The sequence below is a fragment of the Aliiglaciecola litoralis genome (assembly GCF_039523355.1).
GTDB classification, from domain to species: domain Bacteria; phylum Pseudomonadota; class Gammaproteobacteria; order Enterobacterales; family Alteromonadaceae; genus Aliiglaciecola; species Aliiglaciecola litoralis.
Genome location: NZ_BAAAFD010000003.1, coordinates 1 through 115,343, shown reverse-complemented (window position 1 = coordinate 115,343; position 115,343 = coordinate 1). Strand labels below are relative to the sequence as shown.

The 115,343-nt window shown below is 44.9% G+C and carries 96 protein-coding genes, 1 other RNA gene and 1 pseudogene (1 of these 98 running past the window's edge); 30 read left to right on the top strand and 68 right to left on the bottom strand.

All coding sequences use genetic code 11. From position 1 onward, the window contains the following. Positions 1-1,062, top strand: partial view of a trypsin-like serine protease gene (locus ABD036_RS07500; RefSeq protein WP_343858247.1) — the 3' portion only. Its footprint begins 1,047 nt before the window's first position; the window shows 1,062 of its 2,109 coding nt (coding positions 1,048-2,109); its start codon lies beyond the left edge, outside the window; the stop codon is at positions 1,060-1,062. 84 nt (positions 1,063-1,146) lie between these two features. On the opposite strand, the gene ABD036_RS07495 is transcribed toward ABD036_RS07500, so the two are convergent. Continuing rightward, positions 1,147-1,641 (bottom strand): hypothetical protein, encoded by a 495-nt coding sequence (locus tag ABD036_RS07495; protein WP_343858245.1) that lies wholly within the window; start codon positions 1,639-1,641, stop codon positions 1,147-1,149. Between the two features lie 403 nt (positions 1,642-2,044). Here ABD036_RS07495 and ABD036_RS07490 point away from each other — a divergent pair, with 403 nt between their 5' ends. Continuing rightward, entirely contained in the window at positions 2,045-2,983 is a 939-nt protein-coding gene (locus ABD036_RS07490; RefSeq protein ID WP_343858243.1) for a GGDEF domain-containing response regulator, read from the top strand. Between the two features lie 3 nt (positions 2,984-2,986). Here the strand turns inward: ABD036_RS07490 and mazG are convergent, their stop codons facing one another. From mazG to ABD036_RS07455, 7 genes are read right to left on the bottom strand one after another with little or no spacing between them, the layout of a single operon-like run. Further along, positions 2,987-3,796, bottom strand: coding sequence for a nucleoside triphosphate pyrophosphohydrolase (gene mazG / locus ABD036_RS07485; RefSeq protein ID WP_343858241.1), 810 nt, complete (start codon positions 3,794-3,796; stop codon positions 2,987-2,989). Continuing rightward, positions 3,797-5,953, bottom strand: coding sequence for a GTP diphosphokinase (gene relA / locus ABD036_RS07480; protein ID WP_343858239.1), 2,157 nt, complete (start codon positions 5,951-5,953; stop codon positions 3,797-3,799). Between the two features lie 23 nt (positions 5,954-5,976). Next, positions 5,977-7,413 carry a 23S rRNA (uracil(1939)-C(5))-methyltransferase RlmD gene (gene rlmD, locus ABD036_RS07475; RefSeq protein ID WP_343858237.1) on the bottom strand — a complete coding sequence of 479 codons (1,437 nt, stop codon included), beginning with the start codon at positions 7,411-7,413 and terminating at the stop codon, positions 5,977-5,979. A 5-nt stretch (positions 7,414-7,418) separates the two neighbouring features. Further along, positions 7,419-7,799 (bottom strand): holo-ACP synthase, encoded by a 381-nt coding sequence (gene acpS / locus ABD036_RS07470; RefSeq protein ID WP_343858235.1) that lies wholly within the window; start codon positions 7,797-7,799, stop codon positions 7,419-7,421. A 1-nt stretch (position 7,800) separates the two neighbouring features. Then, a complete protein-coding gene (gene pdxJ / locus ABD036_RS07465) occupies positions 7,801-8,532 on the bottom strand; it encodes a pyridoxine 5'-phosphate synthase (RefSeq protein ID WP_343858233.1) in 732 nt (243 codons plus the stop codon). Continuing rightward, positions 8,529-9,251 (bottom strand): DNA repair protein RecO, encoded by a 723-nt coding sequence (recO, locus tag ABD036_RS07460; RefSeq protein ID WP_343858682.1) that lies wholly within the window; start codon positions 9,249-9,251, stop codon positions 8,529-8,531. Before recO ends, pdxJ begins: the two co-directional genes overlap by 4 nt. A gap of 16 nt (positions 9,252-9,267) precedes the next feature. Further along, on the bottom strand, positions 9,268-9,546 hold the full coding sequence (locus tag ABD036_RS07455; RefSeq protein WP_343858231.1) for a hypothetical protein: 279 nt from the start codon (positions 9,544-9,546) through the stop codon (positions 9,268-9,270). 101 nt (positions 9,547-9,647) lie between these two features. Between ABD036_RS07455 and ABD036_RS07450 the strand changes: the two genes are divergently transcribed. The 3 genes from ABD036_RS07450 (at position 9,648) to ABD036_RS07440 (ending at position 12,630) form a co-directional block, all read left to right on the top strand. Next, complete coding sequence (locus tag ABD036_RS07450) at positions 9,648-10,298, top strand: hypothetical protein (protein ID WP_343858228.1); 651 nt, start codon at positions 9,648-9,650, stop codon at positions 10,296-10,298. 292 nt (positions 10,299-10,590) lie between these two features. Further along, entirely contained in the window at positions 10,591-11,112 is a 522-nt protein-coding gene (locus ABD036_RS07445; RefSeq protein ID WP_343858226.1) for a PEP-CTERM sorting domain-containing protein, read from the top strand. Between the two features lie 294 nt (positions 11,113-11,406). Further along, positions 11,407-12,630 (top strand): FAD-dependent oxidoreductase, encoded by a 1,224-nt coding sequence (locus tag ABD036_RS07440; RefSeq protein WP_343858224.1) that lies wholly within the window; start codon positions 11,407-11,409, stop codon positions 12,628-12,630. A 288-nt stretch (positions 12,631-12,918) separates the two neighbouring features. Here the strand turns inward: ABD036_RS07440 and ABD036_RS07435 are convergent, their stop codons facing one another. The 21 genes from ABD036_RS07435 to mraZ form a co-directional block, all read right to left on the bottom strand. Next, entirely contained in the window at positions 12,919-13,899 is a 981-nt protein-coding gene (locus tag ABD036_RS07435; protein WP_343858222.1) for a transposase, read from the bottom strand. 158 nt (positions 13,900-14,057) lie between these two features. Then, positions 14,058-15,074, bottom strand: coding sequence for a low-specificity L-threonine aldolase (gene ltaE / locus ABD036_RS07430; RefSeq protein WP_343858679.1), 1,017 nt, complete (start codon positions 15,072-15,074; stop codon positions 14,058-14,060). Positions 15,075-15,369: 295 nt separating this feature from the next. Beyond that, positions 15,370-15,765 carry an 8-oxo-dGTP diphosphatase MutT gene (mutT, locus tag ABD036_RS07425; RefSeq protein ID WP_343858220.1) on the bottom strand — a complete coding sequence of 132 codons (396 nt, stop codon included), beginning with the start codon at positions 15,763-15,765 and terminating at the stop codon, positions 15,370-15,372. A 75-nt stretch (positions 15,766-15,840) separates the two neighbouring features. Beyond that, positions 15,841-18,555, bottom strand: a complete 2,715-nt coding sequence (secA, locus tag ABD036_RS07420; protein ID WP_343858218.1) for a preprotein translocase subunit SecA — start codon at positions 18,553-18,555, stop codon at positions 15,841-15,843. A gap of 144 nt (positions 18,556-18,699) precedes the next feature. Next, positions 18,700-19,605: a M23 family metallopeptidase gene (locus ABD036_RS07415; protein WP_343858215.1), complete on the bottom strand. Its 906-nt coding sequence runs from the start codon at positions 19,603-19,605 to the stop codon at positions 18,700-18,702. Positions 19,606-19,883: 278 nt separating this feature from the next. Further along, positions 19,884-20,798, bottom strand: coding sequence for a UDP-3-O-acyl-N-acetylglucosamine deacetylase (gene lpxC / locus ABD036_RS07410; protein WP_343858213.1), 915 nt, complete (start codon positions 20,796-20,798; stop codon positions 19,884-19,886). A gap of 315 nt (positions 20,799-21,113) precedes the next feature. Continuing rightward, complete coding sequence (gene ftsZ / locus ABD036_RS07405; protein ID WP_343858211.1) at positions 21,114-22,280, bottom strand: cell division protein FtsZ; 1,167 nt, start codon at positions 22,278-22,280, stop codon at positions 21,114-21,116. Between the two features lie 84 nt (positions 22,281-22,364). Beyond that, positions 22,365-23,594, bottom strand: coding sequence for a cell division protein FtsA (gene ftsA, locus ABD036_RS07400; RefSeq protein ID WP_343858209.1), 1,230 nt, complete (start codon positions 23,592-23,594; stop codon positions 22,365-22,367). Positions 23,595-23,615: 21 nt separating this feature from the next. Next, positions 23,616-24,362 (bottom strand): cell division protein FtsQ/DivIB, encoded by a 747-nt coding sequence (locus tag ABD036_RS07395; protein ID WP_343858207.1) that lies wholly within the window; start codon positions 24,360-24,362, stop codon positions 23,616-23,618. Positions 24,363-24,364: 2 nt separating this feature from the next. Beyond that, positions 24,365-25,309: a D-alanine--D-alanine ligase gene (locus ABD036_RS07390; protein ID WP_343858205.1), complete on the bottom strand. Its 945-nt coding sequence runs from the start codon at positions 25,307-25,309 to the stop codon at positions 24,365-24,367. Then, on the bottom strand, positions 25,306-26,760 hold the full coding sequence (gene murC / locus ABD036_RS07385; protein WP_343858203.1) for a UDP-N-acetylmuramate--L-alanine ligase: 1,455 nt from the start codon (positions 26,758-26,760) through the stop codon (positions 25,306-25,308). The genes ABD036_RS07390 and murC overlap by 4 nt, the downstream gene beginning before the upstream one ends. Further along, the gene (gene murG / locus ABD036_RS07380) at positions 26,757-27,842 is read right to left on the bottom strand and encodes an undecaprenyldiphospho-muramoylpentapeptide beta-N-acetylglucosaminyltransferase (RefSeq protein WP_343858201.1); all 1,086 of its coding nucleotides are present in this window, start codon (positions 27,840-27,842) and stop codon (positions 26,757-26,759) included. Before murG ends, murC begins: the two co-directional genes overlap by 4 nt. After that, positions 27,835-29,133, bottom strand: a complete 1,299-nt coding sequence (gene ftsW / locus ABD036_RS07375) for a cell division protein FtsW (protein ID WP_343858199.1) — start codon at positions 29,131-29,133, stop codon at positions 27,835-27,837. Before ftsW ends, murG begins: the two co-directional genes overlap by 8 nt. Further along, a complete protein-coding gene (murD, locus tag ABD036_RS07370; RefSeq protein ID WP_343858196.1) occupies positions 29,130-30,437 on the bottom strand; it encodes a UDP-N-acetylmuramoyl-L-alanine--D-glutamate ligase in 1,308 nt (435 codons plus the stop codon). The genes ftsW and murD overlap by 4 nt, the downstream gene beginning before the upstream one ends. Positions 30,438-30,446: 9 nt before the next feature. Continuing rightward, positions 30,447-31,529, bottom strand: a complete 1,083-nt coding sequence (gene mraY, locus ABD036_RS07365; protein WP_343858194.1) for a phospho-N-acetylmuramoyl-pentapeptide-transferase — start codon at positions 31,527-31,529, stop codon at positions 30,447-30,449. Then, the gene (locus tag ABD036_RS07360; protein WP_343858192.1) at positions 31,523-32,914 is read right to left on the bottom strand and encodes a UDP-N-acetylmuramoyl-tripeptide--D-alanyl-D-alanine ligase; all 1,392 of its coding nucleotides are present in this window, start codon (positions 32,912-32,914) and stop codon (positions 31,523-31,525) included. The genes mraY and ABD036_RS07360 overlap by 7 nt, the downstream gene beginning before the upstream one ends. Continuing rightward, entirely contained in the window at positions 32,911-34,440 is a 1,530-nt protein-coding gene (gene murE, locus ABD036_RS07355; RefSeq protein WP_343858190.1) for a UDP-N-acetylmuramoyl-L-alanyl-D-glutamate--2,6-diaminopimelate ligase, read from the bottom strand. Before murE ends, ABD036_RS07360 begins: the two co-directional genes overlap by 4 nt. Then, positions 34,440-36,176 carry a penicillin-binding transpeptidase domain-containing protein gene (locus tag ABD036_RS07350; protein ID WP_343858188.1) on the bottom strand — a complete coding sequence of 579 codons (1,737 nt, stop codon included), beginning with the start codon at positions 36,174-36,176 and terminating at the stop codon, positions 34,440-34,442. Before ABD036_RS07350 ends, murE begins: the two co-directional genes overlap by 1 nt. Then, positions 36,173-36,493 (bottom strand): cell division protein FtsL, encoded by a 321-nt coding sequence (gene ftsL / locus ABD036_RS07345; RefSeq protein ID WP_343858186.1) that lies wholly within the window; start codon positions 36,491-36,493, stop codon positions 36,173-36,175. The genes ABD036_RS07350 and ftsL overlap by 4 nt, the downstream gene beginning before the upstream one ends. Beyond that, positions 36,490-37,443 (bottom strand): 16S rRNA (cytosine(1402)-N(4))-methyltransferase RsmH, encoded by a 954-nt coding sequence (rsmH, locus tag ABD036_RS07340; RefSeq protein WP_343858183.1) that lies wholly within the window; start codon positions 37,441-37,443, stop codon positions 36,490-36,492. Before rsmH ends, ftsL begins: the two co-directional genes overlap by 4 nt. After that, complete coding sequence (mraZ, locus tag ABD036_RS07335; protein WP_343858181.1) at positions 37,443-37,901, bottom strand: division/cell wall cluster transcriptional repressor MraZ; 459 nt, start codon at positions 37,899-37,901, stop codon at positions 37,443-37,445. The genes rsmH and mraZ overlap by 1 nt, the downstream gene beginning before the upstream one ends. Positions 37,902-38,599: 698 nt before the next feature. On the opposite strand from mraZ, the gene glpK reads away from it, so the two are divergent. Continuing rightward, positions 38,600-40,093 carry a glycerol kinase GlpK gene (gene glpK / locus ABD036_RS07330; RefSeq protein ID WP_343858179.1) on the top strand — a complete coding sequence of 498 codons (1,494 nt, stop codon included), beginning with the start codon at positions 38,600-38,602 and terminating at the stop codon, positions 40,091-40,093. Between the two features lie 30 nt (positions 40,094-40,123). Beyond that, positions 40,124-41,185: an aldose epimerase family protein gene (locus tag ABD036_RS07325; protein ID WP_343858176.1), complete on the top strand. Its 1,062-nt coding sequence runs from the start codon at positions 40,124-40,126 to the stop codon at positions 41,183-41,185. Positions 41,186-41,384: 199 nt separating this feature from the next. Here the strand turns inward: ABD036_RS07325 and ABD036_RS07320 are convergent, their stop codons facing one another. The 5 genes from ABD036_RS07320 to ABD036_RS07300 all read right to left on the bottom strand — a co-directional run bounded on the left by ABD036_RS07320 (position 41,385) and on the right by ABD036_RS07300 (position 47,248). Beyond that, the gene (locus tag ABD036_RS07320) at positions 41,385-42,590 is read right to left on the bottom strand and encodes a beta-propeller fold lactonase family protein (protein WP_343858173.1); all 1,206 of its coding nucleotides are present in this window, start codon (positions 42,588-42,590) and stop codon (positions 41,385-41,387) included. A gap of 297 nt (positions 42,591-42,887) precedes the next feature. Continuing rightward, on the bottom strand, positions 42,888-43,589 hold the full coding sequence (locus ABD036_RS07315) for a hypothetical protein (protein ID WP_343858170.1): 702 nt from the start codon (positions 43,587-43,589) through the stop codon (positions 42,888-42,890). After that, positions 43,582-43,920, bottom strand: a complete 339-nt coding sequence (locus ABD036_RS07310; RefSeq protein ID WP_343858167.1) for a PadR family transcriptional regulator — start codon at positions 43,918-43,920, stop codon at positions 43,582-43,584. The genes ABD036_RS07315 and ABD036_RS07310 overlap by 8 nt, the downstream gene beginning before the upstream one ends. Before the next feature lie 485 nt (positions 43,921-44,405). Continuing rightward, positions 44,406-45,194: a SapC family protein gene (locus ABD036_RS07305; RefSeq protein ID WP_343858164.1), complete on the bottom strand. Its 789-nt coding sequence runs from the start codon at positions 45,192-45,194 to the stop codon at positions 44,406-44,408. A 401-nt stretch (positions 45,195-45,595) separates the two neighbouring features. Continuing rightward, positions 45,596-47,248, bottom strand: a complete 1,653-nt coding sequence (locus ABD036_RS07300) for a glycerol-3-phosphate dehydrogenase/oxidase (RefSeq protein ID WP_343858161.1) — start codon at positions 47,246-47,248, stop codon at positions 45,596-45,598. Positions 47,249-47,502: 254 nt separating this feature from the next. On the opposite strand from ABD036_RS07300, the gene ABD036_RS07295 reads away from it, so the two are divergent. Further along, the gene (locus ABD036_RS07295; RefSeq protein ID WP_343858158.1) at positions 47,503-49,431 is read left to right on the top strand and encodes a S9 family peptidase; all 1,929 of its coding nucleotides are present in this window, start codon (positions 47,503-47,505) and stop codon (positions 49,429-49,431) included. Between the two features lie 27 nt (positions 49,432-49,458). After that, a complete protein-coding gene (locus tag ABD036_RS07290; RefSeq protein WP_425542558.1) occupies positions 49,459-50,658 on the top strand; it encodes a dipeptidase in 1,200 nt (399 codons plus the stop codon). A gap of 10 nt (positions 50,659-50,668) precedes the next feature. Here ABD036_RS07290 and ABD036_RS07285 read toward each other — a convergent pair whose 3' ends face one another. Next, positions 50,669-51,217: a 3'-5' exonuclease gene (locus ABD036_RS07285; protein ID WP_343858155.1), complete on the bottom strand. Its 549-nt coding sequence runs from the start codon at positions 51,215-51,217 to the stop codon at positions 50,669-50,671. Between the two features lie 125 nt (positions 51,218-51,342). Here ABD036_RS07285 and ABD036_RS07280 point away from each other — a divergent pair, with 125 nt between their 5' ends. Beyond that, a complete protein-coding gene (locus tag ABD036_RS07280; protein WP_343858152.1) occupies positions 51,343-52,275 on the top strand; it encodes an ABC transporter ATP-binding protein in 933 nt (310 codons plus the stop codon). Beyond that, on the top strand, positions 52,272-53,036 hold the full coding sequence (locus tag ABD036_RS07275; protein WP_343858149.1) for an ABC transporter permease: 765 nt from the start codon (positions 52,272-52,274) through the stop codon (positions 53,034-53,036). Before ABD036_RS07280 ends, ABD036_RS07275 begins: the two co-directional genes overlap by 4 nt. Positions 53,037-53,075: 39 nt before the next feature. Here the strand turns inward: ABD036_RS07275 and rnpB are convergent. Continuing rightward, an RNA gene (rnpB, locus tag ABD036_RS07270) (RNase P RNA component class A) lies at positions 53,076-53,459 on the bottom strand. 884 nt (positions 53,460-54,343) lie between these two features. On the opposite strand from rnpB, the gene ABD036_RS07265 reads away from it, so the two are divergent. Then, the gene (locus ABD036_RS07265; protein ID WP_343858147.1) at positions 54,344-54,574 is read left to right on the top strand and encodes a hypothetical protein; all 231 of its coding nucleotides are present in this window, start codon (positions 54,344-54,346) and stop codon (positions 54,572-54,574) included. On the opposite strand, the gene ABD036_RS07260 is transcribed toward ABD036_RS07265, so the two are convergent. The 15 genes from ABD036_RS07260 to ABD036_RS07190 form a co-directional block, all read right to left on the bottom strand. Further along, entirely contained in the window at positions 54,540-55,538 is a 999-nt protein-coding gene (locus ABD036_RS07260) for an AgmX/PglI C-terminal domain-containing protein (protein WP_343858145.1), read from the bottom strand. The genes ABD036_RS07265 and ABD036_RS07260 overlap by 35 nt on opposite strands. Before the next feature lie 5 nt (positions 55,539-55,543). After that, positions 55,544-56,071 carry an ExbD/TolR family protein gene (locus ABD036_RS07255; protein WP_343858142.1) on the bottom strand — a complete coding sequence of 176 codons (528 nt, stop codon included), beginning with the start codon at positions 56,069-56,071 and terminating at the stop codon, positions 55,544-55,546. Positions 56,072-56,088: 17 nt separating this feature from the next. Continuing rightward, the gene (locus ABD036_RS07250; protein ID WP_343858139.1) at positions 56,089-56,619 is read right to left on the bottom strand and encodes an ExbD/TolR family protein; all 531 of its coding nucleotides are present in this window, start codon (positions 56,617-56,619) and stop codon (positions 56,089-56,091) included. Positions 56,620-56,625: 6 nt separating this feature from the next. Continuing rightward, on the bottom strand, positions 56,626-57,288 hold the full coding sequence (locus ABD036_RS07245) for a MotA/TolQ/ExbB proton channel family protein (protein WP_343858137.1): 663 nt from the start codon (positions 57,286-57,288) through the stop codon (positions 56,626-56,628). Positions 57,289-57,418: 130 nt separating this feature from the next. Next, positions 57,419-57,865 (bottom strand): hypothetical protein, encoded by a 447-nt coding sequence (locus ABD036_RS07240; protein WP_343858135.1) that lies wholly within the window; start codon positions 57,863-57,865, stop codon positions 57,419-57,421. After that, positions 57,862-58,641, bottom strand: coding sequence for a tetratricopeptide repeat protein (locus ABD036_RS07235; RefSeq protein WP_343858133.1), 780 nt, complete (start codon positions 58,639-58,641; stop codon positions 57,862-57,864). The genes ABD036_RS07240 and ABD036_RS07235 overlap by 4 nt, the downstream gene beginning before the upstream one ends. Continuing rightward, a complete protein-coding gene (locus ABD036_RS07230; protein WP_343858131.1) occupies positions 58,628-61,555 on the bottom strand; it encodes a tetratricopeptide repeat protein in 2,928 nt (975 codons plus the stop codon). The genes ABD036_RS07235 and ABD036_RS07230 overlap by 14 nt, the downstream gene beginning before the upstream one ends. Further along, entirely contained in the window at positions 61,552-63,516 is a 1,965-nt protein-coding gene (locus tag ABD036_RS07225) for a tetratricopeptide repeat protein (RefSeq protein WP_343858129.1), read from the bottom strand. Before ABD036_RS07225 ends, ABD036_RS07230 begins: the two co-directional genes overlap by 4 nt. 18 nt (positions 63,517-63,534) lie before the next feature. Then, positions 63,535-64,062: a hypothetical protein gene (locus ABD036_RS07220; protein WP_343858127.1), complete on the bottom strand. Its 528-nt coding sequence runs from the start codon at positions 64,060-64,062 to the stop codon at positions 63,535-63,537. Between the two features lie 8 nt (positions 64,063-64,070). Then, on the bottom strand, positions 64,071-65,213 hold the full coding sequence (locus tag ABD036_RS07215; protein ID WP_343858125.1) for a DUF3570 domain-containing protein: 1,143 nt from the start codon (positions 65,211-65,213) through the stop codon (positions 64,071-64,073). 11 nt (positions 65,214-65,224) lie between these two features. Continuing rightward, positions 65,225-65,470, bottom strand: a complete 246-nt coding sequence (locus tag ABD036_RS07210) for a DUF4266 domain-containing protein (protein ID WP_425542562.1) — start codon at positions 65,468-65,470, stop codon at positions 65,225-65,227. 31 nt (positions 65,471-65,501) lie between these two features. After that, positions 65,502-66,017 (bottom strand): TlpA family protein disulfide reductase, encoded by a 516-nt coding sequence (locus tag ABD036_RS07205; protein WP_343858121.1) that lies wholly within the window; start codon positions 66,015-66,017, stop codon positions 65,502-65,504. Between the two features lie 34 nt (positions 66,018-66,051). Further along, positions 66,052-66,711 carry an outer membrane beta-barrel domain-containing protein gene (locus ABD036_RS07200; protein WP_343858118.1) on the bottom strand — a complete coding sequence of 220 codons (660 nt, stop codon included), beginning with the start codon at positions 66,709-66,711 and terminating at the stop codon, positions 66,052-66,054. Beyond that, a complete protein-coding gene (locus ABD036_RS07195) occupies positions 66,681-67,421 on the bottom strand; it encodes an SH3 domain-containing protein (protein WP_343858115.1) in 741 nt (246 codons plus the stop codon). The genes ABD036_RS07200 and ABD036_RS07195 overlap by 31 nt, the downstream gene beginning before the upstream one ends. A gap of 12 nt (positions 67,422-67,433) precedes the next feature. Then, a complete protein-coding gene (locus ABD036_RS07190) occupies positions 67,434-70,157 on the bottom strand; it encodes an HzsA-related protein (RefSeq protein WP_343858112.1) in 2,724 nt (907 codons plus the stop codon). Positions 70,158-71,022: 865 nt separating this feature from the next. Between ABD036_RS07190 and ABD036_RS07185 the strand changes: the two genes are divergently transcribed. Genes ABD036_RS07185 through ABD036_RS07175 form a run of 3 tightly spaced genes read left to right on the top strand, consistent with a single transcriptional unit; the run spans position 71,023 to position 76,369 of the window. Further along, the gene (locus ABD036_RS07185) at positions 71,023-72,276 is read left to right on the top strand and encodes a hypothetical protein (RefSeq protein ID WP_425542557.1); all 1,254 of its coding nucleotides are present in this window, start codon (positions 71,023-71,025) and stop codon (positions 72,274-72,276) included. A 2-nt stretch (positions 72,277-72,278) separates the two neighbouring features. Further along, positions 72,279-74,747 carry a LamG domain-containing protein gene (locus ABD036_RS07180; RefSeq protein WP_343858110.1) on the top strand — a complete coding sequence of 823 codons (2,469 nt, stop codon included), beginning with the start codon at positions 72,279-72,281 and terminating at the stop codon, positions 74,745-74,747. Between the two features lie 23 nt (positions 74,748-74,770). Continuing rightward, positions 74,771-76,369 carry a hypothetical protein gene (locus ABD036_RS07175; protein WP_343858108.1) on the top strand — a complete coding sequence of 533 codons (1,599 nt, stop codon included), beginning with the start codon at positions 74,771-74,773 and terminating at the stop codon, positions 76,367-76,369. Positions 76,370-76,405: 36 nt separating this feature from the next. On the opposite strand, the gene ABD036_RS07170 is transcribed toward ABD036_RS07175, so the two are convergent. The 4 genes from ABD036_RS07170 to phoB form a co-directional block, all read right to left on the bottom strand. Next, positions 76,406-76,900, bottom strand: coding sequence for an arsenate reductase ArsC (locus ABD036_RS07170; protein ID WP_343858106.1), 495 nt, complete (start codon positions 76,898-76,900; stop codon positions 76,406-76,408). A gap of 21 nt (positions 76,901-76,921) precedes the next feature. After that, the gene (locus tag ABD036_RS07165) at positions 76,922-77,779 is read right to left on the bottom strand and encodes a prolyl hydroxylase family protein (RefSeq protein ID WP_343858104.1); all 858 of its coding nucleotides are present in this window, start codon (positions 77,777-77,779) and stop codon (positions 76,922-76,924) included. A 259-nt stretch (positions 77,780-78,038) separates the two neighbouring features. Beyond that, the gene (phoR, locus tag ABD036_RS07160) at positions 78,039-79,370 is read right to left on the bottom strand and encodes a phosphate regulon sensor histidine kinase PhoR (RefSeq protein WP_343858101.1); all 1,332 of its coding nucleotides are present in this window, start codon (positions 79,368-79,370) and stop codon (positions 78,039-78,041) included. A 36-nt stretch (positions 79,371-79,406) separates the two neighbouring features. Next, positions 79,407-80,096, bottom strand: coding sequence for a phosphate regulon transcriptional regulator PhoB (phoB, locus tag ABD036_RS07155; RefSeq protein WP_343858098.1), 690 nt, complete (start codon positions 80,094-80,096; stop codon positions 79,407-79,409). Positions 80,097-80,351: 255 nt separating this feature from the next. Here phoB and ABD036_RS07150 point away from each other — a divergent pair, with 255 nt between their 5' ends. Together ABD036_RS07150 and rdgC are read left to right on the top strand one after the other, a co-directional pair. Next, positions 80,352-82,094, top strand: a complete 1,743-nt coding sequence (locus tag ABD036_RS07150) for a sensor histidine kinase (RefSeq protein ID WP_343858096.1) — start codon at positions 80,352-80,354, stop codon at positions 82,092-82,094. A gap of 118 nt (positions 82,095-82,212) precedes the next feature. Next, positions 82,213-83,112: a recombination-associated protein RdgC gene (gene rdgC / locus ABD036_RS07145; protein ID WP_343858094.1), complete on the top strand. Its 900-nt coding sequence runs from the start codon at positions 82,213-82,215 to the stop codon at positions 83,110-83,112. A 103-nt stretch (positions 83,113-83,215) separates the two neighbouring features. On the opposite strand, the gene ABD036_RS07140 is transcribed toward rdgC, so the two are convergent. Next, a complete protein-coding gene (locus tag ABD036_RS07140) occupies positions 83,216-84,049 on the bottom strand; it encodes an HDOD domain-containing protein (RefSeq protein WP_343858092.1) in 834 nt (277 codons plus the stop codon). Between the two features lie 261 nt (positions 84,050-84,310). Here ABD036_RS07140 and ABD036_RS07135 point away from each other — a divergent pair, with 261 nt between their 5' ends. Further along, positions 84,311-85,999 (top strand): dipeptidyl-peptidase 3 family protein, encoded by a 1,689-nt coding sequence (locus ABD036_RS07135; RefSeq protein ID WP_343858091.1) that lies wholly within the window; start codon positions 84,311-84,313, stop codon positions 85,997-85,999. A 79-nt stretch (positions 86,000-86,078) separates the two neighbouring features. Here ABD036_RS07135 and ABD036_RS07130 read toward each other — a convergent pair whose 3' ends face one another. The 4 genes from ABD036_RS07130 to folB form a co-directional block, all read right to left on the bottom strand. Beyond that, complete coding sequence (locus ABD036_RS07130; RefSeq protein WP_343858089.1) at positions 86,079-86,450, bottom strand: histidine triad nucleotide-binding protein; 372 nt, start codon at positions 86,448-86,450, stop codon at positions 86,079-86,081. A 131-nt stretch (positions 86,451-86,581) separates the two neighbouring features. Continuing rightward, complete coding sequence (locus ABD036_RS07125) at positions 86,582-87,382, bottom strand: undecaprenyl-diphosphate phosphatase (protein WP_343858086.1); 801 nt, start codon at positions 87,380-87,382, stop codon at positions 86,582-86,584. Beyond that, a complete protein-coding gene (gene folK / locus ABD036_RS07120) occupies positions 87,379-87,882 on the bottom strand; it encodes a 2-amino-4-hydroxy-6-hydroxymethyldihydropteridine diphosphokinase (RefSeq protein ID WP_343858084.1) in 504 nt (167 codons plus the stop codon). Before folK ends, ABD036_RS07125 begins: the two co-directional genes overlap by 4 nt. Positions 87,883-87,885: 3 nt before the next feature. Next, positions 87,886-88,239 carry a dihydroneopterin aldolase gene (gene folB, locus ABD036_RS07115; RefSeq protein WP_343858082.1) on the bottom strand — a complete coding sequence of 118 codons (354 nt, stop codon included), beginning with the start codon at positions 88,237-88,239 and terminating at the stop codon, positions 87,886-87,888. Between the two features lie 139 nt (positions 88,240-88,378). Here folB and plsY point away from each other — a divergent pair, with 139 nt between their 5' ends. Continuing rightward, complete coding sequence (plsY, locus tag ABD036_RS07110) at positions 88,379-89,029, top strand: glycerol-3-phosphate 1-O-acyltransferase PlsY (protein WP_343858079.1); 651 nt, start codon at positions 88,379-88,381, stop codon at positions 89,027-89,029. A gap of 12 nt (positions 89,030-89,041) precedes the next feature. Here plsY and tsaD read toward each other — a convergent pair whose 3' ends face one another. Then, positions 89,042-90,055 (bottom strand): tRNA (adenosine(37)-N6)-threonylcarbamoyltransferase complex transferase subunit TsaD, encoded by a 1,014-nt coding sequence (gene tsaD, locus ABD036_RS07105; RefSeq protein WP_343858077.1) that lies wholly within the window; start codon positions 90,053-90,055, stop codon positions 89,042-89,044. Between the two features lie 240 nt (positions 90,056-90,295). On the opposite strand from tsaD, the gene rpsU reads away from it, so the two are divergent. From rpsU to ABD036_RS07080, 5 genes are all read left to right on the top strand, one after another. Beyond that, positions 90,296-90,511, top strand: coding sequence for a 30S ribosomal protein S21 (gene rpsU, locus ABD036_RS07100; protein ID WP_008845199.1), 216 nt, complete (start codon positions 90,296-90,298; stop codon positions 90,509-90,511). A 69-nt stretch (positions 90,512-90,580) separates the two neighbouring features. Then, positions 90,581-91,024 (top strand): GatB/YqeY domain-containing protein, encoded by a 444-nt coding sequence (locus ABD036_RS07095; protein WP_343858065.1) that lies wholly within the window; start codon positions 90,581-90,583, stop codon positions 91,022-91,024. Positions 91,025-91,150: 126 nt separating this feature from the next. After that, positions 91,151-92,935 carry a DNA primase gene (gene dnaG, locus ABD036_RS07090; protein ID WP_343858062.1) on the top strand — a complete coding sequence of 595 codons (1,785 nt, stop codon included), beginning with the start codon at positions 91,151-91,153 and terminating at the stop codon, positions 92,933-92,935. Between the two features lie 232 nt (positions 92,936-93,167). Next, positions 93,168-94,997 (top strand): RNA polymerase sigma factor RpoD, encoded by a 1,830-nt coding sequence (gene rpoD, locus ABD036_RS07085; protein WP_343858060.1) that lies wholly within the window; start codon positions 93,168-93,170, stop codon positions 94,995-94,997. 187 nt (positions 94,998-95,184) lie between these two features. Then, the gene (locus tag ABD036_RS07080) at positions 95,185-95,886 is read left to right on the top strand and encodes a hypothetical protein (RefSeq protein WP_343858058.1); all 702 of its coding nucleotides are present in this window, start codon (positions 95,185-95,187) and stop codon (positions 95,884-95,886) included. Between the two features lie 123 nt (positions 95,887-96,009). Here the strand turns inward: ABD036_RS07080 and ABD036_RS07075 are convergent, their stop codons facing one another. The 3 genes from ABD036_RS07075 to ABD036_RS07065 all read right to left on the bottom strand — a co-directional run bounded on the left by ABD036_RS07075 (position 96,010) and on the right by ABD036_RS07065 (position 100,979). Then, positions 96,010-96,648 carry an esterase/lipase family protein gene (locus ABD036_RS07075; RefSeq protein ID WP_343858056.1) on the bottom strand — a complete coding sequence of 213 codons (639 nt, stop codon included), beginning with the start codon at positions 96,646-96,648 and terminating at the stop codon, positions 96,010-96,012. 140 nt (positions 96,649-96,788) lie between these two features. Then, positions 96,789-99,899: an efflux RND transporter permease subunit gene (locus tag ABD036_RS07070; protein ID WP_343858054.1), complete on the bottom strand. Its 3,111-nt coding sequence runs from the start codon at positions 99,897-99,899 to the stop codon at positions 96,789-96,791. Positions 99,900-99,911: 12 nt separating this feature from the next. Next, a complete protein-coding gene (locus ABD036_RS07065; protein WP_343858052.1) occupies positions 99,912-100,979 on the bottom strand; it encodes an efflux RND transporter periplasmic adaptor subunit in 1,068 nt (355 codons plus the stop codon). 112 nt (positions 100,980-101,091) lie between these two features. Between ABD036_RS07065 and ABD036_RS07060 the strand changes: the two genes are divergently transcribed. Continuing rightward, the gene (locus ABD036_RS07060) at positions 101,092-101,619 is read left to right on the top strand and encodes an NUDIX hydrolase (RefSeq protein ID WP_343858049.1); all 528 of its coding nucleotides are present in this window, start codon (positions 101,092-101,094) and stop codon (positions 101,617-101,619) included. A 123-nt stretch (positions 101,620-101,742) separates the two neighbouring features. Beyond that, complete coding sequence (locus ABD036_RS07055; RefSeq protein ID WP_343858046.1) at positions 101,743-103,506, top strand: acyl-CoA dehydrogenase family protein; 1,764 nt, start codon at positions 101,743-101,745, stop codon at positions 103,504-103,506. Between the two features lie 112 nt (positions 103,507-103,618). Here ABD036_RS07055 and ABD036_RS07050 read toward each other — a convergent pair whose 3' ends face one another. The 3 genes from ABD036_RS07050 to ABD036_RS07040 all read right to left on the bottom strand — a co-directional run bounded on the left by ABD036_RS07050 (position 103,619) and on the right by ABD036_RS07040 (position 111,082). Further along, positions 103,619-107,992, bottom strand: coding sequence for an ExeM/NucH family extracellular endonuclease (locus tag ABD036_RS07050; protein ID WP_343858043.1), 4,374 nt, complete (start codon positions 107,990-107,992; stop codon positions 103,619-103,621). A 333-nt stretch (positions 107,993-108,325) separates the two neighbouring features. Continuing rightward, positions 108,326-108,853 (bottom strand): DUF3016 domain-containing protein, encoded by a 528-nt coding sequence (locus ABD036_RS07045; protein WP_343858040.1) that lies wholly within the window; start codon positions 108,851-108,853, stop codon positions 108,326-108,328. Positions 108,854-109,090: 237 nt separating this feature from the next. Then, the gene (locus tag ABD036_RS07040; protein ID WP_343858037.1) at positions 109,091-111,082 is read right to left on the bottom strand and encodes a beta-propeller domain-containing protein; all 1,992 of its coding nucleotides are present in this window, start codon (positions 111,080-111,082) and stop codon (positions 109,091-109,093) included. An 81-nt stretch (positions 111,083-111,163) separates the two neighbouring features. On the opposite strand from ABD036_RS07040, the gene ABD036_RS07035 reads away from it, so the two are divergent. The 4 genes from ABD036_RS07035 to ABD036_RS07020 all read left to right on the top strand — a co-directional run bounded on the left by ABD036_RS07035 (position 111,164) and on the right by ABD036_RS07020 (position 114,757). Beyond that, a complete protein-coding gene (locus tag ABD036_RS07035; RefSeq protein WP_343858034.1) occupies positions 111,164-112,129 on the top strand; it encodes a MipA/OmpV family protein in 966 nt (321 codons plus the stop codon). A gap of 1 nt (position 112,130) precedes the next feature. After that, the gene (locus ABD036_RS07030) at positions 112,131-112,532 is read left to right on the top strand and encodes a DUF3019 domain-containing protein (protein WP_343858032.1); all 402 of its coding nucleotides are present in this window, start codon (positions 112,131-112,133) and stop codon (positions 112,530-112,532) included. After that, positions 112,529-113,233, top strand: a complete 705-nt coding sequence (locus ABD036_RS07025) for a response regulator (protein ID WP_343858029.1) — start codon at positions 112,529-112,531, stop codon at positions 113,231-113,233. The genes ABD036_RS07030 and ABD036_RS07025 overlap by 4 nt, the downstream gene beginning before the upstream one ends. 264 nt (positions 113,234-113,497) lie before the next feature. Next, positions 113,498-114,757 (top strand): ATP-binding protein, encoded by a 1,260-nt coding sequence (locus ABD036_RS07020; protein ID WP_343858027.1) that lies wholly within the window; start codon positions 113,498-113,500, stop codon positions 114,755-114,757. Between the two features lie 398 nt (positions 114,758-115,155). Here the strand turns inward: ABD036_RS07020 and ABD036_RS07015 are convergent. Next, positions 115,156-115,343, bottom strand: a pseudogene (locus ABD036_RS07015) (hypothetical protein); the annotation flags it as partial.

Below are 115,343 nucleotides of genomic sequence, written 5' to 3'. Positions count from 1 at the left end.
GTTACCGACCAAATGATATGCGCCGCTTTGGACTTTGGGGGAAAAAGCGCATGCCAAGGTGACAGTGGCGGCCCCCTGTTTATTGAAAGTAATAATGGACCACTACAGGTAGGTATTACCAGTTGGGGAATAGGTTGTGCTGTAGCCGGGTACCCAGGTGTGTACGCACGGGTCGGGGCATTGTTGGACTTTATTAATGCGACCCGTTTTGGCATGGGCATTACTGGAGACTCGCGCTTTACCAACTCTCCGGTTGGTAATCCGTTTAGACAAACTTACACCGTCACGAACAATTCACAAAATACCGCAACGCCGGTATTTAGCCTGTCTAATTCAACCGATTTTCAATTAATTTCGGATGACTGTAATGTGCTGTTAGCTGGGCAACGTTGTGAGATTAGCATCGACATTAATGCCGCCAGTCCAGGGTTGAAGCAAACAAGTTTAACACTAACCTCAGATATTCCAGACATGCCAACCAATGGTATGCGTATTCAAGGGTTTGCAGTGGCGAGCGCTAGCACGCTGCGCAATGCCGTCGGACCACAAAATGCGGCTATCACCATATTCAGTGGAGGCGATCGTAGTTGGCGCGTTAATAATTCTGGCGGTGTAATCAGTGGCAATATCGACGATAGGCAACAAAGCATTCTGATAGCCCAAGTTGTTGGTGAAGGACGATTAGAGTTCGAATGGTCAGTATCATCTGAAGAAAATGTCGATGAGCCCAGCGAGCCTTTCGATGCACTGTACTTAATAGTCAATGGAGAACAAACAGATTTTATCTCTGGTGATGTGGGATTCACTCAGCAATCGATTGAGCTTCCTGAAGGCACCCATTTGATCGAATGGAGCTATCGCAAAGATCCAGCGGCGTCTTCACTGGAAGACAGCGGTAGCGTTCGGAATCTTATGTTTGTAACAGACTCAACTGATGTACCTCAGCCGCCATCGTCAGAGCCGCCTGCGCAGCCCACATCGAGTGGAGGAACGTCAGTTTGGATATTGCTCTTCCTTGGCACTGCATTCATGGTAAGACGCCAGAAATCAACTGTCAGATGAGCTCAACTCGGCGTTAAATCTAACATCAAAATGTTAAGCGACATTGGTAGTCGGGCTCTGCGATGTTCACCGTTTAGGTTGATTTCAGGTTTCTATAAAGCGCTCTTGGTCTAACCCTAGTTGGTCTAGAGCTCGCTTAAAATCTTCACTGGGGCTCAACCAATTAATATCAAAATCCACCTCTTTTAGCTTTGTATCAAAGCCCTGTTCGAACAACCAAGCCAGGGCTTCGTCAGTCTGCTCGAATATCTGAGCATTAATAGCGGGATTACTGCTGGCTACTTTATCCAGTTGCCATTGTGTTATTGGGTGAGGATCGATAACGTTTACGACAGTATGTAATCCCAATAGAACGTGCCTATTTACGGTGCGGACGCAGATACGCTCCTCTTCTGGGATTTGAATTAATTGTTGCCGCCAATTGATCAGCAATGCCCATTTTTTATTTGCCAAACAAGAGCGGGCAATCTCTCCTGTTGCATTAAACAATGACTGATAATGACGCACATGATCCCAACGGTCGTCGAAGTCAACTTTTAGAACATTTTCACTTACTGAACAGGTAAAGGCGTTTTTCATGCTAAAGCCTCACTTAAAGAAAGTACTACGTTCTCAAAGTACACAAAGATCTCAACAATAACCAGATAATTGATTAAAAAACGACCATCACTTTTAAAGTTTATGATTTAACTGACAAGGTTTTAATAAGAAATTGGGGAAAAAAGAACTAAATGTTAAGCAAAAACAACGCAATACCTATTCAATATCCAGCAAGTTAAAACAAAATCACGCGCTCCAATAGCCGACGTTTAGTTGCAAGATTAAATTTTATATTCTAACGTCAGGCTCATCTAAAGGCTAAACGCCCGAGGGGATATGTCTATTTTACCATTTAAGTAGGCTACACTTGTTTTTTTAAACTATTAGAAGATATGCTTAGTGAAACTAAAACAGGCTCTGTTCGATAAGGCAATGGAGAGTTATGCAACCAACTATATCAGAATCGCTTAATCAGAAGCCGCTGAGCGAAGCTCGCATCTTAGTGGTGGATGATGATGCTATCAATCAAGAAATGTACCGCAGTATGTTGGCGGACAAATATAAAGTATTCTACTGTGAAAATGGTCAAGAAGCCGTCGAGTTTTGCGCCAGACATCGCCCTGATCTGGTTATCATGGATGTTGAGATGCCAGAAATGGATGGCTGGACTGCGTCGAAAAAAATACGTGAAATCCCTGAGTTAAACGAAATCCCAATTCTTTTTTCTACCGCTGTAGATTCAACCAATGCGGAATTAAATTGCTGGGAGTCTGGCGGCTCCGATTTTATGCAAAAACCGCTTAATCGCGTCACACTAGTTAATCGAGTCCGAACTCATCTTACCTTAAAGATGCATTCGGATTTACTCAAAAAACTCGCTTTTCTGGATGGGTTAACCCAACAATATAACCGCCGATATTTTGAAGAATGTATTCCTAAAGAGTTTGCTTTGGCAATGCGCAATAAGACGGCGCTTAGCTTATTGATGATCGACATTGACTTTTTCAAAGCGTACAACGATCGCTATGGGCACCTTAAAGGCGATGATTGCTTGCGTCTCGTCGCGAAAGTCATTGGTAAGTGTATGAGCCGTCCTACTGATATCGTTGCTCGATATGGTGGAGAAGAGTTCGTATGTGTGCTGCCTCAAACAGATAATAAAGGCGCTGCAGACATGTCTTATACTATCAGAGAGGCGGTCTTAGACTTGAATATTCTGCACGAAGATTCCGAATTTGGCCAAATTACGGTGAGTATTGGTATGGCAAGTATAAGCGGATATGAGTCGGGTTATTTTGAATTACTGTCAAAAGCGGATGCGCAACTTTATCAAGCAAAAGATTCGGGGCGCAATTGTATCTCTGGCTTAAGACTTAAATAACCCTCATTGTAGTTTTTTGACTTGCTGCCAAGCCGCTTCCATGGTGTCGAGGTCGGAAGATTCTAAGCTTCGCCCTTGCTCTTTAAGCAATAATTCGACCTGTTTGAATCGTTGCTCAAACTTTGCGTTAGCTTTACGAATCGCCGTTTCTGAGTCAACCTTGAGATGCCGTGCTAAATTGACCACGGCAAACAGTAGATCTCCGATTTCTTCTTCAATTTTACTTTGATCATGGATGGGTTTTTCTAACTCTTCCATGACTTCGGCGACTTCTTCTTTGACTTTATCAATCACTGGTTCAACCTGAGGCCAGTCAAACCCCACTTTGGCACAACGATTTTGCAGTTTTTGCGCGCGTATAAGCGGCGCCATTCCCAGCGGAATGTTAGCTAAAATACTGTCGGTTTGCGGTGCGCTTTTCTGTTGCTGCTCTTGTCTTTTAATTGCATCCCATGACTGGCTTAATTGTTCAGTTGACATATCGGTGACGTTTTCAAATACATGAGGGTGACGACGGATCAGCTTGTCTGCGATGCCTTGAGCAATATTTTCAAAATCGAAAACCTGCTGTTCTTCACCAAGCTGAGCGTAAAACACAACTTGAAAAAGTAGGTCTCCTAGTTCATCTTTAACATCGTTCATATTGCCACGAGCAATGGCATCGGCTACTTCATAGGCTTCTTCGATGGTATAAGGGACGATAGTTTCAAAACTTTGCTGTTGATCCCAAGGGCACCCTGTCTCTGGATCTCTGAGTTGACGCATGACCGAAAGTAATCGGTCGAGTTGCGGATACGCTTTACTTTGTGGCATTTATTTATCAATTCTCACAACGTCCGACACCCCTTTAATATGTAGCAACTTAGTCGTCACTCTTGCCAGACTGTTCAAATCTTTAACCTCAAGTTTTAGCATGATTTTTGCGCTGCCATCATTCGCATTACTATTACTGTTCACGGCTAACAAGGTCACTTTGTCATTTGCTAAAACAGTGGTGATATCTCGTAAGATACCATCACGATCGGTGCTAAGTACATGCAATTCGGTCTGAAAACCACCGCTGAGATCATTCGCCCAATTTACCTCGATTTGCCGTTCGGGGTGTTGGTCCAATAAATGGTTTAGTTGGTCACAGTCCTCACGATGCACACTGACTCCCCTACCCATGGTGATATATCCTTGGATAGGATCTCCTGGTAAAGGTTGGCAACAATTAGCAATTTGACTCATTAGGTTGCCAACCCCTTCCACCATTACGCTATCTTTGCTTTGTTTACGCGGCCTATTCGAAATCGTTTTCAGTCTTGGATCTATGCTAGGAACGGGCGCTTCAAGTTGCTGAATATAATTCACCACTTGCATAATGCGCACATCGCCTCCGCCCACGGCAGCATACAGATCGTCAACCGAGTTTAGATTAAACCGCTCACAGGCTTTGCGCGCATCCTTTAACGGAATATTGACTTTGTGTAGCTCTCTTTCCAGTAACTCTTTGCCCGCTTGTTGATTCTTTTCTTTGTCCTGCTTTTTAAACCACGTATGGATTTTCGCTCTGGCCCGTGACGAGTGGACGTAACCTAATCCCGGATGCATCCAGTCCCGTGACGGATTAGGGTTTTTACCGGTTAGCACCTCAACCTGATCACCGGTTTCTAATTGGTAAGTAAAAGGCACTATCCTGCCAGATATTTTGGCCCCTATGCATCTATGTCCTACATTACTGTGGATATAGTAAGCAAAATCTAAAGGGGTGGAACCCAAGGGTAAATCAATTACATCGCCTTTAGGGGTAAACACATAGACCCGGTCGTCAAACACTTGGCTGCGCAATTCCTCAACCAAATCGCCCGATTCTGCCACCTCTTCTTGCCACAGTAAGATTTTACGCAACCAATTGATTTTCTCTTCGTAGGCCGAACGTTCTGTATTGACTCCCTCTTTGTATTTCCAGTGAGCAGCGACACCGAGCTCTGCATCCTGATGCATCTGTTGAGTACGAATTTGAATTTCTACCGAGCGCCCCTGTGGACCCGCGACTACCGTATGAATCGATTGATAGCCATTGGGCTTTGGTGTGGCAATATAATCGTCAAACTCATGGGGAATATGCTTGTACATTGAATGTACAATCCCTAGTGCGCCATAACAATCTTGTAGTCTGTCAGCGATGATTCTGACCGCGCGAATATCATAGAGTTGCTCAAAGTCCAGATGCTTCTTCTGCATCTTTTTCCAAATACTGTAGATATGTTTGGGGCGGCCGTAAACTTGGGCTTTGATCCCAACACTGTCTAACTCGCGTTGTAAATTGCTGACAAAGTCTTCTATGTATTGCTCACGATCCGCTCTTCTTTCATCCAATAGCTTAGCAATTTGCTTGTAGGTTTCTGGATGCAAATAACGAAACGAAAGATCTTCCAGTTCCCATTTTAGCTGCCCGATCCCCAGTCGATTAGCCAAGGGAGCATAAATACTGGCACACTCTCTGGCCACCAAAACGCGCATTTCTTCATCTTCGCGCTTGATCCGTTGCAAGGTGCAAATTCGCTCAGCCAGTTTAATCAGCACAGTGCGAACATCCTCGACCATCGCCAAAAGCATGCGTCGCACATTATCAATCTGACTTTCATCTGCTTTTTTAGTGGAGCGATTATGCAAGGATTTGATCGCATCCATGCGTCTAACACCTGATATTAAATGTTGAATACCAGAACCAAACTGCTCAGCGATTTCCTCGTCATTTAAATTATTTAATTCGCAGTAGGGATACACCAAGGATGCCTGCAAGGTTTCGTCATCCATGTTCAATTCGTGCAGAATTTCGACCATCTCTTGGCCAATCAACAAGGTCTCAGGTGACGCAGAGGTATCTCTGAGCTTTTGTTTGGTCGCTTCTGACAAATGAAGGCTGTCTAACCACTCATCAAAAGGAGGCCGTTGGGGTTGGTGAACAGTGCGAATTGAAACCATCTAGTTAACCGTTATTCAATATTTTAAGAGGACTTAGTATTGCTAGGCACAAATAATGCCATCAGTTCAGTATGCGCGGTTTGAGGAAACATATCCATCAAACCAATTTTGTCGATACGAAAGTTTTGTTCAAGCAAGATGGCGGCATCACGGGCAAACGTAGATGGATTACACGACACATACAATATATGTGATGGATTGAGACTCGGCAGTAGTTTTATCGCCTCTTTGGCGCCTTCTCTAGACGGATCTAACAGCACCTTGGTCACCTTTTCATTTGCTAATGTTCTGATCCAAGCCGGGTCAGTGAGGTCTGAATGTCTAAATTGACAATGGGGCAGTCCATTATTTTGTGCGTTTTTAGTCGCACGCTGCACCATTTTGGACACCCCTTCTATGCCGATAACCTGCGCACAGTGTTGGGCAATCGGTACACTGAAATTGCCAATCCCACAAAATAGATCCAATACTTTGTCGTCTTTATCGAGCGCTAACCAATCAATTGCTTGCGCGACCATTTGTTGGTTTACCTTCGCATTCACTTGCACAAAGTCATCTGGCTGAAATTGTAATTCGATTGAATCGATTGGGGAGTAAGTAAGTAACGAGTCCTCTTCTCCCACATTGTGATGACCCGTTTGAGTTTGAATTTCTACTGCGACATTTTGTTGTTGCGCAAAGTCGGTGATAGCTAACTGATCTTCTTTGCTCAGTGCTTTTACCAGTCGAATACTGACCAAGGTCTTATTGTTGCTTTTTACCAAGGTAATATGGCCAATTCTAAGGGGCTGACTAATGCTATTTACCAAGGTGTGAAGTGGCGCAATTAACGCCTGTAACTCAGGCACTAGAATGGGACATTGCGTTAGGTTAAACACATCACTGCTGCCCCTTGTGCGAAAGCCAAGGTGGATATCATGCGGGTTTCTGGCGTCAATGGCTAAGCGAGTTTTATGTCGGTAGTGCCTGTCCACACTATTGAGCGGTGGCTGCCAAGGCAACTCCTTTTGTAAAGACGCGATAGTGCGAGCTTTGGGTTTAATGTTTCGTCTGGCACCTAGTTTTGCTTTTTTGATGACCACTGGCTCGTTAGCTTGAATGCCGGTATGCAAAATCAGTTGCCCGATAGCCTGCTGTTTAAAGCGCAGTAAGTCTTCACTATCACAATGTTGGGTTTCACAACCACCACATTCAGCATAGTGAGCGCAAAACGGTTGTCTTCGTGCCTCACTTGGCTGAATAATGTGCGTTACCTGAGCATGATGTACGTTGCCTTTATGCTGTTGCACATTTGCTTCTACCGTTTCGTCAGGCAAGGCGCCTTGCACAAAATAGATCCCCTTTTCATCATTACTGATCCCTCTTGCTAAATGATCGATTCCAGTAATTTGTAATGTCTTATTGGCATCTTTAGGACGAACGACAGTGTTAGTTTTGCTGGGTTTAAACAAGTTAGCCATGGGGATTATCGCTGCTCTAGTATAACGGTTGCGACGGCATAATGTTGCTCGTCGGATAAGGATAATAAGGCATTATTAATACCTCTTTGAGTACACAATTCTGCGAAATAGCCATTAAACCTAAGCAATGGTTGACCTAAGGGATCATTCATCACTTCAATTTGTTGCCAGCCCACGCCATTGCCAATGCCCGTACCCAACGCCTTGACTGCAGCTTCTTTGGCTGCAAATCGCTTGGCTAAGTAGCGTACTTGGAATTTATGAGCAACAAAGATTTCCCATTCTGCGGATGTCAGTACTCGCTGAGCTAGGCGATCAGACTTTTCAATTTGCTGTTCGAGTCTGGCAATTTCGACGATATCTGTACCGAGTCCGACAATTGCCACCTTAACCTCTCGCTTCCAGCATAAGGCGCTTCATATCGGCAACGGCGGTATGCAATCCGTCAAACGCAGCTCGCGCGATGATGGCATGCCCAATGTTAAGCTCGATTATCTCTGGCATCGCGGCAATGGGCTTAACATTGTGATAATGCAAGCCATGACCAGCATTGACCTTGAGTCCTTGAGCGTGGGCGTACTGTATGCCTTGGCGCAGTTTATCTAATTCAATCTGTTGCTGCTGCTCTGTTTTTGCGTGTGCATATTGGCCCGTGTGGATTTCAATATAAGGTGCTCCCGCTTCCAAAGCAGCATCGATTTGATCGCGCTCTGCATCGATAAACAACGACACTTGGATATCTTGTGCACCCAACCTATCACATGCATTACGGATTTTCGCCAGATTAGCTACCACATCTAAACCGCCTTCAGTGGTAAGCTCTTCGCGCTTTTCTGGCACTAAACAACAAAATTCGGGACGGATTTCGTCGGCTATTTTGAGCATCTCTTCGGTGACGGCCATTTCTAGGTTCATACGGGTATTGATGGTTTGCGATAGAATATTCACATCTCTATCGGTGATATGGCGACGATCTTCTCTTAGGTGAACGGTAATGCCATCAGCGCCAGCTCGCTCAGCGATTTCAGCCGCGTGCACTGGATCTGGATATTGGGTTCCGCGCGCATTGCGCAACGTGGCAATATGATCAATATTGACGCCCAAGTAAATCGTATTCATTTCTTTTGCTCCAACTTCTGAAAAAGCTCTCTGCTTTTCAACGGTTTATCACCTATTATCGGCCTGAATGCCATTCTAGTCACGCGTTTTGCGGTTTGTAGACTCGAGGGAGTCCAATGGAATCGAGCAATGTCGGCTAGATTGGCTCCAGTAAAACAATTCTGATGCGCTTCTTGGCCAAGCAGTCGTTGAAATCCATAGTCCAATACAAAACTGTAATACGCATCCGCTTGCAAAGGCTCACCGGTTTGACCGTCTGATTGCCAATCAAATCCATAGCCAAGCAATTGCAATAAGGTTATTTCAAATTCACGCAACACTATCTCAACATTGTCTTGCTCAGAGAGTCTAAGTAAGCTGGCTAGATAAAGATCAAAAATCTCCGGATAAGCCACCTCGTTGGGCACCACGCGATTGATTAATTCGTTAATATAGAGTGCGCAGAAAAGTACCGTTCCATGTAAGTTATACCCTCGCCCAAGGGTTTCAATTTGGGTCAGCGTTTTGAGTTCACTGCGGCCACTAAAACTTAGCTTGAGAGTTTGAAAAGGTTGGATTGCACTTTTACGCTCATTACTTTTTGCGCTCTTACCGCCCCGAACTCCTCGACAAACCGCAGACAGCCGACCATTATCGCGAGTGAAAAAATCGACAATCATGCTGGTCTCTCGGTATGGCCTTCGATGCAATACCACGCCATCCAACATTGTCATGGACACTGTACTCAAAGGGATCTTAAGCCACTTTTATGCGGACAACTTTCATTGCTTCAAACTCCATTCCCGCAACTTCCTCGGTGATAGCGTAGTAAGTTAGGTTGACGTAGCTATCAACCAAATTTTTATAGGTTTTCTTGCGTCGGAATTTAAACGGCACATCATAGCCTTCGATCATGATGGTATTCACGATCCAACCGTCTTCGGTGCGCTGTACATGAGACACCACTTTCATCATTTCCGTATGAATTAAATTCTCGTGTTTAGCTAATAGTTTAGAAATAGTAGATTTTGCCATAGTCTCATCGTCTTTGAATTCTTCTGTATAATAACATTTACCTAGACAAATGGGATTATTTAGCAATAATTTGACGCCCAAATCATCAAATAGGAAAAGTTTTGTCTTTTAACGGATGGAGTAAGTGTAGTTTGTTGTTATTGCTTTTGGCCATAACAGCTTGCGACAATTCGGTACAAAAGACCGACTCAATGCAGTTTCGTGACACAATAATAGAAACCGCACAAGAGCCGCTCGATAAAGCACACCAACTATTAACCGTTCAGATAAAGGCGAATCCGACCGCTCACTTAGACAGCTTGATTATCGCCCAAGGTGCATTGCGCGACGCCAAACAAATATATCAAAAAGGCAAGATTGGCGGCTATCAAGATCCTAAACTCATTGAGTTAACCCATTTTTTTAGCGAATTAGAGCCCCAACTCGTGGTTTACGCAAAGTCACTATTAATCGAAGTGGTAGAAAAAACCGAACGCTTGCGCCTTCAAATCGAAGAGGCTAAAAACCAGCCATACAGTGCAAGAGGTAACAACACCTCCCAAATGGTCGACTATTTAGGTGATAAATACAATCAAGAGGTTAAGGCCTGTTGTTTAAATAAACTCTCGCAAATTGATAAACTGCTACACTCCAATCGAAGTGAACATCGACAATTAATTGTGCTTATCCGCTCTATTAATACTGAGCTTGGCAAGGTCATCCGTGAACAAGACTATGGAAAGCAACTTAAACGTCGCATCAATCAACTATAACGATGAATAGTTTTCTGGTGTATGGCTAACACCATTTCCACAAAATTACCGTCGCATCGCTGAAATAACGGTCGTTCCACTAAAAACGTCATTCCCATTAAAGAAAACTGTCATTCCCACAGTTTTTAACCTCTGGGGTCAGAGTCGATGAAGTTTTGTATGAATCGAGCGAAGTAGTCATTCGTAATTTTTAAGCACTCTCGCAACATAAACTTGATCTATATCAACAGCCATCAAGCAACTGGCGGTAGGATTCACCTATAAGTGAAAGTGACCACAGAGGCTAAATGTTATGAGAAAAATAATATGCTTGATGATTTTACTGGGAGTGTCAATTCCTGCATCGGCCAGTTTGATACCGTATCGGTTTGACTGGACGGGAATGGAGCTCGGCTATATGGTATCAGGCGTTATTGTGGTGGACGACACCTTTGCTATAGCTTCGACAGATAGATTTCCCAACACTAATGGCATTCACTTTCTACAAATGACTTTACACAGTCCTGACAACGAATTCATAGCTAGGGATACCAACGTCATCAATGGTGTAAGTCAATTACGCACGCTTTCTGTCCTTTTCGATACCGTGAAGGGAGAATTCATCTCATTTGATATGGGTGCCGAATCCCGTTACTTCATAAACAGCGATGTTTGTTTTAACGACCAACCATGTTTAACCGCTACAGCTTCAGAAGTTTATGACTATGGAGGAGATTTGATAATAAATCGTATTCCTGCTCCAGGTACTTACGCTCTAATGAGCTTGGGCTTACTGGGTCTTATTGTAAACAGGAAGTTTACTTCAAAAACCTGAAACCTGTTGGGAAAGTGCCGATGAAATGTATGCTTTAAGAGTTTTGACATTCTTATAGAGAATTTATCTTAGAGCCACTTATCGCTTATTTCAAAGGTAAAACGCGTTAAACTTAATTTCGATATAAGCAGTCGCTGACAAGTCTCAGCTTGAACCGGAGCTGAGAGCGCTAAGAAGACATTTCACCTGCATGAATTCTCACAAGCGTTATCACTAAACATATCATTCTTATTGAACACATTACGCCAATGCTTTACTGTTTAAATATTAAACAATAACAATATTGAATTCATCATGGACAGAAGACAAATCTTAAAAGCGATGCTTGCAACAAGCGTGTTGTTACCCAGCTCTCTGGTTTCCGCAAAGCCACAAAAATTCGACGCTATTGTTGTTGGAGCGGGCGTTTTTGGTATGTGGAGTGCGTGGTACTTAAATCAGGCAGGTTTATCCGTCGCTATAATAGATCAAGCTTCTCCAGGTCATTCAGCTTCCTCTTCTGGCGGAGAAAGCAGAGTTACGCGCACTGGATATGGAGATGTAGAACTCTACGCAGAGTGGTCTTATCGTTCGTTAGTTGCATGGAAAGAACTATCAGAACAATCGAAACTGCCTTTGTTCCATCCTATTGGCATGGTGCTAGTTCACCAAGCCGATGACAAATATGCAAAAGACGGCAAGAAAGTGTTGAACAAGCTTGGTATTCCATTTGAGTCAATCGATACAAAGGGCATGCGCGACAGGTATCCCGTAATGAAAATTAAGGATGGTGAATTAGGCATGCTAGAGCCGCATGCTGGTGGCTTAATGGCTAGGCGTGGCGTTCAAACTTTAGCTATCAAAGCCAATCAAGCTGGAGTGCATTTTTTCCAAAGCAAAATTTCGCCTATTAGCGCTAACAGCGGAACCAACGGTCGCTTGACTGAAGTTGAATGTATCCAAGGAAGCCGTGTCCAAAGCATTCAATCAGAAAACTTTATATTTGCTTGTGGCCCATGGCTAGATAGAGTGTGTCCAGAGGCAATGGCTAAAAAACTATTTGTGACTCGTCAAGAAATTCTGTACTTCCAAGCAAATAGAGAGCTTACAGGTAATTTACCTTCGTGGGCTACGTTACCGTATTACGGACTTCCAGATATTGAAGGTAGAGGTTTTAAGGTAGCGAATGATACCCATGGCGAGCTTGTTAACCCAAATAGTCTAAATCGTAATATTAGTGCAGAAACGATTGCGCAAACGCGCGCTTTTTTAGCTGAACGTTTTCCAAGTATTGCAAACCAGCCCTTGCTAGAGAGCCGTGTTTGTCAGTACGAAAATAGCGCTAATGGAGATTTTGTAATTGACCTACATCCTGGGCTAAACAATGCATATGTGGTTGGTGGTGGTTCGGGTCATGGATTCAAACATGGCCCTGCGGTGGGGCAATATGTTACCGACAGAGTGCTGCAACGCGGAACCTTAATTAAGCGCTTTAGTCTTGAAAGTAAAGCGACCGTTCAGCATCGACAAGTTGTTTAATTTAGCTTGCCAAAACCAGTTGTAAATGCCATGAAACGGTATTTCGGTAGAAAAAATTAAGACACCCATGTTTAAAAAACAAATAGAGACACTCATTATTAAAAAACATAGGATGTTAGCCAATTTCGTAAAAATTCGTGACGTTTCGTAGCCTTACTTCGCTCTTAGATGGGCTGTTTTCGTAATTTGTGTGAGGTGTACGCTAAAAATCGTCTTATTTCTCAAATTGAGGGCAGCCGGACTGAGCAGCTTTGCGCTGATGGGGGTTACTAGAAATTAGGAGGGATTCTAGGCGCTTTGCAATAAGGCTCTTGCCTTTGCCATCCCTCGTATGCGTTGATGCTTTGTGTGCTGTTTGAATTGTTGAAGCATCTTTTCATTGCCTACAGCGGTGTAGAAGTGTTGTTCAAACTCGGTCGTTAGGGTTAACCACTGCTCTGCATTAAGACCAAGACTGTTTAGAATGGAGCTGTGTTGCGGCTTGATATGACCGGCTTTATCCTGACGAATACACTTGCCCGTGCTCTCAATCAGCTCACAGTAATCAATTAGGCTATACGCGATACCTTTGGGCATGTCTTTTTTGTGATTGCCCACAAACCGCATTAATGTGCGGGGCTGCTCACCTTTGATAAGCGCGTGAATACGTCTTTGAATACTAGTGTGTTTTGAGGTTTCAGGAGTGCTGTCCATGTTGGCTCGAATAGGGTTTAAGTCCACATAGGCCATACAGGCTATCAGCGCACTTTCATCTAGCAAGGCTTGAGATTTAAAACGTCCTTCCCAAAATCGCCCCGTACAGTCATCTTCTTTGTTCGCCTCACGGGCGATGTGCTCGTTCAGATTGCGCATCAGCCAACTGATGTCGTATAAGCGTTGACGGTAAATAGTGACCGTTTGCTCCAGACTTACAAGCTCAGCGTCACTGAGCGGCTCGCCATTATGATATTGTTGGCTCAACAAAGTGCCTTGATACAACTGATGCCAACGCCTAATCACCTCAGTCATCGACCAGCTATCCGCGGTTTCTTTATCCACACACAGCACCACATGGGTATGATTGCTCATCACCGCATACGCACAAATATCAATGGCGAACACTGACGCTAAAAACAACAAACGTTTCTCTACCCACGCCCGGCGATGTTCAAAGCTTTGTCCCGTGAAAGAATCTTCACCGCACAAAAAAGAGCGACGAACACAGCGTGAAACACAGTGGTAGTAAGGAGTATCAATTAAACTGATTTGGTTTTTGCGTGGTTGGGGCATAACAGACCATCCTTGGTTGTTTGATTACCCTAAAGCATAGAACAAAATGGCCGTTTAACCATTCATAACATGGGTGTCTCAGTAAAACTGGACTTTAAAGTGGGTGTCTTTTTTAAGTTAAACTGGACTTTAAAGTGGGTGTCTTTTTTAAGCTTCCTTCAGCTCATTACCTCTTTTTTAATCGCAATAACAAAACGCAGTAAGTCATTCTTGTCTACATCCTTATGCACCACGATTCGCAGCGGGTTAGATTGCACAATGAGTATTCCTTGCTCTTTGAGTTTGTCGCAAAGTGATGTGGCGATTTTTTCTGGCAGTGTTACAAATACCATATTGGTTTCTTGACGCAATGAGTCGTCGTTAGCCATTATCTCAGGTATTGCGCGCAGTTGCTGCGCTAGCCAAAAAGCATTGTCATGATCTTGTTTCAAACGCTGAACATTATGCTCTATTGCATACAGACCAGCTGCTGCCAAAATTCCTGCCTGCCGCATACCACCGCCGACCATTTTGCGCCATTTATGTGCTTCTTTAATAAAGGGCTCACTTCCACAGAGTAGCGAACCTACTGGAGCGCCCAAGCCTTTTGAAAGACACAATGAAACACTATCAAAATGAGCGGTAATCTCTCTAAGAGGTACGTCTAACGCAACGGCGGCATTGAATGCCCGTGCTCCGTCCAAATGCAAGATAAGGTCATGTTGCAAAGTAAACTGACGAGCCTCTAGCAAGTACTTCAATGGTAACACTTTGCCACCCACAGTGTTTTCCAAGGCCAGTAAACGACTACGGGCAAAGTGACAATCATCCGGTTTAATCGCGGCTTCGACTTTTTTTAAGTCTAAGGTGCCATTCGCTTCAAATTCGATTGGTTGCGGCTGAATACTGCCAAGTACTGCTGCACCTCCAGCCTCATATTTATAGGTATGAGCTTGCTGGCCAACAATATATTCGTCCCCTCGCTGACAATGCGCCAACAAACCTACAAGATTGCTTTGCGTGCCAGAGGGCATAAACAGACCCGCCTCATGCCCAGCCATTTCTGCTGTTTTTTGCTCTAAACGCTTAATCGTAGGGTCGTCACCAAAAACATCATCACCCACTTCAGCTTGCGCCATCACCTCTCGCATGGCTTGACATGGTCGGGTAACAGTATCGCTTCGCAGATCAATTATTTTGTTCATCAGGGGGCTGTTCTTTTTAGTTGTTATGGTTAGAAATAATAAGTAGAGCAAAATACTTTACTAATAGAGGACTCGCAATACTTGAACCCAAAACTAATTAATCTAGTTGTTAGGATAACGATTAAAAAGGATGATTTACAAATTGCCTGTTGGTTGCAAAGGTTGCACTTCGCTGTGCAGTGACAATCGGTTCTATTCAGGGTGTTATTTACGGCTGCTTGCTGACGACCCGATTGACTCAAACTACACGAGCAAATATATCACATTTAGCGTTGCCTACTCGGATTCAGTCAATAAACTCAGTTATTAACTTTTCTACTATCGGTGTATTGGCGGCAGGAAAAGCTAATTCAGGCAACGCTGATAGTTCTACCCACTGCGTTTGTTGTCCTTCTTTGCCGGTTGGTTGATGGTCAAAGGCTTCGATAAGAAAGATATGTAACCTGACATGTTTGTCGCCGTAATCATGTTCAATTAACATGAATGGGCTTTGTTTGGTAACGACTATGCCAACTTCTTCAAATAGCTCTCGTCTCATGGCTTCGCTGGGAAGCTCGTCAGGTTCAACCTTGCCACCGGGAAATTCCCAAAATCCGCCTTGATGCAACTCGTCTGCGCGTTTACTGACGAAGATCTTGCGTTCTTGTTTGATCACGCCCACTGACACATCAACTATCTTCATATTGCCTCTTTATAACGTCATACCCACAAAAAAGGGATAGCGTAGCTATCCCTAGTGTCGTTTTAATACTTGCGCCTAGCTTAATTTGCCATGACATTGCTTGTATTTTTTGCCTGAGCCACAAGGACATGGATCATTACGTCCTACTTTCGGTCCTTCGCGTACCGCTGTTTGCGGTCCTGCAGACTTTTCTTCCTGGTTCGGGCTTTCATGCTCGTAATTTTTAGCGACCTCGTTTTCTTGACGACGCTGCTCTTCTACAGCCTCAACATCAGACTCAGCTTGAACACGAACTTTGCTCAGAATATTGATGACTTCAACTTTAAGCCCTTCCAACATTTCTGAGAATAATTGGAATGACTCACGTTTATATTCTTGCTTAGGATTCTTTTGAGCATAACCACGTAAATGAATCCCTTGACGTAAATGATCCATTGCGGCCAAGTGTTCTTTCCAAGCACTGTCGAGGTTTTGCAACATCACTGCTTTTTCAAACTGGCGCATGACGTCGCGACCCACAGTCTGTTCTTTAGCTCGATAAGCATCCGTGACTTCTTGCAATATACGTTCGCGTAACTTTTCTTCATGTAGCTTGTCGTCTTCATCTAACCACGACTGAATTGGCAATTCCATTAAGAAGTCACCTTTGATGCGCTCTTCTAATCCGGACACATCCCACATCTCTTCAAGTGATTGTGGTGGCACATAGTCGTCAATCAAACTACTCACAACGTCAACACGAATGGCGTCAATAGTTTCGCTAATATCACCTTCGTCGAGCAATTCATTGCGCTGTTCGTAAATCACTTTACGTTGGTCATTAGCAACATCATCGAATTCAAGTAATTGCTTACGCATATCGAAGTTACGTCCTTCAACTTTGCGCTGGGCATTCTCAATCGCTCGAGTCACCCAAGGATGTTCAATGGCTTCGCCACGCTCCATACCCAAACGCTTCATCATGTTGCCCATTTTCTCTGAGGCGAAAATGCGCATCAGGCCGTCTTCTAAAGACAGATAGAAACGTGAAGAACCGGGATCGCCTTGACGTCCAGAACGACCACGTAGCTGATTATCGATACGGCGAGATTCATGACGCTCGGTACCAATAATATGCAAGCCACCGGCTTCTAGCACCTTCTTGTGATCTTCTTCCCACTGAGCTTTAATCTTGGCAATTTTTTCAGGCTTAGGATCGTTAATCTTTGCAACTTCTGACTGCCAGTTACCCCCAAGGACAATATCTGTTCCGCGACCAGCCATGTTAGTGGCGATAGTTACCGCACCAGACTTACCAGCTTGAGCAACAATATCCGCTTCGCGTAAATGCTGTTTCGCGTTTAATACTTCATGAGGTATTTTGGCTTTCTTAAGAATACTTGATAGTAGCTCTGAGTTTTCAATCGACACTGTACCAACCAAAGTTGGCTGTCCACGCTTCACGCAGTCTTTGATGTCTTCAACGATAGCTTCGTATTTTTCTTCTGCAGTCAGATAGATAAGGTCAGCTTTATCATCACGGATCATGGGTTTGTTCGTGGGGATGACCACCGTTTCCAAACCGTAAATATGATTAAATTCAAATGCTTCCGTGTCAGCTGTACCCGTCATACCAGACAGTTTTTCATATAGTCGGAAATAATTCTGGAAGGTAATAGATGCCAATGTCTGGTTTTCGTTTTGAATTTTCACACCTTCTTTGGCTTCAACCGCCTGATGCAAGCCTTCTGACCAACGACGACCTTCCATTGTACGACCAGTGTGTTCATCGACAATCACGATTTCATCGCCATTAACAATGTAATCGACATCTTTGCTGAACAGTTTGTGGGCACGTAATGCGGCATTCACATGATGAAGTAGGGAAATGTTCGCCGCGGCGAATAATGACTCGTCTTCGCCCAATACGCCCTGACGTTGCAATATTTCTTCAACGTGGATCTGACCACGTTCGGTTAAGTGAATTTGCTTACCTTTTTCATCGATGGTGAAATCACCCTCGCCTTCATGGCCCGCTTCATCCCCTTCCTTGTCTTCTTGCTCTTGTTGCACAAGCTCAGGGATGATGAGGTTTATCTTGCGATATAGCTCAGAGCTATCTTCTGCTTGACCTGAGATGATCAACGGCGTTCTCGCTTCGTCGATCAAGATAGAGTCAACTTCATCGATTACCGCAAAATTTAAGCCTTTTTGTACGCGATCTTGTGGGCTAAAGGCCATATTGTCGCGCAAATAATCAAAACCAAATTCATTGTTGGTGCCGTAGGTGATATCGGCAGCATAGGCTTCTTTTTTCTGCGCATGAGACATGCCAGGCACGTTACAGCCAACACTCAATCCAAGAAATTCAAATAAGGGACGACTCCAGTCAGCATCACGCTTTGCCAAATAGTCATTCACGGTGATGACGTGCACACCTTTGCCCGACAATCCGTTCAAATATGCAGGCAGTGTCGAAGTAAGGGTTTTACCTTCACCGGTACGCATTTCAGAAATTTTACCTTGGTGAAGCACTTGCCCACCCAGCATTTGCACGTCAAAGTGACGCATTTTGAATACGCGTTTACTAGCCTCTCGGACAACCGCAAAGGCTTCTACCAAAATGTCATCCAGTTTCTGGCCATCGGCTAATCGCTGCTTGAACTCGGCGGTTTTGGCTTGTAATTGCTCATCACTTAACGCCTCTAATTCGGGTTCAAGTTGATTGATCAATACAACATTTTTGTTTAGTTGTTTTAATAGGCGGTCATTACGACTACCAAATATCTTTCTGAATATGCTCGAAAACATGGATTTACAGCTTCCAATCTAACGGATTAAAACCACTTGCGTCATTGCAAGCTAGCGAAATAACACAATCGGCTCCAAATGGAGCCGATAGTCTGATAAATTCGATATGAACTTACTGTTTCATTTGTGTCTAGTAAGTCATTATCACCTTTCTCGATAAACAAAGGGTAATGGGTCCTGTTGTCTACCGTTTTTTAACACTTCGTAATGCACATGCGCTCCAGTTGAACGACCCGTGCTCCCCATTAACGCAATTTCTTGTCCTTTGGTGACCACATCACCAATCTTAACACTGACTGCTTTGTTGTGACCATAGCGAGTGACAATTCCATCACCGTGATCAATCTCAATGAGTTGACCATAACCGTAACGCTCACCTGCCCAAGTCACCAATCCTGCACCGGTTGAAACAACCGCTTCGCCTTCTTTGCCAGCGAAGTCGATTCCTTTATGCATTGCCGGCATACCTGTAAAGGGGTCTTTTCGGACACCATAGTAGGAAGATAACCAACCAGACTCGATTGGGCGACCCGCTAAACTTGCTTCCTCTAGTATATGGTGATTAAGCATGATGGATTCAAGGGCTGCAAGTTGTTGAGTTTTGCTGTCTAAGGTTTCTAAAGCGGAATCAATTTTACTCAAGATCTCGTTGGTCCCTTTAATTGTGACGACCGACTCATCAACTGGCCCACCAATAGGGGGGAGTTGATTAAAACTAAATTCATCTTGATTCAAACCCGCTTGCTCCACCAACCGTGCACCTAGGGCGTTAACGCGGGTAATTTCGCTCTGCACTTCTGCCAGCTTTAACATGATCCCAGCGAGTTGTTGCTGAGTTGTTTGTTTGAGTTCATCCACTTCTTGTCTTTGCTGCATCAAACCGCTTTTAGCAAAGTCAATTCGGGCATGAGATTCTTCGACCTGATACGTTGAGCGGCTTGAAACAAGCAATAAACCACAGAGTAAAACCACAGATGTGACAAGGCGTCTTTTCCCGATCTGATAAGAAAATTCGGTAGATTTACCTTTGTAATGCAGTGTCAAACTCATGTTTAGGGTGTCTCGCTACTTGTTGAACCGGCAGGCATTCTATGCTTTCTCAGCACAATAATGAAGCACTATAGGGTATCTAAAACCAGCCCAACTGTTTAATTTTTATACAATCTATTATCGGCATGATTAAAAAACGCTTAGCTTTTATTTCATATCAATCGATCTAGTTTGCAACAATACCTTGTAAAACATCACGTTATCAAGGTCTTTAATACATTCAGTAGTCACTAAACGTAAAAATGCCGCTATAAAAGCGGCATTTTATATTATCTTTATTAGCCAGCCAACACTGGAGACGCAAAGCGAATGGGGACTTCATCTTGCGTTTCATAACTGACATATTCCCAACAGCTGGCATCTTGCAGCATAGCATTGAGTAACTTGTTATTCAGGCCATGACCAGACTTGTATGCTCTTAATTCACCAACGATACTGTGGCCACCTAAATACAAATCGCCCACCGCATCGAGGATTTTATGCTTAAGAAATTCGTCGTCATAACGCAAACCTTCTGGATTTAGTACACGGTACTCATCCAGTGCGACTGCATTTTCCATGCTACCACCTAGCGCTAAATTATTAGCATTCATATATTCTAGGTCGCGCATGAAGCCAAAGGTTCTGGCTCGACTGACTTGGTCAACATACGAAGTTGCGTCAAAGTCCATGATCACATGCTGTCGAGTTTGGCTGATCACTGGATGTTCAAAATCGATTTTGAAATCAATTCTAAAACCGTCATAGGGGTGAAACTCAGCCCACTTGTCACCCTCTTCAACACGAATTGGCTTAGTGATCCTGATGAATCGCTTAGATGCATTTAATTCTTCGATGCCAGCAGACTGCAACAAGAAAATGAATGGACTCGCGCTGCCATCCATAATCGGAAGTTCGTTGCTATCTACCTCAACGATAATATTGTCAATACCTAACCCCGCTAAGGCAGAAGATAAATGTTCAACAGTATAAATTGAAACACCATCTTCGTTGCTTAAACAGGTACACAACACAGTATCACCAACAGCGTTTGCTTTGGCAGGAATGTCCACGTGAGGCTCAAGGTCAATGCGGCGAAATACAATACCTGTATTCGCCGGCGCAGGCCGGAGAGTCATGGTGACCTTTTCACCTTTGTGCAGACCAATCCCTGTTTCTTGCACAGCATGTTTAATTGTGCGTTGCTTTATCATTAACAGTTTGCCTATGAAAAATGCTTCAAGCTAAAAAACGGCGCACAGTATACTTACCAACTGGTCCAATGTCAAAAAAATGAAACATGGAACCAATTTTGCAACCTTCTGACTAATCAAGAATTTCGCGGTTTGTTAAACCTCAAAACTAGCCTGTGGTTAGTAATCTGCTTAAGCAATAATTGATTCAACGCATTTTCGTATCTGTTGAATCAGTCTCTTTGCCGTATTTTACCCACCCCTTTTCGTTATGAATAAACACAACTCGTTAATTAAGACCGACTTTTGTGAGAATAATTCACATCAGTCCAATTATTAATCAGCTTGTTTACGCAAAAACGCCGGAATATCCAAATATTCATAATCGCAATTGGCTTCCGCTTTCTCTTCGGTTGCTACGGCTTTATTCATGTCAGTAGCCGTGTTACCTACGCGATCATGTGAATCGGCTTGTAACTTGAAGTTTTTCGCTTCGGCTGAAACACGTGAACCCTGACTGCTTACTAGTGAAATATCAGGCTTACGCTCTGCGCCAATGCCCGTTGCAACAACAGTAACACGTAATTCATCGGTCATTTCCATATCAATAACGGTACCGACAACCACGGTTGCGTTTTCAGAAGCAAAGGCTTTAACCGCATTACCCACAGTTTCAAATTCATCAATAGCGAAATCTGGCCCCGCAGTGATGTTAACCAAAATGCCTCGTGCACCAGACAAATCAATGTCTTCTAACAGAGGACAGGCGATGGCAGCTTCAGAGGCTTCTTCTGCACGGTCTTCACCGCTTGCTTGGCCACTTCCCATCATGGCAGTGCCCATTTCAGACATGACCGTTTTCACATCGGCGAAATCGACGTTGATCAAACCAGGACGAGTAATTAGCTCAGCGATTCCTTGCACTGCGCCGCGCAATACATCGTTGGCCGCACTAAAGGCTTGTAGAAGCGGTGTACCACGACCCATCACTTTTAATAACTTTTCATTGGGGATAGTGATCAATGAATCAACATATTTAGATAATTCTTCAATACCTTGATCGGCAAACTCGGTACGCTTTCGACCTTCAAATGGGAAAGGTTTCGTCACTACGGCAACGGTTAATATGCCAAGTTCTTTAGCAATTCTAGCCACTTCTGGAGCGGCACCAGTACCTGTACCACCTCCCATGCCAGCGGTAATAAATACCATGTCAGCACCTTCAAGTGCCTGACGAATAGTTTCACTATCTTCTTCAGCAGCCTGACGACCAATATTAGGATTGGCACCTGCGCCTAACCCTTTGGTAACACCAGAACCGATCTGCAAAGTGACATTGGCAGATGAACTTCGCAATACCTGAGCATCAGTGTTAACGGCGATGAATTCGACGCCTTCGATGCTCTGTGAAACCATGTGCTCGATAGCGTTTCCGCCACCACCACCGACACCAATAACTTTGATGACAGCTTCTTCGCTGTGACTATCCATTAATTCAAACATTATTTTTCTCCGATTTTTGCGCGATAAAATGTGAACCAAAGTGATCCACATTTAATTTTTTAAGGTCCTGAGATATATCCATCCTCAGAACTCCCCCTTAAACCAACTTTGAACACGATTCCACAGCCCTTCTGATGCGCTAGATTTCTGCGCCGATTTGGACTGAGTTGACTCTTTTCCGTACTGCAACAAACCTACGGCAGTAGCGAAAGAGGCATCTTCTACGTATTCTGATAGACCTTTGATACCAATTGGTACGCCTACGCGCACTGGCATCTGAAATAGTTCCTCAGCAAATTCTACAGCCCCTTCCATTTTCGCTGACCCTCCGGTCAGGACAATGCCTGCGGCGATTTGCTCTTCCAATCCGCTGGATTTGATCTCTTCATGGATCAATTCAAATAGCTCCTGATAACGAGGTTCGATGACCTCGGCCAAAGTATGTCTAGACATCATTCGAGCTGGTCGTCCACCCACACTTGGTACTTGAATTTGTTCTTCCATACTGACCATGTCACGTAATGCACAGGCATAATTCACTTTTATGTCTTCAGCATGGTTTATCGGTGTACGGAATATTTTCGCAATATCACTGGTGATCTGATTTCCCGCGACCGGAATGACAGCGGTATGGCGAATAGCACCGTCGGTGTATATCACCATATCCATAGTGCCACCACCGATATCGACCACACAGACACCTAACTCTTTTTCGTCATCGGTTAACACTGCATAACTAGATGCCAGTGCCGAAAAGATCACCTGATCCGCATTGAGTTCGCAACGTTCGACACACTTAACTAAATTTTTCGCCATGTCATCTGCACAGGTAATAATGTGAGCCTTGGCTTCCATTCTCACACCTGACATACCGATTGGATTTTTAATTCCTTCTTGCACGTCAATGGTGAATTCCTGTGGCAATACATGTAGCAACCGACGCTCCAGTGCAATAGGCACTGAGCGCGCAGCATGCACCACATTATCGACATCATCCGCGGTGACTTCTTGATTGTTAATCGGCACCATGCCACTTTCGTTCTGGCACTTTACATGCCGTCCTGAAATCGACATAAAGACCGAAGACACTCGACAGTCTGCCATCAGTTCCATTTCACTGACCGCGCGCTGAACGGATTGAGCTAACAAATTAAGATCGTTAACACCGCCTTTATCCATACCTTTTGCAGACTGGGTGCCGACGCCAACCACACTAATACCGCCATCATCGAGGATTTCTCCCACGACAGCTTTAACTTGACTGGTGCCCATGTCTAAGCCAACGATCAGATTTCTTTCAGCAACCTTAGACATCTTAATATTTACTCACTTTAGCTAACTCTCTTGTTTAGTTTTTTCAGCGTCTTTCCACCCAACCGCAAGGCCAGTGTCATAACGCAAATCTACATAGTCGATTTGTTTACCTTGATCTTTCAACAATGGATAGACCTCGACAAATCGGTGCAACCTATTTAAATATTCTGAACGACCCAGATTCAATCTAACGCCGTTTTTCAATCTCAAATTCCAAGCAAAACGCTCGCTCAAGTAAAGCTCATCAATGGTCAGGCTGGCACTGTTGAGCAAGGTTTGCATATCGCGATATCCTTGCAAGGCAACTTTCTCGCTACCGCCAGGCCCGAACAAATCAGGCAACTCGCCATTTACTAATTGCGCATCGAACGCCTGTCCATATTGATTCAAAAGCGAATCACTGTTCCATTTGGCGCTGGCGATTTCCTCTACAATGTGCACATTCAAACTGTTCGGCCAGCGTTTACGAACCGAAGCCCGATAAACCCATGGAAGGGCTTCTATTTGTTGATGAAGCCTGTCCACATTTAATTCAAAAAAACTCTCTGGGTGATTTTTTCTCACCACATTTTCTATCAGCGCATCATCTATGTAGACTCGGTTGCCAGTTACCAACACCTGATTTATCGGTGCTTTTTGTGAGTCTTCAAGCCAATGACTTATTGCCCACGCTGCATAACACAAGCCTAAAAGCACAGTAACCAAAAATACCAAACCCGCCATTTGATAGGGTGGTTTTGCAGTATTGTTGGCTTCCAGCTGTTGCATACTTACCTGACCGATGTCTGTAAAATAGCCACGGCTAATTCGGCAAAACTCATACCCGCTTGTTTAGCTGCCATCGGCACTAAACTCTTTTCAGTCATGCCCGGCACGGTATTCGCCTCAAGCAAATAAAACTGACCCTGTTGGTCTCGCATCAAATCCACGCGTCCCCAACCGCTGCCATCTACCGCTAGAAAGGCACTGGTTGATAACGAACCAAGCATGGATTCCTCGTCAGCTGATAAACCACTGGGACAAAAATATTCAGTGCTGTCCGAGTGATACTTGGCTGCATAGTCATAAAAAGTACGAGGAGTAGACATACGAATAGATGGCAAAGCTTCGCCATTCAGAATAGTCACTGTGTATTCTGGACCTTGAATGAACTGCTCTAACAAGACAGTACTATCATATTTAAAGGCGTCTTGAATGGCCGTTTCTAATTGTGTAGCACTCGTTGCCTTAGTCATTCCGATGCTAGAACCTTCCTGCGCCGGCTTAACCATGACAATATCCCCCAAGTCACGCATTATAACCTCGCATGATCCTGCATCAAAGCTTCTTTTCTCAGCAATTTGGTATTTAGCTGTGGGTAATCCCAAGGTTTGCCAAATTTGCTTAGTTCTCACCTTGTCCATGGCCAATGCAGAGCCTAAAACACCGCTTCCTGTGTAGGGAATTTTAAGGAGTTGTAATGCACCTTGTAGACTGCCATCTTCGCCACCTTTACCGTGCAACATTATCATTACTCGATCAAAGCGCTGTTCAACTAATTGACTTATAGGTTGGTCGGCCGGATCAAAGCCATGAGCATCAATGCCGACGCTTTGTAGCGCGTCTAATACTGCATTCCCAGAACGCAAAGACACTTCTCTTTCAGCAGAATGACCACCAAACATGACGGCAACTTTGCCAAATTGAACGGCCTTATCTGTTGTCATCTTATTCATTCAGCCCCACTGTTGATCATTGTTTGTTTGTTAAGCTGCATGGCCTGCAAATTCTTCGCGATCTGGCCGATATTACCCGCCCCTTGAGTCATCAAGATATCGCCGTCTTTGAGTGCTTCTGACAATAGCTTGGGTAACTCTTCAGGTGTCGCTACGTAAATGGGTTCGAGTTGACCCCGTTGTCTGATCGAACGACACAACGCCTTACTATCGGCGCCTTCAATTACCGACTCCCCCGCTGAATAAACCTCTAGCAGTAGCAATACATCGACTTGTGACAACACTTTCACAAAGTCCTCATAAAGATCACGCGTACGGGTGAAGCGATGGGGCTGATAGGCCATGACGAGACGTTTATCAGGCCAATTATTTCTAGCCACCGCGATAGTCGCTTCCACTTCGGTAGGATGGTGACCATAATCATCAACCAAGGTGACCAGACCGTCGCCAGTATCGAAACAGCCTAGTTGCTCAAAACGACGACCAATTCCCTCAAACGCAGCAAGTGCCGCCACGATTGACTCATCATCCAAGCCTTCATCCGTTGCCACCGCAATGGCTGCAAGGGCGTTGAGCACATTGTGCTTACCCGCTATGTTAAGGGTCACATGCAAATCGTTATGCCCAGCTCGTTTTGCAATAAAGCGACTTTGATTGAAACCCAGTTGCACGTCTACCGCTCTTACGTCAGCGTTTTCCTGTAGACCGTAGGTCAAGGTTTTACGTCCAATGCGCGGCAACAACTGTTGAATGATGGGATCATCGATACAGATAACGGCCAATCCGTAGAAAGGCAAATTGTGCAGAAAATCTAAATAAGTGTCTTGCATCCGCTGAAAGTCGCCGTCATAGGTTTCCATGTGATCAGGTTCGATATTAGTCACAATGGAGACCATGGGTTGCAAGTGTACAAACGAAGCGTCGCTTTCATCCGCTTCGGCAATTAAATAGCGGCTGCTTCCCAATTTAGCATTAGTGCCCGCGCTGTTGAGCAAGCCCCCAATCACAAAGGTTGGATCCAGTTGTGCTTGGGCAAAAATGGTCGCCAATAAGCTGGTAGTGGTGGTTTTACCGTGGGTACCCGCGACTGCAATTCCGTGTCGAAAACGCATCAATTCGGCAAGCATTTCCGCTCTTCTGATGACCGGGATTCTGGCTTCTTTAGCGGCTACAATTTCCGGGTTACTGTGGTCAATGGCACTGGACACTACCACCACATTGGCATTTTTAACATTGGCACTTTGGTGACCAAAATACACTACAGCCCCTTTACCAGTAAGACGCTGGGTCATGGCATTCGCTTGCTTATCAGAGCCAGAAATTTGATATCCCTCGTTAAGCAGTACCTCGGCAATACCGCCCATGCCCGCGCCACCGATACCGATGAAATGAATTTGCTTGATGCGCCGCATCTCCGGCACATGGTAGTGAACTTTGTCTGGTCTTATCACGCGGCCAAATCTCCCAAATTTTCACAAATATTACTGACCATTTCGGTCGCGTCGGTTTTTGCGAGCTTGCGAGCTCGTTGGCCCATTTCAATGCGAGCAGCTGAATTATCGATGATGTGCTTAAGCAAAGTGGTTAATTGTCCATTCTCTAGTTCGGTTTGTGGTAACAAATAGGCAGCCCCATGACTCGCCAATGCTTGTGCGTTTTTGGTTTGATGATCATCCACAGCGTGAGGAAGCGGAACAAAAATAGCAGTAACACCGACCATGGCGACTTCGGCGACGGTCAACGCACCGGCGCGACAGATCACAATGTCCGCCCAATCATAGGCGTTGGCCATATCATCGATAAATTCCATCACTTGCCAATGACAGTCTTTATCAACGCAGCGTTGATACGCGTTTTGCACTGCTTCTGCGTGGCCCTTACCGGTCTGATGCCTAACCTCAATCTCCTTGATGCCAGCGAGTGCTTTGGGCACATTGTCATTCAGTGCTTTTGCACCTAACGAACCGCCAACAATGAGTATTTTTGTGGGTGCGCCATGGACGATTTTTGCTGGTATCTTGGCAAAATCATCACGCACCGGATTACCTACCCAATGGTATTTTTCCTGTGTATGTTGCAACTGGCTAAACCCGGTGTTGAAGCCGAGCAATACTCGATTAGCAATTTTAGCCAATAGTTTATTGGTCATGCCGGGTACCGCATTTTGTTCATGGACAACTAATGGAACGCCTTTTAACCATGCCGCTACACCGCCCGGTCCACTGGCGAAACCGCCCATTCCCAACACCACATTGGGCGCTATGCGATTAAGCACTTTTGATGCTTGACGCACTGCACGGATAATTTGAAAAGGTGCTTTTAGTAATCGCATTAAGCCATTACCTCTGACCCCGACGACATCGATAAAACTAATTTCGAAACCCGCTTTTGGCACAAGCTCGGCTTCCATACGCGTTGGCGTTCCTAACCAATGCACTGTCCATCCGCGCGCGACTAATTCGTTTGCCACAGCAAGACCAGGGAATACGTGTCCGCCAGTGCCACCTGCCATAATTAGAATCGTTTTACTCATGGCTGGCCTCACTATTCGACTGGCTCAGATCATCAATCAGTTTTTTGACCTTGGATTTTCCCTTGCTGGATTTCTTTTTGCTGCCCTTGCTCATAGCTTGCACGCCATCAACCCGTATTTCAAAATCGATTCGCACTAACAAAGCTACGGCAACGGCCATTACAATCATGCTAGAACCGCCGTAGCTCACTAGCGGTAAGGTTAAGCCTTTGGTGGGCAAAATTCCTGCACTGGCACCGACATTCACTGCGGTTTGGAAACTAAACCAGATACCGATGGCGTAAGCCAAATAAGCTTCAAAAGGTCGCTCGTTAGCAAGCGCCAGGTTGCCCAGTTTTAATGCTTTAAACACCAGTACAAATAGTACAGCTAACACCACAGCAACACCGATAAAACCAAACTCCTCGGCCAGAATAGACACGATGAAATCGGTATGCGCTTCTGGCAGATATTCTAGTTTTTGTAAACTATTGCCTAGTCCTTGACCCAGCCAGTCGCCGCGGCCAAACGCCATGAGCGATTGGGTTAGCTGATACCCTTCGCCAAACGGTTTGGCCCAAGGGTCGAGGAAATAGGTCATGCGATCAACGCGATACCCTTCCATTAAAATCAATGCTGTGATTGCAGCAAGCCCGGTTATCACCAACCCAAAGAACTGCCACAATTTTGCGCCTGCTAAAAATAACAAACCGATAGTAGTAGCAAACATCACAACCACAGTGCCCAGGTCAGGCTGTAGTAATAGCAACAACGCCAGTACAAAAAACACGATCAAGGGTTTGATAAAGCCCTTAAGGTTTTCAGTCACTTCTTCGTAGCGTCTCACCAAATAACCAGCCAGATAACAAAAGAAGAATAACTTGGCGATCTCAGCAACTTGAATCGTGATTGGCCCCACCGCTAACCAACGTGTAGCGCCGTTAACATTGCGGCCGATAAACAACACTAAGATTAACAACATCACCGCACTGAGCAGTAAATACGGGTTGCTCACCCGCCACCATTGCATTGGGATCTGCATCACCACACACGCGGCAATAGACGCCAAAATAAGATAGATGCCGTGACGAATAGCAAAATGAAATGGGTCATCAAATAAACGCGCAGCGACTGGCATAGACGCGGAGGTCACTATCACGAGTCCGATGGTCATCAATGCCAGACTGAGTAATATAAAATTGACATCAAAAGGAATGCGCTGGGTAGTGCGATCATCGTGTCGTTGGGCAAACAATTTGCGTAAGCCTGATTCTTTAAACGACGTGTCATTTTGCAAACTGTGATCGGTCATGACACCACCTGCTGCACAGCGCGTTTAAACACGTCGCCACGATGCTGATAGTTATCAAACATATCCAGACTGGCACATGCTGGAGATAACAGTACTATGTCGCCGCTTTCCACAATATTGTGTGCGAACTCTACTGCTTCTTGTAGAGTATTAACCTCAATGCTACCGGGTTTTAGTGAGGCGATCTCTTGACCATCTTTGCCCAGCGTAATCAACAGGTCGACCGCTTCAAGCAGAATTGGTTGTAACTCTGTAAAGTTAGCGTTTTTACCATCACCACCGGCAATCAGGATCAGTTTCCCACCTTGACGATCCTTGAGACTCTCAATTGCAGCAATGGTTGCGCCAATATTGGTTGCTTTTGAGTCATTGATCCACCGCACCTTATCGGTGCTATTGATCAACTCAAATCGGTGCGCCAGCCCTTTAAAATTATGAAGGGCTGTACGGATAGCATCTTTAGCGATGTTAAAAGATTTGACGCAACAAATTGCGGCTTGCATATTGAGCACATTGTGCAGCCCTTGAATACCGCATTCTTGCTCGTAAACCAGCGGTTCTCCATCATCTAAAATACAACGATTGCTTTCATCCCAACTTAAGCCGACAGGGCTTTGGCTTAGACCAAAACTGTATTTTGGCTGGTAGTCTTTCGGCCAAGTTTGCACATCGTCGCGATTCGCCACACAGATGCTTGCGTGTTGGTATACCCGCTGTTTTGCAGCGATGTAGGCGTTCAATACAATATGTCGATCTAAATGGTCTTCGCAGACATTTAAAATAGTGGCACACTCAGGTTTAAGGGAATCAAGGGTTTCGAGTTGAAAACTAGAAAGCTCCAATACCAATACCTCTGCGTCACTTTCTAGCAACTCTAAAACAGGCGTACCAATATTTCCGCCCATTTGGGCTTTTATTCCACCTTGATTCAGTATCTCGGTGACCAAACAGGTTACCGTAGACTTACCATTGGAGCCGGTAATTGCGATAACCGGCAAGGTATTGAATTGGGCAAATAATTCAACATCACCCATTACCTTAGTGCCCGACTGCAGGGCCGCTTGAATAGCCGGTAGAAGAGGGTTTACACCTGGGCTAAGTATCACCAGATCAGCTGCGCATAATACATCCGCATCAAAGTCGCCACTTAATAGCGTCACGCCAGTTAAAACGCCGACATCCGCACTGCGGTCCATGGCTGTCACCTTGGCTCCCTGTTCAACTAAAAAACGGGCGCACGCTTGTCCGGTAAGTCCGAGACCTACAACGACTGCGTTACTGTTTTTCAAATCAGAGAGTTGCATAATACTTGTTTATCTCAACTTTAATGTCGCTAAACCAATCAATACCAAGATTAAGGATATGATCCAAAATCTCACGATAACTCGGGGCTCTGGCCACCCTTTTAATTCATAGTGATGATGAATAGGTGCCATTCTAAAGATGCGTTTGCCTCTTAACTTGAACGAGCCCACTTGTAAAATGACCGACAAGGTTTCAATCACAAAAACGCCGCCCATGATGATCAATACAATTTCTTGACGCACCAAAACCGCAATAATCCCCAAGGTTCCGCCCAACGCCAATGAACCCACATCGCCCATAAACACTTGTGCTGGATAAGTGTTAAACCACAAGAACCCAAGGCCAGCGCCAACGATTGCGGTACACACCACTACCAACTCACTGGTTTGCGGGATATAGGGAATATTCAGGTATGAAGAAAAATTAATATTGCCTGTGGTATAGGCAAAAATCGCCAACGCACCTGCAACTAAAATTGTCGGTACAATCGCCAGTCCATCGAGACCGTCAGTCAGATTCACGGCATTGCTGGTACCCACAACGGTAAAGTACACAACGACCATAAAGAACAACCCAAGTTGCGGCATCACTTCTTTGAAAAATGGTACTAATAAAGCCGTTTCTGCTGGATCTTGACTGGAGGCATACAAATAGGCAGCAACGGCAATAGCAATCACCGATTGCCAGAAATATTTCCACTTTGCAATCAAGCCTTTGGGGTCTTTACGCACCACCTTCCGATAATCGTCAATAAATCCAATTGCGCCATAGCCAACCACAATTGACAGCACAACCCAGACATAGCGATTACTCAAATCCGCCCAAAGTAAGGCACTGGTGAGGATCGCGGCCAGAATTAACAACCCGCCCATGGTGGGTGTGCCTGATTTAGACAGATGACTTTGTGGGCCATCATCTCTAACCGTTTGTCCAATCTGCATGGTTTGCAGCCAGCGGATCATCGCCGGACCTATGAGCACAGCCATTAACAACGCGGTCAAGGTACTCAAAATGGCACGCAACGTCAGGTAAGAGAAGACATTGAACCCTGAGTCAAATTGCTGCAACCATTCAGCCAACCAAATCAACATGCGATTCGCTCCCTAATACGCTCAAACTTTCCCACAGGAGATGCCTCCAATGCAGCAACAACTTTCTCCATACGCGCACTGCGAGAGCCTTTAACGAGAATCGTAATATCGCGCTGCTCACCGGTTAGGTGATCAACAACGTAATCCACCAAGGGGCCAAGCTCACTAAAGTGTTTACCACCAAATACATCGCTGGCAGCCTGACTCAACACACCAAGCGTAACTAAACTGTTGATACCTTGTTTCTTGGCATGCTCGCCAACTAATTCATGGTAATAACGCGCCTTGTCGCCCAGTTCCCCCATATCACCAAGGATGAGTACGCGATGACCACTGAAGCTGCTGAGCAAATCGACTGCCGCATTCACCGACGCCACATTGGCATTGTAAGTATCATCGAGGATCTTGACTTGATGGGTCAGCTGCTTGACTTGCAAGCGTCCGCCAACTTGCTGCATATTTTCCAAGCCATGTTTAATGTCTTCTAAGTTTGCACCAACGTTCATCGCCAGAGCTGCGGCGACTAGGGCATTGCCCACGTTATGCTGCCCTGGTAATGCAAGGGTTAGGTTTATTTTTCCTTTTGGCGTGCACATTAAAAACTCGGCGCAACCGTCTAGCCCTAAAGTAATGTCTTTTGCATGAAAATCGCTTTCTTGTTCCATTGAGAAATCTTGCACCTTGAGGTGTTTTAATTTGCCTTGCCAAAACGCGAGAAACTGACTATCTGCGTTGAGTATGGCGACGCCGTCCTCATTAAGCCCTTTGAAAATCTCACTCTTGGCTCTGGCAACACCGAGTAAACTGCCGAAACCCTCTAAGTGTGCCGCGGCTGCATTGACAATCGTTGCCACGTCGGGTTTGACTAAATTGGTGGTATAGGCAATTTCACCCAGATGATTAGCGCCCATTTCGATTACCGCAAAATCATGTTGAGCCTCTAATCTCAACAACGTCAGTGGCACACCAATATCGTTGTTGAAATTACCTTTGGTTGCCAACACGTTGCCGATGCGAGATAAAATAGCCGCAACCATTTCTTTCACTGTTGTCTTGCCGCTGCTGCCAGTGATACCTACAGTTTTAGGATTTACTTTGGCTTTTACACCAGCACTTAGCGCACCTAATGCCAGCTTAGTATCGTCAACTAAAATATAAGGCAGTTCAGTTTGTACAGGCTGGGACACAATCAGTGCTTTGGCGCCATTGTTTTTCGCGGTTTCAAGGAATTTGTGTCCATCAAAGTTTGGTCCAACCAACGCAATAAACAAATCGCCATCGACCAAGGTACGGGTATCTGTGCTCACGCCAGTAATGGCACATACTTCTCCCACAAGCTGGCCATTGACTTGCTGTGCAATCCAATCAAGTGACACCTTTATCATTGTTTATCCTCTACACTAATTGTTCTTACGTATTCACGCTCGTCATATGGCAAGCAGTGATTACCGATAGTTTGTGTGGTCTCATGACCTTTACCCGCAATTAGGATCAAGTCGCCGGGAACGCTATTCGCCATGGCCAATTGAATTGCTTTTTTGCGATCCAGCTCGACCTGAATTTTTTGGGTATCATCTATACCGCTGATGATATCCGCGACTATCGCACTAGGCGCTTCAGTGCGACTGTTGTCAGTGGTTAGATACACTTTGTTGCTGAGACGATTGGCTATCTCTCCCATAACGGCACGCTTACCCTGATCACGATCACCACCACAACCAAATACGCAGATTAGATTGCCTGCGCAATGCACACGAGCAGAGACGAGTGCTTGCTCCAGTGCGTCAGGTGTGTGGGCATAATCAACAATCATGTTGCCGTGCTGAGCTTTTTCAAATAGCTCCATGCGACCAGCAACGGGCCTAAGTTGCGCGCACAATGGGGCAAGTGTTGATAACGGCTTGCCTAGCACCAACAAGGCTGACAGCGCTGCCAATAAGTTTGCGACATTAAATTGACCAAGCAGACCCGATTTAATGGTTGCCTGTCCCCAACTTGAATCGAGCGTAAAAGTGACTCCCTGATCATCAAAGTGAATGTCGTTGGCTAAACAATACTGCGCTCCAGCAGGCACGTCTTGTTGGCTTAGCTTGGTGGAAAATACCGTCACTTTTTGCTCAGCATGAGCATGAGCCATCCAGTTTTGCGATTCTTGATCGTCTAGATTTAGCACCAATTGCTGCAACTTCGGCTGACTTAGTAATCGACGTTTTGCGGTTGCATAAGCTTGCATACTGCCGTGATAGTCAAGGTGGTCGCGAGTCAAATTGGTAAAGACTGCAACATCTGTTTTCAATCCTTCGATGCGACCTTGCACTAAGGCATGAGAAGATGCTTCAAAGGCAACTTGCTGTGCTTGGCTAGTCACAAAACCCGCCATTAGTCTTTGGATTTGGCAGGCATCAGGCGTGGTATTCAATGTTTTTTGCAGCTTCGATACATCGCTGTTGAACATACCAGCGCCCAGCGTTCCAATAGACGCAGCGCCGTCACCTAGCAATGAGCGCAACTGACTAATGAGCTGAACTGTAGAGGTTTTACCATTGGTGCCGGTCACCGCAATCACATCTAATTTTTCGGCAGGAAAACCATAAAAGCGCGCAGCTAATTCTGACAAGCTCGCAGCAAGTTTGAAAAATGATACCAATACCGTCTGTTCACGCATCTCAATTAAACCATGCTGCTGCATATTGTCCGTATGCACGAGCACCATTTTGGCCCCTAAACTGATCGCTTGAGGAATGAAATCGCGACCATCTAAGGCATGCCCTGGAATTGCCACAAACACGCTATGCACGCCGACTTCTCGGCTATCAAGTACCAGCTCATTGACTCGTAGAGAAGGCGCCTGAATTTGGTAATAGGACAAAATCGCTTTGATATCGGGCATTGGGTTAACTTCAACCGACATTAGTTGCCTCCTTGCATTGCAATAGAGGACACATCTTTGGCATCGGGCGGCACATTTAATAGTTGCAAGGCACTGGACATAATGGCGCTAAACACTGGCGCCGCGGTATCGCCACCATAATACAAATCACCTTTGGGCTCATTGATCAGTACCACTACGGTTATTTGCGGGTTAGAAACAGGGGCAACGCCAGCAAAAATATTGACATATTGTTCACCATAGCCGCCTTTAACCGCTTTGCGGCTGGTGCCGGTTTTTCCTGCCACACGATATCCGGCAACACTGGCCTTACGACCTGAACCACCCTGTTCGACGACACTTTCCATCATGTTCAATACACGTCTGGCATTTTCCTCACTGAGCACACGTTCGGTGACTTTTTGCTCGTCACTCATCACAATACTCAGTGGTTGCTTAATGCCGCCGTTACCCAAAATGGTGTACATGCGAGCGAGTTGCATAGTAGTCACCGACAAGCCATAGCCAAAGGACAAAGTAGACAATTCAAAATCAGACCAACGGCGCTGCTCATTAAACAGCCCTTCTCGCTCGCCAATCAAATTGGTTCCTGTGTCGCTCATCAAGCCCATGTTGTAATACATGTCGAGCAGATATTCTTTGGGTACGCTAAGCGCCAGCTTGGAGGTACCAATGTTGCTCGACTTTTGAATGATCCCTTGCAAGTCAAGCTTGCCATAATTCTTTGAGTCACGGACGATACTGCCACCTAAGCGACGCCATCCTGGAGACGTATCCAGCACGGTAGAGGGCTCTGCTGAGCCAAATTCCAACGCACTTAACACTGCTAAGGGTTTAACCGACGAGCCTGGTTCAAAGGTATCGGTAATGGCGCGATTGCGGATCCGATGAGCCGACACGCCGCGTCTATTATTTGGGTTATATGAGGGGCTGTTGACCATCGCCAGAATTTCACCAGTGTTGACATCAACTACTGCCACCGAACCTGACGTTGCGCGATAATAATGTACCGCAGATTTAAGTTCACGATAGGCCACTGATTGGATCCGTTGATCAATTGTCAGCTTGATATCTCTGGGCGCTTTGCCTTTTTCTTCATCCAACAATTCAACTTGACGACCTTGTCTATCTTTTCGAATGGTGCGCGAATCTGGTGTGCCTGATAACCAGTCGTCATACAATTTTTCAATTCCTTCAATCCCTTCATCGTCAACGTTGGTAAACCCAATAACGTGCGCTGAAACTTCACCGGCTGGATAGAAGCGACGAGATTCGTTAACCAGATGTACGCCTGGAATGTTCAGATTTTTAACGAAGGTCGCCATGGCTGGCGACACTTGGCGTTGTAGGTAAACGAACTTTTTGCTGGGATTGCTGGCTTTAGCAATTAAGCTATCAACATCCTGTCCCAGCACTTCAGCCAATGCTTCCCAGCGACGTTTGTCGGCTAACACATCTTTGGCGGGGTCATTGATGGTTGGCGGATGTGCCCAAACAGCTTTCGCGGGCACACTGACGGCAAGCTGCTCACCGTTTCTGTCGGTTATCAAACCACGATACACCTCATTATTGAGGACGCGTAGGGTGCGATTATCCCCTTCTTGGATAAGCCGATCTGGATTAATTATCTGGATATAAGCAGCACGCACAGTCAGCACGCCAAACACCAAAACGATTGCCGCAACCACAACAACAAAGCGCCACTGCATTAAGCTGGGCGCGATGTTTCGTTTAGCGTGTTTCTTGGTCTTGGTCATTTCAGTCGCACCACAATTTCTTCGTTTGGCGCAGGACGATGCATATTCAGTTGCTGCTTCATCGCCAGTTCTATTCGATTGTGATCGGTCAATGCCCCCTGTTCGAGGATCAAATGTCGCCACTCAATATCAAGCTGATCTTGCTGTTGCATCAAGGCTTCCAGCGCGATCGACATTTGACGATTGTGGTGCGCACTGAGGATCACAGCGAATGCACTTATCAGTACCATTAAAAACAACAAAACCCGTATCGGATGACGGGCTAGTTCGGAGAAGATAATGGCGACCAGATTGAAATTGGTCCGGGTCTCTGTCATAACTTCTCCGCTACCCTGAGCACCGAACTTCGGGCTCGCGGATTTATCTTGAGCTCTTCAGCGCCTGGCTTGATAGCCTTGCCGATCAGTTTCATCGCACGGCTAGCATCAATCTCTGCTTGAGTAACGGCCATGCGCTTTGGCACCTGCATGCCACGACTTTGTTCGCGCATGAAGCGCTTAACTAAACGGTCCTCTAAAGAATGAAAACTAATGACTGCCAAACGACCTTGAGCTGCTAAGCAAGCCAGCGCACTTTTTAAACCTGAACGGACTTCGTCCAGTTCACTGTTAATGTAGATGCGGATTGCTTGGAAAGTACGAGTCGCTGGATGCTTGAATTTATCTTTTACCGGCACAGCTTCATCCACTAACGCGGCTAATTCAAGTGTGGTGGTCAAAGGTTGGGTTTTCCGACGATTGACGATGGCATGGGCAATACGTTTGCCAAACTTCTCTTCGCCAAACTCTTTTATAACTTGGCTAATGTCATCTTCGTCGGCATGCTCTAACCACTGTGCGGCGCTGATACCTTTGCTGGTATCCATACGCATATCCAGTGGACCTTCACGCATAAAGCTAAATCCACGTTCGGCGTCATCTAACTGGGGAGAAGACACACCAAAGTCCATGAGAATGCCTTCAACCTTGCCGAATACCTGATGTTTTTGCGCCACCTCTTCAATTTGCGAAAATGCCACATGTTCAATCACAAAACGAGGATCATCGGCGAAGCGTTTCGCTGACTCTATCGCTTGTGGATCCCGATCAAGGGCAATTAAGCGGCCTTTACTAGAGAGCTTTGCGAGTATTGATTCAGAATGGCCTCCACGACCAAAAGTCGCATCCATATAGACGCCATCAGGGTTGATTGCTAATCCATCTAAAGACTCATGAAGCAGCACTGACTTGTGCAACGATTGAGACTCATGCATATCTACTGGCGCCATCAAAGTGAGAAATCCTGTAAGCGTTCGGATAATTCAAATTGTCCGCCCTTTTCAGTTTCAATATCTTGATGAACCTGTTGCTGCCAAGTATGAGCATCCCAAATTTCAAATTTGTTAAGCTGTCCCACCAGCATGATTTCTTTGTCTAGATTAGCATGTTGTCGAAGCGGGGCGGATAGCAAGAAGCGACCGTTCTTATCCATTTCTCCTTCCATAGCGTAACCTAGCAAAAGTCGTTGCAGACGACGCTCATGGGGGATCATACTTGATAACTTACTTAGCTTAAGCTCGATTTCTTCCCATTCGGGAAGTGGGTAAAGTAGCAGACAGCTTTGCTGCGTATCGATAGTGCAAACCAGTTGTCCCTGACAATCATCCAGCAACAACTGTCGATACCGTGTTGGTATCGCCACCCTGCCTTTTACGTCTAGATTGATTGCGTTAGCGCCGCGGAACATATCCCCTAGCCTTTTTTATTTGGTTGCTTTTATTATTTTCAATTGGCACTGATTTGCGACACATTTAGATCACTTTGATCCACTTTCTGCCACAATTACCCACAAAATAGAGTTTAGGTTTCCATCAAGGCTATTGTCAAGGACAAAAACGGTCTAATTCACCTGTAGTAAACCTAGATAAATTAAGGCCTGAACAGAAGACGCTGATAAATATAAAAAAAGGCGGTCGAGCTGTTTTTATGTACAGTTAAAACTAACCACAAAGAAAAAAGTCGAAAGAGACTGAAAAGAATTGATTCACCCTGCTTTGCTCTGCGCAAAGTAAAAACTTGGCAACGGATTGGTGCAAAAATTACGGCACCGAAAGGCACCATTCTTGTTTCGCGTAATTTAAAATGGACACCCACTCTTAATTTAACATGGACACCCACTCTAATTTCGGATTATTTAAAATGGACACCCACGTTTATTTAACGTGGACAGGCACGTTTATTTAGGAATTTAACGTGGACAGCCACTCGATGACATCATTGAAAATCGCTCTCATGCTCTGATTTGCTTGCGCTATCAGGGCTCCGAGCTCATTGCTCTTAGCAGTTATAGATAAGCATCACAGTGTGACACTGCATTTTGTATTTGTTGTGAGTTTCAAGGCGCGTTATCTTAGCTATTATTTGGCGTTAACAAGGCGTTGCACTATGAATCTGGAAAACTGCATTCTGGCCATTGATCAAGGCACCACGTCAAGTCGTGCCATGGTGTTTGGTACAGACTCACAGATAATAGCAATGGCTCAACAAGAGTTTCCCCAACACTACCCTAACGACGGCTGGGTTGAACATGATCCAGAAGATATTTGGCAATCCACCTTAACCGTATGCCAACAAGCGCTTGCTGAGGCTGAAGCCAAAGGTGCTAGAGTAGTGGGTATTGGCGTAACTAATCAACGTGAAACCACGGTAGTTTGGGACCGAAAAACAGGTAAGGCCATCTACAATGCCATCGTTTGGCAAGACAGGCGCACAGCTAACGATTGCCTTGCATTACAACAAGCGGGTCACTCGCAACAGGTACGCAGTAAAACGGGTTTATTACTGGATCCGTATTTTTCAGCATCGAAAATAAATTGGATACTCAATCATGTCGAAGGCGCTCGTCAGCGCGCCCAAAACGGTGACTTAGCCTTTGGTACCGTAGACAGTTTTCTCATCTGGCGACTGACGGGAGGCGCTGTGCACGCCACCGACATCACCAATGCCAGTCGCACCAATCTTTACAATATTCACCAACAACAATGGGATCCTGAACTGTGCGAATTGTTCGAGGTGCCCGCCCCTCTCTTACCGCTGGTAAAGGAATGCGCAGATGACTATGGTCACGCATTAGCATCATTATTGGGCAAATCCATCCCCATATGTGGCGTTGCAGGCGACCAACAAGCCGCCGCATTTGGTCAGTGTTGCTTTGATCCTGGAAGCATTAAAAGCACCTATGGCACTGGTTGCTTTGTTCTTTTGAATACCGGTGATAAGGCTGTTGACTCTGCAAATCAATTACTGACTACAGTGGCGTATAAAGTACAGGGTAAGATCCACTATGCGTTAGAAGGGTCGATTTTTGTTGCCGGCGCCGCAGTGCAATGGCTCAGAGATGGCATTCATATTATCGAAGACGCCACACAAACCGAATCCTTGGCCACCAGTTTGGATTACGAGCATGGAGTGTATTTAGTTCCCGCCTTTGCCGGTTTAGGAGCACCTTATTGGGATCCAGAAGCTAGAGGTGCGATCTTTGGGCTAACTCGCGGCACTACCAATGCCCACTTATCTCGTGCCGCGTTAGAGTCGGTGGCCTATCAAACGTCAGATTTACTGAAGGCCATGGCTGATGATGGCGTCACTCCAAACGTACTCAATGTTGATGGCGGAATGGTCGCTAACAATTGGGTTTGTCAATTTTTGACGGATGTATTAGATATCAAAGTCCAACGTCCTCAAATAATGGAAACCACAGCGTTAGGCGTAGCATATTTGAGCGGCTTATATTTAGGCCTTTACGAAAATACTGAGGCCTTGACCAACAAAAATAAAATAGACACGACCTTTGAATCGACGATGTCGGCTGATTTGCGCAACAAACTACTGTGCGGATGGAAAACAGCGGTAGAGTGCACGTTGGGCTTCAAACGCTAAGTAAGTAAATCGAAATTTAAGGTGCTCAAGATGATAGAAAAGCGTCAATTTGGAAATATGCCCAATGGCCAAACCGTGGATGCCTATACGCTCACCAACGATAATGGCATGTCGATAGACATACTGACTCTTGGTGCAACGATACGCTCATGGAAACTTGCTCAGCATAACCCAACCGATGTGGTATTAGGATTTGATAGCGTAGACGATTATCTGGCGGACCAAGGGTACATGGGCAGAACCGTAGGACGTTACGCCAACCGCATTGAGAAAGGCCAGTTTCAATTAAATGGTGAGACATACAATGTAAGTACTAACTTACAGGGAAACTCTCTTCATGGTGGCGTTGTTGGTTTTCATAACCGCATATGGAAAGTGTCTGATGCACTCGATCGCAGCAAAGCTAGCATCATCTTGAGGTTAACTAGCGAAGATGGCGACCAAGGATTTCCAGGGAATTTGCGCGTAGATGTGACTTTTACTTTAGATGACAACAACTGCTTAACCATTGACTATCGTGCTCGAAGTGACCAAGACACTGTGTTTAATCCAACCCAACACAGCTATTTTAATTTAGCCGGTCATGACTCCGGTGCTATCTATGAACAACGGATCAACGCCTTTGCAAGTCACTATACCCCGGCCAATAATCAGGCGATCCCAAGTGGTGAAATCAAAGCGGTACGCAACACTGCTTTTGATCTAAACCAATCAAAAACCTTTGGATCACTGATCCATCAACCCGATCCCGAGATCCAAACGGCAAGTGGATTGGATCACAATTGGTGTGTTGATGGGTTTAAATCAGACCAAAGTGCCCTGCAATTAGCCGCCGAGGTAACTGAGCCCGCAACAGGTCGCAAATTACTCGTGCGAACAAGCATGCCGGGTATACAAATCTACACTGGCAACTTTATTGGCACCTCGCCTGTGGGTAAAGGCGGAGTGACTTATGCGCCCTACAGCGGATTTTGCATTGAATCACAATTTTACCCTAACAGCCCCAATCAAACTGGCTTCCCTAGCTCAGTGTTGAAAGCCAACGCGACCTTTGTGTCGTCGACAAGCTATCAGATCATCGAAGCGGATTAACCCCCCACAATCCCATTCTTGTTAACACCAAGCGAAGTAGCTAAATGGCTGCTGTTTGCCAGGTCGGTGCCATTTGCTGACATCAAGATCGAATGGTTTTAATGATCACTTTGTACGTAAAGCAGCCGTTGATCACTAGTTGTAAAAAGAGCCAAAGGTCTCCTCTTGTGACATTATCCAAGCCTCCTTTGTTGTAAATTCACTCATTCTTTTTCAGCAAATAGAGAGCATCTTTTTTACCCAGACTGAGCAGCATGTGTTTTCCATCCTCTGAGAGAGCGATTGATGTAACTCCTTCAATCTTATTTGCCTCGGCATGGATTTTATCTTCAAAATCCAAGCTTCCATCATCGCTAATTTTGAATTGAAGAACTCCCTTATCAAATTCACCTGCTGCATAAAGATTTGAACCATCACTGGATAGTGCTAAAGTTGCGACACCTTCGAGTCCAGAACCATGAGTTTCCGATTGAGTAATAGACTGCATAAAAACATACCCTTCATCGGTTCTTTTAAATACTAAGACTGCGCTGCTACCTGAGCAAGCGACATAGATAAATTTGCTGTCTGATGAAAGGGCTAAGTATTGAGGATTAACCAGAAGGTTTTGTGTATTTTCACTATTGTTGATCATTTGCTTGTGAGTAAATTTGCCATGTTCATCTTGTGAAAAGATGTTGAGCACATTACCTTCAAAGCCAGCGACGACTAACTCTTTATTTACTTGCGAATAAACCACACTTACAGGCTTTCCAAGCATATTAGGACTCAGGTCGTTAGAGTTGATTTTACTATTGAAAGTCAATTGAGAATTAATATTGATATCGAAAATCGAGATTGCATCGCTCTTGTAGCTCGCAACAAATAATTGCTGTTCGTCAGAAGAAACACTGACTCCCCAAGCTCCAAGTATCCCTAGATCATCGATGTCACTTAGTGATTTATCGCTTTTAAAAACAAGCTCATACTCCAAGTTGTCGGTAATTATCTGTGACCGTATGAATCTGGACTGATCATCTTTTTTAAAAGATGACAGAGCACTATCGTAAAAGCTTGCAACAATAGCGCTGGTTCCGCCGTCAAGAAGTGCTAGCCCTGTCGCACCCTCCAGCTTTAATTCAGTTTCTGAATCTAACGATTTTTTGCTTTTAAAAATCTGAATCGGTGTTAAGAATTCGTCCAACTCAAGTATCAATATCGAATTGTCATCAGCACTGGTCACCCAAACATACGAACCATCTGGCGATACCCTGACTTGCCTCGGATTGTCTAACCCATCAACACCATTCACACCATCAAATAACGCTTGCCGTAATTTAAAACCTTCAGCGTCAGCTCTGTGGTGAGGTGAAAACGATAGTAATATAAAGATAGATAAAAGTGCGACGGTAGTCAGTCTGTTCATGGAATATTGCAAATTTGTCGATTTGCTTGAGGTTAACTGAAATTAAATTGAAAGTCCGCAATTTGTCTGAAGCAGACCGAAGCTGATAGTTAAATCAATGTATGGTTCTCGCACGTTTGGGTCAATGCAAATACGAGTGTTCACGATACGCTTTGCGCTAATTGGGATTGTGCAACTAAGACAACCCAACTGTCTGCGTAACTGATAGAGGAGACGCTTAACATCTAATTGCTATGGATGTATCAAATACAAAAAAGCCAACATTTTGCTGGCTTTTTTATGGAGTAATGAAAAATCTTACTTTAGAAACCGCTTAAACAAAAAGCAAACATATATTGGTAACGTGAAAAATGGTGCCAACATCATGAAGGCTAGTATCGGCCCCACATTTTGGGCTGCAGGCTCGAACCAACTGATCACAACATATCCGAAAAGGTAAGGCAGCAACAAAAAAATCAAAGCTATGGCGCTAAATTCCCAGACTGAAGGGGTAAACCGTTTTAATAGCGCGTAAGCTGAACCAGCAAAAGCCATGACCCAAAGTATGGAGGGAATATTGATAAACATGGCTAATTCGAGATGAGCTATGCCACTCTCATTCCATGCATGTTCCCAATAATCGCCATGAAGCAAGATAGAGTGTATTTCACCTGCTAACAGAAGCTGCCAAAGGTGCTCTGTCGGCTCTTCCATATTTGATAGCCAGCCTACGAATAATGCAATAGTAGGCAATACCAGTATACATAAGATAATGCTCACTGCTTTTAGAAAATTTGTAGATTTAACCATTGCTTTTTGCCCATCCCAAATTGCCAAAGCTGATTGTCGTAATAGCCAGTTGTTTGCATCTTGATTAGTCTGCTGACGCTCTGTGTATTCTTCTTCCATATCGCCAATGAGCTCGTCACGATATGCAGGGTTTGTTAATCGAGACAATAACCACGTAGCGAACTGAGGCAATGCGGTACGATGTTTCTCAGGTGAATTGGTATTAAGCATGCAACTCGCCTCCTACAGTAAGGACAACGCCTTGCCACATGGTGTCTATAGCGATCTTAGTTTGTTTAAGTGCTGCCTTACCCTCGGCAGTGACAGAAAAAAATCGTTTAGGTCTGCCACCACGCTGCGCGGTTGCCTCTCCAAACTTGGACACCACCAAGTTTTTTTTCTCCATTCGCTCTAGTGTTGAATACAAAGCTCCTAGTGCAACATCTCTGCCTATCTCAGACTGCAACAACTGACGGATCGCCGCACCATAAGCGTTGGTTTCTAATCGTAATAATGCAAGCAAAACTATGTTTTCAAACTCGCCTAGCGTTTTTTGACTCATACTACCTCCTTAGATTTCCTACAATGTAGTTTTTAAGCTCAGGCTTTGCAATATAAATTACTACATTGTAGTAATTTTGGGCTATACATAGGTATCTCAAACTATACACACAATAATATATGAGATTTCCCGATCAATGCTGGAACCTCATTTCTGGTGAAATTCAAAGAAAAGAAATCTCATACCCAATGAAATGGAGGGAATATAGGGCTGCTTTGTGTTATTTGAGCCCGACTAACAAGATAGCGAGAATGATCGTTGGCAATTCGCTCATTGCTTAGATAACGAGCGCCGACAAATAGACTGTGCCAATAGTGTCTTGATGGGTGTGCGCCAGATTAATGGGTTATGGCGGTCACTAGCAGCGCTGTTCTCTAATAAATAGTGATGACAGTAACAACAGCATGCTCATATTGCGGAATGAATACGCACAAAAAAGCCGAACATAAGTTCGGCTTTTTTATCAAAATCGGCTGACGAGTGAATTACTCAGCAGGTGATTTCTCAGCAGCAGGCGCTGTTTCAGCTTCAGCTGCATTTTCGTCAATCAGTTTCATTTGAATCGCTCTGATCGGCTTGTCTGTGGTGCTCGATAATTGCACCATACGGTTAAGCTGAGCAAGAGATAACATGACGGTGTAAATGGCGCCCAAGAAACCTGATTTTTTCAGTTCTAGGGTCACTTCGTCAGACAATTCGTTTACGCGCTTTTCGTTGATAGTGAAGACACCCGTTACATTGCGAGTCTCACCACTAGCGTACTGCACGTTGAGCTGCAGCGGATCAAGTAGACCTAGTTCAACTACCTTGGCGACGAAACGCTGAGTGATCATTTCGCTGTTAGCAATTTCACCCAGTAACTCTTGGCGATTTTTCAAGTAATCTGACGGCTCACCCGCTTCTGTGAATAAGCTCTCGCCTTCTTCGCCAACTAATGGGCTGTTTTCGTCAATAAATACGCCTAGCTTGTCGCCATCAGGACGCACATCAAACGGGTAACGTTGAATGTTAAGCGGCATGACATGGCCGACCCATTTGTTGTCGTTGAAATACATGTTGCTGTTTTGCTCTAGACCTAACATCGCAATGGTATGAAAACTACCTTTAGGTTGATCTTTGATAAAAGCAATTGGCATGCAGCTGGCGATTTGTGCGAATTCGCGCATAGTGGCAGAGGCTAAGTGTGTCTCTTTAGCAAATTCGAAGCCGTGTTGTACACTGACTTTCAGTGCGCTGTGTTTTTCTTTGTCCAGTGGAACATAATTCGTTTTCATTACTTCTTGTCTCTCAATGATAATACTCCGTGAAGAAAGCCATTGGTTAGATAGCGATGACGGAGGTTAAAATAACTCTCGACTTAGATGCTCAAACCAGTGGAAATCTCCAGCAAAACGAGTTGTTCAGCTGGTATGGCCGAGAAAGTGTGCAAGTATCTTTTATTTGCGCGGCGAAGTCACCACCCAAAACCGGTTAATTGGAAATAGATTGTTAAAAAAGTGTGTTTTCGCGTTATTTTTTACACACTGGGGCCAATTCCTCTACCTAAATTTATAAATTCGTACTACAAGGCAATTTAATGGCGTGTTTTATTCCCCTAGGTGTTTCGTCTCACGTTTGTTTTATCCGAATTAAAGCATGAACCGCTGAATTTAGGGGGGGGTTAGGGATTAAAAGGTTAAATCACAACAGGTGTTATTGCATTATTTTCATGGGGATCAGTTGTATCAAGCGAATCGATATATTCTTGTAGTTTTGCATCGGCTTCATCGCCAAATAAAATCACACATGCTTCGCGCAAGCCCGGATCAGCGAGGATATCTCGCTGTCTCACCACTTGGGAAATTTTCGAACGCCTGCGCAAGAAATCCTCTAACTTGGTGACCATTTCGCGGTCCGCTGCGTGTTCAATTTCAACCCGCAGATATTCGCTATTTTCGATAAGCAGTTCACCCATCTTAGGGTTTTCACGGATCATTTCTATCAAGTTGATCGCATTACGGCCATAACGCCGCCAAAATCGTTGAGTAAGAGGTTCTGATGAACTGGCAGGTGTGAGCTTATCGAGCTCCATCAATTTAGCACGATGATAAAATTCACGTTTTACCGAGTCATCGGGTTCGCCGTACCAACGATAGTCGGCATAAGGCAGTTCAACACCAAAGTCTTTTACTCGCTGGGCAACTTCATTCCCGACGTTGAGACAGTCGGTCAATTTACCACCAAAAATGGACAAATAGCGATCCGCTTCATTGGTGTCGATAGCATGCTTTCGAGACAATTGAACCCAATCTGCTTCACCACTTTCACCTTTGATAGCTAAAGGCCTAACACCGCAGCGCTCGGCAATAATATCTTTTGTCGTCAGCGGTTTTCGCAAGGCCAGTAAGGAATTCACATTGGATAATATAAATTCGCGGTCCTCATCAGTAACTCGCGTATGTGGCGTGGCAACTTGGGTATCGGTCGTGCCAATACAGGTTTTTGGGCCCATGGGAATAATAAAGAATAAGCGCCCGTCATTAGCAAAGAATGTCAGTACTTTGTTACTTTCGGTTATTTTATTTACGATTAGATGGATGCCTTTAGAGAACACATGATGGTGCTCAGTAGGTTGTAAATTGGTTTGGTTAATTTGATCGACAAAGGGGCCTGCCGCGTTAATCAATACGTTGGAGCGGATCACAATTTCCTCACCACTTATCTGATCTTTAGCGTGACTAACCCAAACCCCGCTCTCTCGTTTTGAGCGCATCAGCCCCACATAGTTGGCAGCAATACAACCGTAGCTCATGCTTGAGCGCACAAAATTAAACACAAAGCGCGCGTCATTGTCATACAAATAACAATCTGAATACTCGAATCCACCGGCCAAGTTATCGGTATTGATCACCGACTCAAGTTGCTTGATCTTATTGGGCGTTAAGTATCTTGGCATTTTGGTGACAAAACGGCCCATAATCCAATACAAAATGGTGCCCAAAAACACAAAAAACGGCGGAAATCGAAAGCCATTTTGAATGCTGGTGAAAAACCGAATTTCTTTGACCGTAGAAGGATAACTGCGCATTAAATGATTGCGACTTTTACACAGTTTATTGACTAAGGCATATTCGTGGCTTTCTAAATACTTTATCCCACCCCAAGCTAAATTCGATGAGTTTGAGCTAGTAAACCCCGCAAAATCCCCTTTATCTATCAAAGCCACTTTTACCCCTTTGGCAGCCAATGCAGCGGCAGAAACAGCGCCATTGATGCCAGCTCCGACAATGAGCACATCAAAGGTGTTCTTGGGTAACTTCTCTATATTACTTTTTCGTAGGTTGATCATTCTTAAACAATGGCTCAATCAGCTTATGGTGTTTATCGCGAAATACTTTTATACGATAAATGAGGTTTGATTGTTAGCCTTTTTGAATGTGGTAATAACATACAACGAAAAAGAGATGAGTATTAACCTCTACCTTGAATACTTATTGCGCCTTTGGCTTGGCATGAAATCCTTAACTTTGATTGCATTTAGTTGACGCTATTTCTTTACCACATCACCAGAGTATTCTAGTCTGATATATTCTAAGGAGAGAGATGATGAAAATATACGTAGCAGTATTATTAACCAACTTCACCGTTTTAAGTCTTTGCTCGTCAGCCCAAGCACAGCAAGTGTGGCCCTACCCGGATGATGTCCCTAAAATACAACCACTAAAAATTGGTACGGCAAGTGACCGACCGATAGATATTTCACGATTTTTACTTGCCCGCGGTGCCCTCAGTGCTCAAGTCAATGTGCAAGCTAGTCATGTCGCATTCAGCAGCCGTGTTACCGGTGTCTCTCAGTTGTGGGTGATGCCCATTCAAGGTGGACAGGCACGCCAACTCACCTATGGAAACGGTATTACGTTCTTTCGTTGGCACCCTGATGGGCAGCGACTGATTTACGGCGCTGATAATGATGGCGATGAGCGTGACGCCTACTACTTAATTGATGTCAGTGGTAAGCAAGAGTCGCTGGTGATGCCTAGTAGTGATGCTTATCGCAGCTTTGGTGACTTTCACAGCGAGGGAAACCGTTTCAGCTACTCATCCACTGAGCGTAACGGCCGAGACTTCGATATTTACGTGTTTGATATGCAGCGCAATAAATCAGAACTTGTCTATCAATCTGAATATGGTTTCTTTCCTCGTCAATGGCGGCCAAATACCGATCAAATGTTGGTCACTGAAGTGGTAGGCGAAGATGGCGAAAACGTTTACCTCTTAGATACAAAAACCAAGCAGATGGTGCCTATCTTCAAACCCAAAGTGTCTGCCGCCTTTAGTCATTTCAATTGGCACAAAAGCGGTAACGGTTTCTTTTTTATCAGCAATGACGATAGCGAATTACTGAGCTTGCGCTTTTATCATATGGACAGCAAAAATACCGACATCATCGTAAAAACCGATGCTGAATTAGATGATGTGGTCTTGTGTGACGGTGGTGAACAGTTACTTTACAGCATTAACGACAATGGGTTCGAAACCCTTTACAGCACCAAAACCAGCACGTTTTCGCCGAAACAAATTCAACTACCGCAAGGCACTTTGCAATTATCTTGTAGTAAAGAAAAAGACGCGGTGGTAACACTCAATGGCCCTAAAACACCTGGCTCTATCTACCGAATTGATATCAAGTCAGGCCAAAGTCAATTGCTTAGAGAGCCGGATTTGGCCGGTATTGACCCACAGTTGCTACAAACGCCAGAGGTGATAACTTTTCCCGCTCGCGACGGTGTGATGTTGCAAGGGTTGTTATATCTGCCAAAAGACATCAAAGGAAAACCACCACTGGTGATCGACATCCACGGTGGTCCTTCAGCGCAAGCGCGGCCTACTTGGATGCCCTTAACCCAGTATTTAGTGGGAAAAGGAATTGCCGTATTGGACATCAATGTGCGAGGTTCAACTGGCTTTGGTAAAACCTACGCACGCCTTGATAATCAGGAAAAGCGCTTAGACAGCGTACGGGATCTGGTCGATGCTTTAGCATGGCTGAAGAAACAAGGAAAAGTTGACGCCGATAACGCGGCGGCCATGGGCGGTTCTTACGGTGGCTATATGGTCAATGCGGTTATGGGCACCTACCCCGACGCGTTTGCGGCAGGCGCGTCTTTTGTCGGCGTAGCGGATTGGGTTAAAGCGTTGGAAAATGCATCACCAGCGCTTAAAGCGTCGGATCGGGTTGAATATGGCGATATTAGCGATCCAGTATGGCAAGAGTTTTACGCAGTGAATTCGCCAATCAACACCGTAAACAATATTCGCGCCCCCATGTTTTACCAGCATGGAGTAAATGATCCTAGAGACCCGGTCACTGAGTCTGATATTATGGTCAATGCGCTGCGAGAGCAGAATATACCGGTCACCTATTTAAGAATGCCTGACGAGGGACACGCGGTAAGCAAGTTAACCAATCGCGTGGCAATGTACCGCCAGCTTGCCCATTTCTTAGAAACTCATTTGCAAGCGAAACAATAATAATATTTGATTTAAGGGATCTTACACATGAACAAAATGCTCGGACTATGTTGTGCAATGGCGCTGAGCGCTTGCGCCACTGCTGAAAACAGTGAATTTCATGCCTCTGAAAAAGCCAACAAAATTGCCCAAAAGTATATTCTAGTTGACGGCCACATAGACGTTCCGTATCGCCTACAAGAAAAGTGGGAAGATGTTACCCAAGCCACCAAAGGCGGGGATTTCGACTACCCTCGGGCAAAAAGCGGAGGGCTGAATGCGCCTTTCATGTCGATTTATGTACCCGCTTCACTTGATGATTCACCACAATCAACCGCCTTGGCTCATAAACTTATCGATTACGTTGAGGCTATTGTCGGTCGAGCACCAGACAAATTTGCCATTGCTAAATCAGTAGCAGATGTTGAGCGTCAATTTGCCCAAGGATTAATTTCATTGCCAATGGGCATGGAAAACGGCTCGCCAGTGCAAAATAGCATGGACAATCTAAGGCAGTTTTATGATCGCGGTATTCGTTACATCACCCTAGCTCACTCGCTGAGTAACCATATTTCCGACTCCTCGTATGACTTACGTCGAAAATGGAAAGGGCTAAGCCCATTTGGTAAAGACTTAGTCGTGGAAATGAACAAGTTAGGGATCATGATTGATATCTCCCACGTGTCTGATGCCGCCTTTTATCAAGCGGTAGAAATAAGTACCGCTCCGGTGATTGCATCGCATTCTTCGCTACGTTCTTTTACGCCGGGATTTGAGCGCAATATGGACGATGACATGATCAAAGCACTGGCCAAAAACGGCGGTGTCATCATGATCAACTTTGGCTCAACCTTTGTTGATCCCGTGTCTCGAGCTTGGCGCATTAAAATGGCTAACGAACAAAAAGCAGTGGAACAAGAGTTTGGTGCGGATAGTACTGAAGCAAAAGACTTTGAAAAACGCTATCGAGAAACCAGCCCCTTTCCATATGCCGACGTAAACACAGTAGTCGATCACATTGAACATGTGGTGAAGCTGGTTGGTATCGACCATGTTGGAATTGGCTCTGACTATGACGGCGTGGGTGATTCATTGCCAATTGGTTTAAAAGATGTGTCTAGCTACCCTAACTTGGTACAAGGATTATTAGATAAAGGCTATAGTGAAGAAGATATCGCTAAAATCTTAGGCAAGAACCTGCTTCGTGTGTGGCGCGAAGTGGAACAAGTGGCGGCTAATTACAAATAGATTTAGCGGTTTAAAACTGAATAGAGGATGATCCAGAGAGGTGTTGAGTTTGCATAAATACACTTTGGATCATCACCGCATCATTACTAGCACGATGGCGTTCAATTTGAGTGTTGTCGCAAACTGATTTTTGAGTATCGTGCCATTTCTCCATTTGCTGCTCAGTTAAAATATTCTCCAATGGACTCAAGGTAAACTTCATTTCCATTTGTGCCACATAAAACAGCTTAATTAACCAAGGATAATCCACTACCCAACCATCAGAATACACCGTTTGTCCGATTAACAATTCATTTAGTTCGGCACACACCTGTGCAGCGCGCACACCTTTTTCTAGCAATAAAGCTCGTGATATTCCGTGTAATTGCTCAGCCTCTTCAGACCAATGTGACCAATCCGGCTGAGGTTTGATTAAGCGGCAGTAACGCTGTGACAAATAGGTCACAACACCAACTTCAATGGGATAGCTTTCACTACCAAAACCACTCGCTTCAATATCGATAATAGTCGGAATGATGACCTTGTTGATAAACGCCTCAGATATTAGTGGTGTGATCAAAATATAATGGATGTTTCCAATTACGCCAGTTTAGGGTAATAGTTTTTTACATTTTATCTGAATTAGTGCTATCAAATTTTAGCCAAGTCCCTAATATTTAGACGGTTAACTCAGTAAGGGACAGCATGCTTTCAATCGAAAAGGTAAGGAAAAGCTACGGCGATAAAACGGTGTTGGATGATATTTCCTTTAACGTTGCTGCCGGTGAAACCGTTGCATTGCTAGGTGCAAACGGATCTGGTAAAACCACCACAATAAATTCCATATGCCAATTAATCGAATTTGAGCAAGGCGATATTTTATTCAATAACACGTCCATTCGTACTGATCGACGTTATTTGAAAAAGGTCGGTGCGGTGTTGGGCGGCAGCCGCAATATCAATTGGCGGCTTACCGCTTGCCAAAATGCAGAATACTTCGCTGCACTTAGAGGCCACTCTGGCAAACAACTCAAGCAGCATATTTCGGCTTTAGAGGCGCGTTTGGGTTTGAAGCAGTATCACACACTTGAAGTGCTCAAATTATCCACCGGCAACAAACAGAAAGCCGCCTTGCTCAGTGCCTTAGCCTACTCCCCGAATTTATTGCTACTCGACGAACCAACATTGGGACTCGATATTGACACGGTTGAAGAGCTCAAAAACATTATCCATCAGCAATCAACATTAAATGGACAGGCATTCCTAGTGACCTCCCACGATATGAGCTTTATCGATAAAATTTGCCAAAAAGTGGTGGTGCTAGAACAAGGCAAAGTGATTTTCAACGGCGACATAGCCTCACTTAAAAAGGCGCTCTACTCTTTCAAACTCGAGGTAAAAGTGCCCACTCAATTGATTGATAATATCCAGCAAAAAGTAGAGCAATTGTGTATGGGGCGTTTTCAGCAACATACCCGTGCGACTAATTTATATATCGAGTTCGAATCGCCTCAGCAAGTCCTTGGACTATTAGCTTGGTTGAATGAACAAGACATCGCCCCTGAGCATCTCACGATCATGCCATTAACCATGCACGACGCGTTTCAGACCCTAATGCAAAGGAGTAAAAAAGCATGAGTTGGCTATTGCTATTGAAAAACGAGTGCAAGTTGCAGATTTACGATATGCGTCAATATTGGTTTGAAAGTGTGGGTGGCTTGTTGATGATCTGTGGCCTTTTTGTGGCGCTGTTTTATGGTGCAAAATCTTTTGCCTTTGATGGCGAACAAGCCCAGTCATTGGATGGTCTATTGATTGGTTTTTTACTTTGGGGGTTTGCATCAGCAGCCTACTTGTCTGTCACCAAAACCGTCATCGACGATACCCAAAAAGGTTATATCGAACAGTTGTTCATCACCCCTAAAGGGATCACGGCAATTCTATTGGTCAAAACACTAGTCGATCTGCTTTACGGCCTATTATTTATTACCATCATGGCATATCTCACGATGTGGTTAACCGGAAACTGGATTGATATCAACTTACCGATGTTCTATTTAGCACTGCTATTAGCTGCGCCATCGTTAGTCGGTTTGGGATTGATCATCAGCGGTTTCGCGCTGGTGTTTAAACGGGTGGATACCTTAGGCCAATTAATGGCGCTAGCACTGATGGCCTTAGTCGCCGTTGATGGCTTGCCATTTGGACCATTGAGCTTTATACCCTTTACACCAGGTGCATCCTTAGCCAGAGCGTGGGTGTCTGGAGAAAATCCAATTCAGCTAATGGACGTGGCCATTGTATTAGCCAATTCAGGCATATACTTGCTGCTGGGCATGCTGGTGTTTAAGCACTTTGAAAAAGTCGCAAAACGGAAGAATTTGATAGGCCAATATTGAGCGTATGTCGCCACCTGCGTGGCGACATAGCTAATAAATAGTGCGAGTTGGTCATTAAGCCGGGTTCTGTAACCTTAAAAAGGCGACAATCATTCATCTAGGCCAGCAATCGCTCACTGGCTCAAGCAACCTACCCGGTTCCAACGCGGGCCGCGCCGTATGGAACCCTATTTGGTCTTGCTCCGGGTGGAGTTTACCTTGCAACCAACTGTTACCAGTGGCCCGGTGCGCTCTTACCGCACCCTTTCACCCTTACCGGCAAATCCGTCGAAACGAATTTACTTAGGCGGTTTTCTCTCTGCTGCACTTGTCGTCGGCTCACGCCGCCCAGACGTTATCTGGCACCCTGCCCTGTGGAGCCCGGACTTTCCTCCCCTTTGAAAACCCGAAGGTAACAAAGCGGCGATTGTCTCGACCAACTCGCGCGCAGTGTACTTGGATTAATAGCGTTATACAAATCACGTCATCCCAGTGACGCTCTTTTATATCATGTCATCCCGGTAGGCCTTCTTCTAAAAAACGTCATCCCGGTAGGGTTCAATCCTCACTGTCATCCCGGTTACGCTCCATCTTCACTGTCATCCCGGTAGCGCTCTTAGAGCCGGGATCTTCCACACTCCTGTAGGCAACTAACTACGCAGGACTTTTGAGGAGATCCCCAACAAGAGCACTTGGGGATGACGGGCTTTGAGCACTTGGGGATGACGAAGAAAATGTCATCCCGGTGGGGCTCTTAGAGCCGGGATCTTCCACACTCCTGTAGGCAACTAACTACGCAGGACTTTTGAGGAGATCCCCAACAAGAGCACTTGGGGATGACGGGCTTTGAGCACTTGGGATGACGAAGAAAATGTCATCCCGGTAGGGCTCAATCCTCACTGTCATCCCGGTAGAGCTCTTAGAGCCGGGATCTTCCACACTCCTGTAGGCAATTAACTACGCAGGATTTTTGAGGAGATCCCCAACAAGAGCACTTGGGGATGACGGGCTTTGAGCACTTGGGATGACGAAGAAAATGTCATCCCGGTAGGGCTCTTAGAGCCGGGATCTTCCACACTCCTGTTGGCAACTAACTACGGAGGACTTTTGAGGAGATCCCCAACAAGAGCACTTGGGGATGACGGGCTTTGAGCACTTGGGGATGACGGGGTTCGAGCACTTGAGGATGACGAAGAAAATGTCATCCCGGTAGGGCTCAACCCTCACTGTCATCCCGGTAGCGCTCTTAGAGCCGGGATCTTCCACACTCCTGTTGGCAACTAACTACGCAGGACTTTTGAGGAGATCCCCAACAAGAGCACTTGGGGATGACGGGCTTTGAGCACTTGGGGATGACGGGCTTTGAGCACTTGGGGATGACGGTGTTCGAGCACTTGGGGATGACGGTGTTCGAGCACTTGGGGATGACGGGCTTTGAGCACTTGGGGATGACGGGCATTGAGCACTTGGGGATGACGGGCTTTGAGCAATTGGGGATGACGAAAAGCCAGTCATCCCAACGTCTTAAAACGGCAAGAAATCCAATGAGTAGTTGGTGATGGTTGGCGTTACATTTGCACTACCAAAATTAATCAGCTTAATTCGTGCTAATAACTTTTCCTCTAGTTGTGGATAATCAAGTTCGCTGGAAACTAGCGTGATAGTAGTAACCGAACCATTAGGCGCTATTTCTAGATTGACCGTGATCTTGCCTTGTAAACTGGGGTCGTCGCGCAAAGCTCTGCGATAAATCGTATATAACGCCCCTTTGTTGGCGCCAAAGCCCTTACGAATCGATTCTTCATCACGACTACCCACTACGGTATCTTCGGTGACAAGCTCTTTGGCTGCCAATGAAGCCATGCCTTCGTTAGGCGCTTGAAACTCAGTGGTCTTGCGGCCAGCTAATTCGCCTCTTGCACCAACATCAGAAGACAGGTTGCTGGTGTTCAAACCGCCACTTTTATCAGATACTTTTTTACCCACAAATGACCTTTGTTGCTCGTTGGTTTTACCGGCTCCTTGGATCATTTCAGTATCGGCTAAATTATTGATGTTTGCCGCTTCACGCATGCTACTTAAATCATCAGTGAATTGCAGCAAACCGCTTTGTTGCGCTTTGGCTCTGGCTTGTTCCGCCAACTCGGCTTGCGTAGGCTGCTTAACCACAGGTTTGGGTTTGGGCTTTTCAATCGGCTTTTTCGGCTCAGGCTTAGGTGGTTCTGGCTCAACCTTGGGCTCCTCTTTGACTTCTTCAGGAGGCGCTTCCACAGGTATTGGCTTGGGCGGCTCGACCGGCTTAGGCGGCACCACCTTTTGTGCTTCAATAATGCGCGTAAGCTGCGGCGGAATTCGTTCTTTTTCTTCTCTAGTCTGCTCGGGTAACTCTTGCCATTTAACGATCAGCGCCAGGATCAGCGTAACCACCAGCACAATACCGGTGAGCTTATTGAAAAAGCGATTCTCTTGTTCGCTAGAAGACCAAGGTAGTTGGCTGCGAAAGTAGGTTTGAGGTTGACTCATTGTGCTCATGCGTCACCTTTAGTGGGCTTTTGTTCCACCGCCAGTGAGATATTGGTGTAGCCCGCTTGAGCACAGGTTTGCATGATTTTCTTCAACAAACTATAAGGAATTGCCTGATCACCCATGATGGTAATGGCTCTGGCAATGTCATTTGGGTTTTGCTCAGGGCTGTCGTTAATCGCAATTATTTTGACCCGATTTTTCTGATAAATGAGTTCTTTTTCCAGTGCCGGAATGATGTCATCGGATTGCGCCATGACAGTGGCAACGTCAGCCATTTTTTGACCTTGCAGTAAAATGTGTTTGGCGTTAACCAACAAAACCAAGGTTTCCTGCGCTGCAGTTTCAGCTGTCGACTCGGGTAATTTGACGCTCTGATCAGTCTGCAGTACTTGTACATCTGAGGCATTGAACATTAAAAAGAACACCAAGATGGTGAAGATGTCCATCAAGGAAACCAAGCTCAACTTAGACTCTTTAGCCATGCGCTTGTGATGTCTCTCCATGCGAGAGGCGCGAACGGATTTTTTCATCGTCTTGCTCCTCTCATTTAAGGTGTAGTTTCAGATTGCGTGAGCAATGGTGCATCACCCAATGAAATTTGTGGAAACAATTCAGCCTGCACCACGGATGCAACAACCACTTCATCATAAGATCGGGTGGTATCCATCAACGCCACTATCACTTGATAAGGAATGTCTTGCTCTAATAGCAAAGTCGCTTGATTCTTCTCAAGCCCTTTATTTATCAGCGTTTGCTTAATCTGTTTCAAAATATCCTGCAGCGCTACATAGTCATAACCATCCTCGTTATTGGGGACTTCTTTGACTAAATACCCTTGTGGGTAAAACACCTCTATGCCATTGCTGCGCACTAGGATTTCTAATTGCTGATCTTTTTCGTCTAACTCAGTTTGTTCACTGGCTTCGCCTAGCTCAGGCAACGATAGCTCCAGTACCGTGATACGGGAAAATACCATCATCATCAATAACACTGGCACCAACACGATCATCAAATTCATAAATGACGTGATATCGAGTTCGGCATCCGGCTTTTGCAGACGTTTTCTTCTGCCCAACATAATGGATTAATCCGTCGTACGAGAGCGGGTAGAGATAGCCTGACGCCCCATCAGGGTATTCAGACACTTCACCCCAGCCATTTCCATGCTATCGACGATTTCGGTGGTTTTGGTTTGTAGAATCGAGTGGAATGCCAGTAGCGGGATCGCAGCGATCAAACCAAATGCCGTGGTGTTCATCGCAACCGAAATACTTTGCGACAACAAGCTGGCTTTTTCCGAAGGATCAGCACTTGCAACAGCGGAAAACGCGGCGATCAAACCGATGATGGTACCTAACAATCCCAACAAGGTGGATATGTTTGCCAAGGTTGCCAAATAGCCCGTGCGTTTTTCCAATCGCGGCGTGCTCTCCATTAATCCTTCTTCCATCGCATACTCGATGTCTTCACGGCGTTGGCTGAGTGACATTCTGGCAATCCCCGCAGTGATAATCCGGCTGATCGGTGCATTATTTGACTTACCAAAGTTAAGGATCCCGTCGTAATTTGCCGACTCCAACATGGGCTCTATCTGTTTGAATGCTTTTTGATTGGTACGTTTCGCCATGCTCAAGAACAAAAATCGCTCCAAAGCAATCGCTAAGCCAATGGCCAGAACTACCGCGATTGGGAACATGAATGAACCGCCTTCTTGAAAGAAGCGAACAATGACGTTGTAAATTTCCATAACAGCACCTTAATTTTGCAATGTGTAGCAGTCTACCTGCATATTACCCAATGTATCGTATGGGATTATCCACACAGTTAACGTTTCTCATAACTTAGCCAAAAGTTCCTCTATTGACGAAGCTCAATGATTATTTTTGTTCCACTCCAGCGACCCGCTCAAAATGCTGCACCCTGCGGGTAAACTCGTCTCTTTCCAACGGCATGAAATCTTGTTCAATCCGTTTTGCAAATGGACTGGGCAAGGACGCCTTGTCCCGTGGTGGCTGCCAAGGCACTATCGACAATACCTTGGGTTGTTCACGCTTAATGCGTATTGTATCTTCAATTTCTATCACCCCATTAACCCTAGTTGAGGTCACCGCGGGTGATTCTGTAGCAAACGCAGTTTCAGCTGTCGGCGGCACTCCCGGATCGGTAGGGCGGAAAAGATTAGGATCAGGCTGCTGGCTATTAACTAGCTGAGGATCCTCTATTTTCAATGGCTGCTGTTGTTGTGCTGCCTGATTTTCTTGTTGTGCCCATGCAGTCGTTTGGATGAGTGAACTGGCAATTAACGCCACAAAAATTGATTTCATTGTGTTTCTTCCTGTGCTGCTCTTGACGTTAACTGACGTTTCAGATCAGCGATCCAGCCGCGAACTTGGCGCCCTGGCTTGTCCTGTAGTGCTTGATACAACTCATAGTATTCAAGCGCCTGTGGTTTTTTGCCCATGTACAAATCATACAAAATACCTAAATTGAGATAACTATTATCGTAAGCTGGCCAACTGGCAATGGCGTGATGATAATGCCGTTCAGCTTGGGCAAACTCTCCTAGCTCTCGCAATACAGTGGCCAATCGATTATGTGCATAATAATTATGTTGATTCACATCCGTTGCTTTTTCAAACAATACTTTAGCTTCATTTAATAGATTATGCTTTTGCTCAAATTGATCAGAGGTTAAATCAGCAAATTCCTGCATTTTTAAATTACCCAACTGTAACCATGGACCAGATAACTTAGGTTGGGTTTGGGTTAAGGTCACAAATAACTGAGCAGCGATGTCTGGATTACCGTCTTTATTGGCCTGCAAAGCTTGTTCAAATAATGACTGTGAAGATGCATCTACAGGCGGTTGGCCAGACAAATACAAGTTTGGCTTGGCGCGCAACTCGGTGATTCGTTGCTGCATTGGATCAACCTTTATAGGCACGACATCGGAACTGACAGTGGCTGATGATGGTGCCGTTTTTGTTGATTGCTCAACCTGCGGTGTCGATTCGGAGAAAACCTTATCTAAGCTGGCGCAACCCGACAATGACAATAGGGTAAACACGGCGACTAATCGTATCAAACTAATAGATTTCATTGTTGGTCTCCGGCATCTTTTCGACCTTGTTATAACGCCCTGGTAACAACTTACTCAGTGCCGCGAAGCTCTCTTTTACCCAGCGATCATAAATCCCTTGCCAACTGCGTTGAATATTCGCTTCGTGAATGTCTATGGCTTGCTCTTCAAAAGGATAAGCTTGCTCCTCAAGCAAAATATCGTATTGTTCCAGCTCCAGTGCTGAGAGCCCATTTGGACGCTCAGAATCTATTAGGTCTCGGGCTAACTGAGCATAAATTTCTGCAATTTTGAAGTTCGCCGCAGTGCTGAACTCGGCGATCTTATATTCCAAAGTCCCATTGAGTCCGTCTAAAGCCTGATCCAGTGCCGACCGTTTGCGCTTTAGACTTTTATTTAGTGGCAAGGTTAACTTCACTTTCTTAAATGCCTCGACCTTGTCATTGGCAAACACCATTGAGGACATAGCCGCTAAATAACGCGAACGATCGGTTCGATTGTTGCCTGCTTGCGCATCGCCTAAGATCAATTTTTTCAGCCAGAATCGACGCTTAGCATCTTCATTACTTTGCACATAAAACTCACTCATTTGGAATCGCGCTTCGGTGACTTCAGCAAAAGGCAATGGGTAAGCATGTGCGTAAGTGCGATAGGAGTCCAAGGCCAAATCACGTTCATCAGCTTTTAAGTAATAACCCGCGGCAATGTAGAGCGCTTCGCGGCCTTCATCGGTTTCGGGGTTGGCTTGCCAAAGCTGTTTCAGTTCATTTGCTGCGGGTAACCAATCTTGGTTCTTTTGATAGGCAAAGATCAGTTTATCTTGAATATTTGCCGCCAATGGTTCGCTCGCAAAACGTACTCGAAAATCTTCAAGTAATTCAATTGCTTTAGGCCAATCTTGCATCTCCAGTAAATAGGTCGCAGCGTCGTATTGCGCATTGATGCGCGCGCTGCTTTGTGGTGTTTTTTCAATTACTCGTAAAAAATCTTCGATGGCTAGGGCCACATACTGTTTGGCTAAATTGGCTTCGGCTTGTTTGTAGATACTTGCCGCTAGACGCTCAACCATGTCGTTGTAACGAGCATCATCAGGTGTTAGCGATGCCAATATTGACTCATAGCTTAATTCCGCTCGTTGATACTGTTGCAATGCAAACTCACTGTGGGCAATAACTAGCTGGGCGGCAAGGCGTCGAGTAGTATCAATGCGAGGTTGCCAAACAAGTAGGTTTTCCGCGTTTTCAATGGCAGCAAGATAGCGCTGTAAATCAAACTGTTGCTGCATTGAGTCGTACAATACATCGACCGCTCTAGGATCATTGGCAAAGCGATTGACAAATTGCTGTTGGCTGGCGAGTTGCTCATCTTGCCATTGTTGTTGTAACTGCGGATCGCTTAGCGTTTTACGTAATTCCCTAAACGCGAGTATTGCGGCATACCCGGCTTCCGCGCCTCTTGGTTCGTTTAAGTATTGATAAGCATAGGCTTCGTATGCATCAATAGCCGCTTCAAATTCGCCTGCATCAAACAAGCTTTCGGCCATATTAAAGGTGATCTCTGGCGTCAGGTCGTCATGGGGGAACGTTTGAATAAACTCACGATACCAATTGGCGGCCTGTAAATAAGCATGCGTCGATTTTTGTCGATTAACCTCTACATCGTCTTGCTGTTCATCGCTTGGCTGGTCCGCAGCGGCAAGTAGCAACTGCGCCTTACTATGTTCATATTGCGCTAATTCTTGAATATAGTCTTTTAAAAAAGGCTTAACGTCATTTTGTAATAACTGCCCCCAATCGGACCAAAATGGACCGTTAATACCATAGCGATCAACAAAGTCCTGTTTGGCTGGTAATACTAAGGTTGGAAATTTGCCAATGATGTACGCATCGATTTGTTTTACCGCAAAAAAAGGCGCTTGATTATGCTCTGGGTGGACTTCTGTAAACGCACGATAGACCAAGGCGCTATCGCGATACCGATCTTCATTTAAGAATTGCTGACCGAGCCGATCATACACCAGATTTTCGTAATGACGCTCGCCGTACTGCTGATAAAACGCTTTGAGACTGTGCTCGGCACCTCGGTAGGAAAATAGCATGGCCATAATGCGAATGCTGTCATTGACAATACGCTTCTCTCCTACCGGCAACATCTCAAGCTGCTGTTCGCTACGTAACTGGCGTAACATTTGCGAGTTAATCACATCATTAGGTAATTTATGGTCGAGCAGTTTGGTAAAAGCGAGTAATGCATTGGCATAATCTTCTGTCTTGAAAAATGCCCAACCCGACATATATGCCGCTGACATGTAATAATTGCTGCTTTGTCCTTGCTCAAGTACCTTGGCATACGCATCAATCGCCGCTAGATAGTCTTTGCGATTGAATAATATTTCCCCACGTCTGAATTGCAACTCGGCCACATAAAGACTATCAGGGTAGGTTTGCAGCAATTGGTTAATCACCGTTAGACTTTGTTCAGACTGCCCCTGTAAATCATATGCCTTAGCCAATTGGTAAAGTACTTCTACATTGTCACTTTGCTGGGGATGCTGGCTGAGGATCTGTTGATACTGGGCGATGGCCAAATCGAAATAGTCCCGATCTAGCGGTGCATTGCCGGTTTCTTGCTGCTGTTCAGCCAAGAGTATTTCCAAATCAGCTAGACGATATTGCACTATCTTAATTGTCTCGGGATCTGAAATAACTTCGAGCAATCCGGTATAGGCGTCCCGTAAGTTTTGTAGCCCCTGATCTGGCAAGGGCGCATGATCCAGTGAAACCGGTTCGAAATACATTTCGCCTATGGTTTTACGAGGTGCCTTTTGGCTGTTTAAGTCAGGCGGATCGAAAAGACTGGCGCAGCCAACAAATAAGCTACTGAACATGAATAGGGTTATGTACCGGATTAGCAAACTGAACTTTGCAAGGGTCATTTTCTGCCCCCCTGCTTATCAGCCTGAGCTTTGCGAAACGCCCTGTCGTTTAATCTCACAATCGCTAACTGTGCTTGCAGTTTATAACTATCTAATTGACTCAACTGCTCATTTAACTTTGTTTCAAATAATTGATTCAAAGCCGCCAATTGCTGTCGCTGCAATTTAAGGTTTTGCTGCTTTTGCTGATTGAGTGTTTGCTGCAAGTTCGCAATACGGGCTCGCTGTTGCGCATATTCTGGTTGCTGAACTAAGCGAGCTTTTAATCGGTTTTGTTGTGCCGTCGTTTGGGCAATCAACTTGTCCAATTCGTTCAAGCTTTTTTGTGCCTGCCAACGCCTTTTGGCGAAGTTTTCCGCGGCATTCCAAATCATAATCCCTGCTAAACGAGAAAGTCGTTGGGCGTAGTTTGGATTAAGCGGTTTTTGATCCAACTGCTGTCGCTTTTGAATGATATCAGCGTGGGATTGTTGCGCCCCTTGTAATCGCTGCTGCCAGTCTAGTTCCTGCTCTTGATTGAGAATACGGGGTGATTGCGGGGCCTGTGCTAGCAGTGCTTCAAGTTGGTCGCGCATGGCTTTGTAGTCTGCGAGTTTTGCTAGCAAATCGTTTTCTTTGAGCTTTTGTGCACGCAAAATAGTTTCTTGCTGACGCTCATCTAACATCAAACTGAAGGTGTCTAATCGTCCTTGCCATTGTGCTAACTGTTGTTGAATTTGTTGGCTTTCTTGTAGCCAGACCATTTGATTTCGAAAGGTTTTACTCAGCATGACTGCCGATAAGTGCGCTGGAACCTCAGCAGACCAATCTTGCTGTTGCGCTAAGGTTAAAAAGAAATTGTCATTAATGTTTAACAAGTGGGTTCGAATTAATTGTGATTCGGTGGCGAATCGATTTAAACCTCGTTGCAAGTTATCTATTGCCTGTGTCGGTGCGAAGGCTTTTTCAAAGGCATACGCAGAAGCCAGAAACGACTCCATGACATACTCGTTGCTACGAGGTACTTTCTGCAAACGCTGCCAAGCAGACAGTGCAATTTGATATTCTTCTCGTTGTGCTGCAGCCCAACCATAACCGAGCATGGCCGAATCTGTGTCGAGGCTGCCTAGGCGCACTCGGTCAAACGCATTAATTGCTTTAAGGGCCTGTTGATTTTGTAAATGGGCATAACCGATCGTCAGATTAGCTCGGTCGCGCAGAGCATCAAGTTCGCTTTGGTCGACTTTATTTAACGGCGATAACCAACCTTGCAGTAGCTCACTAAAGAAACTGGTTTTACTTAATCCCAGCTGCTCAAGGGTAGCAACGGCTTGTTGATACTGTCCTGACTGCAATTGCGCCAGTCCTTGGTTATACCCTACATAGTGTCGATAAATCGAATCTTCCGATAACGCAGATAACCAGTAACTATTGTCTGCGGCTTTGCCATCAGGTTGATCTTGCTGCCAATTAAACAACTGACTTTGTAAATATATCCATTGGTCTTTATCGCTTTGCTCAAGAAACTCATTGGCACTGTCTAAGGTAATATTCCCCAACACTTGAGATGCTAAGGCATACTGTTGTTTTTGAAACAGTGATTTACCTAATAACAGCCAAGCCTGTGTTTGGGTTTTGGGTTCGGCAACTTGCTCAAGTAAACGCTCAAAAATACCTGCAGCTTGTTCATCCAATCCATAGGCCAAACTTATCCCACCTTTTAACAGCCTAGGATCAACACCAGGATTAGTTATGTCTTTTAAAGCATCAGGACAAGCCTGCTGTAGTATTTCGAAGTGGGTCAGAGCTTGATAAAAATCTTGTTGAAAATAATAAAACAATATTTCTTGGTAGGCCTTGTCTACCAGTGTGACTTGACACTTTTTCAGCGTGGCAGTATTTGCCAACACCGTTGAGGTGCAAAACACCAAAAACAACGTTGGCAGTAGCACCACATAACGAAGCTGAAAAAGTCTGAGCATCGGCAATGATCTCACAAGTTACAGTTCAACAACGGTAAATTCAGGTTGTTGCTTACTGCTAGAATCAGTAATTTTCAGCTCCAATGCTTTAGCGTCAGCATCTTTGTTAAAGGTAAATGAAGCAGCCCGTTTATACTCTCGTTCTTCTGGTCCTAGACCGATGAAAAAAGCACTGATTTGATGTTCGCCTTGAGGCAGATTACCAATATGTAATCGTTGTACGCCGCCACGATACAATGCATCTACTTGACGATCGGTATACAGGTACTGAGTTACGACTTCGTCATCTACTTTAAGCTCCACCGAGTCGAGTTTAAAGTAAGTACCTACATCCATGGAGAGGTACACTACTACTTGGGTACTTGACGGGAAAAGCAGATCTTCCTCAAGTACAAACAGGTCTCGATTGAGCGCAATAACTTGGCGTTTAAGTTGTTGCAATTGCTTGGCAACAGAAAGTGGTTGCCCATCATCTTGAGCAAGAACCGCAGTCGAAAAGGGTAAACAAAAGGTCAAAAACAACACACACAACTTGGGTAAATTCATCATTTCACCTAATACCAAAGCGACGCAAAAATACGCGTCACATTGGCAGAAAATTCAAATAAAGGTTCCTCGCCAACAGGGCCATCAGCAAGCACATTTCTAAAATCATCGTATTGGAAACGCAGGTGGTCCAACTCGTAATTAATGGTCGCTTTAGAGAACCACGAGGACTGCGAAAATTGATATTCGTAAGTCACACTCAGGCCAATAGAAAGATTAGTAAAGGTACTCATTTCTTTGTCGCGAGCGCGAAAGTTAAACTCCGCACTGCGAGCAAACAAATCCTGATAAAAATCAGCGCTATCTTGTTGATAGTGTCTTACTCTAAAGTCTAGGATCCAATCATCACCGAAGGTGTGAATGTAACCCAATTTCACGCTGTTCGCGTCTATGCCCCAGGTATCCGAAAAGATCCTAGCTTCACCGTAAATGCTAGCGCGATATGGCAGATAGTAATTTAAATTAATCGCCGCGGCATTGCTGGTTCTCGTATTCGGATAGACTTCTGTCTCGAATCGAAAACCGCGTTCGGAGCTCGGATCAGCGAAGCGCACTGCGCGATAAGGATTGTTGAGATATCCCTCATCAGAGATATTCTCAAACGTCAGTCCCATGATCATGCTTTTGGTTAGTACTTGTGTCAGCCCCAACTGAAACTGCTGACGGTCGGCGTGCTCTAGAAAGTTTTCATCGCCGCGTTTACCCACTTCATCCCAACCTTTTGAATAGCCCATACTGAGCGTCGTAAGGTCGCCAAAAAAATCTTGGGAAATACCAAAGTGCACAGAGCGTGCTTCAAAGTCGTTTTCAGAACTGCTGGTAAAATTTAAATTCATCAAGGTTTTGTTATGCAGGAAATCAACGCCCACACTGTGCTCAGTTCGCTCTTCTTCATAAGGACTTGCAGTGGCTAACACATCAATGGACGCGCCAGAGATCATATCCACATAGTAGTTGCCCGAAACCGAAAATTTATTGCCAATTTGCTTACGCAATAAAATTGACGGGCCTTTGATGTCCATGCCATCGCCCTGATAGCTATGGTACATCACATCGGCTCTCTCTTGCGGCAACACAGCCGCGCGTACTGAAAAAGCCAACACCAACAGTAACTCCAGAAGGACAAAAGCGATGATACTGCGTTTAATCATGTTCACTGACCTTAGTTACACCCACAGCCACCACCAGCTCCGCCCTCTGCACCGCGCGCTCCTTCGCGGGCTTGAAATGCGTGCATGGTGTAACTGAATGATACTGGATTGCGATTCATTGCCATTATAGGATCGGCCAAGTTATCCCTTTCATAAGGTTTAACCCATGGTTCAAACGTGGAAGCGCAGCCTGATGTCATCAATACACTTGCTAGCAAAACACTCATCATACAAGTTTTTATCGTTAGTTTATTCATCATAGGTTCCACCCTGAATTACTTGTTATCGCTATTCGCGCAGTAAGGTTTTTATTGCTTTACGGTATTTGGCTTCATCACCAGTCTTATAACCGTAGTGGGTTAAACGGTGGTTGCCGTCACGATCGACAATGACCGTAGTGGGCATGGCTCTTACATCGTAAAGTTTGCTCACTTTGTCGTCCTCGTCGAATAATACGGGGAAACTGACCGGAATATCATTGAGCAAGGTGTTGGCTTTTTCGGGGTACTCATCAACATTCACCGCCAATACAGTAAATCCCAAATCTTCATATTCTTGCTGCATGGCTTCAAAATGCGGTAATTCCTCACGACAAGGCGCGCACCAAGATGCCCAAAAGTTAATTATCACAACATTGCCTTGTTGTTCTTCAAGTCGCATATTCTCGCCGCTTTTGCTCTTAAGCGTAAAATCAGGGGCGGGGGCCCTAATATCAGCTGCGCTTGCAGTTAATGCGGTAAAAAATGCCAAGCCAATGACCGCGGCGATGAGAAAGATAAAATTCGAAAATGTTTTTGAAATCATGACAATACTCCGTCAACTATTCAGCGTTACGAGGCTAAAAGAAAAAAGTCGCACCAATACCGTATTCGATATTGTGGGTACTCTTCTCTTCGCCAATTATTTCACTATTAAAAATATGATCTTTTAAGCCAACGTGAACGGCAAAGTAATCCGTCAAGAGCAGCTTATATCCGGCCCCAATGCTGAGGGTAAAGCGATCATCACCGCCAAAATCTGTGCTCCCTGCGCCTAGGGTGAAATAGGTGGCAGAGTTAAACACGAGGTTTTTGGTTAAAAATACTTCACCGTTGAGGTTGTAGCCCAAAGATAAATTGTAATAACTGTAATCCCGCTCTTCGTCAGTTAAGAAGGGAGCACCGCCACTTAATATTTCAAAGCTGGTGCGCCCAGCTTCAGATTGGCCATAATTGGCTTGTACGAAGAAATCTTCGTTGACGTGATAGGCCACTGAGGCACCAACAACCGTGCTCGATGAAAAGTCTTCGATACTGAGCACACCGACAAACACGCCAATTTCAATGTTTTCGCTATCAATATTCGACTCATTGATGTCACGACGCTGCAAATCAGGCTCAATCACGCTTTGATTTGCATTGGCAGACGCTTCTGCTTGCGGGCCTTGTTGCGAAAAGACCTGCGACGATAATGCCAACAAAGCGGCGCCTAGAAAAATATTGCGAATCCGAGTTTCCACTCTTCAAGCTCCTCATTTTCATCACGCTCTGTCAGCGCGAGTAAGTTTTGATATTCCAGTCTTAATACGAAATTTTGGGTCAGGTAGTAACGCACCCCAATGCTGCCTGCAAGTAGATCGTTGCGACGCGTTTCTTCGCCTGATTGCACCAAGTTTGCTCTAGGTTTTGTCTGGATCTGCCCTACCCCTAAACGAAAATAGGGAGAAACTCGCCATTCCGGAAACGTGGTATGGGTGACACTCAACAATGCTAATCGGCTTTCGGAGAAATCACCTAAAGCCTGGGTATAGCTCAATTCTGTACTGATATTTTCAGTGATCACCCAACTGGCAAACGCCGACAACGAAGGCACGCTTTCCAATGAGCCTCCGCTGGCACCAAATTCAAAGGAACGAGACTGGTAGCTTTCAAAACTGCCATCAGCAACCTCTACAGGTTCGCCTTTACTGTTTAAGGTGAGTTGCAAGTCTTGCTGTTTGACCCAACCTTCTTTGCCTTTTTCAGTGCGCACTTTGAACCAATTTGTACGTCTTTTTAAGACGCGGATCCACTCACCTTTTTCAGCCACGTAAAACACCGGATAACCCCGTGCAGGTCCTGTGTGCATGTCAATATAGGGTTCTACAATTTGCACCTCGGGAAACTCATCCTCTGCGTTAACCCAACCTGTACTTACCATGAGTCCAATCAGGACTATCCACTTTGTCATATCATCCATCAACTAATTTGCCGGAGCCGCAAAGGGATTATTATAGTATTGACCGCCAATATCCAGCCATTCCGCAATCAGTTTTAATTCTGCTTTGGATAACCATGCTTGATGACTACCGCCGTTGTCGAATTGATTGAAAAATCTTGCGCTGGCCCGTGCACTATTAGTGCTCATGCTATTGGCCACATTTACGGTTGCAAATATTGGAATAGGATTGCCTTCGCCATCGAGGATCAATTCGCCGTCTTCATCACGTTCAAACACCGGATCGCCATTGCCATCGAACACCTGAACCAGACGGTCGACTAAGGCTCCTTGATCAAGCTCTTGCTCTGCATCATTGAACATCAGCTCTCGATAGCTAGTGAGATGATCAGGGTCATCGGTTGAAGGCGTGCCAGACAGATCTAACTGCGCAGCTGGCACTCTAGGCATATCGGCTTGATCAACCGGTGAATGGCAACTCACACAGGTGTGATCGGCAAGCACGGTGATCTCATCTTCTGCCAACACCACTCTGGGAATTTCAAAAATAGGATGAATATTGTCTGGGTAGTTTATTTGGATACGGCACAAAGCCGTCCAGTTAGTTGCACATGCTGTTGTCACTGGTAGTGGCGTTGCTAAATCGCCGTAAGCGTACTCGAACGACTCTGCTGGTGCAGCATTAGCAGGATCGGTCCAAATATCTTCAAAAACAAGGTTGGGATTTGGATAGTCTGCACCGTTAATTCTGGCGGTAGTTTGTGCCATGGTTTCGCCTAAATCAGCGAACAACGCCGGATTGGTATTTGGAAATGGCGAGCCTGTACCCGTGGCGCCTTGGTTAATAGAATCCGCTTCGGCATCAATTCTGCCGTGCGGTAACTCGCTGTCCTGACTATGGCAACCGTTACAGGTTTTGACTTCACCCGGGGCAAACTGTAACCAATTTTGATGTCTGGCACCGACCCGCTTACCGTCAATATCGACTAAGGACAGAGCCAACGGCAAATTGGCCGGTACTTCAAACAGTGCAGAGCCGTCAGGCTGAACTGGCACATAACCAATAATTTCACGCATTAACTGCGCTCGACTGCGACCAAAGGCTGAATTATCAAAATCCCGTACCTCTTCATCGGGGATAGACACCGATTTAACCACTCGGATAAATTGTACAGGGCGCTGCAGTACCGGGACTTGGGTTGGATCAGCTAGTACCGAAATCCCGACTTCAGAGACATCAATCCCAGCAAAATCATACACACTTCGAATATGTACCTTGGCCAGATTGGCATCCGCAAGCGTTATGTCAAACTCGTCGGCCCGTTGAGCATCCTGCGGGAAAGGGCGCGACTCCATGGCAATCGCTTCAGTAAACATAATCCCCTCGGTAGGCACGCCAAGTGGTAACTGAGTTTGTGCTAAAGAATCATAGAACCACAGGCCGAAAAGCAGAGGTGCTTCTTCTATATCCGGCGTTGCTATCAGCTCATCAGTACAGGGTAAAATAGTTCGCTGCTGACCTTCGACAACCTCTTGGTCGGGGTCAAAAACGCGGCATTGACTCCAGCTAAAAATAACCCGACCGCTGCCATCCCAAAGGGGATAAACACTGGCAAAGCGACCACCAACAGATAAGCTGCCATCAAGGGTAATATTGTCAAACAGAACGGGCACCTGAGCAGGACCAGCAAGCCCTTGTTGAGAGTTAATGGGCTGTTGGTTATCGATAAAATTGGTTATATCGATGCTCACATAGTCACCACCGATAGAATCGCCGCGAAATGGCCTAATCGCACTGAGTACATTGCCATCTTCTAACTCGCGTGTCTTCACGAACTGCAAGGGTTGGTTTGTCCGTTCACTTTGGTGGCTGTGACGGCCATAGACAATTTCGAGTCCTGAGCCATCCGTGTTCATTTGATATAAATTGATACTGTCATTATTGCCAGCTTGATCCCAGCGACTAAACAGAATTTTGCCATTGCTGAGCACGGTTGGGTCCAAATCATGACTTTGATTGTAGGAAATTTGCGCGATATCGGTGCCATCTGAGTCCATCACATGGATCACAGAAGCAAACTCATCCAAACCTTCATCTAGACCTTGATATTGGGGTTTACCTTCATCGAGCAAAATCGCCTGATTGCCTGACTGGCGCGTTGAACTAAAGGCAATTCGGCCATCAGGTAAGTATACTGGACCGGTATCTTGACCTTCTTCAGCCACTATATCTGAGCTAATGACCCGTCTTAGATCATCGGTAATACGATCATATTCCCAAATGTTCCAGGTAGGCTGCTCGTCATCATCCGCATTTTCAATTTCGGGTGCACGCATCGCAAATAACAAACGCTCACCATCATAAGACACTTCCATGTCCTTCACATCATAACCAGCTAAAGGATTTTCGGCGCTCGTCTGGGCAATTTCTTCGGCGCTGAAAAACGCTCGATCGGTGATATTAGTTTCCAATGCACTGGCAGAGGCACGAGGCTTGATATAGATAGCTGCGCCGGGAAGAAAGGCAAACGGCTGGCGTAGGTCATCGGTGATCAACGCGCCATTTTCGTCAACCGGTAAAGGCCGTTTTACATAAGCAATGGGCACGTCGACGACCACAGGGTCAGGCTCTTGGCTGTTAGATAAAAGCTGTCGTTCACTACCACAGGCCACCAGCAATGTACTTGCTAGTACCATAAGTGTGGTGTTACGCATGACACCGTGAAGGCTTATGCTTTTGAACTTCATCTCATACCGCCAAATTTAAACTATTGCACTTAAAAGTGAAACGCACCACACCGTTTTGCGTGGCTATTATCAAACGAAAAACGCCAACTTTAAACTGTCTGCGCATGCCGACTTTCAGCTTGTTTTGGTGCTAGAAGGCATTTAAATCGCTGCGCAGAATGCCAAACTGATGAATAAAGTGTTTCACCTAACGACTGCACAAACAATCGACGGTTTGATGCATAGTAATACTTTTTAATACCTTATCGACTTAGCCACCTTTCACGCGCAGGCTTGGCTCAAGTCGAAACAGAAAAATTCAAAAAAATCGAATTACATAAAAACCGACCTTTAAGTGTAGCAAATGAATGACGGCCCTTCCGCATATCTTAGAGAAGCTTATCTTATTGAATTTCATGTATTTTTAAAGGTTCTCTGGCGTTGAGTTAAGAAACCATCCTATCGATTTGTTCCTAGATTACGACAATCTACTGAGCAAATTGACCAACAAAAAATCAGTGCCTCTCGGCAGAAGCAGCATAGATGGGGGCTGGTCTGGTTTATGCAAAGCACTGGAATCACCGAATTCACTGCGGTAGTCCGACTCGCTAACAATGGGCATATAAGCCCAACGTTTTGACTACATCCTGTTGTTTTAATGACGATTTGTTTCGAGTTCCAACGGCCATCCTACAGTGAATTAGGCATTAGTAGTGTGATTTCTTGTTCGATGAAGTAAGACCAGCCGCAATAAGATTTCGGATCTAACGCGTCGATGATGAAGCGCTCGAAAGGTATGTTTTAAAACACCCTTTATCTATCAATCATATTTACCCTGGTGGGCAAAGTGAACTATTTTTAGTGGAAAGCAATCGGGAGTTCCAATTTGAAAAATGCAGTATCAAAAGCGACTCACCCTAAATTCAACCAACTTAGAGTGAGTAGCGCAGCAGTTGGGCTCTTGGTGTTCGCTACCCTGTGTTTCCACAACACGGCGCAAGCTGGCTCTAGAGAGCAGGCACAGCGCATTCACGACCGCCTGACAGGCACCCCCGCAAGCGCATCTACATTAGACAATATGCAAACGCTGATAGACCAAGGTGACATCTTAGAAGCAGCCTATCTGGCAATGGACAATCCCGCTTTTTACAATGTCACCTTAAAAAACTGGGTGACCCCCTGGACCAATGAAGAATCGGATGTATTTGCCCCGCTAAATGATTACACCGCAACCGTCATTGGCATTGCCCGTGACGATGTTGACTTTAGACAAATACTCAGTGGCAATATCATCTATACAGGGGATGCTTCGCTCAACTTACCCGCTTATGCCATTGACAATAACAACCATTATCAAGCGCTTGAAGATGCAGAAATTAATTTAGCCTCGGCATTGGTTGCGTCCACCCAAACGGCGATCACCGGGCTGCCTGCAGAAGCCACTGCCGGTGTGATGACAACCCGCGCAGCGGCAAAATCCTTTTTTAAGGACGGAACTAATCGTGCCATGTTCCGATTTACTCTAATCAATCATCTATGCACGGATTTAGAAGGCGTGAAGGACACCAGTCGAGCTCCGGATCGAATTCGCCAAGACGTTAGCCGCAGCCCTGGTGGCGACAGTCGCATATTTCTCAACTCCTGTATTGGCTGCCATTCCGGCATGGATCCACTTGCTCAAGCTTTTGCTTACTACGAATACAGCTACGATAGCCAAAACGACCCCGATGGCCAAAGCGGCACTTTGTTATACAACACACAAGGCCAAGTTGATGCTCAGACAGGCTCACGGGTCACGGCTAAACATCAAATTAATGCCAACAATTTTCCCTATGGCTTCGTTATTCAAGATGACCGTTGGGACAACTATTGGCGCGCAGGATTAAATAAGAACCTAGGCTGGGATCAAACTCTTAGTGGCAGCGGCAACGGCGCTAAATCGATGGGACAAGAGCTCGCTAACAGCCAGAAATTCGCCCAATGTCAGGTTAAAAAAGTATTTGAAAATGTGTGTTTGCGCACCCCGCAAGATAGCAACGATAGAACGCAAGTTACCACCATGGTGAGTAATTTCCAAAGCAGCGGATTTCAAATAAAACGCGTCTTCGCAGATGCAGCCAACTATTGCAAAGGGAGCTAATCATGACTTATTCCTTGAACTCCCCAATCAGTCGATTAGCAAGCTTAGCTACCTTTGTTTTGATCCTCAGTGCCTGTGGCGGCAGCAGTGCAAAAGTGGAACAAACGCCATTGCCACCGCCGGTAGAGCAGCCGCGTGAAAACTATTCTGGACCACCGGCCAATACCGAAGATGTGCAACGCTACAAGTTGAGTTTGTGGGATAACATCAGCAGTGCTCAGCGCTGCGGTGCTTGCCATATTGAAGGCGGTCAATCCCCTGAGTTTGTGCGCGCTGATGATATCAATCTCGCCTATGCGGCAACGAACCCATTAGTAAATTTAACTGAGCCAGAAAGCTCAACTTTAGTGACTAAAGTCGCTGGCGGCCATAATTGTTGGCTAACCAGTGCAGATGCCTGCGCCGATATCATGACCACCTGGATTGCCAATTGGGCGAATACCGAAGTGGCCGCCAATGAAATCCAGCTTGAGCCACCGGTGCAAAAAGCCCCCGGAGCGAACAAGAACTTTCCAACTGACAGTGGCTTATTTGGCAACACGGTTTATCCCGTGTTACAAACCTATTGTGCTAGCTGTCATACCAACTCAGCTGCGATACCTATCTCGCCTTATTTCGCCTCCAGCGATGTCGATGAAGCCTATGAAGCAGCTAAAGCGCGGATCAATTTGGATAATCCAGCAAATTCTCGATTTGTCGGCCGTGTTAGAGATGAATTTCATAATTGCTGGAGTAACTGTGCCAGTGACAGTGATCAGTTGATTGCCGCTATTGAGTCTATGTCTGATGGGATTGAAGTGACTGAGCTTTCACCTCAGCTGGTGAATAGTCAAGCATTGACCTTGTTTGATGGCACTTTGGCAACGGGCGGTGGTCGATTTGAAAGCGATATTATCGCCAAGTGGGAGTTTAAAACCGGCACCGGCACAACCGCATTTGATACCAGCGGTGTAGAGCCGGCCATGGATCTGACCTTAAGTGGCGATGTCGATTGGATTGGCGGCTGGGGCATTCAGTTAGTTAACGGTAAAGCCCAAAGCAGCACCGCCAGCAGCAAAAAGATCCACGATTTGTTAACCGCAACTGGTGAGCTTTCAATTGAAGCTTGGGTGGTCCCCGCCAACGTGACTCAAGAAGGACCGGCCAGAATTATCAGCTACTCAGGAGGCTCACAGGCGCGCAATGTGATGCTGGGCCAAACCTTATATAACTACGATTATCAATTACGTACCAGCAACACAGATGCCAATGGACAACCGGCATTGTCGACGCCAGATGGCGATGAAATTCTGCAAGCGAGCTTGCAACATGTGGTGATCACCTATGATCCTGTCAATGGCAGACAACTTTATGTGAACGGTGAAAATACAGGATTAACCGACAATGTTGAAGTGGGTAACTTCAACGAGTGGAACGACACCTACGCCTTTGTGTTGGGAAATGAAGTGTCTGGTGATATTCCGTGGGCCGGCTCTATTCGCCTAGTCGCGGTGCACAATAGAGCACTTAACGCGGCGCAGATAGCACAAAATTTCGAGGTGGGTATTGGCCAAAAATTCTTTTTACTTTTCAATGTGAGCGAACACACCGGTATATCGCAAAGTTATGTGGTGATGGAAGTCAGTCAATATGACAGCTATAGCTACTTATTTGCAGAACCTTTTTTCGTCACTTTAGACGCTGAAGCAAGCATCGATACTGTTCCGTTAAAAGGCGTAAGAATTGGCATCAACGGCCGTGAAGCCAATACCGGACAAGTATTCCAAAACCTCGATATAAGCCTCAACCAAAACGATTATATTGTCGGACAAGGACAGCCATTGTCGCGCTTAGGCACAACAGTGGCGATTGAAAAAGGCGCGGAAGCAGATGAATTTTTCCTTACTTTTGAACAATTAGGTAGTGCCACCAATGTCATCGTTGAAGCCGATCCCCCAGCTCCTGCTCCGGCAGCAGATTTAGCGCCGCAATCGGTGATAGGAGTCAGAAACTTCGCTGAAATTAATGCCAGTATGTCAGCGGTGACGGACGTACCTACAAGTAATTCTCAAGTTAAGGAGGCGTTTGAAAACCTCAAGCAGCAACTTCCTACGGTCACCAATCCGGGCAGTTTTTTAGCGTCAAATCAGATGGCCGTAACGCAGATGGCCATCAAGTATTGTGATCAACTGGTGGAAGACACTAGTTTAAGAGCAAGCTATTTCACCGGGTTTGATTTCGCGCAATCCGCAAGTAGCGCATTTGATGCTCAAGACAGGAACCTGATCCTTGAACCATTACTGGATCGGGTAATGGGCCAAAACATTGCCAGTCAGCCAGACAGAAATGCTGTCGCTGGTGAGCTAAATAACTTGATTGACACCCTGACCGATTGTTCAAGCGGTAAAGTGTGCGATGCAAACTATACACGTACCATCGTCAAAGCAACCTGTGCCGCTACCATTGGTAGTGCGGCTGTGTTGGTCCAATAAGCAAAGAGCATAAAGGCAATATCATGAAAAAGACCAAGTTTGACAATCTATCAGCTGATGCGCCCTTGCTGCATGAGGATCATGCGAAGCCCGTTTCTCGTCGCGAATTTATTGCCCAAGGTTTCACAGCCGGTTTAGGTACTGTCATGGCTGGTTCGGTATTCTCCATGTTCGCCAATCCGCAAAAAGCCAATGCAGCGCTATCTAATGATTTAGAAGCACTCAAAGCCAGTTGCGGAATCGCTACCCAAGGTGCCGGTAAAATCCCTTTTATATGTTTCGACTTAGCCGGTGGCGCGAATATTTCTGGATCAAACGTACTCGTTGGTGGTCGCGGTGGACAATTGGATTTTCTCAGCACCGCAGGCTACAGCAAGTTAGGGTTACCTGGCGATATGATCCCATCCATCATGAATCCGACCACTGGCCTGAGTGACTTTATTAATAATGAATTAGGCTTGGCGTTTCACTCAGACAGCGCTTATTTACGCGGAATTTTAGAGAAAGTAAATCCGGCCAATCGCGCCAATATTAATGGCGCTGTGATCCCCGCTCGCTCTGAAAATGACACCGGTAACAACCCCCACAATCCCATGTACGGGATCAATAAAGTGGGCGCTGACGGCTCGTTATTGACCTTAATTGGCTCACGTAATTCCGATTCGGGTGGCAACAGTATGTCACCGGCGATGATGATCGACAGCGCCAAACGCCCGACTAAAGTTGATCGTCCCTCGGATGTCACCGGATTGGTGGATACCGGCGACTTGGTTGGTCTGCTTAGTCAGCAAGATTCAGTGGCAGTGATGGAGTCTATCCAACGTATTAGCGACATGAAGCTTGGCCGAGTAAACACCCAAATTACCACCGATGAAGTGATCAAAGACTTGGTACGCTGCGGCTATGTGAAAAGTGCCGATATCACTGACCGGTTTGGTGATCCCTCGTCGCTTGATCCAGAACTAGATCCTGACATCGTTGGGGAAAACGGTATTTTCAGTCGCGACGAATTTGATAGTGACGGCGAATTTCGCAAGGCAGCGGCCGTGATGAAATTAGTCATCAATGGCTTCGCAGGCGCAGGGACCATTACTATGGGTGGCTTTGATTATCACACTGGTAATCGCATGGTCGGCGAAGTCCGCGACTTGCGCGCCGGACGTTGCATGGGCGCTTGCATCGAATACGCAGCAAGAGTGGGTGTCCCGTTAATGATGTATGTGTGCAGTGACGGTTCGGTAGCCAGTAACGGCGCCATCGATGACTCGGTGGATGGGCGAGGCAAAGGGGTGTGGACTGGCGATAACTCCTCCACAGCAGCATCTTTCTTTTTGGTCTATAACCCAAACGGCACACCGCAGTTGATTGGTGCCACCCCAGAACAGCAAGCACAGCATCAGCAAATTGGTTATATGCGCCGTGATGCGTCGGTTGAAACGGCGGCCACACCAGCAGCCAATAACGTTAACCTACTGGTTGAAACGGTCATTTTGAACTACATGGCACTGCACGGTGAGCAAGGTAATTTTGCCAATGTGTTCCCACAAAATGGCTTGGGCAATGCCAATTTAATGGACAGCCTCACCGCATTTGAACCTATTGTGAATGGAGTGATTAGCTGACAAAACGGAACGATTAAAAGCCGAAATCCAGTAGGGTTAGCATATTTTCGACGGTTTAGCGGTTAATATAGCGCCCACTGAAAGGAGCTTTTTTGTCAATTCAGCGTGGCTAAGATCCGCATATTCGACCAATAACGCAACCCGTTTCTTAATCACATCGATGGTGTTATTAAACGCCCATCTTTTTTGTTCTTCGGTGCCGTCTAATATCGAGGGGTCTGCCAATTCCCAATACAGTTGCGTTGCCCGACCAAACCAAAGTGGGCAACTTTGCTGCGCCGCGGAGTCGCATACCGTGATGACAAAATCAGGATTAAAATCTTTGAACTCTTCCCATGATTGGCTTTTCAGATCTGCGGTGGAATACCCGGCTTCGACTAAATACTGCAAAGACAGTGGATGTATTACTCCGGCAGGATCACTGCCTGCACTTTTCGCCATGATCTTGTGCTGGCTATCTTCATTGGTGATGGCTTCAGACAAAATACTTCGGCAGCGATTATGGGTGCATATGTATAAGATTTTGAGCATCAAAGGTCCTTATCGGCTGTTTTAGCTCAACGGTTTATCCGCAAGCATAGAAGCGCTGGCAGGTTGATAGGCATCTTCCCTAAACCATTTGGTGATCACCACTTTTTCACCTGCAGTTATAGGGTGCGCTTGATGCAGAGTATTAGGATTAACTTCTCCATCTGCATACAAATTATTCCATACTAATGCGGTGCCTGTTTTAGGTTTGAACTTTAATCCTAAATTAACAAACTCGGTTTCGCCTCCTTCACATTCTTCATTGAGGTAAATCATGAAAGTCCAGCTGCGTTGACCACCTTGATTTTGATAGGTTTTGAAATCGTTTGAGCCCGGCACAAAGTAATCATAATGGGCTTTAAACTGCTGACCTATCGCATAATGCTGCGCTTGGATCACTTCTCGCTCGCCAACACCTAATCCCAGTGCATTAACAATCTTTTGATCAATGTCAAATGCCAACGGATCTTTGGTAAAGGGTAAATCACAGGTGGACGAGGTGCGAAACCCCTTGTAACTATCTCCTTCCCGTTCGGGTAAGGTTGATGGTCGCAAATGCTTTTTGGTCAGCGCGATAAGTGCAGCACACTCTTGCTCATCTAGGAAGTTATCAATCACAATCAGTTGAACGCGATCATCCTCTATCACTTTTGCATCATACTGGTCTAGTTGCTGCAATAATTTAGGCTTGGCCAAACGCGCATAGAATGCTCCATCTTTATTACAGGTAACTCCTTCGGGCAAATTCGAGCCTAAGACCTTCTTCGCCGATTCAAAGGTAAAGCCATTTTGCAGCAGTATTTTGAGGATTTCGACACTGTCGCAACCTTGCAGTAAATTTTCTAAAACCCAGGACTTCCAACTTTCAGGCAAACCTGCCATGCGTACCTCTATTATTCTGAGAGCATTGTTTTTAACTGACATCCAAAAACGTCTGCAGGAATACTAAAATGGCCTTCTCGCCAAACCCGTTCCTGAGCTATTTTTGCTAAAACAAAGCGTAAAAATTCTTGTGCTAACAATGGTAACGGATCATTGGGATGCTTGTTAACTACCAAATACAAAAAACCTGCAAACAAAGATTCAGCGATGGCATTGAGCAACCATGCTATTGAGGGGCGCTTATTATCCAGGGTTTAGGCTACTTAACTTTTTTTTCCATTTTTAATAGACTTTTATGGATCGTCAACTCACTGGAGAATGAAAATGAGAACGCACTTCCTTGGCCAACGTCACTGCTAATTTCCAATTTCGAATTATGATGAGAAAGTACATGTTTCACGATCGACAACCCTAGTCCGGAGCCCCCGGTTTTTCTAGAGCGGGCTTTGTCCACCCGATAGAAACGCTCGGTGATCCTCTTCAAATGTTTCTCATCAATGCCATCACCATTGTCAGTCACACTAAAGTGAGCTTGATCATCTTGCAGCTGCCATTCAACGATTATTTCGCCTTTGGCAGGAGTATAATGAATAGCATTAAAAATAAGGTTAGAAAAAGCACTTCGCAATTCAGTATCAATACCATAGACGGTTAATTCTGAATCGATGTTGAACCTAATGTGATGTTGTTTGGTTTTATTCAGGGTGTTGGCTTCGGCCTCAATTGCCAGCATCATTTGCGGCACATCGACTTGCTTATCAAATACCCGTTCAGAGCTGGCTTCGATTCTAGACAAGATAAGTAGCTCTTCAACTAAATTTTGCATTCGCTCTGATTGAGTCCGCATCTCTGAAAAGACCTTGTTCAGGAAGGCCGGTGGTACATTTTCAGCATCAGGCAGTGTTTCTAAGTAACCACTCAACACGGTCAAAGGCGTTCTCAATTCGTGCGATACATTAGCCACGAAGTCTTTGCGCATTTGTTCGAGCTGGGTTAGGCGTGTCACATCTCTAGCAATCAACAATAAATGATTCTCGCCATAGGGCATGATTCGATATTCAAAAATTTTCCGAATATTTGAAGGCGAAGGCACTTCAACTGGAAAATCGTAATTACCATCTTGAAGATATTCAATGAACTTAGGGTGTCGAATAAGGTTATCTATACGGCGACCGTTGTCTTGCGGCCATTTAAGTCCTAATTCGATTCTGGCCAAACGATTACACCAAACAATACAACCATCTGGGTCAACCACCACAGTAGCGTCAGGCAGTGCCTCTGAGCCTTCTTTAAAACGCTTTACTAATCGGGTCAGCTCTTTACGCTTGCGCCGGTTTCGGCGCTGAATGTAGTATACTGCCTCATAAATATGCTCCCACACTCCAGAGACCTTGGGAGGCGTCATCGTTTTGTTGTGCCAAACCCAACGATTGAATCGATAAAGATGCCAACTATACAATCCAAGCAACCATGTAGAGCCCAAAGCAAGGGCCACAGCAAGTGCGTCGAAGTAAAGCCCGAGCAACACCACAATTAAATAGAACCCGCATAATCGCAGCAAACTTTTCAGCCAAGAAAGTGGCGTGTACATACGGCCTGTTCACCTTGCGTTGTAAATGACATTAGTTCACACCTTAGCTGAAAAACGGTATCCAGCACCGCGCACAGTTTGAATAAAATCATCATGACCAAAAATTGAAATCGCCTTGCGTAAGCGCCTAATGTGCACGTCAACCGTGCGGTCTTCAACATAGACATTAGTGCCCCAAACGTTATCCAACAATTGCTCTCGACTGTAAACTCGCTCAATATGGGTCATAAAAAAGTGTAATAGTTTAAACTCAGTGGGTCCCATATCAATAGGCTGGTCGTTAGCGGTAACGCGATGAGAAACAGGATCCAAGACCAAGCCATTGATATTGATAGGCATTTCATCTGAAGTCGGGGCAGCACGTCGCATCACGGCTTTAATCCGCGCAACTAACTCCTTGGCTGAAAATGGTTTAGTAATGTAATCGTCGGCGCCAGAATCTAATCCCCGCACTTTATCTTCCTCTTCACCCCGCGCGGTCAGCATAATGATAGGAATGTGACGAGTATATTCGTGCTGTTTAAGTTTCTTAGCTAATTGCACCCCACTACCACCAGGCAACATCCAATCAAGTAGGATCAGATCCGGGTAAGGCTCTTTGACCTTATCGATCGCAACTTGATAATCCTCGGCTTGTTCTGTTTCAAATCCTGACTGTTGCAACACAAATTCAAGCATGTCTCTGATTGGCGCTTCATCTTCGACCAGCAAAATTCTTTGGGGCATTGCTTTGTTCCTGCTCATTATTCTATCTCGCCATTATCAGACTGGGTTGTGACAGTTTTATTAAAGTTATCATAAAACTGTCAAAATAGAGTCATACAACTAACCTAAGGGTAGAATTATTAATATTAAAACATGCTTGCAATTGAAGGCTGCGCTTTTGCAGCAATTTCACTGCGCTTCTTGTTTATTGTCTTGATAACGCATATCCTTATTTTTATAGGATGATCATAAATTTACGGCCCACAAGGTACATGAATGGCAAAAGTCAAAACTGGACTGTCAAAGAAGTTATTAGTACGGGTATTATCCGTTTACTTTATTTTGACACTCATAGTGACTGTCGGTCAGATCCTGACTGAGTATCTCAACGCTAAGAATCACATTCAGAGCGAATTGCAAACGCTAAAAAACACCTTTAGCGTGAGTCTTACTCGTGCCATTTGGGAACTCAATAATCCACAAGCCGAAAGCATCGCCGAAGGCTTGATGGAACTCCCTATTATTGAAGGTGTGCAAATACGTGACGAAAATGGTTTACACATCGCAGACAAAGGCGAGACCTCGGTTCAACCTCCTGAGATGTATACTACTGGGGTAATGCAAGATCACCCTGGCGGGGCATTTGGTTATTCATTTCCTTTGATATTTGAATTCTCCGGCCGTACCTCTCATGTGGGTGATGTCACACTGTATTCAAGTGCCAGCATCATTTTTAGCCGGATTGAGGTGGGCGTGTTTTTCCTAATCGGCAACGCAATTATTAAGACCGCCTTTTTGGTATTCCTATTTCTAAATGCATTTAGACAAATGCTAACTGATCCACTGGAAGAATTAACCCAACAAATAAGCGAGTTCGATGTAGACCGACCAGAATCATCAAAGCTGCATTTACATATTGAAGATGATAATGAATTAAAGCTGTTACAAGTCTCTTACAATGAATTAATAGACGACCTTATCGATTACAAACAAAAGCTTCGCATCGCTCGCAACGAACTGACCGATGCCAATCGAAGACTAGACGATCAGAATATTTTGCTTGAACAAGAGGTGGCCAAGAAAACGGCTTCATTAAGTAAAATTATGCTCGACTTGGAACAACAAAAAGATGAGCTCATTGTTAATCAAAGAGAATTACGTCAAGAAAACGAAAATCGCCAATATATTGAAGATGAATTGCGCAAACGTAACCGCGAGCTTGCTGAATCCATGGAAACGGTCAAAATGGCCAAAGATCAATTGGTTGAATCTGAGCGCATGGCGTCTTTAGGCGGCTTGGTTGCTGGTATTGCCCATGATGTAAATACGCCATTAGGTGTAGGTGTCACTGCGGCAAGTTTTCTTCAGGAAAGACTGCGCAATTTACACACTGCTTACGAAGATAAATCGTTGACTGGCAAAACCATGAATACGTTTTTGGATGAAGCCAATCAAACCACCGAATTGTTATTGAGTAATTTACATCGCGCATCCGAGCTTATTTCCAGCTTTAAGCAAGTTGCGGTAGACCAAACTAGTGAAGCAATTCGTGAAGTTGACTTAAAACTCTATCTACAAGAAGTGATCCAATCTTTAGCGCCTAGCTTCAAGAAGAGTACCCATAACATCAGTATAAACTGCCCTGACAATTTAGTCGTCAAATGCGCGCCCGGTGCACTAGCGCAAATTTTCACAAACATGATCATGAACTCATTGATCCATGGATTCGATAACAAAGAAAACGGCCAGATCTCAATTGATATTGCCCTTAATAATAACGAAGTCGTGGTGAATTATTCAGATGATGGTAAAGGATTATCTAAAGAGAATTTAGAACGTCATTTCGATGCATTTTATACCACTAAACGCGGTAAAGGTGGCAGTGGCTTAGGCACACACATCATGTATAACTTAGTGACTCAGACGCTCAAAGGCAGCATTTTAGCCCAAAGTGAAGAAGGTGAAGGATTAAGTTATGAGATCCGCTTCCCACTAAGTGAACCAAAAGTATTTTTATAGACTAACAACACTCCCTCGCTGGGGTAAACAATATGTCTGATTGTTTGCCCAATTTCGAAGCATAATATGTTACGCTTCGCGCCCTTTCTTTTCCTTCAAATCAACAAAAGTAAAACATATGTGGTTTAAAAATTTAAAACTATTCACCATTACCCAGACTCTTGACTGGAATGATATTGATCTCGATGAGCAATTGGCACAATTTGCCTTCCGTCCCTGTAATAGCCAAGAGCTCTCAACCATGGGATTTGCATCGCCTTTAGGTCAAGGTGATAGCATGATCCATAGTGCTCAAGGCAGAGTTTGGGTTACCTTGAAAAAACAAGAGCGCATATTACCCGCCGTTGTGGTGAATGCAGAATTAGCTGACAAAGTAGCCCAAATTGAAGCTGAAACAGGTTCACCTTTAGGTAAGAAAGCGCAACAAGATTTGAAGCAAGAAATCGTTCAACGTTTGTTGCCACAAGCTTTCACCAAGAACAGTTATACCCATGGTTTCATTTCATTTGCCGACAACTTGGTAGCAGTAGATGCCTCCGCCGATGGTAAAGCAGAAGCTTTCTTAGCGATGATCCGCAAAGCCATGACATCCCTTCCGGTCGTGCCTATGTCACGTAAAAGCATTCAAGGCGAACTGACCAGTTGGTTGAAAGACTCCGCCACGCCTGCTGACATCGTGTTATTAGAAGAAGCAGAATTCAGAGGACAAGGCGAGCAAGACAGTATTGTCAGAGTTAAAAATCAAGATTTAGTTGATGATGAAATACTACAGCATCTAGAAGCAGGTAAGTTTGTACACAAGTTAGCTGTCGAGTGGGATGAAAGTCTGACCGCCATGATCGAAGAGGACTTGTCGATTAAACGCTTGAAGTTTACCGATGTGGTGAAAGAGCAGAACGACGATATTGCTAAAGAAGATAAGCTGGCGCGATTGGACGCAGATTTTGCGTTGATGTCAGGAGAAGTGGTGCGATTTGCCAAATGGCTTACTGCCACATTCGCCTTGGACCAAGAATAAACAATTAGGCGTTAATGCACAGCTGCAGAAAACGAAAAGGCCGCATCATGATAATGCGGCCTTTTTATATTTTTTATGCGACGCTGAAATCGCTTTGTATCACTTAGGCAAAGACGGCTTTAGCATTTTCGCGCATTTCGATAAACTCTGGCTCTTCCAATATCGACAAGTCTGAAAGAATCTTCTTATCTAAACAAATTTGTAGCACTTTATCTTTTTGACTATCAAATACCCCAGTCATCGCAGCGCCTAGGCGCACGAAATCAATAAAGGAGACTTCTTGCGGTTGATAGTCCATGTCACGCCACTTTTCGGCAACCACAACAAATTGCTCATCAAAATCCCATTGACGCATAATTTTGCCACCGATACGGCCAGACATTTTAATGATCGCTGTATTGAGGAATGAAGGATTAGCAAACACTTCTTGGTGGCGTTCAGCTTCCGTCAAAATAGGTAAAACACCTATATTATGCACCAACGCCGCTAATGTAAGGCTATCAGCGTCTAGGTGACGTTGCTTACTTTTAGAGTACATTTGTAAAACAGCAACGGCGTAAGACAAACTTTCAACGGTTTGATCCCACATTTTACGAATATAGCTTTTAACCAAATCATTTTTCGATACAAACAGTTGTTCCATCGCCAATGCGGTTGCGATGTTTTTAATTTGTATAAGTCCAATGCGAGTAACGGCTTGAGAAACTGATTGCACCTTGATAACACGTCCTAAGTAAGCGCTGTTGGAAATTTTAATGATACGTGCGCTGAGTGATGGATCTTGCGCAATAATGTCACCCATTTCATTAAGATTCATATCTGGATTATCTGCAGCTCGTCTTACTTTGAGCGCGATTGCCGGTAGAGTCGGTAACACCAAGGTATCATTTTTTATTTTTTCAACTAGGATAGTCAGTAACGCGTTCTCAGTGGACATATTTCTTCCTATAATTAAGGTAACGGCACATGCCTGTAACCACTACCTGTATCAAATCACTTATTGCAGATTCGCTATCTTCATTTTATTGTATTGCCAGATTTGAAGATTTGAATTTAAGCTTGGGTTAATTTTGCGAAGAACCAACCACCCTATTAATTGGCAAACACAGCTTTAAGGGCTTATAAACTACGCAAACCCTTTTAAATTTGCAATTCAATTATTTATGCATTTGATAAAAAATACAAATTAGGATCCGCAATGCTACATAAAAAAATTACCTCCCTTATCATGGGTGCAATGTTAGTCGCAGGGTGCGACTCCCCTACCACGACTAATGACACTATATCAGCAAGCAAAAAACCAGCAAAACAAGAGACCCAACTTAGTTTGCTACCTGAAGCTGAAAAACGTTTAGATATTTATATTCCGGTAAGACTTGAAGCTGACTTGTCGAGCTATTCAGACAACCAACGAAAAATGCTGAAATTACTCATTGAGGCGTCTGAAATTATGGATGATCTATTTTGGGCACAAGCATTTGGCGAACATAAAGATGCTTTTTTAGCGCGTCTTGAAGATCCTAAAGTAAGAAAATTTGCCGAAATTAATTACGGCCCTTGGGACAGACTTGATGGTGATAAGCCATTCCTAACCAATACCGAAGAGAAACTTGCAGGAGCGGAGTTCTACCCTCCTGATATGACCAAAGAAGAATACCTTAATAGCGACATAAAAGACCGCAACACACTATACTCGATGGTTTCTCGTGATATTGAAGGTAACTTGCTTGATATACCTTATTCAGAATATTTCGCAGACGAGTTGTATGAAGCATCGCACTTACTAAAACAAGCGGCGGAATTAGCCGACAATTCTGAGTTTTCAAATTATCTAAGAATGCGCGCAGAGGCGCTGACCACAGACGACTATCAAGCATCTGATATGGCCTGGATGGATATGAAAAACAATCCAATTGAATTAGTCATTGGTCCCATTGAAACCTACGAAGACCAATTATTTGGCTATCGCGCCGCATTTGAGTCTTACGTGCTGCTAAAAGATATGAGCTGGAGTGAACGACTCGCTAAGTACGCTGCCTATCTACCTGAGCTACAAAAAGGTTTGCCGGTTGACGAAAAATACAAAGCTGAAGTTCCCGGTAGTGATGCCGACTTAAATGCCTATGATGTGATCTATTATGCTGGACATTCTAACGCGGGCAGTAAAACCATCGCGATAAATTTGCCAAACGATGAAGAAGTTCAACTCGCCAAAGGCACTCGCCGTTTGCAACTTAAAAATGCCATGCAGGCCAAGTTTGACCATATTTTGATGCCCATCTCCAAGCAGTTGATTGTTCCGGAGCAGCGTCAGCACATTACCTTCAACGCGTTTTTTGCCAATACCATGTTTCACGAGGTGGCGCATGGCCTTGGGATAAAGAATACCCTAGATGGTTCCAATACAGTGCGAGGCGCGCTTAAAGAACATGCTTCGGCTTTGGAAGAAGGAAAAGCAGATATTCTAGGCTTGTATATGATTGAACAGTTACTCAATAAAGACGTCATTTCAGAAGGACAGTTAGAAGACTACTATGTGACCTTTATGGCGGGGATCTTTCGCTCAGTTCGTTTTGGTGCGTCCAGTGCGCATGGTAAGGCCAACATGATCCGCTTCAATTTCTTCAAAGAGCAAGGTGCTTTTAGTCGCGATGAAAACGGTTACTACTCTGTCAATATGGAAAAAATGTCAACCGCAATTGCAGCGCTATCTAAACTCATTTTGACCCTGCAAGGCGATGGTGATTATGACGGTGTGGCCAAATTAGTGGCGGATAAAGGCATCATCAAGGATTCCTTAGCAGCTGATTTACAACGCCTAGCCGATGCCAATATTCCGGTAGATATTACCTTCGAACAAGGTCTAGAGGTACTAAACCTAAACTAATTAACTTGTGCTGTGGACAAAAATAAAAAGGGGCGGATGAATTCATTTGAATCACCCGCCCCTTTTTTATGGTGGTTTGTTAAGGCAACGTCTGCTTAATATTATTTTGATAAGGTGGCCAGCCCATAGGCTTACCTGCTAGCACATGTAAATGAATGTGGTACACAGTTTGCCCGCCATCAGGATTACAATTCATCACCGCACGATAGCCATTTTCTGAAAATCCTTGCTGTTTAGCGATGTGAGCGGCGGCTAAATACATTTTGCCGATCAGCGGTGCGTCTTCAGCTTGTATATCGTTGATCGTGGCGATGGGCTTTTTGGGAATAACCAAAAAATGCGTAGGTGCCTGTGGATTGATATCGTTAAACGCCAACACATCATCATCTTCGTAGATAATTTCGGCAGGTATTTCACGGGCAATAATTTTAGTAAATATGGTTTCTGACACCGCTTAACTCCATTAATGAAAATAACACCGTTAGAGTATAGCCTCACTTAGCCAGCGTCAAAACCTGCTTCACACAAGCTGTTGCTGACGAGTTAGGCTTAGCGAGTCTCAACGAGATATCTAGCTGGCCCTTACCAGAACACAAACCCCAGTAACACCGCACCTAATACCAAGCGATATATTACAAAGGGCAGCATGCCGATCTTAGATATCCATGATAAGAACAAATAGATGCACGCATAAGCACTGACGAACGATAAACCGATACCGTAGAACAAGGCCTCCCAATCGACTTGGGTTTCCAGTTGCAATAGATCTAACGTTTTGATCAAACCAGCCCCCAAAATCACTGGAATTGACAGTAAAAACGAAAAACGTGCAGCGCTCTCTCGATCCATTCCCAACATGAGACCTGCAGTCATCGTAATACCTGATCTGGATGTGCCGGGTATCAGAGCTAACGCTTGGGCTAAGCCAATAACTAAGCTGGATTTCCAGGTGAGTTGATAGATATTTTTGCGTAATTTGCCAGTCGCATCGGCATACCACAGCAATAAACCGAACACTATGGTTGTGCAGGCGATGATCAGTGCAGAACGGGTATACTGTTCTATAAAGTCTTTGGCCAGAAAACCGATCACAACGGCCGGGATAGTGGCAATGATCACCCACCAAGCTAACTTACTGTCATCGGTTTGCTGTGATGTGAAACCTGACTGGAGCCAAGCCACCATCATGCGCGCAATGTCCTGTCTAAAGTAAATCATCACGGCGAGCAAGCTGCCTACATGGACTGCCACATCGAACGCTAAACCTTGATTATCCCAACCGAGAAGCTCAGAGGGCAAAATCAAATGGGCTGAACTGGAAATAGGCAAAAACTCGGTAATACCCTGAATAATGGCTAACACAATAATTTCAAACAATGTCATAGGGATTCAGGTCTCCAGTTAAAATCGATTTTCCATAAGTTTTGCTTCGTTTTATCAAACGCTTGCCAGATTTTAGCAATACGTTGCTTACTTATCGGGTGCATTACATCCGGCGCTATTTCACTCAATGGCAACAACACAAACGCATTATGCAATATTTCCGCACGAGGCAACTCAACCCCCTCGTTGGTGACCATATCGTCATATAGCAATAAATCCAAATCAAGCGTTCGGGGCGCAAATTTCTTTTGATGCGGACGTCGACCATTTTTTAGCTCAATCGCTTTAAGCTGATGACACACCTGCTCCACTGATAACTCAGTGTCAAATCCGACGACTAAATTGTAAAATGGAGTGCCACTAAACCCGATGGCCTCACTCTCATATACATTTGACAGTGTAAGTTGGCCAAACAGCTTGTGTAATGCTAAAAGTCCTGCACGCGTATGCTTGTCACGTTCAACATTACTACCCACACCAATGTACACTTTATGCAGCATAAGTTAACGCGCTTCCCGGCACAGGCTAACAGTTACCGCTTTGGCGTTGGGTAAAATGTTCGGTTTGGTTATCGACAGGGTCACTTGCTTAACGCCATTGTAGGTTAACAAGTGAGCAATAAGGTGGTCTGCCAGCGCTTCTAACAGGATGAATTCACTATTTAGACACCGCTGCTCAATCGCCAGCGCTAATGCCGCATAATCAATGGTATCGCTAACATCATCGGATTTAGCTGCGACATGCAAATCAACCACTAATTCCAGATCTATTTCAAGTGCTTGCTTGGCTTTTCTTTCCCAATCGTATAAACCGATCAGTGACTTGACCTGTAAGCCTTGTATAATAATTTTGTCCATGACAGATCCGCGCAGTTGTTTAATATAAATGCAGTAAAGTGAGCGTTATTCGTCGTAGATACACAACGCCACCGCGGGCAATTTGCCCTAAGCCGTATTGGCTGGCGAGAGAGTTTAACTGTTTAGGAAGCCCAAGTACATGTCAGCTCTAATGATATTGATGTTCGCTTCTGCTTATATCGCAGGATCGATATCCAGCGCGATTGTGGTGAGTGCATTATTCACGCTTCCCAATCCACGTGTACATGGTTCGGGCAATCCTGGTGCAACTAACGTATTGCGATTAGGAGGCAGGTTTCCGGCGGTGTTAGTGCTGATTTTCGATATCCTTAAAGGTACTATCCCAGTGTGGTTCAGTTATTATCTGGGCTTCCCACCCGTGGTGCTTGGTGTAGTGGCCATAATGGCCTGCTTAGGCCACATATTTCCACTATTTTTTGGTTTTAAAGGCGGTAAAGCGGTCGCGACTGCGTTTGGGACAATGTTGCCTATTGGTGTTGAATTGGCCGGCGCACTGATCGCTTGCTGGGCGCTGTTAGTGTTCGTCACTGGATACTCGTCGTTGGCGGCGATTGCGTCCGTATCTCTGGCGCCATTGCTCACTTATTTCATTAAACCTGAGTACACCTTGCCTGTGTCTATGTTGGCAGTGCTAATTATCTTGCGCCACAAAGGCAATATAGTGCGATTGGTGCAAGGAGACGAAAGTAAGATTTGGGATAAAGGTAGGGCGCGCAGATTAACGTCGAATCGAAAAAAAGCTGAACCAGAAAATCTGGATCAGCCTTAGTTAATCTGAACTCTAAACTGCTGGCAAGCTATCTAACGGCCACCTTGGTTGCGCTTTACTGACTAAAGGCTCCACCTGTCCCGCTTTCAAGCGTTGCATTCCAGCGTAGGCGATCATCGCGCCATTATCGGTACAGAACTCCAGTCTAGGATAATACACCTTACCTTGACGTTTGATCATCATAGCCTCCAGTTCAGCTCGCAATTGAGTGTTAGCACTTACTCCGCCTGCGATTACTAAACGTTTGAGCCCTGTGTGTTTTAATGCACGTCGACATTTGATCGCCAAGGTATCAACAACGGCCTCTTGAAACGCATAGGCAATATCGGCTTTGGTTTGTGGATCATCAGGTTGACTGCGAATGGTATTGGCGGCTGCGGTTTTAAGACCACTAAAGCTGAAATTCAACCCAGGTTTATCGGTCATTGGACGAGGAAAGGTAAAACGTCCAGGCGTCCCCTGCTCTGCTAATTTGGCTAATAATGGCCCACCAGGATAATCCAAGCCTAGCATTTTAGCGGTTTTATCGAACGCTTCACCCGCGGCATCATCAACCGATTCACCCAATACTTCATATTGGCCAATACCATCTACTCTCACCATCATCGAATGGCCACCCGACACTAAAAGCGCAACAAACGGAAACTCTGGCTTTGGATCATCAAGCATAGGCGCTAACAAATGCCCTTCCATATGATGGACACCCACCGCAGGAATTCCCCACGCATAAGCAAGACTTCGCCCCACCGATGCTCCCACTAGCAACGCACCTATCAAGCCAGGCCCCTTGGTATAAGCTATACCGTCAATGTCTTGAGCGCTTGTGTTTGCATCAACTAATGCTTTTTTAATCAACGGCACAATCTTCCTGACATGATCCCGAGAAGCCAGCTCAGGTACAACACCACCATAGTCAGCATGCAATTTCACCTGACTATATAGTTCATGTGACAACAAGCCTTTTTGGTCGTCTAAAATGGCAATACCAGTTTCATCACAGGATGTTTCAATACCTAAAATACGCATTTTCTTTCTTCTGTTAGGGAGCTAATAAGCGCGAAGTTTACCCATCAAAGCCAAGCTATGCTACTATTGCATTGCGCTTTCAAACTGAATCCGTAGTTTATGGCGGGACATTAATTAGCAATTATCCGAAATCTTCCCTTTACATTGCTTTTAGATATGATTAAAATTCCGCACCATTTTTGACCGTACCGGCTATTATTTGGGCTGGAAAACAAGTTTTTATTTGAGGTGAGATTTTACATGCCAATCGTTAAAGTAAGAGAGAACGAACCATTTGATGTAGCGCTTCGTCGTTTCAAGCGTTCATGTGAAAAGGCGGGTGTTCTTTCAGAAGTGCGTCGTCGCGAATTTTTTGAAAAACCTACTTGGGAACGCAAGCGCAAGAAAGCTGCAGCTAAAAAGCGTCATCTTAAGAAGTTGGCTCGCGAAAACGCTCGTCGCATCAAGTTATACTAGAATCTCGCTGTCAACGCTTAATCACTGGTTAAGCGTTGCTTCTAACTCTACTTCCATAAGAGTCTGTTAATGTCATTGCATGAACAACTAACATCGTCGATGAAAGATGCCATGCGCGCAAAAGATAAGTTGCGCTTGGGTACTATTCGTATGGCGTTGGCTGCGATAAAACAGCGGGAAGTAGACGAACGAGTAGAGTTAACTGATGCTGACATCATTGCTTTGTTAACCAAAATGGTTAAACAGCGAAATGATGCGGCTAGTCAATTTGAAGATGCGGGTCGTATGGACTTGGTAGAAAGTGAGAAAGCTGAAATAGAAATTCTCAAAGACTTCCTGCCACAAGCACTCAGCGACGAAGAATTAGACGCCTTGATTCAACAGGCGTTAGACCAGACCCAAGCTGCCGGAATGCAGGATATGGGGAAAGTCATGGGATGGCTAAAACCCAAAGTGCAAGGGCGCGCCGATATGGGCAAACTTAGCGGTCAAATCAAAGCCAAACTCGCCTAATCTTTTATCTGATCCGTATCCTTAACAAGCCGCATTTTTAATTCAATGCGGCTTGTTTGTTTCTGGTGCTTACTGCTAAAGTAACGCCTTCTTTTCGATCCCTAACACTGAGTGTATTCGCTTTTCATGGCTGGACGCATACCAAAAGATTTTATTGACGACCTAATAGCTCGCACCGATATTGTTGAGTTAGTAGACAGTCGCGTGAAACTAAAAAAAGCCGGTAAAAATTATCAAGCTTGCTGTCCGTTTCACAGCGAAAAAAGCCCGTCATTTACGGTTAGCCAAGACAAACAGTTTTATCATTGCTTCGGGTGCGGCGCCCATGGCAACGCGATCTCCTTTGTGATCGAATATGATCGATTAGAATTTCCTGAAGCCGTCGAAGAGTTAGCACGCTTTCATAGTTTAGAAGTGCCTCGCGAACAAGGTTCAAAACCCGGCCCTAGTCCACAGCAAAAAGCTCAAATAGCTGATGATTATGAGTTAATGGAGCAAGCAGCACGTTTTTTTGAACACCAATTAAAAAACCATGAACAAAAATCCAAGCCAATAGACTATTTAAAACAACGCGGCCTGAGCGGTGAAATAGTTAAGGCGTTTGGTATCGGCTATGCTCCACCAGAATGGGATAGCATTTTTAAAGCCTTTGGCAAAACACCGGATAAACAACAACAACTGCTTGATTTAAAATTGATCACCGAAAACGATAATCGTCGTCGATACGACTTTTTCCGCGATCGGATCATGTTTCCTATCCGGGATAAACGCGGTCGCGTGATTGGTTTTGGTGGTCGAGTGCTAGAGGACGGCGGCCCCAAATACCTTAACTCTCCAGAAACGCGGATATTTCATAAAGGGCATGAGCTTTACGGTTTCTATCAAGCTAAACAAGCAAATCGAAAGCTAGAACGTTTACTCATTGTTGAAGGTTATATGGACGTGGTCGCGCTTGCTCAACACGGCATTGACTATGCGGTTGCTTCTTTGGGAACTTCTACCACGCCTGAACACATTCAAATGTTGTTTCGCGCCGCACCGGAAATAATATGTTGCTACGATGGCGACCGCGCTGGTCGTGAAGCGGCTTGGAGAGCACTGGAAAATGCCCTTCCTTATCTCAAAGACAGTGTCAAAATGACCTTCCTATTTTTACCCGATGGCGAAGATCCCGATACCTTAGTGCGCAAAACGGGCCAACAGGAATTTGAAACACTGTTATCCGAAAAAGCTGTACCTTTGTCGCAATTTTTCTTTGATAACCTGCTGGCTCAACACAACGTCGGAAGTAGCGAAGGTAAAGCGGCGTTAACGCAAGCTGCCAATGCATACATAGAGCAAATAAAAGCGGAAAACTTAGTCCAGTTGTTGAATGAAGAGCTGCGTAAAAAAATCAAGGCTGACAGTTATAGAGCCGACATTTTACAAGATATTAAACAAGCCAATGCCGTTGGCAAAGCACGAGCGTTGGATTATCAACTACCAAATAAAACCAATATATCTCCAGTACGCAAACTACTGCGTCTGATGTTGTTACACCCTAAATTGGCCTCTCAGCATCCCGAGATCCAGCCAAGAGCATTAAATCCTGATTTTATTAAGGGATTACATGTGTTGATAAAGATGCATGACTTTTGTGTGAACAAGACAACGATTACCACTGGTCACGTTCTAGAGCATTTTAGAGGCGATCCTGAAGCCAAGTTTCTCAATCAACTTTTGCAAGTTGACCATGACGCCGACGACGCAAGACCGGATAAACAATACATAGATAGTTTTAATCGACTTATCGAACAGCAACTCAAAGCGCGATATCAACAGTTACTCGCTAAAGGCAGCAGCATGACTGCCGATGAAAAACAAGAATTTAAGTTGTTAACTCAGACAAAAGCGACCTACAGCGCTGAATAAAATTTCACCTTACAAGGTTGAATAACATCGATTCGCCCACACTTTAGGTATTCATCGCAGATCATTGGGTTTAATACACTATAATTCACTCGAAATACTGGTCGGCAGAGCATAAAATCTGCTATACTGGCTAATTCGCAAACGCCTCGGTGCACGCAAATTTATTTGACGTTAACTGATGAAGTTGGCTTCCAAATAAACTTTTTAACTGATTTTGAGAAACGTAGGTTATATGGCGCAAAGCAAGCAGTCTCAGATAAAACTCCTTATCGTAAAAGGAAAAGAGCAAGGGTATTTGACCTTTGCTGAAGTAAACGATCACCTTCCTCAGGATATCGTTGATTCCGATCAAATCGAAGACATTATTCGCATGATCAATGACATGGGAATTCAGGTGTTCGAGTCAGCTCCGGATTCTGATGAATTGCTCATGCAAGAAACCACCGCTGATGAGGAAGTGGCGGAGGCCGCCGCTCAAGCACTAGCAACAGTTGAAAGCGAAATTGGCCGAACTACTGATCCTGTCCGTATGTACATGCGTGAAATGGGTACGGTTGAACTGCTGACTCGTGAAGGTGAAATAGAAATCGCCAAACGCATTGAAGAAGGGATCAACCAAGTTCAATGTTCAGTCGCTGAGTACCCCGAAGCCATTACCTATCTTTTAGATCAATGGGACCAATTCGAAGCCGAAGAAATTCGCTTGAGCGACATCATTATAGGTTTTGTTGATCCAAATGAAACTGACGTGGCTCCCACGGCGACTCACGTAGGCTCTGAATTATCTGACGATGATCTAGAAGATGAAGATGGCGATGATGACGACGAAGATGAAGAAGAAGAAGACACTGGGCCAGATCCAGAATTAGCGAGAGAAAAATTTGATGCGCTGCGCAAACAGTATATTAAAGCTCGCGATGTCATTGCCAAGAAAGGTCGTTCGCACAAAGACGCAAGAAAGCAGATTAATTTACTGAGCGAAGTTTTTAAAGAGTTTCGTTTAGTACCGAAGCAGTTTGATCGCATGGTTAAAAACATGCGAGGCATGATGGACAGAGTACGTGTGCAAGAGCGTATTGTCATGAAGCACTGTGTTGTTAATGCGAAAATGCCTAAGAAAGATTTCATTAAAGCCTTTGCTGGCAATGAAACCACAACTGTCTGGTTAAAAGACGTGTTAGCAAGTGGTGAGGCCTATGTGCCAGCCATGCTTGAAGTAAAAGAAGAGTTAGAGCGTGCTGTAAGTAAGATGAATCAGGTTGAAGAAGAAACCGGCTTGATCATCGCAGACATCAAAGACATTAACCGTCGGATGTCTATTGGCGAAGCAAAAGCCCGTCGCGCGAAGAAAGAAATGGTCGAGGCTAACTTACGCTTGGTTATTTCAATCGCCAAAAAGTACACCAATAGAGGTTTGCAATTCTTGGATTTGATCCAAGAAGGTAATATTGGCTTGATGAAAGCGGTAGATAAATTTGAATACCGTCGCGGTTACAAGTTTTCTACCTACGCGACTTGGTGGATTAGACAAGCAATAACTCGCTCAATCGCGGATCAGGCTAGAACGATCCGTATTCCTGTACATATGATTGAAACGATCAACAAATTGAATCGTATTTCACGTCAAATGCTTCAGGAAATGGGTCGAGAGCCGACGCCAGAAGAATTGTCCGAGCGCATGATCATGCCAGAAGACAAGATCCGTAAAGTGTTGAAAATCGCCAAAGAGCCCATCTCGATGGAAACGCCTATTGGCGATGATGAAGATTCGCACTTAGGTGACTTTATCGAAGACAGTACTATAGTGCAGCCTTTAGATTCAGCCACCGGTGGAAGTCTCAAAGACGCAACTCAGGAAGTACTTGCAGGCTTAACAGCAAGAGAAGCTAAAGTACTGCGCATGCGTTTTGGTATTGACATGAACACTGACCATACTTTGGAAGAAGTTGGTAAGCAGTTCGACGTTACGCGTGAGCGTATTCGTCAAATTGAAGCAAAAGCACTGCGTAAACTGCGTCATCCAAGTCGTTCTGAGCAACTGAAAAGTTTCCTAGACGAATAAAGAAAGGTGAGCTTTTACTATTGAAAAAAGGTCACTTAAGTGGCCTTTTTTAATAGCTGTATTTAGTTTTAAAGGAATACAGTGGAAACCTCAACTAAATATACTTCGAAGATAAATGATCAGAATGAACGTTGCGTTAATTTAAACGTGGCCTGTTTATTTCATTGAAACTCAAGGTTTGTGCATTGTGAGAAAATACGATTTCTTCTTCCTAATGATGCTCATCATTAGTGGCACTTGGTCTTCAAGCACTGCCGCCAGAAGCCAAGCAGAAATTTCAGTTGGCGTTACTGAGATGCCTTTTTTGTTGAGTCGAACGCCTAAACAAAGAGGCCCCTACAATGATGCATTTGATAAAATCAAGGCCTCAGGACAGCGTGTTGAAATTGTTTATGTCCCCCCAGCTAGAGCCGAGCTCTTATATCAGCAAAAAAAGGTCAATTGCTTGTTTCCAGGCAGCTTGGAAAACATGGAGGGCAAACACCAGATGATCGAAAGTAACCCTTTAGCCACTGTCCATGCTTACGTATTCAGTTTAGAAGAAAAGGACGTGAAACCAGACATCAAGGCACAGCGGATTGCTATTCGCAGGGGCTTTTCGTTCGACAGCATCCGAAAAAAGTTAAATGCTGAATTCATTGATGTCAATTCTGAAGTGGTTGCCATTCAATTTTTGCTTAAACAACGAGTGGATGCGATTGTCAGTTATTTATCTGATCTACAAGGGGCTCAACAGGCATTAAATTTGACGACCACCGAATTTTACAAAAGCACGTCCATTTATGCCGCAAATGAAGCCTTTATTTGCCACAATACGTCAAAGAACAATGACTTTGTAAGAAAGGTAAACGCGCTCTTTCCTAAAACCGAAAAATTAAATAGTCCATAGCAAATCGATATCTGTCATCTTACAACCCTAAAATTCAAAGGTAACTGCGCACTAAACATAGCGCACTTTTAACGCCATTAAACTTCCGTGTTGCTACATCTTCAAAGTTGTTCAGGTTAACAATCACTGCGCATTCAGGGACGTCTGAATCTGAGAGATTTTGCTCAGCAATAGGTGGCTGACTTTACGGCTGCTGGGCAAAAAGGTATGAATTACATTCAACTCTATGACCTCGTCAATATCTTGATGGTAGCACTCGTCAACCGATACCACACCGTCATTTGGATCATCGAGGAAATACTTTTTAGTTAACGGAAAACCCCGATTTCCTACGATCGAGGTAATCTCAATCTGCGGCATTTTGATCGTATTCATTCGTTTGCTACTGGAAAGCAACTTTCCACAATCGCCACTGAACCACTGAAAACCCAGTTCTCGTTTACTCTTATTAGCGAGTCGCGGCGAACTGACCGGAGATCCCAACAGAAAAAGGTGTTCAGGCGGGCGAGGAATTGACGGCAGTTGTTGCAGCGCGACTCGGAGTAAAATACCACCCAACGAGTGACCAATAACCACATAGTGACCTCTACTTGCTACGTCTACCAGTTTGCTTTTAACTCTTTCCACTATGTCTTGAAAGCTCTCAGTCGCGGCAAGATAACCAACCACATCGACATTATGGCCATGTCTCTTGAGTCGCCACAACATGGGAACGCCCGACATTGGTGTGCGTCCCATACCATGTACAAAAAGGATGTTCACAGGATCATTGCCCCCTACTTGTTTTTAATTCCATAAGTAAATGTTGCGGTAACTTAAAAGTCATTGAGTGTTTTTATACTCATGATAGTCACCGTAACATACTGCCTTAGGGTGGAAACAATCCCGTCATCAACCGAGACTTAAAGTATCTCGCCTTTTTTATATGGGTGTTTCTTGTCTAATGCTTCAATTTCTTGGGTTAGCTGCTCAGGTGAACCGGTATTTTTAGCTAGCCAATAGTACGCGATAGGTACAACATAAAGCGTTAGAAAAGCCGATAACAACACGCCTGAAAATATCACTATACCAATGACCGCCCTGCTCTCAGAGCCTGGGCCTGTTGCAACCACCAGCGGCAAAGCACTGAAAACCGTGGTGAAACCTGTCATCACAATGGGACGTAAGCGTTGACTCGCGGCCTTTTTAAGTGCTAATTCGAACTCCATGCCAGCATCACGAAGTTGATTGGTAAACTCGACAATCAAAATACCATTTTTAGCCGCTAAACCAATCAGCATGACCAAACCAATTTGACTGTAAATATTCAGACTGGCACCGGCGATATACAGGCCAATAAAGGCCCCTAATAAAGCCAAGGGGACGGTTAACATAATCACCAACGGATGCACCCAGCTTTCAAACTGTGCCGCCAATACTAAGAAGGTGATGGCTAACGCCAAAATAAAGATAAAGATGACAGAGTCACCTGATTCTTGATAAAGCTGAGATTCACCTTTGTAGTCGATGGACACTGTGTCTGGTAATTCTGTCCTAACAATGTTTTCAAGATACGCTAGCGCCTCACCGACAGTATAGTCATCGGCTAAGTTTGCACTGATAGTGATACTGCGCATGCGATTGTAACGGTTTAACCGCGCCGAGGTGGCCTTCTCTTCAAAGCTTAACAAGTTGTCCATCGGAATAAGTTGATTAGTTCGCTGTGAGCGCACATACAAATTATCTATGCTTTGCGGGCTTCGGTAGTCGTCTGCCCATCCTTCCATGATCACATCGTATTCCTGACCTCGATCCAAGTAGGTAGATACGCGTCTTTGTCCCAGCATAGTTTCCAAAGTTCGGCCTACATCTGAGATGGATACCCCGAGATCGGCAGCCCGCTGGCGATCGATATTCACTAACAGTTGTGGTAAGGTTTCTTTATAGTCTGAATCCACTCGCAGCAACTTTTCGTTTTCTGCGGCTTTTTCCAACACGATATCACGCCACTTCACCAAGTCTTCGTAGGTATTGCCCTGCAGCACGAACTGGACGGGACGACCTAACCCACGCCCCCCTAAACTACTGCGCATGATGGCGAACGCTCTGACATCAGGAATATTTGATAACTTGGCGCTCACCTCATCCATCACATCAAATGTTGAGCGAGTGCGATCTTGCCATGACGCCATGCCCACAATCGCGATACCGGCACCGCCGCCAAAACCAGGGGTTCGCACAAGGACACGGTCTATCTCACCGGTGTCCAAATAGGGTAACAATATGTCTTCAACCTTTTTTAGGTTCGCCGCATTATTTTCAAAACTTGCGCCCTCTGCACCTTGCATCGAAATAAAGAAATTACCTCTGTCTTCTTTAGGCACAAATTCACTGGGTATTTTTTGGCTTAGTTGATATAGCGCAACAACCGCGAGCACTAGCATGAGCGCAACGACTAAGGGTTGATGCAAAGTCGTATTCAAACTATTGAAGTAACCGCTTTCTACTTTTTTAAAGCTCCTGTCCATCCAACGCCCAAAGCCTGAGCTTCTGGAACGATTTGACAACAATTTAGAAGACAGCATAGGCGAGAGAGTCAGGGCAGTGAAACTTGAAAAAGCTACCGCCGCGGCAATTGCCAGTGCAAATTCGGTAAATAACCGCCCAATATTACCTTCCAAGAACACCAAAGGTACAAAGACTGAAATCAAAACCAAGGTGGTGGCAATAACGGCGAAGCCCACTTCTCGTGCTCCACGATACGATGCCAACAAAGGCGGCTCGCCCATTTCAATGCGTCGATAAATATTCTCAATAACCACGATGGCATCATCCACCACCAAGCCGATAGCAAGCACTAGTGCCAATAATGTCAGTAGATTGATTGAAAAACCGAGCGCATACATCACAATAAATGCTGCGACCAAGGAAACGGGTACCGTAATGGCCGGAATAATGGTTGCACGGATATTGCCTAAGAAGACATAGATCACCAACACCACCAGCGCCATCGCGATACCTAAGGTGTTATACACTTCGTTGATAGACTCTTCGATAAATACTGAGGAGTCGTAGCTAGGTACGATAAAAATGTTTTCCGGCAAGGTTTCTGAAATCTGCGCAATGGCTTTTTTAGCGTCGCGCGCTACTTCCAAAGTATTGGCATTGGATTGCTTTACAATGCCCAAGCCAATCATGTTAACGCCATCGCCTCTAAACTGGGTTTCATCATCTTCCGATGCCAGCTCCACTTTTGCCACTTCACCTAGCTTAACAAGGTAACCATCGGCACTGGCTTTGATGGTTAATTCGGCAAAGTCATCGGGCGTTAGGAAGCTGCGAGCGACGCGCACTTCAAAGTCTCTGTCATTGGACTCTACTTCACCGGCCGGTAATTCGACGTTTTCCGAGCGGATCACTCTTTCTATGTCGGCCACTGTGATATCGCGAGCCGCCATCGCATTGCGATCAAGCCACACTTTCATCGCATAGGTTCGGCCGCCACCAAGTTGTACTCGGGCAATACCATTGACGACGGACAAGCGATCAACCAAAAAGCGATCCGCATAGTCGGTTAGTTCCATTACCGATAAATTGTCACTCCGCAGGTTGTACCATACGATCGGACTTTCGTCTGAATCCGATTTAGAGACCTCAGGCGGATCAGCTTGCTCAGGCAAATTGTTTAACGCTCGGCTTACGCGCTCGCGCACGTCATTTGATGCCGCATCTATGTCTCTGGATAGATTGAATTCAATGCTAATTGATGAGCGTCCATTGCTACTGGTTGACGTGATATTCTTGATCCCTTCAATACCGGAGATGCGATCTTCGAGTAATTGCGTAATACGTGTCTCAACTATAGATGCAGATGCCCCTGTGTACCTTGTATCAATTGAAACAATAGGCGGATCGATATCAGGGTATTCTCGCAACGATAAGAAACTGATTGCGACAATGCCAAAGATAATCAGCAGCAAATTAACTACTGACGCAAAAACCGGACGTTTGACGGAGATATCGGATAACAACATAGCGTGATTCCTTTACAAAGTAACATCTGAGAGGATGGATACCGTTGAGCCATTTCTTAGCCTCAAAGCCCCTTCAGTGACCACTGTGTCTCCACTGGCTAAGCCAGAGATAATTTGTACCACGCCTGGACGACGCAATCCGGTAACTACTTCCTTTTGTATTGCTTTGTTATCTTCAATCACGAACACGAACTGTTTATCTTCATTAGGGATAATGGCTTTTTCAGGCACCACTAACGACTGTAACACGCGCATTTGTAGGTTTATTTGCAACAACATTCCCGGACGAAGTTTCAAGTCTGGGTTGTCGATCAATGCACGTACTTGAATAGAGCGCGTGTTTGCGTCTACCCGCGAGTTAATACTACTTATTTGACCTTTGAAGGTTTCATCAGGGTAGGCAACCGATAAGGCCTTGATTTGTTGACCAGGAGACAAAGCTGGAAAGTGGATTTCAGAAACGTTGAAATCCACTTTGACTTTTCGCAGATCATCTAGGGTAGTAATGACCGTATTGGGCGTGATGTAGGCGCCTTCACTGATCTGGCGGATACCAAGTCTACCGCTAAAAGGAGCGTGTAATTCCATCTCATCGAGACGCGCTTTAGCAACCTCTATTTGCGCACTCAATGCTTTAACACGCGCTTGTTGTTCATCCAAAATTTGTTCAGATGCGACACTGGTTTTGGCTAAGTTGGTTATCCGTTTTAGCTGTCTTTTAGCCTCTTGAAGGTTGATGTTCAACTCATTGAGCTTGGCTTGTTCTTCACGATCATTCATGGTCAACAGCAGCTGACCCTTTTCCACCACATCACCGTCATCAAAGTGGATACTGTGTACCACATCAGATTGCTGAGAAGTGATAGTTACCGCTTCGTTTGCTCTGGCTGTGCCTAAGGCTTCAACCACCACTGGAAATTCCGTTTCTAACACGTTAAACACGACCACTGGGGTTGCAGCTCCGCGCGGTCCACCCGCACCGACTTGAGGGGTTTCCTCAGGAAGATTCAGGAATATTAGTAAGCCAATTAGCGCAATAGTTGCAATGAGCAACGGAGAAATCATTTTCTTAACGGTCATGAACGGTTCCTGGATAGTGTAATCAATGTGTTACTTTGTACAGAGCCAATACCAACGAGATGTTTTTCGTAGTATTCTAGTGTGAATTAACACAGCTATTGTACGCCCTCTTGTGATAAAAAGATTTTCCTTTTACCTCTGGATTTCGTTATTTGGTCTTACTAGTTGCAGTGAGATTCCGCCAAGTGATCCTGCTTGCAGGGTGAAAGAACCGGAAATACCACCGAAAATTTCGAATGCAGCCTGCATTATTCGTTTGAATGACCAACTATTGAGTATAACTCATCGATTATCAGGCAAATATGATGTCCCCGGTGGTACTTCCAATGGCAGTGAATCAGCTCAATGCACTGCACACCGCGAAACGTGGGAAGAGACGGGGTTTAATGTGGAAGTCGGCGAATGGCTTGGCCAAAATGATCAAGGTATGCAGTATTATGCATGCAAGCTTGCCGGAGACTTTGATGGCACTATCACTGAATTCTCGCCTCCTCCTTGGTCATCGATGGAAGTCTCTGCTATTACATTGATTGATCCCTTTGCAATCAGTGGCAAACAGTGGCGTTTTGAAGATCGCCTGATCCACTTACGTGACATGTTCAATCGAGTAGAAGATTCTAAACCCAAAGATAGTCAGTAGCATCAAGCGGCTGAAAAATCCTAGTTATTCGTCTGTATCAATTAAAATTAGTTGAAGTTAATTAAAATTAACTGAAGTTGATTGTATACTGGTCGGAACAGTTGAATAGACATTGGGATTACTATGCCACAATATCAAGCACCACTAACCGATATGCAGTTCCTACTGCATGACTGGCTTAACCTTGAAAGCCACTATCAAAACTTAGGTTTGCAGGACTTTGATCAAGAACTGGTGAATGAAGTGCTTAGTCAAGGCGCAAAATTTGCAGAACAGGTCATTGCCCCTTTAAACCGCGAAGGTGACGAACAAAGCTGTCAACTTAAAGACGGTAAGGTGACGACGCCGGAAGGTTTTGCTGCTGCTTATCATGAATACATTGCCAATGGTTGGAACGCCATGTTGGGCAGCGCTGAATATGATGGGCAGGATCTCCCCTACTCTATGGCAGTGCCTGTCCATGAAATGCTTAATTCGGCAAACGTCAGCTGGCGTTTAATTAGTATGCTCACCGAAAGCGCTGTATTGGCGGTTAATAAACACGGTGACAAAGCGCTTAAAAACACCTATCTAAAACAATTAATCTCCGGCGAGTGGACAGGCACCATGTGTCTCACCGAACCTCACGCGGGTACTGATTTAAGTTTGTTATCGACCAAAGCGCAGCCACTTGAAGATGGCAGTTATAGTATTAGCGGTAGTAAAATATTTATCTCTGGTGGCGACCAAGACTGGACCGATAATGTGCTGCACTTGGTGTTGGCAAGGCTGCCGGACGCGCCTGAAGGAGTGAAGGGGATCAGCTTATTCTTAGTGCCAAAGTTTTTGGTTAATAGTGATGGCACGCTTGGCCAAGCAAACACGCTTTCGGTTGGTAGTTTAGAGAAGAAGATGGGGATCAAAGCCTGTCCTACTTGCGTGATGAATTTTGATCAAGCCAAGGGGTTTTTAGTCGGTGCTCCTCACAAGGGGCTAGCGTGCATGTTCACTATGATGAATGACGCTCGCTTTCAAGTGGGTTTGCAAGGCTTAGGGATCTCAGAAGCATCCTATCAGGGCGCCTTGGCCTATGCGCGAGAGCGTTTGCAATCAAGAGCGCCTCAGGGCTCGATCAATCCAGATGGAAAAGCCGATCCTATTATCGCCCAACCGGATGTGCGCAAAATGTTGTTGACCCAAAAGGCCTTAACTGAAGGGTGTCGAGCACTGTCATTACTATATGCTACCCAAATGGACATTGAGAAGAATGCGGATGATGATTTCGCCAAGCATGATGCGGCATCAGTGTTGGCATTCTTAACGCCCATCGCCAAAGGATTTATGACAGACGTGAGTCAGGAGGTCAGTCATTTAGGTGTGCAAGTATATGGTGGCCACGGGTACATTCGTGAATGGGGAATGGAGCAACTAAGTCGAGACAGTCGTATTACCCAACTGTACGAAGGTACAAACGGAATACAGGCCGCCGATTTGATTGGCAGAAAACTTTCACGAGATGATGGTCACATGTTGACTGCGACGCTAAAGCTGCTTCAAGGCTTAATTAGTAAGATTAACAACAGTGACGCGGCCAGCCAAGCTGCAGCTATCCTTGATGAATGGCACAAGCTGTCATGGCAGGTGAAAAAGCAACCTGCAATTGATTTAGCTGGTGCGGCATACGACTATATGCATTACAGCGCTTACAGCATTCTAGGGGTTTTATGGTTGAGTATGGCGGACCGTGCACAAGCTAGTGATAATCAGTCGATAAAAGAGGGCAAAAAGTCGACATGTGCATTTTATTTAAAACGTATACTGCCGCGTAAAGAACTGTATAAAACCAATCTACTGAATGACGCCAGTGACTTGATCGATGTAGCAGACGCGTTATTCGATTATCAATAACCTGCATTAATAGCAAAGCTAACTAACCTAGCTTGGTCTAAATTACCTAAACAAAAAAACCGGTGAAGTTACCTTCACCGGTTTTTTATTAGGTTTGTGTTTTTACGCTAATTTACATTGCACATCTAGCGCGAGTACACATTCTGCGAATTGCTGAGACGTCACGGGTATTTACCACACCGTCAGCATTAAAGTCATGTAAGTCGACTGAGGTGTTACGTGCTCTAATTAAATTAATCAGAGCTCGCATATCAGCATAATCCACGTCTTGATCACCGTCCATGTCCCCAAAGACAGCAGGAGCAACTAGCTCAAAGCTGATCAATACTGGATCATGGTCAGATACTCTAAATGCATCAGGGGCATAGAAATCGCTCACTTGCGCTGGCGATTTGCCTTCTACATTATAATCAAGCACGCGCGGCTCATCAGCGTTAATGTGCCATTCAATTGCGTCTACGGTCTGTTCAGTCAAGGAAGCCGATGCTAACGCATGGTCAAGGTAGCCTAACTCACCGCCAAAGGTGTAAGAATAAGCATCTGCACCTTGGAAAGTTTCAATGAGGTTAACAAAACCGGCACTTTCCAGCGTAGTAATAGGATCTTCTTCAGCGTAAGCATTCAAATCACCGATGATCAACATATTTTCTTTGTCACTCAGTTGTTCATTGCTAGCTAACCAAGCGGTTAAGGCTTGCGACTGTTCCACACGTCGTGCGTTGTAACACGCCTGTCCATCGCCTTGGTCTGCATTATCACCCGAAGCGCCACCACAACCTTTTGATTTGAAGTGGTTTACTACAACAGTCAACTCCGCCCCATTTTGCGCAGCAAAGGTCTGGGCTACTGGAGGTCGGTTAAAGATACCGTCGAAGTTTAACTGGATATCGCCAACCAAAGACACACTCGCAGGTTTGTATAACAGACCTACGGCAATAGCGTCGGTACCAATTGGTCCGGTGTAAGCAACGTTTGCGTAGGTGCCATCCCCAGCAACAGCGTTAAGTCTGTTGGCCAGTTCAACAATCATACTTTGCGCATCAAAGCCGTCGTTTTCAATTTCCATCAAACCTATAATGTCGGCGTCCATGGCAGCAATTGCGGTCACTGTTTTGGCAATTTGACGCTCATATTCAACCGCGTCAGTAGCACCACGAGGGGTTGGGAAACCACCACCTTGGCCATCACCATTAAACAGGTTCAATACATTCAAGCTGGCTACCGTTAGGTTGCCTCGGTTAAGCGCCGGTGTCGCCTCACGTTCATTGGCAGCAACGATGGTCGGTGCTTGAATTGGGTGCAAGCGATAAGAACCAAATGAATAATCTAATGGTGCAGTAACTGACGTCACCAAATCACCACTTCTTAAAGTGTTGCTGGCTGACAATCCACCAGTAGGATATGGCACCACTTCAGGATTCCGCGAGCTCTGTCCATCATCCATCACCACTCGGTTCAATGCATTTGAAGCAGCTAAAGCAATCGCCTCGGCCGACAAAGGTGCATATTTGTTAGTCGGAATGTATAAACGCTCTGAAGATAACGTTACTTCACCAAAACTACCCAAATTGTAGTTATCGGTGACGGTTAGGGTATTTTGGTTGAACACTAACATACCTTCTAACGATTCTGCTTGCGCAGCATTGTTAAAGGGTAAGGTTAAAGCGGTTGCATCAACACTGCCCACACCACAATCTAATGCTGTGTCAGCGACATCAAGTTGAGTGCGTCCGAAGTTCTCTCTAACACTACCTAACACTCTGACCACTGAATTAGCCGCTGGCAGTTCACCGTTCGCGCTGTAATTAACAAACAGCCCTTCTGAGGTTGCCGCATCGGCATCCATGTCTGCTGCTTCTTCTTGTAAAAAGAAACCGCCAAGACCTGGATAGCTTGCAGATACCACAGCTTCTACTACCACGTCTTGTGATTCCATTAAAGACGCATCACCAGAGCCTTGAACTGCACTGATAAGTGTTGCTGGATCAGTACATTGGCCGAGTACCACGACTTCACCGCCGCCGTTGTCGCCACCGCCGCCGAAGGTTCTTCCATCTGGGCCAGAGCCTGGCGTTCCGAAGTCACCGTCACCGTATGTCTCAACATTTTCGGCAAACCAATTCGCACCTACATTGTTATCCAAAGCCGCACTGATCAATGTCATTGACGCACCGTTAGGATCGGGGAAAGTATTCCCGTTATCGTATTCAACGATATCTTCAATTGAAGTGTCGGGGCGCTGTAAGATTATCTCGTCTGAACCGTTACCAATAAACATTCCAGAATATTCATAAAGCGCTTCAAAACCACCATTGCTGGCCGTATCACTGTTATTAGTAAATACCGCATAGGTTCCCGCTGGCACATAGACATCTTCAGTGATCGTATGCGAATCACTGCCATCATCTCTGATTGTCCAGCCATTCATGTTAGCTGCAATGACGCCAGTGTTTAACACTTCAAAGTATTCACCATTGCTATCGCTAACAGCACGTGGGTTTTGCATAATCTCGGTAATAACCAAGTTGAAACTTGCATCACCAGTACCCGGTGTACCTGAGTTGTCTGGATTGTAGAAATTGGTTGTATCTGCAGCCCATTTGCTACCAATGTTGTTGTCACCGTATAGGTCAATTAAGGTCATTGACGCACCGTTAGGATCTGGGAAGGTCGCACCATTGTCATAGGTAATCTCATCAACAATGTTACCGTCTGGATCAACAAGTACAAGCTCATCACTGCCATTGGCTAATGCCATTTGCGAACCATAAGAATATACTTGCACAACGCCACCATTGGCAGCGGTGTCGCCATTTTTGCCGAGCACCGCATATTCTCCGACGCCAATCAAAACATCTTGTTCAATGGTAAACGAGTCACTGTCGTTATCACGGATAGTCCAACCATTTAAGTTAACGACTTGGGTACTGGTATTGAGGACTTCAAACCATTCACCGTTTGTATCGCTGACGGTTCTAGGGTTTTGCATAATTTCAGTAATTAGCAGCGCGTTTGCTTCAACGGTGCCAGTATTGCCATTATCTCCACCTTCATCTTCACCACCATCTTCACCGCCTTCATCACTACACGCATCAGCAGTAAATAACATGGACACCCACTCTGGATGATCGATAAATGGATTACGGTTGCCTTGGTATTCATAGATGCTGGCATTACGTTCTTGCTCAATCGCATCAACTGGATCGGCTGCATGCCATTCAAGTAGTCGACATAGACGGCCTAGTTGTGGCTGTCCAGATGTGGTTAAACTATCCACCAGCATCAAGTCAGGGGTGTTATCACCTAAACCTTCATAGCGCGTGTCCATGTAGAACATCATTCGTGCTACATCACCTTTAACTTGGTCACGTGGCTCAAAAGAATCACCGTCAACTCGATTGCTAGGCGCTTCAGCTAGTGGAGCGTCACTGTTATCAAAATCTAAATTGCCGCGCGAGCCATTAACCGAAATATCGGTTGGACGCAAATGGTGGATATCGGTAAATGCTTCGAATGAAGGTGCTTGATCACGAGGACCGTCATCACTAAAGCCTTTGCTGTTTGGCCAGACATGTTCGCGATTCCAATTATCGGGATTTTGGCTTTGTTCTCCGCTGCCATTTGATAATTTAGGTAGCGAGGTCCCCATGTACAGCAAAGTAACATTGTCTGAATTTGTAGGGTCTTCGTCGGTTTCAGTTAGCGCGGTCCACACTTGATTGTATGTGAGTACACGGTGGTCGGTGCTAATAATTGAGGTTAATTCGCCTTTTATAACGGCAGCGCTAGAACCTGCACCAATTGCTTGGATGGCAGAAGCGTAGTATTCGCTGTCATTAAAGGTATTTGCGTCAGCAACTTTATCGAGGTCGGGACAATTAAAACAAACGCCTTCTAAACCGGTGTCGCCGCCGTCTTCTCCGCCGCCACCTTCTTCACCGTCGCCAAATGTTTGGTTATTGTTTACCGCGCCGTAAGTGTTGGTGGCCGGATTATTCCAAACAAAATCGGCATAGACACTACCTGTACCAGATAGTTGTAAAGAGTGACCGGCTTCTGTTGTGCTATTACTCTCACTGACACCTATATCAGTAGATGACAGGCCATCAGCAACGCCACCTACCGCGGTAAACGTACCTTCGTAACTCAAAAACTGAACGACTTGAGTACCATCAAACAAGACAACACCATCTGGCGCGCCATTTTGTAGGCCATTGCTCGGATAATTGACAATAATGGTGCCCATGCCGCCTTGTTGATCGGGAATGGTACCGCTTAGGGAGGTAGTACCGTAAGCAGTACCATTGTTACCATTGTATTTTACAAGGCTCCATCCGCTTAAATCTGTTCCAGCTGGGCCTGCAACTTCAATTGCTTCGCCAGTATCGGTACTGATATTGTCATAATGAATTTCGTTGATGAATACGTCTGCGTAGACCATAGGCGCGCAGACGAGCGCCAGTAGGGCGGGGTATTTAATACTCATTGTCTCTCCTAACCTGATACATCCAATGCCATTTTCTGGCTTATAATTTATTAGGACTTTGTCCCATTTTTTTAGCTGGTCCGATGTTATTGTTTTAATGTGACAAAGATATGACACGAGTAGACCATTTTGCAGCCTGATAGTGGCAGAAATAGTACAGTTATTCAACGAAATAAAACCTTTTGAAAGATTGCTGAAGGTAATTTTATTTCACCGCCATGCAACTGAAACGGTTGTTTCATGTTGATTTTAAACAACTATTTATTTTATACATTTTCAGAATTAGCGATAAAAAAAACCGCCAAAAGGCGGTTTAATTATTTCAATGATATTTTAGCCGTTGTTAGCTATGAGTTCTGGGAACTCGTCGTTAAACCAAATTCTCAGCATGTTTTTCTCATAACGTAGGTTTTCACTTCTAAAAAATGGATTGTGTCGATCTTGGAATGACATATCCTTTAAGTTCACTTCGTCAGCTTGCTGTATAACAGCACCCTGCGCGTCCGTAAGCGTGTATGAAAAAGACATACGTGGAATGTCAATTTGCTTAACAACCCGAACTTCATTACCAGAGTTCCCTAACCCTACAAAAGAAGAAGGCCAAACTTGACCGGCCAAATCAAGATTAGTGACAGTAATCGATAGCTTTTGTCCTTCGGGCAGCGATTCAGCTAATTCATTGATGTACTCTTCCAATTGCTTGAACGTTTGCTCGCGAAATTTTGCACGTGACTGCATCGTGGGTTGTACATCACGATATTCTTTGGGATTTTCCCAGACAACCTCTACTTCTGCTTTTGCCTGGCTCTGTGCCGAGACTAACATTAGTGCAGCCCCAGTAATCAAATAAGATACTTTCATTGTCTTACCCCTTTTGTCTCATGACTTTCGGTTATCTACTAACATTATAGTAGACTTAACTGAATTAAAACTGAATAAAGATACTAATACGGTTTTTTTGTTGTTTTTGATCGTTTTAAACAACGATTTACTGCCCCCTACACTGCCAAATGTCACGTCGAAAAAAGGGCCGCAGCAGATGCGGCCCCAAAAGTCCATGACACTTAATAACTTAAGCTAGGACGTAAACATCTATTGTTAAAACGGCCCCTGCAAATTTTCGGGGTTTAGCCAATGACTCAACCACACCTGATTGCCATGAATATAATAAATACTGTCGCCATGAATAATGCTTCTATCCTCGCCCGAGTAAATGTAATGCTGCGCATTGTTACTAGCGTCAACATTGCCCTTCCACTGCAACACAGGGTTGGCTATAAGCGTGTCCGTCTCTAGTAACATAAGGCTATTCAAAGGCACCAATATATTTTGCGTTTGTTCCTGAGATGCTTGACCCTCGCCCGTATCAACAGTTGCGTTCCAATTTTCGATTGGGAACGCGAAACGATAAGTCCCCTCGTGCTCTAACACCGATAAGGCTTTGTAGTCCCATTCAACCGGTGTATAGGCGTCAGGCGCAAATACACTGCCCAGTTCCACGGGGTTAGCTGGGTCACGTACATCAAATAAACTGGCTTTCATACCCGAGGTTATCACGGGTAAAACAACTAACTCCCCCGAATCTGGCACATCTGAAACATTCACCTCTTGACCAATGCCTAGGACTAAATCGTTTTTCAAAGGATGTAAATAGCTTGAGAAGCCAGGCAACTCTAGACTCCCCGCGATAAAAGGCTGAGTATTATCAGTAAGATCAATGACATAAAATGGATCTAATCGCTCAAATGTCACGACATAGGCCTTGTCATCGATAAAGCGCACGGCGTAAATTTCTTCATTGGGTTTACCAATGGGTTCAGGTTGGTCCTCATTGGGCAGGGTAGCCACCTCTGTGAGTGACTGTCCTTGTTGTTGTAGCACATGCAAATGATGGGTTGGAACACTGTCGGTATAACGCGTGCTGACGACGCGTAAAAAGTCATCTTTTTCATCCATTTTTAAAAGGGCGGCATTTGAAGTACCTAAGATACCCGAGATGCTTCCGGATGCTTGGTAGCTTAGGTCGGTTAACTCAACTTTGTGAAAAGTCGTGTTTTGCACGCCATCACTTGCTCCAACATAAAGGTTCTGTTGTGACATATACATAATGTCAGCATATAAACTTAAACAAGTAGATTGTCGGTCCGTAGGGTCAATTAAATTTATCCGAGTAATCGTGATAAGTTGTGCGTGTCCATCTTTGGAGGTGGCTGCCGCAGGCGCATAACATTGATTAATATCGTTCATAGTGCTCGCTTGACCGTCCTCATACAGCTTGGGCATGATTGCCGCTGAGGATGCATTCTGAATAGTCTGATAATTATCAATTTTTTGTTGATCGGTTAAGTTGCCAACATTCAATTGCGCAATGTAAGGCACGTAACTGCTAACAATATACAAGCTATCATCTATACGTCGGGTAGACAGCAAGGTGCCGTCAATCGTAATGCTACTGATCGTTTGAATGTCCGACGTGCTTTGCACATCATAAAAACGCACCGTTAAATCGGGTTCATGAGGGATCCAAGGAGCAAAACCTGTGGCATCCAGTGTATATACTGGACTATCGCTGCCGATCACCGCTAAACGATTATCGTGCAAATACAATCCTTGAATATTGTCAAACTCACTATCAAATTCGATCGACTGTTGTTCCGTAAGCGAGAAGTCGTCATTACGCGTGAGGACGCGCACTTTAGGCTCTTCAAATTCACCTTCAAGCCAAATTGGATAGGCGGCTATAAACAGCGTATTGCCGTCATATTTCACACGATCATCTTCGTCTACACCTTGCTCGATAGTGTTGGTTTTTGAAAAACCAGAGCCGAAAGAAGTAGTAGGCCCAGCTTCGACAGTAGTAGGTGTTTCCGGGGCTGGATTGGCCAAAGTAGCCGCATAAATTCCGTTGCGTATAAAGCCAGCTGCTTTGCCTTGCTCTAAAGGACCCGGAATATTTTTCGCCTGATTGACCTGAGGTACGGTTTTTTGCTCCTCAATAGGATCAATTGCGACTTTAGGTGAATCACATGCACTGAGCATAATTGAAGATGCAATCAGTAGTGGGTAAGAAAGTTTGATTTGAAAGTCCATTATTTGTCTCGCTTATCTTAAAGGAACGCAAACATCATAAGATTCAGTGACATTTTAGTCTGCTACGAAATGACAATAATTGTGAATATTTGTAACCCACTGATGTCACTTGTTTCACTGTCTGATATTCTTCATTGGTATTCTCTAGAAAGCCCACTCATTATTGAGGTAAAAGTGCCACGACTTCGTTTTATTCACCTAATTGTCATCTGTTGCTTTTTGATTGTAACTAAGGCAAACGCTTGTGACTCCAGTGTGCCTTGTGCAAAACAAGGAGAGTGGAACTTGGGTATTGCATTGGGGATTGGTGCAAGATCCAACCCCCTAGTAGATGGCGATGTCTTTCCAAATATAGTCCTCGTTGATATAGCGTGGTATGGCGAACAGGTTTATTTCGATAATGCAGAAATAGGCTACAAGCTAATTGACAATGATACTATCGGAGTAGAATCTTATTTAACCTTAGACCGTGAAGCTTCCCACTTCAAATTTTGGCACGTTGGTAATTTTAGTGTTGCGGTGGTTGCGCCGCCTGCTGGTGTGCCAAATGAACCGCCAGATAATCAAGGCTCAGAGGGTGAACTTAGTTATATAGCGTTAGACGAAGTGAGTGATCGAAAATGGGCTGTCAATTTCGGTACTCGAATACATTTTTATCAACCTGACTCCGAGATTACCTTGGCTGTTGAAACAGATGCCAGCGGCGTACATAAGGGGCACAAGGCGATATTAAGCTATGAGCATTTTTGGGCTGGTAATGATTGGCAGTTCAGTATTCGTCCTAGCTTGACGTGGAAAAGTGATGGTTTGGTCAATTACTATTACGGTATATCGGAACGAGATAGCCCAATTGAAAATGTTCACTATGAGGCCAGTGGTGGGTTTCAGCCATCCATAGCAATACTATTTACCAAAAAAATAAATGACAAATGGCATTGGATTGCAAATGCCTCTTACCAAAAACTTCACAGTGGCATGACGGATAGCCCGTTGGTGGATGAAAATAATATCAACAACGTGTTCGTTGGTGTGGGATATCGGTTTTAGCATGCGAATTTCTATTCTAGCGGACAGAAATCGTCAAATTCACACATTGTGGGCATTGTTTTTGTTGAGTTATACAAGCTTTTGTTATAGTGAGCCTGTTGGTTGGAACGTGCAACCTAAGGTTTGTATAGTCAAAGACAAGGGAGATGTTTGTGAACTGGAACTGACCATTACGACTCGCGGATTGCCTGCCGGAGAATACTGCTTCTTCCAAGATAGCTCACTCATTCTTTGTAAAGCAAATCTGTCATCACATGAAACCATTACTATTCGTTTTTCTGAATCAACTCGGTTGCAGCTCAGAGCTAAAGGTGGAGAAGTTGTGTTGTCTCATGACATGCAGATTAAAGCTAGAGAGAGCAACCGCACGCGTAGGGTAAGACAGCCTTGGAGCTTATTTTGAACAAGCGAATACTGCTGATAGAAGATGATAAGCGCTTAAGTGATCTCATGGCGCAATATCTCACTGAAAATGAATTTATAGTGAAATGTTTATACGATTCTGATGAGCTTAATAGCACAATGGATGAGTTTAAGCCGGATGTGATTATCTTAGATATCATGTTGCCAGGAGCAGACGGTTTCGAGTTGTGTAAAGGCTTGCGAAAACGCTTTCTGGGTCCGCTCTTGTTTGTGACAGCAAAAAGTTCCGATTTCGACCAAGTATTGGGCCTTGAGCTAGGGGCCGATGACTATGTGATAAAACCAATTGAGCCTCGAGTTTTACTAGCGCGTATTCACGCATTAGTCAGACGCAGTGAAACCAAAAAGGTTGAAGACAACAAGGCTTCGCATAAGCTCCAATTTGGAAAGTTAAAAATCAATAAACAATCTAGACAAGTCTTTCTTGATCAGGAAAATATCCAGCTTACAAGTCATGAGTTTGACATGTTGTGGAAGCTAGCGAGCAATGCGTCGCAACTTGTAGATAGAGAAACCCTTTACAACGAATTAATTGGTAGAGAGTATGATGGCCTCGACCGATCCGCCGACGTACGTATTTCTCGATTACGCAAAAAGCTCAACGACAACCCACAAAACCCTTTTAGAATCAAAACCATCTGGGGAAAAGGCTTCTTTTTCGTCCCCGACGCGTGGGATTAAAAGCCGATGCAAGGCTCCTATGAATAACTCTCTACCGTGGACAGGCACGATTATGGCTTCGAATTCACTTTCGTGGACAGGCACCCTTAATAGACTTAATACACTCTCAGATGTTTTGTGGACAGCCACTCCTAAAGAAGGTGATATAACACTTTCGTGGACAGGCATTCCTAACAAAGACGATATAGTAAATTGGTACACCAAAACTCTCTCATCATGGGTAAAAAGTGCCAGAACAGCTTTATCGCCAATGGTTATCGAGTTATGACTCGCCTTTTCCTGAGCTTATACATTTTTATTGTACTGTCATTGATCGTACTAAGCGCGATGCTCCGACACGTGTTTTTTGATTTAGAAGGCGTCAACACAGAGCACCAAGCAATAGTATCAGCTTTAACAGTGTTGAATCGCGAAGTAAAAGACATAGAACCCCATTTAGATCCTAATTTATTTGAGATTACTCACTTGTCTTTAGCGGATATGGCATGGAGTGAAGAAGAACAATTAGCTCTTAATTCAGGACGACCAATCACTCTTTTTAATGAATCAGATAAACTGCAGATATATTTTCAGACTTCTGACGAAGCCTTAATAGAAATAACACTTTTATCAAATGAAACTAATGATATTCACTATTTTTTCTATAGTAGTGTGTTTTTCGTTCTTCTTGCGATACTTATTGCACTTTGGTTATGGCCTTTGTGGAAAGATCTTCAACAACTGAAGCGTGCAGCCGCAAGTATTGATCCTAATGGAGATATTCCCTCTGTCTCGATCGAGCCTCGCTCAATCGTATTTCCAATCGCTGCAACATTGAATGAACTTGGTAGTCGAATTCGTGAATTACTAAACACGCAACGCGAGTTAACAGGCGCAGTTGCGCATGAATTTAGGACGCCACTTTCACGCTTAAAGTTTGCCATAGCAAACCTCTCACAAAAGCTACCAGGACAATGGCAAGAGATGAACGCCGATGTCGATGAGTTAGAAAAGCTTGTCCAAGAAATGCTTAGCTACACAACAATGGAAACTCAACAGCCAGAGTTAAACATATCTAAGATCCCGCTTCTTAGTTTGTGCAAACAACGGGTAGACCATGTTAGCGCAGGATTAGATATCCAACGCGCGACTGAAGATGGACAGCCCCCCAAAATCAGTGTTGACTACAGTGGAGAAGACGCCTCGATTTTAGGTGATGAGCACTATATACAGAGAGCGATTGATAATTTATTTCATAATGCATGTCGCTATGCGAAGTCGGAAATTCAATTTTCGGTGGTAGTTACGGTAGAACACGTCGTATTGCGTATACAAGACGACGGCCCTGGAGTTGCGGAATCTCACCACAAGCGAATTTTTGAACCATTTTTCCGACCAGATCATGGAAGAGATAGAAAGCGCGGTGGTGCTGGGTTAGGACTAGCCATCGTAAAGCGGATAATGCATTGGCACAACGGTCAGTGCTGGGTAGAAAATGTCGAGACCGGTGGCGCCAGGTTTTGCTTAAAGTTCAAACAAAAATGACTATAAGTGACCGATTGTCGAAACAGGTAATTTAAAAGAAAAGACATACCAGAGACAATTTAACATGGACAGGCACTCCAACTAGTCTCCGTTTAAGACCGTAAATTCTTTAATCAAGACTGTCACTCTTGCATTAACGTTGACAGCCACCGCTGTATGAGATGAAAAGGCAACCCGTAGATGCAATAACATGGACAGGCATCATTGTAAGAGATGAAAATGCAATCCGTTGGTGAGTGAACTACCAATTGGATAGTTGTTTTTCGATGTGATTTTTTTTGGCAGGAGTGTTTTAAACTGCCATTCGAGCGTGGCATGTTGAAGTTGAGTTCGGGGCTATTAGCAAGCGAGGTAATTGCTTCACAGGACCACGTTTTTATCTGTGAGTCAAAGGCTTATCAAAGGCGAACATGGCTGGGCGTGATACGCTTGCGCTGAGTATGTGTTTTGTATGACTGCAGTGATGTTAGAGTGCCAGCCGCGACACAGAACACATGTTCGAAATCCTGAATTAGCTCAGTCCAGTGAGACTGATTGAACCCCAAATCAACCAGGATGGGATTCGATAATATGTCCGCATCATCAC

Bases quoted from the DNA above. Each gene is read 5' to 3' on its own strand.
- ABD036_RS07205 (WP_343858121.1), bottom strand. From the start codon at position 66,017: ATGATTTCAAAAACATTTTCGAATTTTATCTTTCTCATCGCCGCGGTC.
- ABD036_RS07490 (WP_343858243.1), top strand. From the start codon at position 2,045: ATGCAACCAACTATATCAGAATCGCTTAATCAGAAGCCGCTGAGCGAA.
- ABD036_RS07135 (WP_343858091.1), top strand. From the start codon at position 84,311: ATGCTACATAAAAAAATTACCTCCCTTATCATGGGTGCAATGTTAGTC.
- ftsZ (WP_343858211.1), bottom strand. From the start codon at position 22,280: ATGTTTGAATTAATGGATAGTCACAGCGAAGAAGCTGTCATCAAAGTT.
- ABD036_RS07305 (WP_343858164.1), bottom strand. From the start codon at position 45,194: ATGAAAACGAATTATGTTCCACTGGACAAAGAAAAACACAGCGCACTG.
- ABD036_RS07210 (WP_425542562.1), bottom strand. From the start codon at position 65,470: ATGAATAAACTAACGATAAAAACTTGTATGATGAGTGTTTTGCTAGCA.
- ABD036_RS07310 (WP_343858167.1), bottom strand. From the start codon at position 43,920: ATGAGTCAAAAAACGCTAGGCGAGTTTGAAAACATAGTTTTGCTTGCA.
- ABD036_RS07280 (WP_343858152.1), top strand. From the start codon at position 51,343: ATGCTTTCAATCGAAAAGGTAAGGAAAAGCTACGGCGATAAAACGGTG.
- ftsL (WP_343858186.1), bottom strand. From the start codon at position 36,493: ATGACAGAGACCCGGACCAATTTCAATCTGGTCGCCATTATCTTCTCC.
- ABD036_RS07245 (WP_343858137.1), bottom strand. From the start codon at position 57,288: ATGGAAATTTACAACGTCATTGTTCGCTTCTTTCAAGAAGGCGGTTCA.
- ABD036_RS07055 (WP_343858046.1), top strand. From the start codon at position 101,743: ATGCCACAATATCAAGCACCACTAACCGATATGCAGTTCCTACTGCAT.
- ABD036_RS07220 (WP_343858127.1), bottom strand. From the start codon at position 64,062: ATGAATTTACCCAAGTTGTGTGTGTTGTTTTTGACCTTTTGTTTACCC.
- ABD036_RS07195 (WP_343858115.1), bottom strand. From the start codon at position 67,421: ATGACAAAGTGGATAGTCCTGATTGGACTCATGGTAAGTACAGGTTGG.
- ABD036_RS07360 (WP_343858192.1), bottom strand. From the start codon at position 32,914: ATGATAAAGGTGTCACTTGATTGGATTGCACAGCAAGTCAATGGCCAG.
- ABD036_RS07260 (WP_343858145.1), bottom strand. From the start codon at position 55,538: ATGAGTCAACCTCAAACCTACTTTCGCAGCCAACTACCTTGGTCTTCT.
- mraY (WP_343858194.1), bottom strand. From the start codon at position 31,529: ATGTTGATTTGGTTGGCTGAATGGTTGCAGCAATTTGACTCAGGGTTC.
- ftsW (WP_343858199.1), bottom strand. From the start codon at position 29,133: ATGACCGATCACAGTTTGCAAAATGACACGTCGTTTAAAGAATCAGGC.
- ABD036_RS07045 (WP_343858040.1), bottom strand. From the start codon at position 108,853: ATGAAAGTATCTTATTTGATTACTGGGGCTGCACTAATGTTAGTCTCG.
- ABD036_RS07295 (WP_343858158.1), top strand. From the start codon at position 47,503: ATGATGAAAATATACGTAGCAGTATTATTAACCAACTTCACCGTTTTA.
- secA (WP_343858218.1), bottom strand. From the start codon at position 18,555: ATGTTTTCGAGCATATTCAGAAAGATATTTGGTAGTCGTAATGACCGC.
- ABD036_RS07320 (WP_343858173.1), bottom strand. From the start codon at position 42,590: ATGAACAGACTGACTACCGTCGCACTTTTATCTATCTTTATATTACTA.
- ABD036_RS07240 (WP_343858135.1), bottom strand. From the start codon at position 57,865: ATGAAATCAATTTTTGTGGCGTTAATTGCCAGTTCACTCATCCAAACG.
- ABD036_RS07265 (WP_343858147.1), top strand. From the start codon at position 54,344: ATGACGGGCTTTGAGCACTTGGGGATGACGGGCTTTGAGCACTTGGGG.
- ABD036_RS07325 (WP_343858176.1), top strand. From the start codon at position 40,124: ATGATAGAAAAGCGTCAATTTGGAAATATGCCCAATGGCCAAACCGTG.
- ABD036_RS07095 (WP_343858065.1), top strand. From the start codon at position 90,581: ATGTCATTGCATGAACAACTAACATCGTCGATGAAAGATGCCATGCGC.
- plsY (WP_343858079.1), top strand. From the start codon at position 88,379: ATGTCAGCTCTAATGATATTGATGTTCGCTTCTGCTTATATCGCAGGA.
- ABD036_RS07140 (WP_343858092.1), bottom strand. From the start codon at position 84,049: ATGTCCACTGAGAACGCGTTACTGACTATCCTAGTTGAAAAAATAAAA.
- ABD036_RS07150 (WP_343858096.1), top strand. From the start codon at position 80,352: ATGGCAAAAGTCAAAACTGGACTGTCAAAGAAGTTATTAGTACGGGTA.
- relA (WP_343858239.1), bottom strand. From the start codon at position 5,953: ATGGTTTCAATTCGCACTGTTCACCAACCCCAACGGCCTCCTTTTGAT.
- ABD036_RS07250 (WP_343858139.1), bottom strand. From the start codon at position 56,619: ATGTTGGGCAGAAGAAAACGTCTGCAAAAGCCGGATGCCGAACTCGAT.
- lpxC (WP_343858213.1), bottom strand. From the start codon at position 20,798: ATGATAAAGCAACGCACAATTAAACATGCTGTGCAAGAAACAGGGATT.
- rpsU (WP_008845199.1), top strand. From the start codon at position 90,296: ATGCCAATCGTTAAAGTAAGAGAGAACGAACCATTTGATGTAGCGCTT.
- ABD036_RS07255 (WP_343858142.1), bottom strand. From the start codon at position 56,071: ATGAAAAAATCCGTTCGCGCCTCTCGCATGGAGAGACATCACAAGCGC.
- ftsA (WP_343858209.1), bottom strand. From the start codon at position 23,594: ATGTCTAAGGTTGCTGAAAGAAATCTGATCGTTGGCTTAGACATGGGC.
- rpoD (WP_343858060.1), top strand. From the start codon at position 93,168: ATGGCGCAAAGCAAGCAGTCTCAGATAAAACTCCTTATCGTAAAAGGA.
- phoR (WP_343858101.1), bottom strand. From the start codon at position 79,370: ATGTACACGCCACTTTCTTGGCTGAAAAGTTTGCTGCGATTATGCGGG.
- rlmD (WP_343858237.1), bottom strand. From the start codon at position 7,413: ATGGCTAACTTGTTTAAACCCAGCAAAACTAACACTGTCGTTCGTCCT.
- ABD036_RS07225 (WP_343858129.1), bottom strand. From the start codon at position 63,516: ATGCTCAGACTTTTTCAGCTTCGTTATGTGGTGCTACTGCCAACGTTG.
- ABD036_RS07435 (WP_343858222.1), bottom strand. From the start codon at position 13,899: ATGCCCCAACCACGCAAAAACCAAATCAGTTTAATTGATACTCCTTAC.
- mazG (WP_343858241.1), bottom strand. From the start codon at position 3,796: ATGCCACAAAGTAAAGCGTATCCGCAACTCGACCGATTACTTTCGGTC.
- ABD036_RS07030 (WP_343858032.1), top strand. From the start codon at position 112,131: ATGCGAATTTCTATTCTAGCGGACAGAAATCGTCAAATTCACACATTG.
- ABD036_RS07495 (WP_343858245.1), bottom strand. From the start codon at position 1,641: ATGAAAAACGCCTTTACCTGTTCAGTAAGTGAAAATGTTCTAAAAGTT.
- ABD036_RS07050 (WP_343858043.1), bottom strand. From the start codon at position 107,992: ATGAGTATTAAATACCCCGCCCTACTGGCGCTCGTCTGCGCGCCTATG.
- ABD036_RS07395 (WP_343858207.1), bottom strand. From the start codon at position 24,362: ATGCAACAGCTGGAAGCCAACAATACTGCAAAACCACCCTATCAAATG.
- ABD036_RS07215 (WP_343858125.1), bottom strand. From the start codon at position 65,213: ATGATTAAACGCAGTATCATCGCTTTTGTCCTTCTGGAGTTACTGTTG.
- ABD036_RS07300 (WP_343858161.1), bottom strand. From the start codon at position 47,248: ATGATCAACCTACGAAAAAGTAATATAGAGAAGTTACCCAAGAACACC.
- ABD036_RS07065 (WP_343858052.1), bottom strand. From the start codon at position 100,979: ATGACCGTTAAGAAAATGATTTCTCCGTTGCTCATTGCAACTATTGCG.
- ABD036_RS07020 (WP_343858027.1), top strand. From the start codon at position 113,498: ATGACTCGCCTTTTCCTGAGCTTATACATTTTTATTGTACTGTCATTG.
- ABD036_RS07455 (WP_343858231.1), bottom strand. From the start codon at position 9,546: ATGGCAAAATCTACTATTTCTAAACTATTAGCTAAACACGAGAATTTA.
- ABD036_RS07415 (WP_343858215.1), bottom strand. From the start codon at position 19,605: ATGAGTTTGACACTGCATTACAAAGGTAAATCTACCGAATTTTCTTAT.
- ABD036_RS07235 (WP_343858133.1), bottom strand. From the start codon at position 58,641: ATGAAATCTATTAGTTTGATACGATTAGTCGCCGTGTTTACCCTATTG.
- rdgC (WP_343858094.1), top strand. From the start codon at position 82,213: ATGTGGTTTAAAAATTTAAAACTATTCACCATTACCCAGACTCTTGAC.
- ABD036_RS07230 (WP_343858131.1), bottom strand. From the start codon at position 61,555: ATGACCCTTGCAAAGTTCAGTTTGCTAATCCGGTACATAACCCTATTC.
- glpK (WP_343858179.1), top strand. From the start codon at position 38,600: ATGAATCTGGAAAACTGCATTCTGGCCATTGATCAAGGCACCACGTCA.
- ABD036_RS07125 (WP_343858086.1), bottom strand. From the start codon at position 87,382: ATGACATTGTTTGAAATTATTGTGTTAGCCATTATTCAGGGTATTACC.
- mraZ (WP_343858181.1), bottom strand. From the start codon at position 37,901: ATGTTCCGCGGCGCTAACGCAATCAATCTAGACGTAAAAGGCAGGGTG.
- ABD036_RS07275 (WP_343858149.1), top strand. From the start codon at position 52,272: ATGAGTTGGCTATTGCTATTGAAAAACGAGTGCAAGTTGCAGATTTAC.
- mutT (WP_343858220.1), bottom strand. From the start codon at position 15,765: ATGAAGATAGTTGATGTGTCAGTGGGCGTGATCAAACAAGAACGCAAG.
- ABD036_RS07170 (WP_343858106.1), bottom strand. From the start codon at position 76,900: ATGCTCAAAATCTTATACATATGCACCCATAATCGCTGCCGAAGTATT.
- phoB (WP_343858098.1), bottom strand. From the start codon at position 80,096: ATGCCCCAAAGAATTTTGCTGGTCGAAGATGAAGCGCCAATCAGAGAC.
- ABD036_RS07445 (WP_343858226.1), top strand. From the start codon at position 10,591: ATGAGAAAAATAATATGCTTGATGATTTTACTGGGAGTGTCAATTCCT.
- murE (WP_343858190.1), bottom strand. From the start codon at position 34,440: ATGTCGGTTGAAGTTAACCCAATGCCCGATATCAAAGCGATTTTGTCC.
- ABD036_RS07175 (WP_343858108.1), top strand. From the start codon at position 74,771: ATGAAAAAGACCAAGTTTGACAATCTATCAGCTGATGCGCCCTTGCTG.
- ABD036_RS07180 (WP_343858110.1), top strand. From the start codon at position 72,279: ATGACTTATTCCTTGAACTCCCCAATCAGTCGATTAGCAAGCTTAGCT.
- murG (WP_343858201.1), bottom strand. From the start codon at position 27,842: ATGAGTAAAACGATTCTAATTATGGCAGGTGGCACTGGCGGACACGTA.
- tsaD (WP_343858077.1), bottom strand. From the start codon at position 90,055: ATGCGTATTTTAGGTATTGAAACATCCTGTGATGAAACTGGTATTGCC.
- ABD036_RS07315 (WP_343858170.1), bottom strand. From the start codon at position 43,589: ATGCTTAATACCAATTCACCTGAGAAACATCGTACCGCATTGCCTCAG.
- pdxJ (WP_343858233.1), bottom strand. From the start codon at position 8,532: ATGAATACGATTTACTTGGGCGTCAATATTGATCATATTGCCACGTTG.
- folB (WP_343858082.1), bottom strand. From the start codon at position 88,239: ATGGACAAAATTATTATACAAGGCTTACAGGTCAAGTCACTGATCGGT.
- ABD036_RS07070 (WP_343858054.1), bottom strand. From the start codon at position 99,899: ATGTTGTTATCCGATATCTCCGTCAAACGTCCGGTTTTTGCGTCAGTA.
- dnaG (WP_343858062.1), top strand. From the start codon at position 91,151: ATGGCTGGACGCATACCAAAAGATTTTATTGACGACCTAATAGCTCGC.
- ABD036_RS07290 (WP_425542558.1), top strand. From the start codon at position 49,459: ATGAACAAAATGCTCGGACTATGTTGTGCAATGGCGCTGAGCGCTTGC.
- ABD036_RS07165 (WP_343858104.1), bottom strand. From the start codon at position 77,779: ATGGCAGGTTTGCCTGAAAGTTGGAAGTCCTGGGTTTTAGAAAATTTA.
- rsmH (WP_343858183.1), bottom strand. From the start codon at position 37,443: ATGGCGCCAGTAGATATGCATGAGTCTCAATCGTTGCACAAGTCAGTG.
- ABD036_RS07040 (WP_343858037.1), bottom strand. From the start codon at position 111,082: ATGGACTTTCAAATCAAACTTTCTTACCCACTACTGATTGCATCTTCA.
- ABD036_RS07440 (WP_343858224.1), top strand. From the start codon at position 11,407: ATGGACAGAAGACAAATCTTAAAAGCGATGCTTGCAACAAGCGTGTTG.
- murD (WP_343858196.1), bottom strand. From the start codon at position 30,437: ATGCAACTCTCTGATTTGAAAAACAGTAACGCAGTCGTTGTAGGTCTC.
- ABD036_RS07190 (WP_343858112.1), bottom strand. From the start codon at position 70,157: ATGAAGTTCAAAAGCATAAGCCTTCACGGTGTCATGCGTAACACCACA.
- ABD036_RS07350 (WP_343858188.1), bottom strand. From the start codon at position 36,176: ATGACCAAGACCAAGAAACACGCTAAACGAAACATCGCGCCCAGCTTA.
- ABD036_RS07390 (WP_343858205.1), bottom strand. From the start codon at position 25,309: ATGAATAAGATGACAACAGATAAGGCCGTTCAATTTGGCAAAGTTGCC.
- folK (WP_343858084.1), bottom strand. From the start codon at position 87,882: ATGCTGCATAAAGTGTACATTGGTGTGGGTAGTAATGTTGAACGTGAC.